The following is a 114,498-nucleotide window of genomic DNA, read 5'->3' on the forward strand; positions in this document are numbered from 1 at the left end:
GGGGCAGGCAGGACCGTTGGCGCCATGGATGGCGCCATCGAGCCCCCATGGACGGGTTTACGGCGTGTCCTGCCTGCCCCTCCCGCCCCGCCAAACACGCAGCAACCCAGAGCCATGAACCACGCTGTTGCTGTTGCCTTTGCCTGCGCTCTGGCTTGAAACGGGTGCCGGGCAGCGCCCGGCCGGGTATCCTCTCCCTCTGATGTCCGACCTTGTCCATGCCAGCCGCGAAGCCCTCAGCGAAGGCGGCGCGCTCGCCTCGCATCTGGATGCCTTTGTCCCGCGTCCGGCACAGCTGCACCTGACCGACGCCATCGCCGAAGCGCTGCAGCAGCGCGACCTGCTGCTGGCCGAGGCCGGTACAGGCACCGGCAAGACCTTCGCCTATCTGGTGCCGGTGCTGCTGTCCGGGCTGCGCACCATCATCTCCACCGGTACCCGCGCGTTGCAGGACCAGCTCTACCACCGCGATCTGCCGCGCGTGCGCCAGGCACTGGGCGTTGGCCTGCGCAGCGCGCTGCTGAAGGGGCGCGCGAATTACCTGTGCCGCTACCGCCTGCAGCAGGCGCGGGGCGAACCGCGTTTTTCCAGCCCGGAGCAGGCTGCGCAGTTCCAGCGCATCCTGGCCTGGTCCGGCCGTTCGGAGTTCGGTGACATCGCCGAACTGGAAGGCCTGGCCGATGACTCGCCGCTTCTGCCGATGGTCACTTCCACGGTCGACAACTGCCTGGGTACCGATTGCCCGTTCTGGGACGACTGCTTCGTGGTGCGCGCGCGCCAACGTGCGCAGGCTGCCGACGTGGTGGTGGTCAACCACCACCTGCTGCTGGCCGACCTGGCACTGAAGCAGGACGGCTTCGGTGAGTTGCTGCCGGGGGCGCAGGCCTTTGTCATCGACGAGGCGCATCAGCTGCCCGAGTTGGCCGCGCAGTTTTTCGGCGAAGGCTTCGGCATGCGCCCGTGGCAGGAACTCGGCCGCGACTGCCTGGCCGAGGCGCGCGGCGTAGGCGGCGCGCAGTCGGCCCTGCAGGAACCGGTCGACCAGTTGCAGCAGGCGTTGCTGGCGCTGCGCTCGGCGATGGAGGGGCTGCCGCAACGGGGTACGCAGTGGCGTGCGCTGGCGATGCCACAGGTGCGCGATGGATTCGATACGGTGATGGCCGGCCTGGTGACGCTGGAGCAGGCACTGCAACCGCTGCGCGAGGCGGCGGCGGGTCTGGATGCCTGTCATGCGCGGGCACGCGAGGCGGTGTCGCGGCTGCAGCGCTGGCTGGGCGATGATGAGCCCACCCTCGATTTCGATACCGATCCGGCGGAGACCCCCCGTGCCGCCGATGTGCTCTGGTATGAGCTCACCCCGCGTGGTTTCCGCTGCCAGCGCACGCCGATGGATGTGTCCGGCCCGCTCCGCGAGCATCGCGAGCGCAGCCGCGCGGCATGGATCTTCACCTCGGCCACGCTGACCGTGGGCGGTGGCTTCGACCACATCGCCACGCGCCTGGGCCTGGACGATCCGCACACGCTGGTCCAGCCGAGCCCGTTCAACTGGCCCGAGCAGGCGTTGTGCTACCTGCCCGAAGGCCTGCCCGATCCGGCGGCGCGCGGGTTTGGCACCGCGCTGATCCAGACCTTGCGGCCGGTGTTGCAGGCTTCGCAGGGCAGGGCCTTCCTGTTGTTCGCCTCGCACCGTGCATTGCGCGAGGCCGCCGAGGCACTGCGCGACGGGCCGTGGCCGTTGTTCGTGCAGGGCGAGGCGCCACGCGCGGCGCTGCTGCAGCGTTTCCGCGAATCGGGCAATGGCGTGCTGCTGGGCTCGGCCAGTTTCCGCGAGGGCGTGGACGTGGTCGGCGAAGCGCTGAGCGTGGTGATGATCGACAAGCTGCCGTTCGCGGCACCGGATGACCCGGTATACGAGGCGCGGCTGGAGGCGATCCGCAGCCAGGGGGGCAACCCGTTCCGCGACGAGCAGCTGCCGCAGGCGGTGATCGCCCTGAAGCAGGGCGTTGGCCGCCTGATCCGCAGCGAAAGCGACCGGGGCGTGCTGGTCCTGTGCGATCCGCGCCTGCTCAACCGTGGCTATGGCCGGGTCTTTCTTGAGTCGCTGCCGCCGTTCCGGCGCACCCGCAGCCTGGCCGATGTGCAGGCCTTCTTTAGGCCACAATGGCTGCCCGTGGCCGATGATGCGGCTGCCCCGGCCGCCGTTGCGGCGGGCCCGGAGCCTGCTCCCGGTGCCACGTTCCCCTTGTTCTGACCTGATCCAATGAAACTGCTTGCCTTTGAAACCGCCACCGAAGCCTGTTCCGTTGCCCTGCATGTCGATGGGCAGGTGCTGGAACGCTTCGAGATCGCCCCGCGCCGGCACGCCGAGTTGAGCCTGCCGTGGGCCGAGGCGCTGCTGGCCGACGCCGGCATCAGCCGTCGCCAGCTTGATGGCATCGCCCTCAGTCGCGGTCCGGGTGCGTTCACGGGCGTGCGCCTGGCGATTGCCATTGCCCAGGGCATCGCACTGGCACTGGACCGCCCGCTGCTGCCGGTCTCGACGCTGCAGGTGTTGGCGCTGCGCGCACCGGCGGAAGAAACGCAGATCCTGTCGGCGATCGATGCGCGGATGGGCGAACTCTACGTCGCCCGCTTCGAGCGCGTGGACAGCCTGCCGGTCGCGCGCGATGCCGAGCGCGTCTGCGCGCCGGCAGCGGTGGCGCTGCCGGAAGGGCTGTCGGCCTACGGTGTCGGTACCGGGTTCGCCGCAGCCGAGGGTGCGCTGGTCGCGCAGCTCGGTACAGGTTTGCGCGGATTCGACGCCACGGCATTGCCGCGTGCGTCGGACGTGCTCGCACTGGCGGTGCCGGCGTTCGCGCGCGGCGAAGCCATTGCACCGGAGAAGGTCGAGCCGGCCTACCTGCGCGACAACGTGGCACTGACCCTGGTCGAGCAGCAGGCCGCGCGCGAGGCGAAGGCGAAGGCCAACGGCTGAGCCCCTCGTGACGGGGTTGGTTGATCGCATAAACCAAAAGCCGCGCTTGGCCGGGCGGGGTGGGTTCGCGGGGGACGCCGTGAACCCCGCTCCGCGGTCCGGCCCAGCCGCTGGCGGCTGTGCGTTCGGGCGCTTGCGAAGCAGTGCTTCGCAAGCAAAGCGCCCTCACCCATGGGGGCTTGGCCGCGGCATCCATGCCGCGGACACCCCCGCGAACCCACCCCGCCCGAGCTCTGACAGTTTCCGTGTGCGTCCGCCACGGAAGATCAAAAAAAGAAAAGTCAAAGTCAAAAGCGGATCGCTTCGCTCGCATCCACGCGTAGCGTGGATGTGTGTCGACCAAGGTCGACACCTACCAACAGCAATGATGCGTCGGGATCTGTCAGAGGCGGGGCGGTATGGGCTTGCAGGACCGTTGGCGCCATGGATGGCGCCATCGAGCCCCCAGGGACGGGTTTACGGCGTGTCCTGCAAGCCCATACCGCCCCGCCAAACCCAATATCCCGACCGCTGCTGTTGATGTTGACTTTGACTTTGCTTCCAGCGGGTCCCGGGCCGCAGGCCCGGGCAACAAACCCCTACCGGTCGTCGTGCAGGGTGCCACCCGGCAGGAACACCCAGGTGCGGGTGACCTGCAGGATGTCGATCTCGTCCTCGGTCTTCGGCAGCGGCGGGAATGGCTGCGCAAGCTGCACCACCCGCAGCGCCGCCTCATCCAGCAACGGCGTCCCGCTTGAACGCAGGATCCGGCTGCTTTCCACGCTGCCATCGCGGCGCACGCCCACGCTGATCACCACCTGGCCGCCGAGCCGGCGCTGCCGGGCCTCGTCCGGGTAATTCAGGTTGCCGACGCGCTCGGCGCGGTCGACCCAGGCGCGCAGGTAATTGGCGTAGGCATATTCGCGCGTGCTGGCCGACACGAACTTGCGGTTCGGGCGCTTGGCGTACTGCGCCGAGCGCAGATGCACCTCGGCCGCCAGCCGCGCCATCTCGGCATCACGCTGCTCGCGTGCCGTCAGCGGTGCATCCGGTTCCGGCTGCTCCGGTGTCGGGCGCGCCTGCGCCTGGGCCACTGCCTCTTCGCCGTTGCGGCTGCTGACCACCCGCGCCTGCGGCGGGGGCGCCGGCGCGGCCGATTGCTGCTGTTGCGGCACCGGGCTCAGCCCCGCCTGGGCCTGCGGAACGATGCCGGCCTGGTTGTCGCGCGGGCGCTGCGCACGGTCGTGCTCGCCGCCACCTTCCTGGCTGGCGGCGGCAAGGAAATCGGCCTGCTTCGGGGTCAGTGCGGTGCGGGTCTGGCTGAAGATCACCTCCAGCGTCGGCACCAGTGGTGCGTCGCCTTTCACCGCAAAACCCACGCCCAGGATCAGCAGGGCGTGGACCACGATCGACAGCGCGATGGTCGCGCCCAGCCGTTGCGCTTCGCGCGCCGGCGGGGGCAGGACGGCAGGTGCGGCCGCCATCAGCGCAGGCCGGCCTCGAGCGCGTCGAACAGGGTGCCGGCGATGTTCAGGCCGTACTGCGCGTCGAGCTCGCGCACGCAGGTCGGGCTGGTCACGTTGACCTCGGTCAGGTAATCGCCGATCACGTCCAGGCCGACGAAGCGCATGCCACGGCGCTTCATCTCCGGGCCAACCTGGCCGGCGATCCAGCGGTCACGCTCGCTCAGCGGGCGCCCTTCGCCACGGCCGCCAGCCGCCAGGTTGCCGCGGAACTCGTCACCCTGGGGAATGCGCGCCAGGCAGTAGTCGACCGGTTCGCCGTCGACCAGCAGGATGCGCTTGTCGCCGGCCGTGATGTCGGGAATGAACTTCTGGGCCAGCGCCAGCTTGCGGCCGCCGTCGGTCAGGGTTTCCAGGATCACGTTCAGGTTCGGATCGCCCTGGCCGCTGCGGAAGATCGAGCGGCCGCCCATCCCATCCAGCGGCTTCAGCACGGCCTGGCCGTGCTCCAGCGCGAAGGCCTTCAATGCCTTGGCATCGCGGCTGACCAGGGTCGGCGGGCAGCACTGCGGGAACAGCAGGGCGGCCAGCTTCTCGTTGTAGTCGCGCAGGCCCTGCGGGTTGTTGACCACGCAGGCGCCGGCAGCGGCAGCCACGTCCAGCACCTGCGTGTCGTAGATGTACTCGGCGTCGACGGGCGGGTCCTTGCGCATCAGCACGATCTGGCCGGGACCGAACGCGGTACGGCTGAACGCGCCCAGCTCATACCAGCCGGCCGGGTCGTCGCGCACCTGCAGCGGTGCGGTCTGGGCCACCGCCACGCCACCTTCCAGGGCCAGCCCGCCGGGCCGCACGTAGTGCAGGGCATGGCCACGGCGCTGGGCTTCCAGCAACATGGCGAAGGTGGTGTCCTTGGCGATCTTGATGTGGGCGATGGGGTCCATCACCACGATGACGTTCAACGGCATGGGCGCACCTGTCAGGCAAGGCGTTGATGGTAGCGGCAACGCCGGCCGTGCGCCTCCCCGCCGTAGTGCAACGCAGCGTCCGCCTGCCGGCAGCGCAGTCATTGCGAACCCGGTCACGTTCAGCCCGGTGCTACCCCCTGCGCGGCAGGCCGGCCTTGAAGCGGGCGCGGGAAGTGCGATATAGATACGCTTTCGCAGCGGCTCCCGCCAGAGATTGGGCCGTGCGCTTGGGGATAGGCAATGACTGAAAACACGACTGCGGGCGGGGAACTCGCAGGACTCCGGGTGATGGTCATCGATGATTCGAAGACCATCCGCAGGACTGCGGAAACGCTGCTCAAGCGCGAAGGCTGCGAGGTGGTCACCGCCACCGACGGCTTCGAAGCGCTTGCCAAGATCGCAGACCAGCAGCCGCAGATCATCTTCGTCGACATCATGATGCCGCGCCTGGATGGCTACCAGACCTGTGCGCTGATCAAGGGCAACCAGCTGTTCAAGGCGACCCCGGTGATCATGCTGTCGTCCAAGGATGGTCTGTTCGACAAGGCGCGGGGGCGCATCGTCGGCTCGGAGCAATACCTGACCAAGCCTTTCACGCGCGAAGAACTGCTGGGTGCCATCCGCACATACGTCAACGCCTGACCAGGGGGGAAAGGCACAATGGCTCGTATCGTCCTGATCGAGGATTCACCGACCGACCGCGCGGTGTTCACCCAGTGGCTGCGCCGTGCCGGCCACGAGGTGCTGGAAGCGGGCAACGCCGAAGATGGCCTGCAGCTGGTCCGCGACCAGGTGCCGCAGCTGGTGCTGATGGACGTGGTCCTGCCCGGCATGAGCGGGTTCCAGGCCACCCGGGCGATGGCCCGCGATGCGGCGATCAAGCACATCCCGGTGATCATCGTCAGCACCAAGGCGATGGAAACCGACAAGGCCTGGGGCCTGCGCCAGGGCGCAGCCGATTACATCGTCAAGCCGCCGCGCGAGGATGAACTGATCGCGCGGATCAACGAACTGGTGGCCTGATGCGCTCGCCCTTCGACATCCTTGAAGCCTACGAACGACGCAGCCTGGCCCATGCGGTGCAGCTGCCCGGGCGGCAGTTCGCCCAGGACCTGTGGCGTGGCGTCGGTTACCGCGTCGGCCAGCGCCGGCTGGTGTCCGATTTCCGCGAAGTGGTGGAAATCGTGCCGATGCCACCGGTGACCCCGGTGCCCTGCGCGCAGCCCTGGCTGTTGGGCGTGGGCAACCTGCGTGGCAACCTGTTTCCGGTGGTCGACCTGAAGTACTTCCTGGAAGGCACGCGCACCGTGCAGCAGGAAGGCCAGCGCGTGCTGATCATGCGCCAGGCTGGCGGCGACGTCGCACTGACCATCGATGAACTGTTCGGCCAGCGCAGCTTCGAGCTGGACCAGCAGATCGACGCGGGCACGTTGGCCGAAGGCCGCTACGGCCATTTCGTTGACCGTGCCTTCCATGCCGACGGCCATGACTGGGGCGTGTTCTCGCTCTCGCTGCTGTCGCGCACCCCTGAATTCCGGCAAGCCGCGGCCTGAGGCCGGGCATCGCCCCCTGCATTGAAGATCGAGGTTGAACGATGAGTACTGCTTCGGACGCCACCAAGACCGGCAAGCTGCGGCTGGGCGGCAGCAACCTCTGGCTGTTCCTGCTGCTGGCATCGATGATCCTGTTCGGCGTCAACACCGGCGTCGCCACCTGGCAGGGCAGCCGTCTTGCCGACGCCGGCTCCAAGGCCGCCGACCTGCAGGTGCTGTCGCAGCAGCTGGCCAACCAGGGACGTGACGCGGTCGGCGGCAACGCCCAGGCCTTCACCGCCTTCAAGGCCACCCGCAACGCGATCGAACAGAACGTGTCGACGCTGCAGGGCCGCTATGGCAAGGAGCCGGGCGTGTCCGGCGCCATCGCCACCCTGGGCGAAACCTGGGCGCCGCTGGGCAAGCAGGCCGGGCAGCTGGTGGCCAGCGAGCCGGCGGTGCTGGCGCTGGCCGGCAATGCCAACAACTTCACCGGCGCGGTACCGGGCCTGCAGGCCCAGCTGAACGAGCTGGTGCGCGCGATGTCCGCCTCCGGCGCCCCCTCGTCGCAGGTGTACAGCGCACTGCAGCAGGTCGTGGTGGCCGGTTCGATGGCCCGTCGTGTGACCGAAATGCGTGCCGGTGGCAGCGCCGCAGCGACCTCCGGGGATGCGCTGGCGCGCGACATCACCGTGTTCTCGCAGGTGCTCGACGGCCTGCGCAACGGCAACGAGGAACTGGGCATCACCGCCGTGCGCGGTGCTGCCGCCGTGGCCGCACTGGAGCAGTCGCAGCAGAAGTGGGAAGCGATGAAGCAGGACGCCGACGCGATCCTGGCCAGCTCGCGCCAGCTGTTCGCGGCGCAGTCGGCGGCGACCGCGCTGGGCCAGGGCTCGGCCCACATGCTGGACGACAGCCGCAAGCTGTTCGATGCGTTCTCCTCGTTCGGCTCGGTGTCCGACACCCGCCTGTTCCCCAACTTCTGGATCGGCGTGGTGTCCGGCGCGCTGTCGCTGATCGCGATCATCGGCTTCGTCTCCACCAACGTGCGCAGCCGCTCGCGCGAGCAGGAACTGCGTTACCAGACCCAGGTGGAATTCAACAGCCGCAACCAGCAGGCGATCATGCGGCTGCTGGACGAAATCTCCTCGCTCGGTGAGGGTGACCTGACGGTGAAGGCCTCGGTGACCGAGGACATGACCGGCGCGATCGCCGACGCGATCAACTATGCGGTGGACGAGCTGCGCCACCTGGTGACCACCATCAACGACACCTCGGCCAAGGTCGCGATGTCCACCCAGGAAACCCAGGCCACCGCGATGCAGCTGGCAGAGGCGGCGGGCCACCAGGCCAACCAGATCACCTCCGCCTCGGACCGCATCGGCGAAATCGCAGCGAGCATCGAGCAGGTGTCGCGCAACTCGGCCGAGTCGGCCGACGTGGCACAGCGCTCGGTGGTGATCGCCGCCGAAGGTGCCGGCGTGGTGCGCGAGACCATCCAGGGCATGGACCAGATCCGCGACCAGATCCAGGAAACCTCCAAGCGCATCAAGCGCCTGGGCGAGTCGTCGCAGGAAATCGGCTCGATCGTGGAACTGATCAATGACATTTCCGAGCAGACCAACATCCTGGCGCTGAACGCGGCGGTGCAGGCGGCGTCGGCAGGTGAAGCGGGCCGCGGTTTCGCGGTCGTGGCCGACGAAGTGCAGCGCCTGGCAGAACGTACCTCGGGTGCGACCCGACGCATCGAAAACCTGGTGCAGGCCATTCAGGCCGATACCAACGAAGCGGTCACCTCGATGGAGCAGACCACGGCCGAAGTGGTGTCCGGTGCGCGCCTGGCCGAGGACGCCGGTACCGCGCTGACCGAGATCGAGCGCGTGTCCAACGCCCTCAATACCCTCATCAAGAACATCTCCATCGCCGCCCAGCAGCAGTCGGCCGCGGCCTCGGACATCACCCGCACCATGGGCGTGATCCGGCAGATCACCGGCCAGACCTCGCAGGGTGCCGGGCAGACCGCAGAGTCGATCGGCCACCTCGCGCAGCTGGCGGCGGACCTGCGCCGTTCGGTCGCCGACTTCAAGCTGCCGGCGTGACGCGGGCAGGGCGGCGAGCAAGGAACCAGTCGATGAAGCATTTCCATTCCCCACGCCAGAATCCGCGCGGCCACCGCGCGGCGGCGAACGGAGCGCGTCCATGAGCAGTCTGCGCGATGCGATGAGCCACGCAGCGCTGGGCTGGGTCAAGCCCGAGCTGGACGAGACCCTGCGCCAGGTGCGCAACGAGGTCGAGTACTACGCGGAAGACCCGAGCGATGCCAGCCGCATGCGCATCTGCGCCGGCTACCTGCACCAGGTGCAGGGCACCCTGCGCATGGTTGAACTGTATGCCCCGGCGATGGTGGCCGAAGAGCTGGAGCAGCTGGCCAATGCCATCGGCGCCGGCCAGGTGGCCGACCGGGATGAAGCCTGTGCGACCCTGATGCGTGGCAGCGTGCTGCTGCCGGACTATCTGGAGCGCCTGCAGAACGGCCATCGCGACATTCCGATCGTGCTGATGCCGCTGCTCAACGAGATCCGCGCGTCGCGTGGCGAAGAAGGCGTCAACGACAGCGTGCTGCTGGCCTTTGCGCCGGACAGCATCACCGCCACCGAGGCCGAGCTGGACCATGCCCGGGGCAGCCTGAGCGGGCGCAACCGCGAGCTGCTCGATACCGTCGGCAGCGCAGTGAAGGAAGAACTGCTGCGCATCAAGGATGCGCTTGACCTGCACCTGCGCACCGGCGGTGCACCGGAACAGCTGCAGACCCAGGCCAACGAACTGGGCGCCGTGGCCGACACGCTGGGCATGATGGGCCTGGGCGTGGCCCGCGGCGTGGTCGTGCAGCAGCGCGACGCGCTGCGTGGCGTGGTCGAGGGGCGCCAGCAGATCGACGAGAACCTGCTGCTGGATATCGCCGGTGCGCTGCTGTACGTCGATGCCTCGCTGGACGACCAGGTTGCCCATCTGGGCGCCGGCGGCAGTGGCGAGGACGATCCGAGCGCGGTGGAGAACCGGCGCACGGTGGAAGTGCTGGCCCATGAAGCCATCGCCAACTTCGCTGCCGCCCGCGAGCATTTCGTCGCCTTCATCGAAACCAGCTGGAACCATGCCGAGCTGCAGGATGTACCGCGCCTGCTGGGCGATGTGTCCGGCGCGCTGCGCATGCTCGACCTGGGTACCGCCGCCGATTACCTGCGTGGCGTGCAGCAGTACATCGAGGCCGAGCTGATCGGCCGCCAGCGCGTGCCCAGCGGCCGCCAGCTGGACACCCTGGCCGATGCCATGGCCAGCCTCGAGTACTACCTGGAAGCCCTGCGCGATCGTCGCCCGGGCCGCGAAGACATCCTCGAAATCACCCGCAGCAGCCTCGAGGCACTGCGCTACTGGCCGCTGCCCGAACGCAACGCCGCCGCACCGGAAGCGCCGGCAGCGCTTGCGATCGAACGTGAGCCGCTGCCGGTGCAGGTCGAGCCGCTGCAGCCCGAGCGCATCGAGGTACCGGTGCAGCCTGCTGCGCCCGCGGCCGGCGACGTGCCGGTATCGCTGCCGGACTTCACCTTCGATCCGCCGCCGGCCACACCGGCACCGAGGGTGCCCGACAACAGCCTGATGTTCGGCGCGCTGGGCAGCGCGGGCGTCGTGGCCGCCAGCCCGTTGGATGCTGGCGCCTCGCCGCTGCCAACACAGGATGATGCCGAGGCATCGCTGGTCTTCGCCGCATCCAGCGCACCAGCGCCTGATGTCCCGCAGTGGGAGCTGGCGCCGTTCTACCCCGAAGCCGAGGCGGCCGCGCCCGCCGGCGACGAACGCGCGCCGACGTTCGCCAGTTTCGATCCCGTCAGCTTCGAACTGGCCGACAGCGATCACGCCGATGCACCGCAGTGGTCGCTGTCCGAGGCGCCGCAGGTGCTCGAGGAAAGCGCAGCGCCTGCGATCGACGAGACGACGGACAGCATGGTTTCGCCCGTGACCGGATTCGATGCTGCGCCGGTGTTCGATCCGGTAGCGGCCGAACAGGGCGCGGTTGCCGAGGCCGACGACGTGGTGTTCCGCTTCGACGCCGATGCATTGGACAACGCTGACGACGTGCTGTCGCTGCATGCGATGGAAACGTTGTCGCTGGACGATGACCCCGGGTTGCATCCGTCGCTGGAGATCGTCGATGCCGTGGCGCCGCCGCTGGCCGATGCATCGCCTGCGGCGGAGGTCAGGGTGGACGAGGCTCCGGATGACCTGCCGGCATCGTCGATCACGCCGCCGTCGATCGAAGCGCCCGCCCCGGCAGCGGAAACGTCGGCGCCGGCCGTGTCGGTGATCGATATCGACACCATCGCGCCGATCGATTTCAGCGAAGCCGATGCCCAGTTCTTCGCCGAGCTGAGTGCAGCCGCTGCCGGCTTCAATCCGCAGGCGATGCCCACCGCGACGGCACCGGAGGCGGTCGTTGCGACCGGCGCCGACGCCAATGCCGACGCGACTACGGGCTTCGACGCCGGCTTCGACGACGACGCCGAGAACATCGACGAGGACATCCGCGAGGTGTTCCTGGAAGAGTTCGACGACGAGCTCGCCAATCTGGGCACGCTGCTGCCGGCGTGGCGCATGCAGCCGGACAACATGGACCGGCTGCGCCCGATCCGCCGCATCTTCCATACCCTCAAGGGCAGTGGCCGCCTGGTTGGCGCACGTACGCTGGGCGAGTTCGCGTGGAAGATCGAAGGCATGCTCAACCGCGTGCTGGATGGCAGCCGCGCCGCCTCGCCGGCGGTGCTGGCGATGGTCGACAACGCACATGCGGCGCTGCCACAGCTGAACGCAGCGCTGCGCCACGGCCAGCGCATCAGCGTCGACCTGCAGGCCATGCAGGCCATTGCCGATCGTGTCGGCGCAGGCGAGGAAACCTACTACGTACCGCTGCCGGGTGCGGCTGCGCCGGTTGTACCGGTTGCTGAAGCTGACGGCGAAGACGAGATCAGCCGCATTCTCGACGCGGAGGCTGCCGCCTCGGCGCCGGCCGATACCGACGTGGAGGCCGAAGTGGCCGGTACGCCGGCCAACATCGACAGCGTGCTGCGCGAGATTCTCGAGGCCGAGGTGGAAGTCCACCAGGCCACCCTGCAGGACTGGCTGCGTTCGGCGCAGCAGGCGCCGCAACCGGTCAGCGATGCACTGCTGCGCGCGGTGCACACCATGAACGGCGCCTTCGCGATGACCGAAGTGCCCGAGATCACGGCGGTGACCGGCGGCGCGGAGTCCTACATCAAGCGCGCACTGGCCGCCGAGGTGGTCCCGGGTGATGAAGGCGTAGCCGCCCTGGATGCGACTGCGCAGGCGATCACCGCCACCATGGAAGCGTTGCAGGCCGAACAGCCGCGCATCGCGCCGCAACAGGTACTCGCGCAGCGCCTGCAGGCGCTGGCTGGCGCGTTGCCGGAAGCGCGCTGGCCGATGGTGGGCCTGGAAGACGAAGAAGACGATCTGGCGCTGGATGACGAACCGCCGGTGGAACTGGACGCGGATGCATCGACAGCCGTCGCGCTTGAATCCGATGCGGTGCCGCATTCGTTTGCCGCACCGGAGCAGGACGCGGAAGCACGTGCCGATACTGCCGAAGCCCCGGTCGCCGACGTGGCGATCGAGGCCGGGCTGGAGGTCGGTGAGCTGACGGCCAGCGATGATCTTTCGCGCTACTTCGATGCCGGATGGCCGTCCGTACCGGGTGAGGAGGATGCGTCGCTGCCGGTGGTCGAATCGATCCAGGTGGCCGACGACGTTCCAGCCGTTGCCGTAGCCGGTGTCGAGGCGGAGGCCGAAGGCGTGCTGCGGTTGTCCGACGATGCCGGTTTGACCGTCGTGGATGATCTGTCGCCGTACCTGGATGCCAGTGCGCTGCCGGTTGACGACCGCGACGCCGAAGAGACTCCGGCCGCTGTCGAAGCCGTCGCATCTGACCTGAATGCGCCCTCGGCCGATCACGCGCACGTCGCTGATGCCACGGCGTTCGAAATGCCTGCTGCACTGCCACTCGACAGCGAGCTGTCGAGCCTGCAGGATGAAATGGCTGCGCCGGGGTTTGCAGAACCGGTCTCGCTGGAAGCCGCGCTCGAGGCCGGCCTGCACGTGATCGACGAAGAGCAGCCCCTGGCCGACGACGGGCAATGGCCCGTGCTCGGCCTGCAGGCCAGCGAACTCGCGCCGGGCGAGGCGGAAGCCTTTGCCGAGGATGCGGACGTCGGCGGGGAGGCGGCGATCGGTGAAGGAGAGAGCGCCGATCAGCCGTCCCCGGCGACGGTGAATGAGGAGATCGCGGAGGCCGCAGCGCAGGCCACCGCCGAACCGGTTCGCTTCTTCGAACTGGAAGACGCGCCGGGCCAGGCGGAGGTCCACGCCGAAGCTGCCGATGTCGATGCGGTTGCGGTATCGGATGCCGTGGCAGCCAGCGCGCCCGAAGCCGACGTGCTTGAAGCCGTGACACCTGACATCCTTGCCATGCCGGTGCCGGAAGACAGCACCGATACGCTCGACTTCAGCGTCTACGATCGCGAGCTGGTCGACATCTTCGTCGAGGAAGGCAAGGACCTGCTCGACCACTGCGATGGCCTGATCAGCGAGCTGCGTGATGCACCGCAGGACCGCGAGGTGCTGGCCGGCCTGCAGCGTGACCTGCACACCCTGAAGGGTGGCGCACGCATGGCCGGCATCAACGCCATCGGTGATCTCGGCCACAGCATCGAATCGTTGCTGGAGGCGGTCGCCGCCGGTCGCACCGAGATCGAACGCCGCGATGTGCAGTTGCTGGAGCGCGGATTCGATCGCCTGCACCAGCTGCTGACCCGCACCGGTAACCACCGCGTGGTGGAACCGGCGCAGGAGCTGGTCGATGCGTTCGAAGTGCGTACCACCACCGATATTGCCGCAGCAGCAGCGGCTGCCGCAGGCGCAGCGGACGTGGCGAGCGTTGCAGAAACCGCGTCGGCAACGGTCGCCGGCCCGGCGCCGGCGCTGCTCGATGCGCCGTTGTCGGCACCGCTGCCGGCCGAAGGCGTGATCGATGAAGATCCGCTGGCGCGCCCGCAGCAGGAACAGGTGCGCGTGCGCGCGGATCTGCTCGACCGCCTGGTCAACCATGCCGGTGAAGTGGCGATCTACCGCTCGCGCCTGGAACAGCAGCTTGGTGCCTTCCGCGGCGCGATGGGCGAGCTGGAGCGCACCAATGCGCGACTGCGCGACCAGCTGCGCCGGCTCGACCTGGAAACCGAGGCGCAGATCGTCGCCCGCTACCAGCGTGAGCAGGACCAGGCCGATCAGAAGTTCGATCCGCTGGAACTGGACCGCTTCTCCACGCTGCAGCAGCTCAGCCGTGCACTGAACGAGTCGGCGGCCGATCTCGGGGGCCTGCAGGGCGTGCTCGACGATCTGTCACGCCAGTACGATTCGTTGCTGCAACAGCAGTCGCGCGTCAGCTCCGAGCTGCAGGATGGCCTGATGCGCGCGCGCATGGTGCCGTTCGATGGCCTGGTGCCGCGCCTGCGCCGCGTGGTCCGCCAGTCCGGAATGGATACCGGCAAGCAGGTGCACCTGACCCTGGAGGGTACCCACGGCGAACTGGACCGCAATGTCCTCGATCGCATGGTCGCGCCGCTCGAACACATGCTGCGCAACTCCGTGGCCCACGGCCTGGAGGCGCCGGAACAGCGTCGCGCCGCCGGCAAGCCGGAGGAGGGCGAAGTCGCCATCCGCCTGCACCGTGAAGGCTCGGAAATCGTGCTGGAAGTGGCCGATGACGGTGCTGGCCTGGACCGCGAAGCGATCCGCCGCCGCGCCATCGATCGTGGCCTGTTGGCCGCCGATGCGCAGCCCAGCGAGCAGGAACTGGACAACCTGATCTTCGCCTCCGGTTTCTCCACCGCCGACCAGGTCAGCCAGCTGGCGGGTCGTGGCGTGGGCATGGACGTGGTGCGCAACGAAGTGCGCCAGCTCGGCGGCTCGGTCGACATCCAGTCGGTGCGTGGCCAGGGCGTGCGCTTCACCTTGCGCCTGCCGCAGACGCTGGCCGTCACCCAGGCGGTGTTCGTGCAGATCGGTGAAACCACCTTCGCCGTGCCGGTGGCCTCGGTCAGTGGTATCGGCCGCCTGTCACGCGAACGCTTCGAGGCCGCCGACAGCAGCTACCGCTACAGCGGCGAAGACTATCCGCTGTATGACCTCGGCAGCCTGGTCGGGCAGGCCCCGGCACGCGCCGATGGCCAGGACCAGGTGCCGCTGCTGCTGGTGCGTGCCGGTGACCTGCGCGCTGCCGTGGCGATCGACCAGGTGCTGGGCAACCGCGAAATCGTGGTCAAGCCGGTCGGCCTGCAGATCGCATCGGTACCGGGCATCTACGGTGCCACCATCACCGGCGATGGCCGCGTGGTGGTGATCCTGGACGTCGCGCCGCTGGTGCGCCGTTTCCTCGCCAATCCGACCGCACCGGTGCTGGCCAATGCACCGCGCGACGAACGCCAGGTGCCGCTGGTGATGGTGGTCGATGACTCGCTGACCATGCGCAAAGTGACCGGACGCATCCTGGAACGCCACAACTTCGAAGTCAGTGTTGCCCGTGACGGCGTGGAAGCACTGGAGCGGCTGGAAGAGCGCGTGCCGGACCTGATGCTGCTGGATATCGAGATGCCGCGCATGGACGGCTACGAGCTGGCCACGGCGATGCGCGCCGACCCGCGCTACAAGGATGTGCCGATCGTGATGATCACCTCGCGCAGCGGCGACAAGCACCGCCAGCGCGCCTTCGAGATCGGTGTCCAGCGTTATCTGGGCAAGCCGTACCAGGAACTGGACCTGATGCGTAACGTGTACGACCTGCTGGGGATCGCCCGTGTCCGTGAGTGAAACCCATCCGGCCCCGGCCGTCGCCCTGCTGGCCCGCCCCGGTGCGGCGCGCGAACGCCTGCGCGAGGCGCTGTCGCACGCAGATGTGCAGCTGGTCCTGGAAGATGACCCGAACGGCCTGGAGCCACAGGTCCTGCAGGCTGCGGATCCGCAGTTCGTGGTGATCGCGCTGGAAACGGCCATCGAGGACGCACTGGAACGGCTGGACGCCGTGCTCTCGGCACCGGGGCTGACCCTGGTGTTCGATGAGGCCGAGCTGGCCGCGCGCCGCGACGGCTGGGAGGCGCAGCGTTGGGGGCGCCATCTGGCCGCCAAGCTGCACGGCCACCAGCAGGTGTTGCCGCCGGGTGCCGAGGAAGAGCCCAGCCTGCAGCTGGAGCCCGGCCATCCGGCGCCCGCGCCGGCACCGCAGGAAGAAGCCCTGCAGCCGCATCTGGCGCAGGCGCTGAGCTGGGCCGATGACGTTCCGGCCGACGGTCTGTACTCGCCGCCGGCACACCTGCACGAACCGATCGCGCTGGAGCAGGCCCTGGCGGCACTGCAGCCGGACGTGCCCGAACCACGGGATCCGCCTTCGCCGCCGCAAGCGCCGGCCGAACCGGCGGCGCCTGCGGCACCGCCGATCTCCTTCGATCACACCGCCTGGTCGCTGGTCGAAGAATCGATCGAAGCGCCGGCACCGGCAGAAGTGGCGGCGCCGGCCGCCGCGCCGCAGCCCTCCTTCGATACCGATCATTTGACCCTGGTCGATCTGGATGCCGCCGCCCCGGCCGGTGCGCGCGCCGCATCACTGCTGGTGCTGGCCGGCATCGGTGGCCCGGATGCGTTGCGTCGCCTGCTCGGCGCACTGCCCGCGTCGTTGAGCGTGCCGGTCCTGGTGCACATGCGCCTGGACGGTGGCCGCTACGGCAACCTGGTCAAGCAGATGTCGCGTGTTTCGCCGTTGCCGGTGCAGCTGGCCGAGGCCGGCCAGCGCGCCGCGCCGGGCGAGGTCCACGTGCTGGCTGATGATATCGGCGTGCGCGCGGCCAGCGATGGCCTGCATTTCCAGAGCGATGCCACCGGTATTTCGCTCGCTGCATTGCCGGCCGAACACACCGCGCTGGTGCTGCTCAGCGGTGCCGACCTGGCCCATGTCGGCCCGGCGCTGGACCTGGCGGCCGCCGGTGCGTGGGTGGCCGGGCAGGTAGGCGAGGGCTGCTACGACCCGGCTGCGGCCACCGCCGTGGTTGCTGCCGGCATGGTGGCCGGTGAACCGCAGGAGCTGGCGCAGGCAATTGCCGCGCGCTGGGGTGAGCAGGACGACAACGGAGAGGCACCATGAGCTACGCCAGCAACGACGAAATCCGCGGCGTCCTGATCCAGGCCGGCAACGAGCGCGTACTGCTGCCCAATGCCACCGTGGCCGAAATGATGTCGCGCGTACCGGTGCAGCCGGTCTCCGATGCGCCGCGCTGGCTGGTTGGCGAGATCGGCTGGCACGGCTGGCAGGTGCCGCTGGTGTCGTTCGCACGCCTTTCCGGGCTGGGCGAAGAGACGGTGGCCGGCCACAACAAGGTGGTGGTGCTGAAGTCCCTCAGCGGCAACGCGCAGCGCCCGTACTACGCGCTGCTGACGCAGAACTTCCCGCAGCTGATCTCGGTGCCGCGCGACGGCCTGCTGGCCGACGCCTCCGAAGAAACCCTGCCGCAGATCGTGCACATGCGCGTGCTGCTGGGTGAACAGAGTGCGCTGCTGCCGAACCTGGATGCACTGGAAGCGGCGCTGGATTCGCTGGCGGCCTGATCGGCAATCCGCCGGTCGGGTAGCTGGTAGTGCCGGCCGCTGGCCGGCAACCTCATGATCCCGTGGATGCCGGCCAGCGGCCGGCACTACCACGAATCAGCCTTACCCCAGATCGCCCAACCGCGCCTGCAACGCCGCGATCGCGGCCAGTCCGGCCGTTTCCGTGCGCAGGATCCGCGGCCCCAGTTGCAGCCCCTGGAATCCTGCTGCGGCCAGTTGATCGCGGTCGCGTGGCGACCAGCCGCCTTCCGGGCCGATTGCAATCACGATGCCGCCAGCGGGAGCGGCTTCCAGCGTCGACAGGCGATGTGCTCCCTGCGGATCCAGGGTCAGCCGCAGCGAATCGGCTGGCAGCGCCGCCGCAGCCTGCGCCAGCGACAGCGGCGAACCTACCGGCGGAATGCGCGCGCGCCCGGACTGGCCGCAGGCCGAGGTCACCACGTTGTTCCAGTGCGCCACGCGCTTTTCCGCCCGTGCCGCGTCCAGCTTCACCTCGGTGCGCTCGGCGTTGACCGGAATGATCGCGACCACGCCCAGCTCGGTGGCCTTCTGCAGGATCAGGTCCATCTTCTCGCCACGGGCGATGCCCTGCAGCAGGGTGATCGCCAGCGGGGATTCGTTGTCGATGGCCTGCACGGCGTCGATGCGGACCTGCACCTCGCGCTTGCCGGTCACGGTCAGCGTCGCGCTGTAGTCGTGGCCATCGCCGTTGAACAGCACGCAGGTATCGCCTTCGCGCAGGCGCATCACCCGCACCAGGTGGTTGGCGGTGTCTTCCGGCAGGGTCACGGTCTGGCCGCTGTGCAGCGCCAGGTCGATGGGGCAGCGGGTCACGCGCATGCAATCGCCTCGTCGATGGCCGCCAGCGTGGTGTGCGCCAGCAGCTCCAGTTGTTCGTCGTCCACGCAGTAGGGTGGCATCCAGTACAGCACGTCGCCCAGCGGGCGCAGCACCACGCCGCGCTTGAGGGCGGCCTTGTAGGCCTGCAGGCCCAGCCGCAGGCCCGGGTCGAACGGCGTGCGCTTGTTGCCGTCGCGCGACAGCTCGAACGCCACCACCATGCCGGCCTGGCGCACGTCGGCCACGTGCGGGTGGTCGGCAAACGGTGCCGCCAGCGTGCCCATCACCGAGGCGATGCCCCGGTTGCGCGCGATCACATCGTCGTCGCGGAAGATGTCCAGCGTCGCCAGCGCCGCGGCGCAGGCCAGCGGGTTGCCGGTGTAACTGTGCGAATGCAGGAAGGCGCGCTCGCGCGAGTCGTCGAGGAAGGCGTCATACAGCGCCTGCGTCGCCAGTACGGCGGCCAGTGGCAGGAAGCCGCCGGTCAGGCCCTTGGACAGGCACATCAGGTCCGGCATCACCCCGGCCTGCTCGCAGGCGAACAGGGTGCCGGTGCGGCCGAAGCCGGTGGCGATCTCGTCGGCGATCATGAACGCGCCATGGGCATCGCACAGTTCGCGCACGCGCTGCAGGTAGACCGGGTCATGCATGCGCATGCCGCCGGCACACTGCAGGCGCGGTTCCAGGATCACCGCGCAGACCTCGCCCGGGTGCTGGTCGAACAGCGTGGCCAGGCCATCGGCCGCCTGCCGTGCGCGATCGGCCGCGCTCTGGCCCGGTTCGGCCAGGTAGGCATCGGGCGACGGCGCGAACAGGCCCTCGGCCAGCAGCGGCGCATAGACGCGGCGGTACAGCGGAATGTCACCCAGCGCCAGCGCGCCCAGGGTTTCGCCGTGGTAGCCGTTCTCGAGCGCGATGAAGCGCGTGCGCCGGGGCTCTCCGCGGTTCTGGAAGTACTGGAAGGCCATCTTCAGCGCCACTTCCACGCCGGCGGATCCGTTGTCGGCGTAGAACACCTTGGCCAGCGGTTCGCGGCCGGCCTGGCGTGGCGCCAGTGCCAGCAGGCGTTCGGCCAGGGTGATCGCCGGCTCGTGGCCGAAACCGGCGAGCATCACCTGTTCCAGCTGCCCGGCCTGGGCAGCGATGGCACCCCCGATGCGCGGTTCGGCATGACCGAACAGATTGGTCCACCAGCTGCTGACCGCGTCCAGATAGCGGTTGCCGTCGTGGTCGATCAGCCATGCGCCTTCGCCACGGGCAATCGGTACCAGCGGCAGGGTGTCCGGATGCTCACGCATCTGCGTGCACGGGTGCCACAGCACCTGCAGGTCGCGCTGCCGCCAGTGGCGGGCCAGCGGGGAGGGGGTTGGGTCTGCTAGCATTTCGGGCTCATGAACATGTTGCTGCCTGCACATTCTATCGGCCCCGGCGCAGCCGCCGGTCGCCGCGGAGATTCCGCATGAACGATGACCGTGCCGGCCGTCGCTTGCCGATCATCCATCGGATCACCGATGAGGAGAACGGCCCCTTCCAGCGCCAGCACCTGGACCTGGAGTTCTCCAACGGCGAACGCCGCCGCTTCGAGCGCCTGGTCAGCCGTGGGCACGGTGCGGTGGTGGTGGTGCCGATGCTCGACGACGAAACCGTGCTGCTGGTACGTGAATACGCCGCTGGCATGCACCGTTACGAACTGGGGCTGGTGAAGGGCCGGATCGATGCCGGCGAGACGCCCGAGCAGGCGGCCGACCGCGAACTGAAGGAAGAGGCCGGTTATGGTGCGCGCCGGGTCGACGTGCTGCGCGCGATGACCCTGGCCCCGACCTACATGAGCCACCAGTCGTGGCTGGTGGTGGCGCGCGACCTGTACCCGGAAAAACTGGCCGGCGACGAGCCGGAGGAGCTGGAAGTGGTGCCGTGGAAGCTGGCCGAACTGGACCAGCTGATGCTGCGCGAGGACTTCTCAGAGGGACGCTCGCTGGCGGCGCTGTTCATTGCCCGCCAGTGGCTGCAGGGAACGCGATGATCAAGCTGACGACGGACCTGCGCGAGACCGCCATCGCCATCGCCCAGGAAGCCGGACAGGCCATCATGCAGGTGTATGCCGATGGCTTCGACGTGCAGACCAAGGACGACAACAGCCCGGTCACCGCAGCTGACCTGGCCGCCAACCAGGTCATTGAACTGGGCCTGCGCCAGCTGACCCCGGACCTGCCGATCCTGTCCGAGGAATCGGCGCAGGTGGGCTGGGAGCAGCGCCGCCACTGGGGCGCCTACTGGCTGGTGGACCCGCTCGACGGCACCCGCGAGTTCGTCAAGCGCAACGGTGAGTTCAGCGTCAACATTGCCTTGATCTACCAGGGCGCACCGGCATTCGGCGTGGTGCTGGCGCCGGTCACCGGCATTGTCTGGCATGCCATGCGCGGGGAACTGGCCTATCGGCGGCAGGGTCTGCACGACACCGTGCTGCGCACCCGCACGCCGGCCACTGCTCCGCTGCGCGTCGCCGCCAGCCGATCGCACCGTTCGCCGGAAACCGAGGCGCTGCTGGCGCGCATGGGCCGCATCGAGACCATCGCGCAGGGATCGTCGCTGAAATTCTGCCGGATCGCCGAAGGCGGCCTGGATGTCTATCCGCGGCTCGGCCCGACCTCTGAATGGGATACCGCCGCCGGCCAGTGCGTGCTGCATGCGGCGGGTGGCGCGGTGCTGTCGGCCGCGACCGGCAAGCCGTTCCGCTACAACCGCCGCGAAACGCTGTTGAACGGCGATTTCATTGCCCTTGGTGATACCAGCCTGCCGTGGCGCGACTGGTTGTCCGACTGAACCTGGAGGCCGCATGAGCGCGCACGACACCCCTGCCACCGGCAGCGAGGCAAGCCATCAACTGGAACGCCTGCTGGTCATCATGGCGCGCCTGCGCGACCCGCAGGGAGGTTGCCCATGGGACCTGGAGCAGGACTTCTCGACCATTGCCCCGTACACCATCGAGGAAGCCTACGAGGTGGCCGATGCGATCGACCGCGGCGACCTCGACGATCTCTGCGACGAGCTCGGCGACCTGCTGCTGCAGGTGGTGTTCCACGCACGCATGGCCGAGGAGCAGGGGGCATTTGCCTTCGCCGATGTCGCACGTGCGATCAGCGACAAGATGCAGCGCCGTCACCCGCATGTGTTTGCCGATGTCAGCGTCGACGATGCCGACGGAGTGATGCGCAACTGGGACGCGATCAAGCGCGCCGAGCGTGCCGCCAAGGGCGAGCAGGACACCTCCGCACTGGCCGGTATCTCGCGTGGCCTGCCGGAATGGCAGCGCGCCGTGAAGCTCCAGTCGCGCGCGGCCAGGGTCGGTTTCGACTGGCCGGGCCCGCTGCCTGTGCTGGACAAGGCGGCCGAGGAGCTGCAGGAGCTGCGAGAGGAATTCGAGCGCGGCGATATCGCGGGCAACAAGGCGCGCCTGCAGGAAGAACTGGGCGACCTGCTGTTCGTCTGCGCCAACCTGGCCCGGCACGCCGATATCGATCTGGGCGCCGCACTGCGCGGGGCCAACCACAAGTTCGAGCGGCGCTTCCGCGCGATGGAAGCGCAGGCCGAGGCGCAGGGGGAGGCGTTGGCGGCACTGGACCTGGATGCGCAGGAAGCGCTGTGGCAGCACGCCAAGGCAGCAGAAAAAGCGTGAAGACGCTTGGCCTGTTCCTGCTGACCGCGCTGGCCGAGATCGTCGGCTGTTACCTGCCATGGTTGTGGCTGCGCAAGGGAGGCAGCGTCTGGTTGCTGCTGCCGGCCGCGGCCAGCCTGGCCCTGTTCGCCTGGCTGCTGACTCTGCACCCGACTGCCAGTGGACGGGTCTATGCCGCCTACGGTGGCGTGTACATCGGCACCGCGCTGTTCTGGTTGTGGCTGGTCGACGGCATCCGCCCCAGCCGCTGGGACCTGTTCGGTGCAGCCCTGTGCCTGGCCGGCATGGCGGTGATCATGTTCGGTCCGCGCACGCCCCCGGTGTAGCGTCGAGCCAGGCTCGACCGCGCCCACCCTTTTGTAGAGCCGAGCCATGCTCGGCTGCTTCTCCGGGGAGCAGTCGAGCAAGCTTGGCGCTACAAAGGCCAAGGCAGCCGAGCATGGCTCGGCTCTACAACGGCCGCCGGGCCATGCCCCGCAAGCGCGCAGCGCTGCATCCCGGTAAGGCGCATGATGGCAGTGACCACGGCCCCCGGAGCACGCGCATGTCCCGCTTCGCCAGCTTCCGCGAGTTCTATCCGTTCTATCTCAGCGAGCACCGCCACCCGGTCTCGCGGCGCCTGCATTTCATCGGCAGCTGCGGGGTGCTGCTGCTGGCTGCGGCTGCCGTGTTGCGCGGCCAGCCGACGCTCCTGCTGGCCGCGCTGTTCTGCGGTTATGGATTCGCCTGGGTCGGCCACTTCTTCTTCGAGAAGAATCGCCCGGCCACCTTCCGGCATCCGCTGTATTCATTCATGGGTGACTGGGTGATGTTCGTCGACATCCTGCGTGGGCGGGTGCGCCTGTAACAGGCGGTTGCGGGGAGCGCAGCCATTGCCTTGCCCGAAAGGGAAAGGGCGCGGCGGGCCGCGCTTCCGCTTCCACGAACCGCTGCGCTGCGGCACGCCTGCGGGCGACCGATCTGGGATAATGGGAATTCCTGTTTCCTCTGCTGCCGGACCGGTCATGACCCAGAAGACGCTGCTCAACGATACCCACCGCGCCCTTGGCGCCAAGATGGTCGATTTCGGGGGTTGGGACATGCCCATCCACTACGGCTCGCAGCTGGACGAACACCACCTGGTGCGTCGCGAAGCCGGCGTGTTCGACGTCAGTCACATGACCGTGGTCGACCTGCGCGGTGACCAGGTCAAGCCGTTCCTGCGCCGCCTGCTGGCCAATTCGATCGACAAACTGAAGGTGACCGGCAAGGCCCTGTACTCGTGCATGCTGAATCCGCGCGGCGGCGTCATCGACGACCTGATCGTCTACTACCTGGGCGACGATTTCTTCCGCATGGTGGTCAATGCCTCCACCCGCGAAAAGGACCTGGCCTGGCTGCGTGAGCAGGCGGCACCGTTCGGTGTTTCCGTCGAGCAGCGCCCGGACCTGGCCATCCTCGCCGTGCAGGGCCCGCAGGCGCGCGACATCGTGATCGGCCTGGCCCGCGAAGCCGACCCTGCAGCACTGACCAAGCTGGGCCGCTTCGCCGCCCTGCAGGCGCAGTCCGACGACGGCGTCGAGTTGTTTGTCGCCCGCACCGGCTACACCGGTGAAGACGGTTTCGAGATCCTGCTGCCGCAGGATGCCGTGGTCGCCTTCTGGAACCGCCTGCTGGCGGCAGGCGTGAAGCCGGCCGGCCTCGGTGCGCGCGACACCCTGCGCCTGGAGGCCGGCATGAACCTGTACGGCCAGGACATGGACGAAGAGATCAGCCCGTATGAAGCGGCACTGGCCTGGACCGTGTCGCTGGACGAAGGCCGCGACTTCATCGGCCGCGACGTGCTGGAGGCGCAGAAGGCCGCCGGCACCGCGCGCCAGATGATCGGCCTGGTGATGGACGAGAAGGGCGTGCTGCGCCACGGCCAGGCGGTGACCACCGCTGGCGGCCAGGGCGAGATCCTGTCCGGCACCTTCTCGCCGACCCTGGCCAAGGGCATCGCCTTCGCCCGCGTGCCGGCCGGTGAACTCGGCGAGGTCACCGTCGACATCCGCGGCCGGCAGGTGCCGGTGCGCGTGGTCAAGTTCCCGTTCGTGCGCGAAGGCCAGGCCCAGCCCGGCGTGCTCGCCGACGCCTGATCCGAACGTGCCGGTCGTCACTGACAGCAGTGGCGGCCGGTTGGTTACACTAGCCCCGTTTTTTCCACCCCTGCATATCTCTGGAGCAGTCCCATGAGCGAGATCCCCGGCGACCTCAAGTTCCTCAAGTCCCATGAGTGGGCCCGTGTCGAAGGCAATGGCCGCGTCACCGTCGGTATTTCCGACCACGCCCAGGGCCTGCTGGGTGACCTGGTCTACGTCGAACTGCCGGAAGTCGGCGCCGACGCCAAGGCCGGCGAACAGATCGCCGTCGTCGAGTCGGTGAAGGCCGCCTCGGACGTCTACAGCCCGATCAGCGGCAAGGTCGTCGAGGTCAACTCGGCCCTGTCCGACAAGCCGGAAACCATCAACGAAGATGCCTACGGCGAAGGCTGGATGTTCGTGATCGAACTGACCAACGCCGAAGAGGTCAACGAGCTGCTGGACCCGGACGCGTACGCCGAAGCCCTGGAGAACGACGACCACTGAGTCGTCGTTTCCGGATTCTGGAACGGCCACCTTCGGGTGGCCGTTTTTGTTTTGGCGACCGCGTCGGACTCATGACGCGGGGTTCGCTGTGCACCCTCGGCGTGGCATCAGCCGACAGGCGAACGGTGCCGATGGGCGTGCGCAGTTTTGCGCAAATCCGCGTTTCAGCCCCGCGCCGAAGCGTTCGAATGTGAAAACTTTTCGGCCCCCGTTGCGGCGCCGTTGTGCTGGCGTTGGCGGCGGTGCCGGTGACCACCGACGATGCGCGTACGCCGTTGTGCCTTGCCTGCGCCCGTCTACGCGGAGTGCTTATTTCAAGTGTTTTTTGATCAACGCCTGCATTGGCATCGATGCAGGCAACGTGCGTGCGCGCCGCTTCCACCGTCGTTGCAGGCCGTGCAGAGTGGTGGCGCCGGCGGCGCCCGGGAAGGCGCGGATGTGAAAATTTTTCGCGGGGGTTGTTGACAGTAAAAAAAACCGTGATTAGGTTTCGCCTCAGCAGACCTTGCCTGCCCAACCGAGTGCGCAGAATCAATCGTCCGATGCGAAGCAGCCCCTTCAAGACCACCGCGACCCTGATGACGGTGGACATGGCCCCGCTTCCCCCGGAGAAATGCAAGGCAACTCCCGTTCCGATGCCCGCTCCGCCGATCGAGGCGGGCATTGCCGCATCCGTAACGGCGCGCCTGACGCGCCGGCGGTCCCCGCACGCAGCATCCGCGGGTTTGATCCAACTGGGCGTTTCAACTCCCTATCACTGACGAGGAGCCATCCCATGGCAACCAAGAAAGCTGCGAAGAAGAAGCCCGCCGCCAAGAAAGCGGTGAAGAAGGTCGCGAAGAAGGCCGCTGCCAAGAAGGCAGTGAAGAAGGTCGCGAAGAAGGCAACCGCCAAGAAGGCAGTGAAGAAGGCTGCGAAGAAGGTCGCCAAGAAGACCACTGCGAAGAAGGCAGTGAAGAAGGCGGCGAAGAAGGTAGCCAAGAAGTCCGCTGCCAAGAAGGTAGCCAAGAAGGCCACCAAGAAGGTAGCCAAGAAGGCCACCAAGAAGACTGCCAAGAAGGCCGCGGCGCGCAAGCCGGCCAAGAAGGTCGCGAAGAAGGCCACTGCCAAGAAGGCCGTCAAGAAGACCGCCAAGAAGGCAGTGAAGAAGACCGCGAAGAAGGCCACCAAGAAGGCTGCCCCGAAGAAGGCAGCGAAGAAGGTTGCCAAGCGCAAGCCGGCCGCCCGCAAGAAGAAGGCCGCTCCGGTCGCTCTGCCGGCAACCCCGGCGCCGCTGATCTAAGTACTTCCCGATAGCCGCATCCTGAAACCCCCTTCCCTGGCTGCCCAGCGGGGAGGGGGTTTTTTTATGGGCCACTCGTAGCGTCGAGCCAGGCTCGACCGCCTTGCTGACGGTCGGCGCTAGCCGTGCGGCGCCGCTGGAAAGCGCTCCATCAGGAAGTCGAGGAAGCTGCGCAGGCGGGTGGAGTGGTAACGGTCGTGCGCATAGACCACGTGCATCGGCCGACCGGCCTGACCGTATTCCGGGAACAGCTGCACCAGACGCCCCGCCTCGACATCGGCGGCCAGCAGCAGCGTCGATTGCAGGACGATGCCAAGGCCATGCAGCGCCGCCGAACGCAGCGCTTCGCCATTGTTGATCTGCAGTCGGCCGTCGGGCACGTGGTCGAGCTCGCCAGCGTCGTCCTGCAGCCACTGCGCAAGCGCACTCGGTTCGAACGACAGGCATTGATGGCCGGCAAGTGCGTGCACGCTGCGTGGCGTGCCATGCCTGGCCAGATACGCCGGCGAGGCGCACATCATCAAGCGATAGGGGGCCAGTGCTCGTGCCACCAGCACGCTGCTGTCGGCCAGCGTGCCGATGCGCAGTGCCGCCTCGAAGCCCTCTTCGGCCAGGTCGACCACACGATCGGTCAGCGTGGCTTCGACCCGGACATCCGGATGACGGGCCATGTACTCGGCCAGCGCCGGTACCAGCGCGTGTGTACCGAAGATCACCGGTGCGCTGATGCGCAGCGTGCCCGCCGGTGAGAGCTGCTGGTGCTGCGCCTGCGCGTCGGTTTCCTCCACCAGGCGCAGGATCTCCTTGCAGCGCGCGTAGTAGTCCTCGCCGAACGGTGTCATGTGCTGGCGCCGGGTGGTACGGCTCAACAGCTGCATGCCCAGCCGGGCTTCCAATGCGCGCAGGTGCTTGCCGGCCATCGTTGCCGAGATATCCATCGCCGCGGCTGCCGCACTGAGGCTGCCCTTGTCCACGATCAGCACGTAGACCTGCATGCTCTCCAGCAGGTTCATCTGACACCCCGGGTGTTGAATGCTGAAACCTGCGTGGAGTTTATCAATCAGGGGTGATCAAACAGCATGTCGTGCACGGACCGGATTCGCCGGCCACGCTGACAGGAGAACACCATGGACTTGAACCTTGCTGGCCGTACCGCGTTGGTGACGGGCGCGGCCAGCGGCATCGGTGCCGCCGTCGCCAGGCAGCTGGCGGCCCAGGGCGTGCGCGTTGCCATCACGTCGCGGCAGCGGGCACCGCTGCAGGCGCTGGCGGCGCGGATCGAAGCCGAAGGCGGCGCCGCACCGGTCATCGTGGCCGGCGATGTCACAGTTGCCGGCGACCTCCGGTACATCGCGGACGCATCCCGTGAGGCATTGCAGCGTGTCGACATCCTGGTCAATGCCGCAGGCGGTTCCCGGCCGACCACGGTCGATGCCGATGACGATATCTGGGAGGAAGCGATCGCCCTGAACTTCTCCGCCGCACGACGGCTGACCCAGGCGCTGTTGCCCGGCATGCAGGCGCAGGCATGGGGACGGGTGATCAACTTCAGCGGTTCGATGGAACCGCGCGCGGTGAACGCGGCCACCGCGGCGAAGGCGGCATTGCACCTGTGGAGCAAGGGCCTGTCGTCGGAGGTGGCGGGGCAGGGCATCACGGTGAACGCGATTGCACCGGGGCGCATCAACAGCGCGCAGATCCTGGACCGCCTGCACCCCACCGAGGAAAGCAGACGCGCGTTCATTGCCCGCAACATCCCGATCGGACGCTTTGGTGAACCGGAGGAAGTGGCGCCGCTGGTGGCGTTCCTGGCCTCGCCGCTGGCGGGTTACATCACCGGTGCGGTGATTCCAGTGGACGGCGGCATGCACTACTTCGCGCACTAGCGCTGCGGAACTGCAGAGCCGAGCATGGGCTCGACGCTGCAACGGCCAACAAAAAGGGCGACCGATGGGCCGCCCTTCGCACACACGGTCGAGCCCGCCTGGTCAGCGCGGCGAAGCCACCGCGCGGTTGCCCGAGGCGCCCTTGCCCTTGCGCTTGTCCTGCTGCGCCGGGCTTGCGCCCTCGGCCATCAGGTTGTCGCTGCCGAAGTCGGTGTCCACGTCCAGCCAGCGCTGCGCCGGCAGGCCGAGCGCCGAGTCGAGCACGGTCGGCAGCAGGCCGCTGGGCAGGCCGCTTTCGCCATTCCAGAGGATGGCGATGCCGAGGTCACGTTCCGGCACCAGTGCGACCAGGCCGCGATAGCCCTGCACGGCACCTGCATGGAACACCACGTCGTGGCCGGCGTAGTCGAAGGTACGCCAACCCAATGCGTAGCCCGCCGAGTGCAGGCGCTCACGGCGCCAGCCCGAACGCATCTCGCCCGGCGTGTTGATCAGGCTTGAATGCAGGGTGGCCAGCAGCGGTGCCGGCAGCACGTCGGGGCGATGGCCGGTGTGGGCCAGCAGCCACTGCGCCATGTCGCTGGCGCTGGCGTTGACGCCAGCCGCCGGAGCGACGCGGTAATAGGTGGGCTTGGGCGTCAGCGAGACCCAGCCGTTGCGGCTGCGCACGTGCGGACGCGCCCAGCGCGAGCTGGCCTGGATGCCGGCCAGACCGAGGCTGGCATCATTCATGCCCAGCGGCTTGAAGATGCGGCGCTCGACCGACTGCTCGTAGAAGCTGCCCGAGGCCGCATAGACAACGTCGCCGATCAGGCTGAAGGCCACATTCTGGTAGGCGTAGCAGTCGCCCGGCAGGCATTTCAGGCTGGTGTTGGCCAGCTTCTGGGTCAGCGCGTAGTACTCGGCGTTGCCTTCGATGTCGCGGTCGTAGGCGTTGTACGGCAGGCCGACGCGATGGCTGAGCACGTCGGCCACGGTCAGGCGGTCGGTGGCTTCGGGCGAATTGAGGCGGAAGCCCGGCACGTAGTCGGTGACCTTGCTGTCCCAGCGCAGCGTGCCGTCGTTGACCAGCAGGCCGGCCATGGTGCCGGCGAAGGCCTTGGACAGCGAGGCCAGGCGGAACACGGTGTGCGCATCGACCGGCAGCGGGTTGTTGACGTCGGTGACGCCATAGCCACGCGCGCTGAGAATGCGGCCGCCCTGCACGATCGCCACCGCCATGCCTGGCACGCGCTCGCCATAGGTCAGCTGCTGCGCCATCGATTCGATGTTGGCGACGTTGAAGCCAGCCGCCGGCGCCTGGACGCGCGGCACCAGACCGGTGCGGTAGGCCGCAGGCTGGGTGTGGGCGACGGTGGCAGCCGTCGCGGATTCGATGTTGGTCGGCATCGGCGGCAACGGCGGCGGTGTCTGCGCGGTGGTGGACAAGGCAACGGGCATCAACATGCCCAGCAAACCGGTGGCCGCCGAACGGATCGGACGACGCAGGCTGTTCTTTTTCATCGGTTGGACCCGTGCGCGACTGCTGATGGCGATTCTAGCGCCGCTTTTCCCCTGTGCACAAACAAAGCGAAGATGAATGCGCATCTTGTTGAAAAAGTTGGAATTTTGACGCCCCGAAAGTGTGTATCGGAACGTGTCGTCCAGGCCGGTCGTCGCGTCCGTCCGCAGGCGCGAGGGCGCGTCACGCTGGCGATGTTGCAGTGCATTGGCTAACGTACGCGCTTCACCGCCCCGGAGCCTGCCATGCTGCTGTCCAACCGCCGTCTGTGGGCGAGGGGCGCTGCATGAGCGCTGCATCGGGCAAGGGGCCGCTGCAGGGCCTGGCGGCGGCGCTGCGCGAGTCGCCGGCGCTGTGGTGGTCGTTCCTGTACTTCTTCTGCCTGCTCAGCGGCTACTACGTGCTGCGCCCGGTGCGTGAGGCCATGGCCGCCTCGGCGGACCTGGAAACGGTGTTCCCGCCCGTGCTGATCACCTGGTTCGCCAGCCATGGCATCGCGTTGAAGGACTTCGTCCTGCAGTTCCTGTTCTCCTGCGTGTTCGTGATCATGCTGGTGCTGCAGCCGGTGTACGGCTGGCTGGTCAGCCGCTTCCCGCGGCGTGTGTTCCTTCCCATGGTGTACGGCTTCTTCATCGTCACCCTGCTGGGGTTCTACGCACTGTTCGACAGTCACGTGCCAGGGCGGGGCATGGCCTTTTTCCTCTGGGTGATGGTCTTCAACCTGTTCGCGGTGGCGGTGTTCTGGAGCTTCATGGCCGACGTGTTCTCCAACGCACAGGCGCGTGCCTACTACGGCTACATCGGTGCGGCCGGCACCGTTGGCGCGTTCCTCGGCCCGTTGATCACCAGCGCGCTGGCGCAGCGCGTGGGCATCGCCAACCTGATGCTGGTCTCGGCAGCATTCCTGGTCGTGTGCCTGTTGTGCATCTGGCGGCTGCGGCATTGGGCGGTGCTGCGCGAACGCGAGCAGCAACTGGTGTCCGGCGAGCAACCGATGGGCGGCAGCGTGCTGGACGGCCTGAAACTGATCGTGCGCGAGCCGCTGCTGCGCTGGTTGGCGGTGATGGTGGTGTTCGGCGTGGGCGTCGGCACGCTGCTGTACAACCAGCAGGCCAGCATCGTGCGCGCGGCGTTTACCGACCCGGCGGCCAGTACCGCGTTCTTCTCGCGCATCGACCTGGCGGTGAACGCGCTGGCGCTGCTGATGCAGGTGGGCCTGACCCGCTGGCTGCTGTCGCGCCACGGCATCGCGCCGGCGCTGCTGATTCCCGGTTTCGCGATCCTGATCGGCTTCTCGGTGCTGGCAGCCTCGCCGATGCCGTTGATGGTCGCGGTGGTGCAGGTGATGACCCGCGCCAGCGAATTCGCACTGGCCAAGCCGGCGCGCGAGACCATCTACACGCGCGTGGACCGGCAGTGGCGCTACAAGGCCGGCGCGGCGATCGACACCGTGGTGTACCGCGGCGCGGACCTGGGGTTCACCTGGATCCACAAGGCACTGACCCTGTTCGGTTCGCACGTGGTGTTCATCGGCGGCGTGCTGGTGGCCGGCTTCATGACCCTGGCTGCATTCGGCGTGCTGCGCGAAGAAAAGAAGCTGCCGCGCGACCGTTGATTTGCCGGGGTCAGAGCCTTTTCCCGCGGATAGGGCGCTGACCCCATTCTCCTTCCCTGTCCAAGGAACCGCACATGTACTGGATCGCACTCGCCCTGACCTTGCTGGTCGCACTGCTGCACATCTATTTCCTGGTCCTGGAGATGTTCCTGTGGACCCGCCCGCTGGGCCTGAAGACCTTCCGCAACACGCCGGAGAAGGCCGGGGCCACGCGCGTGCTGGCGGCCAACCAGGGCCTGTACAACGGCTTCCTGGCGGCAGGCATCGTGGTGGGGCTGGTGATCGATCAGCCGGTGCTGGTGACGTTCTCGCTGGCCTGCGTGGTGGTGGCGGGGTGCTACGGCGCGTACAGCGTGAGCCGCCGTATTTTCATGATCCAGGCGGTGCCGGCGATCCTGGCGTTGGTGTTCGCGCGCTGGCGTAGTTTCCAGCCAACGGCGCAGCCCCTCGTGGGTTGGTCGCGTGGAGCGGGTCATGTGTTGGGTGTGGCGGGTGGGCCGTGCAGGGGACGCTGCAAGTACGTCCATGTAAGCTCGATGGCGCCATCCATGGCGCCAACGCCCCTGAACGGCCCACACGCCACACCCCTGACAGTTTCAGGGCGCGGCCAGCCCACGGAGAAGAAAAAGAAGTTCAAGAGCAACAGCAACAGCAACAGCAAAAAGCGGCCGGTGGGCCGCTTTTGCTTTTGCTTCTGCCCTTCTTTTTTCTCTTGCGTGGGTGGACGCCGCAGAGATGCGTCCGAGGCTGGGGGCGGTGGGTTCGCGGCCAAGCCCCCAGGGATGGGTTCACGGCGTCCCCCGCGAACCCACCGTCCCCAGCCTAACCAGGGCTTTCCGCGATCAACCGTCCACCCACGAGGGGCTGCGCCGTTCGCGGGACCTACTTCGCCGGCGACAACCACATGTCGATCACCGCGCTGAACACCTCCGTGCCCGCACGGTCGCGCACGCTCACCGTCACCGGCAGCGCATAGCCCTCGGCCGCGACGACAATCGGCTGTGCCGGCAACGCCACCGCCTGCAGCGTGCCACGTGCCTTGGCCAGGTACTGCACCTGCATCCCCTTCGGGATCCAGCGCATGCCCTTCGGCAGCGATGCATCGACCATCAACCCGGCGGTCAGTTCGGCCAGGTTGCACATCGCGATCGCGTGCACCGTGCCGATGTGGTTGCGCACCCTGCGGCGGTCGGCCAGCGTGCCTTCGCAGCGGCCGTGTTCCAGGCGGGTGATGCGTGGCGCGATGCTGGCGAAGTAGGGCGCCTTGAAGCACACCGCGCGCGAGAACAGCCAGGTGCCGGCGGGCCAGCGCTGCAGCCGGTGGTAAAGCGAGAGCAGGGGCGTGGACATGGTGGGTATTCCGGTCGGCGGATAAAGCGACGGCGGGCCGAGGCCCGCCGTCGAAGCAACGCGTGTCGCGGGCGATCAGGCTGCCTGCGAATGCGGGTCCTTGTGCTGGCGGTCGTAGTAGCTGGCCGCGCGCAGTTCGTGGGTGTCGAAGTCGTCCACGGTGATGGTGTCCAGGGTCAGCGTGCGCAGCTCTTCCAGCAGGCTGCGCTCATCCTGGGTGATCACGCCCTCGGCCACGGCTTCGTCCAGCTGCGCCTTGAAGTCCAGCGCCTCGATGCCCTTGCTCTTCAGCGCCTTCAGGAACTTGCGCTCCACCGGCTCGGCCATGATCGCCTTGCTCAGGTAGCTGTTGATACGGCCGCCCGGGTTGTTCTCGCACGGGGTCAGGAACACGCCACTGGCCAGACGGTCGCGGGCTTCATTCGGCGCCATCAGCAGGGCGGCGACACGACGGCTCAGGCGATCGCCCGGAGCCTCGGCACGACGGCCCAGCGGGAAGATCAGTGCCCACATCAGCCAGCCGATCGGACGGATCGGGAAGTTGCGCAGTGCGGCCGACAGCGACTCTTCGATCTTGTGCACGCTGTCATGGAAGGCCCAGGCCAGCAGCGGCTGGTCGGCCTGCGGTGCGCCTTCGTCGTGGTAGCGCTTGAGCATGGCACTGGTCATGTAGACGTGGCTCAGCACATCGCCCAGGCGGCCGGACAGCGATTCCTTGAACTTCAGCTTGCCGCCGAGGGTCATCATCGAGATGTCGGCCATCAGCGCCAGGTTGGCCGAGTAGCGGTCCAGCTTGCGGAAGTAGCGGCGGGTATAGGCGTCGCCCGGGGCGGCACCGAAGCGCGCGCCGGTCAGGCCGAACCAGAACGAACGCACGGCATTGGAGATGCCGAAGCGGATGTGGCCGAACAGGCTGCGGTCGAAGTCCTGCAGGCCGGCGCGGGTATCCGGATCCTGCGCGGCCTTCATTTCCTTCAGCACCCACGGGTGGCAGAGGATCGCACCCTGGCCGAAGATCAGCAGGCTGCGGGTCATGATGTTGGCGCCTTCCACGGTGATCGCGATCGGCGCGGCCTGCCAGCTGCGGCCAGCGAAGTTGCGCGGCCCCAGGATGATGCCCTTGCCGCCGATCACGTCCATCATGTCCGAGATCACTTCGCGACTCATGGTGGTGCAGTGGTACTTGGCGATCGCCGACGGCACCGACGGCACGTCGCCACGGTCAACCGCGGCGGCGGTGGCCTGCGACAGCGCACTGATCTTGTACGCCTTGCCGCCGATGCGGGCCAGCGCTTCTTCCACGCCCTCGAAGCGGCCGACCGACAGGCCGAACTGCTTGCGGATGCGCGCATAGGCGCCGGTCACCGCGGCACCGGCCTTGGCACCACCACTGGCGGTGGACGGCAGGGTGATCGAGCGGCCCACGGCCAGGCACTCGTTGAGCATGTTCCAGCCCTTGCCGGCCATGGCCGCGCCACCGATCAGCTGGGTCAGCGGAATGAACACGTCCTTGCCGCGGATGGGGCCGTTCTGGAACGTCGAGTTCAGCGGGAAGTGGCGACGGCCGATTTCAACGCCGGCGGTGTCGCGCGGCAGCAGGCCCAGGGTGATGCCGATGTCGCGGGTATCGCCGATCAGGCCATCCGGGTCGTACATGCGGAACGCCAGGCCGATCAGCGAAGCGACCGGGGCCAGGGTGATGTAGCGCTTGTCGAAGGTGAGCTTGACGCCGAGCACCTGCTCGCCGTTCCACTCGCCCTTGCAGACGATGCCGTAGTCCGGGATCGAGGTGGCGTCGGAGCCGGCGAACGGACCGGTCAGGCCGAAGCAGGGCACTTCGCGGCCATCGGCCAGGCGCGGCAGGTACTGGTCCTTCTGTTCCTGGGTGCCGTAATGCACCAGCAGTTCACCCGGGCCCAGCGAGTTGGGCACGCCGACGGTGGAGCTGACCACCGAAGACACCGACGCCAGCTTCTGGATCACCTTGTGGTGGGCCAGTGCGGAGAAGCCCAGGCCGCCATATTCCTTCGGGATGATCATGCCGAAGAACTTGTTCTTCTTGATGAAGGCCCACAGTTCCGGCGGCAGGTCCGCATGGACGTGGGTGATTTCCCAGTCGTTGACCATCGCGCACAGCTCTTCCACCGGGCCATCGAGGAAGGCCTGTTCCTCGGCGGTCAGCTGCGGCTTGGGATAGTTGAGCAGGATGTTCCAGTCCGGATCACCGGTGAACAGTTCGCCCTCGAAACCGACCGAACCGGTTTCCAGTGCGATGCGCTCGGTCTGCGACAGCGGCGGCAGCACCTTGCGGAACACCTTCATCATCGGGCCGGTCAGCAGCGGCTTGCGGATGAACGGCAGCAGCAGCGGCACGGCGATGACGGCCAACACGGCGGCCGCGACGATCGTGGCGGTCTGGTTGACGTAGGGAATGAACCAGCAGGCAGCCAGCAGGGCCACGCTGATCAGCGTCCAGGTAACCAGCCGCATGCGGTGGTAGGCGACGAACGCGCCTGCCAGCAGCAGGGCGAGGAAGGGAAGAACGATGCTCATGAGCGTGCTCCGGTGACGTGCTCGTTTGTGGCGGACGAAGCCGCAGCGTCCGCTGCGGGCAACACGTCCAGATAGTCCAACACAGTAGCGGTAAAGGCGTCGTTGTCATCGCCGGCGACCATATGGGTGGCCTGCGGCAGCTGCACATGGCGCGCATGCGGCGCCAACGCCAGGAACTCGGCCACGGTCTGCGGCGTGACCAGGTCGCTGCGTCCGCCGCTGACCAGCAGCAGCGGGCACTTCACCTGGCGCGCGGCCTCGGCCAGTGCGTCCTGGTGCTGTTCGCTGTCGCGGGCCAGTTCGGCCACCAGGCGCGGATCCCAGTGCCAGCGCCAGCGGCCGCGGCCGTCCTCGCGCAGCAGCGCACGCAGCGACTGCTCGGATTTGCGCGGACGGTGCGGCATGTACGCCGAGATCACGTCGGCGGCCTGGGCCAGCGAAGCGAAGCCGTCGGGATGGGCGGTCATGAAGGCGAGGATGCGCTCGACGCCGGCGGTATCCCAGCGCGGGGTGATGTCGACCAGCACCATCGCCGAGAACAGGCCGGGCCAGCGCGACTCGGCCAGCAGGCCGAACAGCCCGCCCATCGATGCGGCAACCAGTACCGGCGGGCGCGGCTGCTCGCCGGCCAGCACGATCAGGTCATCGGCGAACTGTTCGCCGTGATAGGGCAGGTTGGCGGCATTCCAGTCCGAATCGCCGTGGCCGCGGGCGTCGTAGGCCAGCGTCTGCAGGCCGGCGGCATTCAGTGCGCGGGCAGTGGCATTCCAGGCGTGGCGGGTCTGGCCGAAGCCATGCGCGAACAGCACCCGGCCGCGCCGGCCATGGTCGCTGGCGGTGGCGGCCAGGCGGGCGCCATGGGCGGCGTCCAGGCGCAGGTCATGGAACGCAGCGGGAGGTGGGGACGTAACCATACTTGCTAGTATGGATCGGTTCGGGGGGAAGTCAATACTGCACGGTATGGTGCGCTGCGGAAGTCGCCTGAATGGACCTCGCCTGGGAGGCTGCGACGGTTTCGACCGCAACCGCGTACTGCAACGAACCCCGGCGTATGGTTAAATCAGCCCATGAATCAACCTGACGCTTCCGCCGGCGAACCGCGCGCCGGCCGCAACAGCCGCCTGAGTGCCGAAGACTGGGCCCAGGCGGCCCTCGATCTGATTGCTGAACAAGGTGTCGGCGCCGTCGCGGTGGAGCCGCTGGCACGGCGGCTCGGCGTCACCAAGGGCAGTTTCTACTGGCATTTCCCTTCGCGCGATGCATTGCTGCAAGCGGCGCTGGAGCGCTGGGAACTGTTCGAACAGGAACAGGTGTTCGGCAGCCTGGAAGACGTGCCGGATCCGCGCGTGCGCCTGCGCCAGCTGTTCCAGATGGTGGCGCATGAAGTGCAGCCGCACATCATCTACAGCGAGCTGCTGAAGGCACTGGATCATCCGATGGTGCGGCCGGTGATCGACCGCGTCTCGCAGCGCCGCCTCGATTATCTGGTCGCCTCGTTCCGCCAGGCGGGCCTCAGCTCGACCGATGCGCGTCATCGGGCACGCCTTGCCTACGCCGCGTATGTCGGCTTCCTGCAGTTGTCGTTGCAGCTGCAGCAGCCCAAGCAGGCGCGCGAGGATTTCGAAGCGTACGTCGAGCATTTGATCGAGACGCTGATTCCGAACGGATGAGCACCCGGGAGTGATGCGAAGCAAGGCCGCGGCGACACCGCGGCCTTTTTTGTTGTGCCTGGCCAGCTGTTTCCATGCGCCACAAAGAACAACGGCCCCTTGCGGGGCCGTTGCTGCATCAGCTGATCAGAGTGCCGATCAGAACTTCTGCTTGTACTGCATGTACATGAAGCGACCGATGTCGTAGCCACCGTAGTAGGAGAACTGCGAGTTCGGTGCCGAGTACATCTGCGGGCCGTAGTGGTCGAACACGTTACGTGCGCCGACGGCGATGGTCGCATTCCACGGTGCGTTCCAGGAAACCTGGACGTCGTGGAACATGGTCGAACCACGCTTGTTCATCGGCTGGTCGCGCACCGGATCCGGCGAACCGAAGTCCGGCAGGCTGCACTCGTCGCTGTAGTAGCAACGCTCCTTGACGCTGGAGAAGTAACGGGTGCCCCAGGTCACGCCCCAGTCGCCACGCTCCCAGCCCAGCACCAGGTTCGAACGCAGGCGGAAGTTGCTGCCGAAGCCGTTGAGGATCGACACCGGCACCTGCTGCGCATTGGTGGTCTTCAGCACGTTCTTGGTGACGTAGCTGTTCTGCAGGTTGGCGTTGAAGGTACCCCAGCTGTCGGTCTCGAAGCGGTACGCCACGTCGAAGTCGAAGCCTTCGGTTTCCTGGTAACCGGCGTTACGCGGTGCGTAGGTCAGGTTGATCACGTTGTGACGGTTCGGATCACGGGTGAACGAGTTGCAGCGCTCGGCGATGCCAAGCACGTAGCAGTCGTTCAGCTGGTCATCCGGGCTGTCGGTGACGATCGTGTTGGTGATCTTGATGTTCCACCAGTCCAGGCTCATGTTCAGGCCCTGGGCGAAGGTCGGGCTCCACACCAGGCCAACGGTCTTGGACTTGGACTTTTCCGGAGTCAGGTTCGGGTTGGAGACGGCGTTGAACGGGTCCGGCGTCTGCTCATCCGGACCGCTGGCCGGCACGTAGCCCTGGCGCAGCTGGCGGAAGGTGCTGGCGGTCGGGCCGATGGCCGCGGCGCAACGGGCAGCGACGCCCGGCTGGCCGGTCGAACCGAAGTCGGTATCGCACGGATCGGTGAAGTACGCGAAGGTCTGCGAGCTGCCACCGTACAGATTGTCGATGGTCGGCGCACGGAAGCCTTCGGCGTAGGTCGCACGCACCAGCAGCTGGTCGATCGGCTTCCACTTCAGGCCGAACTTGTTGTTGGTGGTGTTGCCGAAGGTGCTGTACTTCGAGTAGCGCGTCGCGGCGTTGAAGCTCAGTTCCTTGGCACCCGGCAGGTCGGCCAGGATCGGAACATTCAGCTCCAGATAGACTTCGTTGACGTCGTAACCACCACCGGTCGGGCCGGCGGCCAGGTCGGTCGAGTAGCCGGTCTGCGACAGGGCGTCCGGATTGTACGAACCCTTGTCCTCGCGGTACTCGTAACCCAGCGCGAAGCCCAGGTCGCCGGCGGGCAGGGTGAACAGGCTGCCGGCGATGTTCGCGTAGTAGGTCTTGGTGGTGACTTCACCGGTGTTCTTGGTGGTCGGGAACAGGAACTGCTGCAGATCCGGGTTGCCGGTCAGGCCACCGTCACCGGTACGGCCGTACGGAATGGCCGGGTTCCACGGCAGGCAGCCGCCGGCGCCCGGGCCATAGATCGGGTTGGAGCCATCGACCAGGCCTGCTGCCGTGCCGCACTCGACGCGGCCGGTGGCCGGGTTGTAGAACGACGGGCCGGTGGCGGCATTGACCGCCAGCACGTTGTAGTTGCCGGTCTGGCTCTGCTGGTTCTCCGAGTTCTGGTAGATGTAGCCGGCTTCCCAGTCGAAGTACTTGTCATTGAACTGGAAGCTGCCCTGCAGGGCGCCGGTGAAGCGGAAGGTGGTCAGCTTGTTGGTCGACAGGCGCGGCACTTCCCAGCCACGGCGCATGAAGCCCATGTCCTTGCCGAAGGGGTTGTAGTAGCTGTCGGCATCCCACTTGGCACCCAGGCGCTCATACGACGCCGACTGCAACGGATAGCCTGCGACCTGGGCCTGCGACTCACGACGGGTGTACAGCAGGTCGGAGACGAAGCGGATGTTGTCGGTCAGGTCGTACTGGACGTTGGCGAACACCGAGCGACGCTTGGTCGGCGTCAGCAGGTGCATCTGCGTATTGGAGTTGCTGGTGTCACCGGTGATGCCGGCGAAGTCCTGGTCGTGGTACTGGTTGACGTCGCGGTAGTCGCCACCGCGGTTCAGCACCAGCCAGTCATCGGTATCCGGATCGATGATGGTGCCCCACTGGCTGACCGGGCTCCAGTTCTGGGCCGGGTGGAAGGTGGTGCGCGGATAACGGCTGAACCAGCGATCCTTGGCCCACACTTCCTTTTCTTCGGCGTACTCGGCGCCGATGGTGATCGAACCGCGGTCACCGGTGAAGCCGGCCACGAAGTCGTAGCTGGTCTTCTGGCCGTCGCCTTCGCCGTACTGGCCGACGTAGGCGTTGGCTTCCAGGCCCTGGAAGTTCTTGCGGGTGATGATGTTGATCACACCGGCGATCGCGTCGGAGCCGTAGATCGACGACGCGCCGTCCTTCAGGACGTCGATGCGCTCGACGATGGCCGACGGAATCTGCGACACGTCCTGCAGGCCGCTGACGCTGGCGCCGAGGCGCTTGCCGTCGACCAGCACCAGGGTGCGTTCGGCGCCGAGGTTGCGCAGGTCGATGTAGAAGCCACCGACGGCTTCACCGGAGGACAGCGGCTCGGAACGGCTGATGGCCGGGCTGCCGGCTGCGGCGATGTTCTGCAGGACGTCGGCGACCGTCTTGAAACCGCTCTTCTCGATCGAAGCGCGGCTGATGCTCAGAACGGGCTGGGCGGTTTCGGTATCGACCTGACGGATGCGCGAACCGGTGACCTCGATGCGGTCGAGGTTGGTGGCTTCCTGGGCGTGCGCCGTCGCGGTGGTGGCACCGGCGACAAGCGCGATCACAACTGCGTCACGCAGCTGGCTGGACTTGAGTTTCATTGGCTCTCTCTCTCCAAGAAATCTTGGCTGGGGTTAATGCCCGGCGGGGGAGCGAAAAAGCGCTCCCAAATCGCGAGGCTGACCCGATAGTAACGGGCGTTCGCCAAGAATTAAAGCTGTGTTAATCAAGCCTGTGATTTTGGTAAAGATGCGCTTTTCCCATGCCACTCAATAGTTTACCGGCATGGTCAAGGCGCTCTGCCTCGTTTGTTAACGCAGAATGATGAAAAAAGTTTCGATTGAAATGTATCTCACTATGTCGGTGCGCAGCGTTTCATTGCCCAGCGGCGATACCGGTTACGCAAGTGCGCGGCAGGCTTGCACATGCAAAAGGCGCCTTTCGGCGCCTTTGGGAATATCGTTGCTGAGCCTGTTTACCGGGATCAGAGATCCTGTTCGTAACGCACATACGGCACGGTGCCGTCGTCGTTGCTTTCGTTGCGCGGGGAGAACGGATTCTTGCCGCGGCTGATCACATTCTCGGCGCCGACGGTGAGCTGGCCGGACCACGGGGTACGCCAGGTCAGGCCGATGCCCAGGCCTTCCCACTTGCCGGGCTTGCCCGGGACGTCGACCACGCGGCCGATGATGCTGCCGGTGAAGTTGCCGTAACCGGCGCCGATGCTCAGGCTCTTGCTGTCCCAGCGATCGACGATGGCCGGCGAGGCGTCGGCCAGCGGAACCAGGCGCGCCTTGGCGTAGGTACCGGCAATGGAGACGAAGCCTTCGCGACCGATGTTCTTCTGCGCGAACACGGTCAGATCGTTCTGCTCGGCACGCAGCGAGGGCGTCTTGTTCGGGCCCGACAACCAGGCGGGCAGGGTTTCACGGCCAGTGCCGGCGGTAATGCCCAGGCGGCTGTTGCCGCGGTTCAGCGCGGCGGTACCGCTGAAACGACGGCTGTTCAGATCATCCTCGTCGCCCAGGCTGGCCAGCATGCAATGGCTGGCCAGACCGCTGATGCTGGTGCCGCTGCTGCTGTTGCAGAGCAGGCCCAGCGAATCGCCGGAGGACAGGCCAAAGGCCGCGTCCAGCGAGTTGCGGCCGAAATGCCAGCGGGCGCCGGCCGCCTGTTCGCCGGTCGGCTCAAGGTACAGCAGCGCCTCGACCTTGCCGCTGCCCTTGTTCCAGACCGGCAGCACGGTGCGGGTGTCCTTGCTCTGCGCATGCACGCCCGTGATCGCGCCAAGGGCGATCAGCAGGGCCAGCGGTAGACGCAGGAAGGTACGCATCGGACCAGTTCAGACAGGGACAGACAACGGAAGTTCCCGTGGGGACGGGAACTCGATCCTAGGGTGTTTATGAATTCTTAACAAGCCTTGATCCTCCCCAGGTACAAGACTGCCGTTCACTGAAGTCGTTCAGGCGCCGGTACAGCCCCCTGGGCGCCGTGGAACAGTATGCCGAACTCCGTCAATGGAAAGTGATACTCGCGTCCGCAGAATTCGCAACGCACCTCGACGGCGCCAGTGTCCTCGGCGGCCGCTCGGGCCTCCTCTTCCCCCAGCGACTGCAGCATGCCGGCCACCCGCTCGCGCGAGCAGGAGCAGGCGAAGGAGAGCGGCTTTTCACCCAGCAGCTCCGGCCGCTCCTCGTGGAACAGGCGGTGCAGCAGCTGCTCGGCCGGGGTCGCCAGCAGTTCGGCCTTGCCCAGGGTCTCGAACAGGGCGCTGGCGCGCGCCCAGCCATCTTCGTCGCCTTCGTCGCCCGGCAGTTTCTGCAGCAGCAGGCCGGCGGCACCGTTGCGGTCGGCCGCCAGCAGCAGGCGGGTGGGCAGCTGCTCCGACTGGCGGAAGTAGTCCTCGAAGGCCTCGTCCAGCTCCGGCGCGGTCAGCGCGACCAGGCTCTGGTAGCGCTGCGGCTCGCGCGGGTCCAGGCCGGGGTTCTCGATGGTGATGGCGAGGATGGCGTCATCGCCGAGGCTGGACAGGTCACGCGGCGCGTCGGCGCCTTCGCTGAGCTGGGCGATGCCACGCAGGGTGCCGCCCGCGGTGCATTCGGCGAACAGGGTGCGCAGGGCAGTGCTGCTGCGCAGCTGCACCGACAGGCGGCCGTCGATCTTGGTGTGGCCGGTGAACAGGGCCGAGGCGACACAGGCCTCGCCGAGCAGCTCGGCAGCGGCGTCCGGGTACACGGCGTGGGACAGGATTTCCTGCCAGGTGGCCTGCAGGTGCACATGCACGCCGCGGACGCCGGCGTCGGGGAGCAGGAAACGGATCAGGGAATCGGAGTTGGCGGTCATCGGCTCACATCGCGCGTAAACGGGGGCGGTTGCCGGATAATGCGCCGACAACCAGATAGAAGAAGGATGCACCAGTAATGGGGGCAGCGGGAGAGCAGCACAAGGTAGTGGCGGAGGTGGCCGCACCGCGCCGGCGACGCTGGCGCTGGAAGCGGCTGCTGTGGCTGCCGGTGCTGCTGGCCGCCTTCAGCTGCCTGCAGGTGCTGGTGCTGCGGTTCATCGACCCGCCGGTGTCCACGGTGATGCTGTGGCGTTATGGCGAGGCGCTGGGCGAGGCCGACTGGTCCTATCGGCTGCATTACCAGTGGCGCGACCTCGACCAGATGGCGCCGAGCCTGCCGATCTCGCTGGTGGCGGCCGAGGACCAGCGCTTCCCCGACCACAATGGCTTCGATCTGCAGGCCATCGAAAAGGCCCGCGACCATAACGCCCGGGGAGGGCGCCTGCGTGGCGCCAGCACGATCAGCCAGCAGGTGGCCAAGAACCTGTTCCTGTGGCAGGGCCGCAGCTGGATCCGCAAGGGCCTGGAAGTCTGGTACACGGTGCTGATCGAGGCGCTGTGGCCGAAGGAGCGCATCCTGGAGATGTACGCCAACATCGCCGAGTTCGGTGATGGTATGTACGGTGCGCAGGCGGCAGCCCAGAAATACTGGGGCAAGGACGCGGCCCGGTTGAGCCCGGCCGAGAGTGCGCGACTGGCGGCGGTACTGCCGGCACCGCGACGCTACAACGCGGCCGCACCGGGGCCGTATGTGCAGCGGCGCGCCGCATGGATCCAGCGCCAGGCGCGCCAGCTGGGAGGCGCGTCATACTTGTCGGAGGACTGAGGCAGGCGTGGCGTGAGCGGCGGGCGACGGGTCGTGCGCCTGGCCGGCAATGTACAATCCGGGCATGACCCGCGAACGGCTCACTTTTGTCATCGCCGCCTACAACGAGGCCCTGGCATTACCGCTGCTGCATCCACGGCTGTGCGCGGTGCTGGACGGCATGCCCGACATCGACGGCCACATCCTCTATGTGGATGACGGCAGTCATGACCGCACATGGGAGGTGATCGCGGGGTTGGCCCAGGCTGATGCGCGCGTCTCGGCGCTGAAGCTGTCGCGCAACTTCGGCAAGGAGGCGGCGCTGACCGCGGGCCTGGATCTGGTGCACGAGGGGGCAGCGATGATCCTCGATGCCGACGGCCAGGACCCGCCGGAGCTGGTGCCGCAATTCGTCGCGCGCTGGCGCGAGGGCCATGACAACGTCTACGGCACGCGCATGGCCCGCGATGGCGAGTCCTGGATCAAGCGCGCCACGGCAGCGATGTTCTACCGGGTGATGGGTCGCCTGTCGCGTACGCCGATTCCGGCCGATACCGGAGATTTCCGCCTGCTGTCCCCGCGCGCGCTGAGCGCCCTGCGCGGGATGCGTGAGCGCCACCGTTTCATGAAGGGGCTTTTCAGCTGGGTAGGCTTCAAGCGGATTGCCGTGCCCTATCACCGCCACGCGCGCGTGGCCGGCACCAGCAAATTCAGCCTGTGGCGGCTGTGGAATTTCGCCCTCGAAGGCATCACCGGCTTCTCGACTGTGCCGCTGCGGGCTGCCACCTACCTGGGACTGGCAACCGCCGCAGTCGCGTTCGTGTTCGGCCTGTGGGTGATCGTGAAGGCGGCGCTGTATGGCGACCGGGTGGCGGGTTGGCCGACGATGATGGCGGTGATCCTGTTCCTGGGGGGAGTGCAGTTGATCGCGCTGGGGCTGGTGGGAGAGTACCTGGGGCGGCTGTACGAAGAGTCCAAGCAGCGGCCGTTGTACCTGGTTGACGCGTGGCTAGCATCCGCCGTGGCAGACTCGGCCCTGCAACCCACCCTCGGAGGGCAGGCAGATGACGACGGTACGGCAACTGTTGGATGGCAAGTCTCCTGAAGTACATGCGGTCGCGCCGGACGCGGCGGTGATCGATGCGATCCGGTTGATGGCGGAAAAGGGCATCGGTGCGGTACTGGTGATGGACGGGCCGCGGCTGGTCGGGATCCTGTCCGAGCGTGACTACGCGCGCAAGATCGTGCTGCGTGATCGTTCATCGCGCGATACCGCGGTGGCGGAGATCATGACGGCGCAGGTGGTGACGGTGTCGCCCGGTGAGCAGGTGGAGCATTGCCTGCAACTGGTGACCGACTACCGCATCCGCCATCTGCCGGTGGTGGAGGGCGCGCAGGTGCTGGGGGTGATCTCCATCGGTGACCTGGTGAAGTCGGTGATTGATGCGCAGCGGCGCGAGCTGGACCAGCTGCAGCAGTACATCGTGGCGGGGTGAGGTGTTCGCTGGCGGGCCTGCGGCCCGCCGGCCCGCCAACAGCAAGTGCAGAAGCAGAAGCGGCGCCTTCCTGATACGTCGGAGAGGCGGAGGGCATGGGCGTGCAGGACACGCCGCAAGTACGTCCCTGTAGGCTCGATGGCGCCATCCATGGCGCCAACGGTCCTGCACGCCCATGCCCTCCGCCTCTGGAAACATTTCCGCGAGCGCGGTGCGTACATGCGCGGTGCCTCGCCTTTGGTAGCCGCCAACCTTGGTTGGCAACAGCTTTTGACTTTGCTTTTTTTTTTGACTTTGAATTTCCGCTCTCGTTCCGCGCGCGCAGGAAACTGTCAGGAGGGGGACGGGTGAGGCAGGCAGGACCGTTGGCGCCATGGATGGCGCCATCGAGCCTACAGGGACGTACTTGCGGCGTGTCCTGCCTGCGTCACCCGTCCCCCTCAAGCCACCATCAATGCAGGCGCCGCGAACAACGCTGTAACCCTACTTCGCATACTGCCCCCCGCAGTCGGCATCCTTGCCCGGCCCCAGTTCGATGGTTGCCAGCAATGCCGCCGGCGGGGCGATGCTGCCCAGTGCCAGGGCCACCGCGCCGCGGATGCCCAGCGCCTTGAAGTCCGGGCGGAACGACGGGTCCTTGAAAGTGCCGGCGATGTGCAGTGGCGAGCGCAGCACCAGGATGCTCTTGTCCTTCGGGCGTGGCTTCAACAGCAGGTCCAGGCTCTCGTCGCGCAGGCTGACCGTGCCTTCGCCGATGAGGATCGTGTCGGTGGTATCCACCGCCAACGCCTGGCTGGTCATCAGGCCGTCGCGCACGCCGAAGTCGGCGAAGGCGCAACGCAGGGGGATCTGCTTGTCGCCGGTCACCAGGAATTTCAGCGACTCGGTGATGTCCAGGCCGGCCAGTTCCATCACCAGGTTGCCGACATGGCCACGGCCCATTGCCAGGCCGACCTTGCCGCTGCTGCTGCCGAGCATCGCGGCGATCGAATTGCCGCGGCCACTCAGGTCCACCTCGCCGCCGATGCCGCCCTTGGCCTGTTCGGCCAGCTTGGCGTCGGGGAACAACTGGCCAAGCTGCACGCCGCGCACACTGGCCTTCAGCGCGGTACTGATCTGCGGCTGGCGCGCGTCCATGCGGATCGTGCTGCGGATGTCGCCGCCGGCGACGCCGAAGTTCAGTGGGTCCAGCCGCAGCACACCGTCATCCAGCAACAGGTGTGCATCCATGTCGTCCAATGGCAATGACGGCGCGTTGATGCGGTGGGCTTTCCAACGCACGTCGGCATCCATCGCACGCAGCTTGCCGAGGTTGTAGGGCGTGTCCGGCAACACACGCGCACGCGCGGCGACCCGTGCGGCCTCGGCCTTCTGCTCTGCATTGGCGGTTTCGCCGCCGCCGGTCTTCGGTGGCGCACCGACGAAGCCGGCCAGGTCATCGAAGTCCAGGCGTCTGGATTCCAGCGTGGCGGTCAGTCGCGGGCGCGCGCCTCCCACTTCGAACTGCAGGTTGCCACCGAGGTCGCTGTCGCCGACCTTGCCGGTGAACTGCTCGTAACGCCAGAGGTCGTGGTCACGCTTGAGCCGACCATTCAACGCGTAGGGTGGGGACGGCGGAATGGCGATGCCGAGCAAGGGGTAGAGGTCGGCCAGGTCCTGGCCGCTGAGCGCGAACTGCAGGTCGAACACGCGCAGCTGGAAGGGATTGGTCAATGTGCCGCTGGCGACGGCGTGGGTGGCGCCAGCGCGACCGTCGAGGTGGATGCGGAACGGGTGGCCGCTGTCGGTCAGCTCCAGCGGTGATTCAGTACCACCGCGCAGGGTGAACGGATTGCCCTGCCAGCGTCCCTTGCCCTGCACCAGCAGCGGTGGCGCCGCGTCGGCCTGTTTCGGCTGGCCGCTGCGCACGTCCACGCGGATATCGGTGCGGCCGAGCGCATCGAGGAACTGCAGGCGACCGTCATCGACGCGCAGCCGTTTGAGCTGGGGGCTGGTCCCGCCGGCGCTGTCACCGAGGAAATCCCAGTTGCCCGGTTCGCCTTTGCGCGGGGCGGTTTCCAGCAGCACGTCCGGCCGGGTCAGGCGCACTTCGGGCAGCTGCACGCTGCCGCGCAGCAGGGGCCAGACCCGTACGTCGATCTCGACGCGGTCGGCGCTGGCCATATCGGGTTGTTTCGCCCAGCTGGCATTGGCGAAGGTGACCGCATCGGCGCGGATCGTGCTGGTGCGGCCGAGGTCGACATCAAGGTTCCCGATGTGCAGCACGCGGCCGGTGCGTGCCTGCACCGCGCGCTCCACCGGCCCCTTGAACCAGTTCCAGTCCCACAACGCGATCAGTACCAGGATCGCCGCCAGCAGGAAGATCAGGATCGTGAGCCAGCGCCGGCCTCGTGGGCCGGGGCGGCGGAGGCGCCAGCGGGGCGTGCGCTTTGCGGCAGGGGAGGCGGCAGCATTCACGCTGCCATGGTTGCCCCCTCTTCGTGGACAGGGCGCGAAGCGACCATGTGCATGGTGTGCACGCGCTGCCGTCGAGCGGCCGTTACAGCACCTGCATGGTGACCGCGACGAAGTGGCAGACGCTGCCGCCGATCACGAACAGGTGCCAGATGGCATGCGAGTACGGGATCGATTCACGGTGGTAGAAATAGGTCCCCAGCGTGTACGACAGGCCGCCGGCGAACAGCCAGGTGAGGGTGCCGCCATCGATCGAGGCCCACATCGGCTTGATCGCCACGACCACCAGCCAGCCCATGGCGATGTAGATCACCGTTGAGAGCACCTTGAAGCGGCCGGTGTAGAACAGCTTGAACACCACGCCGCCCAGCGCCAGCGCCCAGATCGCGGTGAACAGGCCCCAGCCCCATGGACCGCGCAGGCCGATCAGGGTGAACGGGGTATAGGTGCCCGCGATCAGCACATAGATCGCGCAATGGTCGAACACCTTCAACCGGCCCTTGGCGACCGGATGCTGGATGGCGTGGTACAGCGTGGAGGCGGTGTACAGCAGCAACAGCGCGATACCGAATACGATCGCGCTGGCCAGCTGCCAGCCGTCGCCGTAGATAGCCGCCAGGGTGATCAACACCGCGCTGGCTGCCAGGGCGAATACCGCGCCCAGGCCATGGGTCAGGGCGCTGGCGATTTCTTCACGGATCGAAGCAATGGACGTCGTGGACATGGCGTAGGCATTGTTCGCGGGGAGGGGGACCCGCACCCCCCTATCATCGCCGCGATGGGCGATGCGTGCACGCCTGTCACCGTATGATGGGTGAATGCCTGCCTTGCCTTGCCTTGGCTGGGGTCAGAGCCCTTTCCTGCCGGAAAGGGATCCGACCCCGTGGCATCAGCCTGCCGAAACGGTATGCGCCGCTTCGCGGGTGGCCGAGAAGCGCACGTCCGGCGAGCGTTCCTGGGCCAGCTGCAGGTTGACCCGGGTCGGCGCCAGGTAGACCAGGTGCCCGGCGGCATCCAGCGCCAGGTTCAGCGCGTTCTTCTCGCGGAACTCTTCCAGCTTCTTCTCGTTGCTGCAGTGGACCCAGCGCGCAGTGGTCACGCTCACCGGCTCGAAGGTGGCTTCCACGCCGTACTCGTCCTTCAGGCGGTAGGCGGCCACGTCGAACTGCAACACGCCGACGGCACCCAGGATCAGGTCGTTGCTGGTGAGCGGGCGGAAGAACTGGGTCGCGCCTTCCTCGGACAGCTGGGCCAGGCCCTTCTGCAGCTGCTTGAGCTTGAGTGGATCGCGCAGGCGGGCGCGGCGGAACAGTTCCGGGGCGAAGTTGGGGATCCCGGTGAAGGTGACCGCTTCGCCTTCGGTGAAGGTATCGCCGATGGAGATGGTGCCGTGGTTGTGGATGCCGATCACATCGCCCGGCCACGCCTCGGCGGCGATTTCGCGGTCGCTGGCCATGAAGGTCAGCGCGTTGGCCAGCTTCATTTCCTTGCCGGTACGCACGTGGAAGGTCTTCATGCCGGCGCTGAAGCGGCCCGAGCAGACCCGCATGAAGGCCACGCGGTCGCGGTGCTGCGGGTCCATGTTGGCCTGGATCTTGAACACGAAGCCGGTCAGCTTGTTTTCTTCCGGGGCGATCTCGCGGCCGGTGGTGGAGCGCGCCTGCGGTGCGGGTGCGTGTTCGACGAAGAAGTCCAGCAGCGGCTGCACGCCGAAGTTGTTGACGCCCGAGCCGAAGAACACCGGCGTCTGCTTGCCCTCGCGGTAGGCCTGCAGGTCGAACGGGTGGCTGGCGCCCTGCACCAGTTCCAGCTCGTCGCGCAGGTCGGCCAGCATCTGTGCACCGATCTTCTCGGCCAGGCCGGGAGCATCGATGGACGGGAAAATGGTCGAGTCCTGGCGGGTGAAGTTGCGGCCCGGTTCGTACAGGTGCACTTCGCCGGTCAGCAGGTGGACCACGCCCTTCAGGCGCTGGCCCATGCCGATCGGCCAGGTGACCGGCGCACACTGGATGCCGAGCACGGTTTCCACTTCATCCAGCAGCTCGATCGGGTCCTTGCCCTCGCGGTCGAGCTTGTTGATGAAGGTCATGATCGGGGTGTCGCGCAGGCGGCACACTTCCATCAGCTTGATGGTGCGCTCTTCCACGCCCTTGGCCACGTCGATCACCATCAGCGCCGAGTCCACCGCGGTCAGCACGCGGTAGGTGTCTTCGCCGAAGTCGGCGTGGCCGGGGGTGTCGAGCAGGTTGACGATCTTGCCTTCATACGGGAACTGCATCACCGAGGAGGTGACGGAGATGCCGCGCTCCTTTTCCAGCGCCATCCAGTCGGAGGTGGCGTGGCGGGCAGCCTTGCGGCCCTTGACCGAACCGGCCATCTGGATCGCGCCCCCGAACAGCAGCAGCTTTTCGGTCAGCGTGGTCTTGCCGGCGTCAGGGTGGGAAATGATGGCGAAGGTGCGGCGACGCGACGCTTCGTTGGCGACTTCGGACATGGCAGTGGCGCCCGCCCGGGGCGCTTTTCAAAGAGATAAGCGCCCGATTATACCGGCCGGGGGCGGTCAGCGCCCGGTACCGCCTTCGGCCTCGCCCTGGCGGGCGAACTGCAGCTGGCCCTGCTCGGCGAAGATGCGCACCGGCACCGAGCGCAGGCCCATGCCGCGGTTGACCTGCACCACGAAGTGCAGGTGCGGCGCACTGCTGTAGCCGCTGTTGCCAGACAGGCCGATCGGCTGGCCGGCCCCTATCGCCTGGCCACGACGCACGCGCATGCCGCCGGCCTGCAGGTGGCCGTACAGCGCCATGCTGCCGTCGCTGTGCAGCACGCGGATGAAGTTGGCGCGGGCACCATCGCGTTCGCGGTCCTGGCCGTTGCCACGGAAGCCATCCTGGATCTGCATCACCGTACCCTCGCGCGCGGCCAGCACCAGGGTGCCCTCCGGCAGTGCGAAGTCGACCGCGTCGCGGTTCTCCTCGTCGTCATGGCTGAATCGTCCCTGCGGCGCCTGGTCCACGCGCAGGCGCGCCGCATCGAATGGCAGGCGGTAGGCGACATCTTCGGCCTGTGCGGCCGGGTTGCCCGGCACCGACTGCAGGCGCAGATCCAGCATGCGGCCATCGATCGGGGCGGGCAGGTGGCCGACTACCAGGCTGCTGTCGCCCTGGATCAGCGACTCGACCGGGAGGCCTTCGACCGGGTGCCCGGGGGCGGCGCGCAGCTGGATCTGCAGCGGCCCTGCCAGCCCGTTGTCGATCCGGGCCTGCCATTGCGTACCGACCGGCTGCAGGCGCAATTGGGCCATGGGGGCGGCGCCCTCGGCACTGCCTGCGCGGGTGGCCGGGGCGGAAGGGGGAGCCAGTCCCCAGCCCTGGCGCCAGTCGCCGGCGTGTGCGGTCGCGCTCGCCAGCAGAGGCAGCAGCAGGCAGGACAGGGGCAGGCGCGACATCGGCGTTTCCAGCGGAATGGACCGCCCGGACTGTACCCGATCCTGAACAGGGCGACCGGGATGGCCTTCGCATAGCTGTCCCAAGAATATTCATCGCTTTATCCGCATGAAGGGATTGACAGTGCCGGAAAGGGCTGGCATCGTGGCCCCACCATCGAGACCGGCAGAGGGACAGGCCCTTTGAAGCCGGGGCAGCCCGCAGGCGCGCAAGCGTCTGCGTAGGTGCCAAATCCTGCGGGGACCGTGGCGTCCACCGAAAGATGGTTCGAACCATGCACCACACGTGCATCTCGAACGCGGGCCCCGCGAAGGCTCGATGGCCGATTCCCCAACCGGATCCCGCCATGAGCTTCGCCGCCAGTACCGCCATTCGCCCCGAACCCTTTGTCCCCGTCAGCGTGCCGGTCGAAGACCGCGTGCATGCCGAGCGCGGTGAGTTCGCCGCGGTGCTGTCGATGCGCCACGCCGGCCCCAGCCCGGTGCGCCTGCGCTATGAGTGGGTCGGTCCGGCCAATGCACCGGTGGTGGTGCTGGCCGGCGGCATTTCCGCCCATCGCCACGTGGCGTCCAACACGCAGTTCAGCGAGAAGGGCTGGGCCGAAGACCTGGTGGGCAGCGGCCGCGCGCTGGATCCGCAGCAGCTGCGCGTGCTGGCCTTCGACTTCATCGGCGCCGACGGTGCACTGGATGTGCCGATCGATACCGCCGACCAGGCCGATGCCTTGGCGCTGCTGCTGGACCATCTCGGCATCCGCACGCTGAAGGCCTTCGTCGGCTATTCGTATGGCGCGCTGGTCGGCCAGCAGTTCGCGATCCGTCATCGTGCCCGCGTGCGCCAGCTGGTGCTGGCCAGCGGTGCGCACCGACCGCATCCGTATGCCGCCGCCTGGCGCGCATTGCAGCGCCGCGCGGTCGCGCTGGGCCAGCTGCAGTGCGGCGAAGACCACGGCCTGGCCCTGGCCCGGCAGTTCGCCATGCTCAGCTACCGCACCCCGGAAGAGTTCGGCGAGCGCTTTGATGCTGCGCCGGAGGTCATCAATGGCCGCGTGCGCGTGGCTGCCGAAGACTATCTCGACGCGGCCGGTGCGCAGTACGTCGCGCGCACGCCAGTGACCGCTTACCTGCGCCTGTCCGAATCAATCGACCTGCACCGCGTCGATCCCACCGCGATCCTGCCGCCGACCGTGGTGGTGGCCGTGGAGGGCGACCGCCTGGTGCCGCTGGCCGACCTGGTCGGCCTGGTCGAAGGGCTGGGCCCGCGCGGCAGCCTGCGCGTGCTGCGCTCGCCCTATGGCCACGATGCCTTCCTCAAAGAAACCGATCGCATCGATGCGATCCTCGCCACCGCCTTCCGCACTTCTGGAGAGTCCGCATGAGCCTGCACGCCAACGAGCCGTCCTGTAGTCGTACCACTGCCGCCGTCCGTGCCGGCATCGATCGGGACACCGCGCATGGCGCGGTCACGCCGCCGATCGTGCTGTCGTCGAACTTCAGTTTTGAAGGCTTCGGCAACAAGCGCCAGTACGATTACACGCGCAGTGGCAACCCGACCCGCGACCTGCTGGGTGAAGCGCTGGCCGAACTGGAAGGCGGCGCCGGCGGCGTCATCACCGCGACCGGCATGGGCGCGATCAACCTGGTGCTGAACGCGCTGCTGCAGCCGGGCGACACCCTGGTGGTGCCGCACGATGCCTACGGCGGCAGCTGGCGGCTGTTCAACGCGTTGGCAAAGAAGGGGCACTTCGAACTGGTCACCGCCGACCTGACCGATCCGCGAGCGCTGGCGCAGGCGCTGGCCACGCAGCCAAAGCTGGTGCTGGTGGAAACCCCGTCCAACCCGCTGCTGCGCATCACCGACCTGCGCTTCGTCATCGATGCCGCGCACAAGGCCGGTGCCCTCGTGGTGGTCGACAACACCTTCCTGTCACCGGCGCTGCAGCGGCCGCTGTCGTTTGGTGCGGACCTGGTGCTGCATTCCACCACCAAGTACATCAATGGCCACAGCGATGTGGTGGGTGGGGCGGTGGTCGCGCGCGATCCGGCGCTGCACGAGCAGCTGGTGTGGTGGGGCAACGCGCTGGGCCTGACCGGTTCGCCGTTCGATGCCTTCCTGACCCTGCGCGGCCTGCGCACGCTGGATGCGCGCCTGCGCGTGCACCAGGAAAACACGGCGTCGATCGTTGCCCTGCTGGACCAGCATCCGGCGGTCGGCGCGGTGTACTACCCGGGCCTGGCCGATCACCCGGGCCACGCCATCGCCGCGCGCCAGCAGAATGGCTTCGGCGCGATGCTGTCGTTCGAACTGGCGCACTGCGCCGGTGATGATCCGCATGCGGCGGTGCGTGCATTTGTGGACGGGCTACGCTGTTTCACCCTGGCCGAATCGCTGGGCGGCGTCGAAAGCCTGATCGCACATCCGGCCACGATGACTCATGCGGCGATGACCGCCGAAGCGCGTGCAGCCGCCGGCATCAGCGAAGGGCTGCTGCGCCTGTCGGTCGGCATCGAGGCCGAGCGTGACCTGCTGGCCGATCTCGGCGCCGCGCTGCAGCGCGCCGAAGCGGTGATCGATGCGGCCGCCCGCCGCAAACAGGTGGTGGACGCATGAGCGCACTCGCCGCTGACATTCCTGCGCTGGGGGCGGGACGCCTGGCGCTGCTCGGTACGGGCACGGTCGGTTCGGCCTTCGTACAGCGCTACCAGGCGCTGCAGGCACGCGGGTTGGAACTGCCCAGCGTGCAATGGCTGGCCAACTCGCGCACCGCGCTGGAGATCGATCGCGACCTGGCGCTGCCCTTGGAACTGGCACGTCGAGCCCCCCGCGATGGCCACAGTTCGCCACCATGGGCGAGCGCCGAAGGGCTGGAGCGTGGCGACGTGGTGGTCGATGCCACGGCCAGTGAAGACGTGGCCGCCCGTCACGTGCAATGGCTGGCGCGCGGCGTGCATGTGGTGACCGCCAACAAGCTGGGCCGGGGCGCGCAGCTCGCCCGCGCGCAGGCCATTGCCGAAAGCTGTGCCGACAGTGGCGCGCGTTATGGCGACAGTGCCACCGTTGGTGCCGGGCTGCCGCTGTTGAGCAGCCTGCGCGCGCTGGTGGCCGGTGGCGATCACATCCATGCCATCGAGGGCGTGCTGTCCGGCTCGCTGGCGTGGCTGTTCCATCGCTATGACGGCCAGTCGCCGTTCTCGGCGGCGGTGCGCGAGGCGCTGGCGGCCGGTTATACCGAGCCAGACCCGCGCCTGGACCTGTCCGGCGAGGACGTGCGCCGCAAGCTGCTGATCCTGGCGCGCAGCAGCGGGCTGGCGCTGGATGCGTCGCAGGTACAGGTGGATTCACTGGTGCCCGAAGCGCTGGCAGCGTTGCCGCTGGAGGATGCCGTGGCTGCCTTGGAGCAGCTGGATGCGCCGCTGCAGGCGCGTTGGCAGCAGGCACGTGACAACGGCCGCGTGCTGCGTTTCGTTGGCCGTGTTGACAGCGAAGGTGCGCAGGTGGGCCTGCGCGAACTGCCGGCCGATCATCCGTTGGCGCAGGGTGCCGGCACCGACAACCGCGTGGCCATCCACAGCGATCGCTACCGCCGCCAACCCTTGTTGATCCAGGGACCGGGTGCCGGCGCGGAAGTCACTGCGGCCGCGTTGCTGGATGACGTGCTGCGGATCGTGGGTTGATCGCATTGTTCCTGTACCGCCGAGCCCACGCTCGGCTGCTCCTGACAGAACCCCGGTCCTGCCGCATGAGCCGAGCGTGGGCTCGGCTCTACAGAGGGCACGCCTGCCGGTCAGCGGGACTTCAGGGCCTTCAACAACGCGCTGTTGAACTGCTTGGGGTCCTGCACCTGCGGCGAATGGCCCAGTTCGGCGAACTCGACCAGCGTCGCGCCGGGAATCGCTGCGGCCGCTGCTTTGCCCAGCACCGGATAATTGCCCAGCGTCGCCTTCACCGCAGGCGGCGCCAGGTCGCGCCCGATCGCGGTGCGGTCCTTCTGGCCGATGAACAGCGTGGTCGGCACCTGCAGGTGCTTCAGTTCGTAGACCACCGGCTGGTTGAACACCATGTCCGAGGCCAGCGCCTGGCTCCATGCAACGGCCTGCTTGCCCGGGCCTTCGTACATGCCAGACTGCATCCGCGCCCACGGTTCGTAGGCCGGTTTCCATTTGCCGTCGTAGTACACCTCCAGCTGGTAGCGGCGGATGCTGTCATAGCTGATGTTCATTTCGCCGGCGTACCACGCGTCGACGCTGCGCCAGGGGACGCCCAGCGCCTTCCAGTCCTCCAGCCCGATCGGATTGACCAGCGACAGGCTGCGCAGGTCCTGCGGGAACATCAGCGCGTAGCGCACCGCCAGCATGCCGCCCATCGAATGACCGACCAGGTGCACCGGGACGTCACCCAGCTGCAGCTGTTGCAGCAGGGCATGGGTGTTGGCGGCCAGCTGCGCGAACGAATACTGGTAACGCTCGGGCTTGCTGGATTTGCAGAAGCCCACCTGGTCCGGGGCGATCACCCGATAGCCGGCGGCGACCAGTGGCTTGATCGATTCCTTCCAGGTGGCGGCACAGAAGTTCTTGCCGTGCAGCAGCACCACCACGCCGATGGGTGCCTTCTTCGGCGCGATGTCCAGGTAGGCCATCTCCAGCGGCTGCCGCTGCGATTCCAGCGCGAAGGTCTTCACCGGATAGCCGTAGTCGAAACCCTCCAGCCGAGGCCCGTAGGTGGGGGCGGCCAGGGCGGCCAGCGGAAGGCAGGCAAGCAGGGCGGCAGCGATCACGCGCATGGGGCAATCCGGGGTGGGGAAGCCCCGAGCCTAACCGGAACGCGGTGACGGTGTCGCCCGTACGGGCAAGGGTGACCGGGTAGAGTCGACTGTTGGTCGACTGCTCTTCCCTCAGGCCGCGGAAATCCCGCGCTGGGGGCGATAGCCGACTGAAAGTCGACTCTACCTGTGGCCCGTCGCCATCGCGCCGGAGCCGGTCGCCCTCAGCACTCGATGACGTTCACCGCCAGGCCACCGCGGCTGGTTTCCTTGTACTTGTCCTGCATGTCGCGGCCGGTATCGCGCATGGTCTTGATGACCTTGTCCAGCGACACCTTGTGCTTGCCGTCGCCACGCATCGCCATGCGCGAGGCATTGATCGCCTTCACCGCGCCCATTGCATTGCGCTCGATGCAGGGAATCTGCACCAGGCCGCCGATCGGGTCGCAGGTCAGGCCCAGGTTGTGTTCCATGCCGATTTCCGCGGCGTTCTCGATCTGGCTCGGGTTGCCACCCAGCGCCGCGACCAGGCCACCGGCCGCCATCGAGCAGGCCACGCCCACTTCGCCCTGGCAGCCCACTTCGGCACCGGAAATCGAAGCATTTTCCTTGTACAGGATGCCGATCGCCGCCGAGGTCAGCAGGAAATCGAACACGCGCTGTTCGTTGGCGCCGGGGCAGAAGCGGTCGAAGTAATGCAGCACCGCCGGCAGTACGCCGGCCGCACCGTTGGTCGGTGCGGTCACCACGCGGCCACCGGCAGCGTTCTCTTCGTTCACTGCCAGTGCGTACAGGTTGACCCAGTCCAGCGTCGTCAGCGGATCGCGCATCGCTGCTTCCGGCTTCGACGACAGCTCGCGGTACAGCGCCGGTGCACGACGGCCGACCTTCAGGCCACCCGGCAGCACGCCCTCCTCGCGGATGCCGCGGGTGACGCACGACTGCATCGCGCTCCAGATCTCGCGCAGCTGGGCGCGGATCTCGTCTTCGCTGCGCCAGCACTTTTCGTTCTCGAACATCAGCTGGGCGATGCTCAGGCCGCTGCGTGCGGTCTGTGCCAGCAGCTCGTCGCCGCTCTTGAACGGGTAGGGCAGCGGGGTTTCATCGGGCACGATGCGGTCATCGGCCGCGTCGTCCTGGTTGACCACGAAGCCACCACCGACCGAGTAGTAATCGCGGGTGGCGATCACTTCGTCGTCGGCGTTGTACGCGGTGAAGCGCATGCCGTTGGTGTGGTAGGGCAGCTTCTGGCGCTTGTTCATGCCGAGATCGCGCTTCTCGTCGAAGGCGATCTCGTGCTGGCCCATCAGCTGGATGCGCTTGCTGCTGCGGATGCGCTCCAGGGTGGCCGGAATGATGTCCGGGTCGATCAGGTTAGGCCGTTGGCCTTCCAGGCCCAGCAGGATCGCCTTGTCGGTGCCATGGCCGCGGCCGGTCAAGGCCAGCGAGCCGTAGACATCGGCGCGGATGCGCGCGACCTCGTGCAGGCGGCCCGGGTCGAGCAGCCAGCGATGGATGAATCGCTCGGCGGCCTTCATCGGTCCGACGGTGTGCGAGGAGCTCGGGCCAATGCCGATCTTGAAAACGTCGAACGTGCTGACAGCCATGGATGCCAAACTGCGGGTACCGGACAAGCGGCTATTCTAGCGGCTTGCCGGGCCATCCGATGGCTGCGGCGCAGCATTTCCGCCACGGGAGCCTGACTGGTGCTGACCCTGATCCAGCGTGACGATTGCCACCTGTGCGACCTGGCCCTGGCCGAGCTGGCCAAGGCGCGGGCGCCGGAGTTCGAATCGGTGTTCCTGGATGACCAGCCGGCGCTGGAAGCGCGCTATGGCACGCGCGTGCCGGTGCTGCGCGACGAGCGCGGCGAGCGCGAGCTGGACTGGCCGTTCGATGCGGCCACGGTGCAGGCCTGGTTGGCCGTCGATCAGTAGTGCCGGCCGCTGGCCGGCAAACCCTCTGTTCCCGGTGATGCCGGCCAGCGGCCGGCACTACCGGATGCGTTGCGATGCCCGGTGATGCCGGCCGCGGGCACGGCATCACCGGATGCGTCTTATTTCGCGTCGAACTTCACGATCGTGCTGATCGCGGTGTCGTCCGGAATGGTCTTGGTATCGGCCCAGTCACCGCCGCCGACGCCGAAGTCCAGGCGCTTGACCGTGGCCTTGCCGGTCAGTACCGGCTGGGTGCCCGGCTTCCAGCTGAAGGTCAGGGTGACCGGCTTGCTGACGCCGCGCAGTTCCAGGGTGCCATCGGCGGCGAACTGGTCGTTGCCCACGGCGCGGAAGCCCTTGGCGGTGTAACGCGCGGTGGCGAACTTGCCGACATTGAAGAAGTCGGCGCCCTGCAGGGTCGAGTCACGGTCGCTGTTGCCGCTCCTGGCGCCTGCCAGCGGAATCACTACATCCAGCGAACCGGCGGCCGGGTTGGCCGGGTCGAAGCTGAGCTTGGTGGCGAAGCCCGGGAAGCTGCCGGTGAACACTTCGCCGTCGTACTTGCTGGCGAACACCAGGATCGAGCCGGCACCGGGGGCCTGCGCATACTCCGCAGCGAGCGCCGGGGCGGTGGCCAGCATGCCGGCCAGGGCGGCAGCCACGGCGGCCGGAGTGGTCAGTTTCAGGTTCATCGGTCAGTCCTTCTGAGGGGAGGCGAGCCAGCCGCGCGGCAACATGCGGGACAGCGTTGCATCGCGCTGGAACAGGTGGTGGTAGAAGGCAGCGCCGGCATGGGCCAGCACCACCGCGATCAACAGCCAGAAGCCGTATTCGTGGAGGGCATGGGACACCGCGACGACCTGCGGGTCGGGGCCGCTCAGCTTGGGCACGTCGACCAGGCCGAACCAACGGAACGGGCGCAGGCCACTGGCCGAATCGTACAGCCAGCCCGACAGCGGAATGGCAAACATCAGCACGTACAGCAGCACGTGGGTGGCACTGGCGATGCGTTCCTGCCAGCTGGGCACGCCCGGCACCGGCTTCGGCGCACCGGCATACAGGCGCCAGCCGAGACGGAACAGCACCAGCGCCAGCACGGTGATGCCGATCGACTTGTGCGCGGTGTAGACCCAGAAGTACTTGGGCGTCTTGGGCAGTTCGCCCATGGTCAGGCCGACCACGCCCAGGGCGAGGATCAGCAGTGCGATCAACCAGTGCAGGAGCTGGCTGACACTTCCCCACGCGGCGGGGGTGTTCTTGGCGGTCATGAAGGGTCCTTGGGGGCCGTCGTCTGGTCGGAGTGTGGAACGGGAGCGGGAGTTCCCGGGGCGTCGCTGCGGTCGAGGGTGGCTTCGGCCTCGATCCGCACCTGTACCGCATCACCGATGACCCCCGGCCAGGCGGTGATGCCGAACGCGCGCCGGCTCAGCGTCGTGCTGGCGGAAAACCCGGCGGTGCGTCGGAATGGAGGGAGCGGGTAGCGCTTGAGCGCGTTGAGGGTCACGTCCAGGGTGACTTCGTGGCTGACCCCGCGCAGGGTCAGCGTGCCGATCACATGCGCACGCTTGGCGTCGATCGGTTCGACCCGGCTGGAGACGAAGCGTGCGCTGGGGAATCGCTCGCCATCGAGCAGGCTGCGGGCCAGCGTGGCCTGGTTCCACTTGGCGTCGCCAAGGTCCAGACGCGACACTGGAATGTCCACTTCCAGGGTGGCGTCGCGCCAGTTGTCGGGATCGAACAGCACGCGGCCCTCGCTGCCGGACACGGTGCCCATGGCCTGCGAGTAGCCCGCGTGATCGATGGAGAACAGCACCCGCGTGTGCACCGGATCGAGGCGATAGGTGTCGGCGGCCGCCCAGGCAGGGGCGGTGGCGAGCAGCATCGGCAGCAGGGCCAGGCAGGGACGCATCGATGGCGGGCTCCGGAAGGTGACGCTGTGATCATACGCACAGCCCCCTGCCAACGTTGCGTGCATGGCTGCAACAGTTCGTGGTGGTGCCGCCGCTGGAAACAGCCTGTTGCAGCCATGAACCCGGCCCTGTGTGACAATCGGCCCAGGACAGGGGGTTCAGGATGACGAGCGGCTGGCGCCGGTGGTGCCGTGGCATCGCAGGTATGGGACTGCTGCTGATGGCGATGGCCACGGCGGCTGCGACCCTGGACATGGCAGAAACACCGCGCCTGCGCCGCTTCGGTGCCGCCGAAGGCTTGCCGTCACGCATGGTGGTGGCGCTGGCCGAGGATCGCCAGGGCCACATCTGGGCCGCCACCGATGGTGGACTCGCCCGTTATGACGGCAACAGCCTGCGGGTCTGGGAGCACGATCCGGAACAGCCGGGCTCGCTGCCCGGCAACGAGATCGAGACCCTGCTGATCGATCCGCTGGACCGGGTCTGGGTGGGCATCAACGGCAAGGGCGTGGCCCGCCTGGATGCCGACCGCGAGCGCTTCCTCACCTTCGACACGGTCAATTCCACCTGCCAGGGGCAGTTCTGGGCGCTGGCCTATGTCGACGACGCCTTGTGGATCGGGACCAACAACCATGGCGTCTGCCGGCTTGGCGAGGACGGCAGCGTGCGCCTCTACACCCATGACCCGGCGCAGCCGGGGGGCCTGCCCAGCAACAGCATCTTCACCAGCCTGGTCGATGCGCAGGGCCGCCTGTGGCTGGGCACCGAAGCGGGCGTGGCGCGTTGGAACGGCAGCGGATTCGAGCCGGTGGCCGCGCGGGAACTGGGCACGCTGAGCGTGCTCCGGTTGAGCCGGGATGCGGAGGGTTCGATCTGGGTCGGCAGCCAGAACGATGGCCTGTACCGCATCGATGGGCAGGACCGGGTCAGTCGTCCGCGATGGGCCGACAGCGCCCAGCTGCGCTCGGCCCTGGTCCTGGCCGATCGCCAGGGGGGCTACTGGGCTGGCACCTCCGATGGCCTGTTGCGGGGGGATGCGGCGGCGCTGCGCCGGCTGGAGGGCGACCGCGGCAGCGGCTTCCTGACCGCGCACAGCGGTGTGCTCGATCTGCTGCAGGACCACGAGGGCGGATTGTGGGTGGCGCTGCTGACCCAGGGCCTGGCCTATCTGCCACCGGACTGGCGGCGCTTCTCGATCTGGAACCAGCTCGACGGCAAGCCGCTGGACAGCCAGTACCTGTTGAGCGCGGCCAGCGATGGGAAGAACTACTACGTCGGCTCGGCGCGAGGGGTGTACCAGCTCGATGCGCAGGGCACCCTGCGCCTGCTGGCCAGCGACCGGCAGCTCGGCAGCGGCGTGGTGTGGTCGGTGCTGCCGCGCCCGGATGGGCGCCTGTGGCTGGGACGCGGCGGCCGCATCACCGTCTACGATCCGGCTACCGGCGCGCTGCGCGATCTGCGGATCGATGGCAGTGCCGACCTGCGCCAGCGCATCGACCTGATGCGGCAGGCGCCTGATGGCACGGTGTGGGTGTCGGTGATGGGCCTGGACCTGCAGCAGCGCGATGCAGAGGGCCGGCTGCTGCACCGCTATCCGCTGGAGCATTTCCGCGGGACCGCCGATGCGCCGATCGAGCAGATCCGCTTCGACGCCCATGGCCGGCCCTGGGTGATGGGTGACATGGGCATCTGGCGCGAGCAGGCTGGACGCTTCGAGGCAGTACCGGGCGTTTCGCGCGGGCCCATCTACGACCTGGTGTGGATCGATCCGCAACAGTTGTGGCTGGCGCGCCAAGGCGCGTTCGAGCGCTACCAGTGGGATGGCCTGAGCCTGCGCCTGATCCAGCGCATCGACGGCAGTGCAGGCGTGCCGCCGGTCACCATGGGCGGGCTGGCGCTGGCCGGCAACGGCCAGCTGTGGGCGACGACGCCGCGCGGCCTGCTGCGTTGGGACCCGAAAACGCGGCGCCTGCAGCAGTTCAACGAGCGCGATGGACTGTCCGATGCGGAGTTCACCGGCCGGCCACCGGCAGTGAATGCAGATGGTCGCGTGCTGGCCGTCACCCAGACCGGGTTGGTTGCCTTCGATGTGAATGCCGACGACACGGTGCTGCCTTCTTCATCGCTGGTGATCGCCGAAGTGCGCGTACGCCGCGACGACGCGCGCGGCTGGCAACCGTTGCCGCTCACCGGCACCCTGTTGCTGGGACCGGATGACCGCGATCTGCAGATCGATGCGCGGCTGCTGTCCTATGCCAGCCCGCAGGGCAACCGTTACCGCTTCCGCGTGCAGGGCTATGACCAGGACTGGGTGGAGCAGGGGGGCGATGGCCAGCGCACCCTGTCGCGGCTGCCGACCGGCAGCTACGTCATCGAGGTGCAGGCAGCGACCGCCCGGGGCGCGTGGACGCCTTCGCAGCAGTTGCAGGTGAAGGTGCTGCCGCCGTGGTGGCGCAGCGGCATGGCGATCTTCGGCTACATCCTGCTGGGGTCGCTGCTGCTGGTGGTCCTGGTCTGGTCGGTCCGCGCGCGGCTGCGCCGTCGCCAGCAATGGCAGCTGACGGTGCACAAGCAGCAGCTGGCCGAGCAGGCCTCGCAGGCCAAGAGCCGTTTCCTGGCCACGCTGGGCCACGAAGTACGCACGCCGATGACCGGCGTGCTGGGCATGAGCGAACTGCTGCTCGCGACTCCGCTGGATCCGGTGCAGCGTGGCTACGCGGGGTCGATCCAGCAGGCCGGCAGCCATCTGCTGCGGCTGGTCAACGATGCGCTGGACCTGGCCCGCATCGAAGCCGGGCGGCTTGAGCTGGATCTGCGTCCGTTCGACCTGGAGGAACTGCTTGACCAGGTGCAGGGCCTGATGCAGCCGATGGCGCAGCAGCGCCAGCTGGAATTCCGGCGCGGTGAAAACCCGGCAGGGCCGGTCAGTGTCAGCGGCGACGAGATGCGCGTGCGCCAGATCCTGCTGAACCTGCTCGGCAACGCCATCAAGTTCACCGAGCGCGGCCACGTCGGCCTGGCCGTGCGCCTGGAAGAGAAGGGCGGCCTGTGTTTCGAAGTGCATGACAGTGGCCCGGGCATCAATGCCGAGCAGCAGCAGCGCCTGTTCCATCGTTTTGAACAGGCCGACGGTCCGCGCACCGCGTCGCGCTACGGCGGCAGTGGCCTGGGACTGGCGATCTGCCAGGAACTGGCGGTGGCGATGGGGGGGCGTATCGAAGTGGACAGCCAGCCTGGCAAGGGGGCGCGGTTCCGCGTGCGCCTGCCCCTGCCCTGGACGCGCCAGGCCGCCAGCACCGCGGGCGAGGTGGCGGCCCTGCCGGAACTGCCGCCGCTGCGCATCCTGCTGGTCGAGGACGACGCCACGGTGGCCGAGGTCATCGCCGGCCTGCTGCGGGTGCGCGGGCATGAGGTGGTCCACGTGCTGCATGGCCTGGGTGCGCTGTCGGAGATCGCCACCGATGGTTTCGACGTCGGCCTGCTCGATCTCGATCTGCCCGCGCTGGACGGTACGGCCATCGCCCGCCAGCTGCGCACCATGGGCTATGAACTGCCGCTGGTGGCAGTGACCGCCCGTTCCGATGCCTACGCCGAAACCCAGGTGCTGGCCGCCGGCTTCGATGGCTTCCTGCGCAAGCCGGTGACCGGCGACCTGCTGGTGGCGGCCATCGCCCAGGCGCGTGCGAAACGGCAGGCAACTGCGTGACTGTGCCGGCGCCGGGCGTGAACGGCGCGACTTTCGGTTTACCATGCCGACGCCCGCAGCGCGGGAATCATCAGGACCAGCGTGAGGAGGCAATCGGTGGTGTATCTGCGGGCGGCGATGCTGCTGCTGGTCCTCCTGTGCGGCGCGTTGCCCGCTGCGGCACAGCCGGTGCCTCCGAGCCCGCGGCAGGTGACGGTGTTCGATGGCCTGCCGTCCAATACCGTCAACCGCATGGCCGAGGACCGGTACGGCTACCTGTGGATCGCCACCAACGATGGCCTGGCCCGCTATGACGGCCGCACCTACCGCGTGTGGCGTTCCGAGGATGGACTGCGTGACAACCGCATCTGGAGGGTGCTGGTCGATGCCCGCAACCAGTTGTGGATAGGCACCGAGAACGCTGGCCTGGTGCGCATGTCGGCCGACCGCCGGCAGCTGCACTTCTACGACCGCAGCAGCCAGCCGTTGATGGGCACCAACACGGTCTGGAGCCTGGCCAGCACGCCTGATGGCTCGATCTGGTTCGGTACCCACGAAGGCGGCCTGTACCGCCTGGACAGCCAGGACCGCCTGCAGCGCTTCCTGCCCGAGCCGAACAATCCGCGCAGCCTGCCTTCGTCGTCGGTGCCCTACCTGGCCACGCTGGCCGATGGCAGCCTGTGGATCGGCACCAAGCATGGCGTGGCACGCTGGACCGGGACCGACTTCGAGCGTGTCGGTACGGACATCATTCCCAGCCTGCTGATCAACGGGCTGACCGCCGAGCCCGATGGCAGCCTGTGGATCAGCACGATGGCCGGGGCCACCGTGCGCCGCCCGGATGGCCGCTTCGAGGCACCACCGTGGAAGCTGCCGCCAGGCGAGCAGGTGCTGGGCATGATGCTGCGCGACGAGCAGGGCGGACATTGGCTGGATACGCGCACCGGTCTGGGACGTGCGGTCGACGGCCAGTACCAGACCGTGCCGCTGTACAGCGCGATCGCACGCGGTCCGGTGCGGCCGAACTGGACCGGTGCCTATGAGGACCGCGAAGGTGGCATCTGGCTGGCCAGCACCAATGCCGGGTTGTGGCACCTGCTGCCACGCTGGTGGCAGTTCTCGGTGCTGTCGCGGCTGGAGGACGACCCCAGCTCGCTGCGCAATGCGCTCGTGCTGGGCACCAGCCCGTCCAGCAATGGCGGTGTCTGGACCGTGGGCAGCCATGGCGCGCTGGACCGCTTCGATCCGAAGACCGGCAGGATCGAGCAGCACCGCACCTGGGTCAACGGCATGCACTGGCTGACCTCGGTGCGCGAGGACCGGCGTGGCCAGGTCTGGATCGGATCGACCGATGCACTGGTGCGCTACGACCCGCAACGGCGCGAACTGCGTCGTTGGGGCCGTGATGCCGGTGCCGATGCGGCGATGGAAGGGGTCATCGAAGCGATGATGACCTGCGACGGCGACAGCCTCTGGTTGATGCTGCCCGCTGGCCTGCAGCAACGTGATCTCGACGGACGCCTGCGGCGCCAGCTGGACAATGGCCAGCGCGGCCTGCAGCAGGGCCAGCTCAACCTCGATGTGGAATGCGGTCCGCAGGACCATATCTGGCTGGCCAGCAGCCGTGGCCTGCTGCAGTGGCTGCCGGAAAGCGAACGCTTCCAGCCGGTGCCGGGTGCGCCGGCAACGGCCATCCATGCGTTGCATGTGGGCCGTGACGGCCAGGTCTGGTTGTCCGAGGACGGGCGCCTGTCGCGATACCGCTGGAGCCAGGGGCGGCTGGAACGGCAGGCGGTGGTCGGTGCCGAACAGGGCTATCCGGCGATCTCCGCCTCTGGACTGGTGGTGGATGCGCAGGGCGTGGCCTGGGCGACCAGCGCACGCGGCCTGGTACGTGTCAGTGCCGATGGGCAGAGCGTGCGCCTGTACGGCGTGCACGACGGCCTGCCAAGCCAGGAATTCCGCGAGCACACCTTGATCGCAGCGGCCGATGGCCACCTGGTGGCCGGAACGGCGGCAGGCGCAGTGGTGTTCGACCCGGAGCAGGTACGGCCTTCGGTACGTCGCGCGCCACTGGTGATCGAGCGGGTGGAAGTGCGCCGCAACGAACAGGTGCTGGACATGACCCACGATGCGCCGTTGCAGATCGCCGATGGCGATCGCGACCTGCGCATCGTCGCGCGATTGCTGTCCTTTGCCGACTCGGCGTCCAATACCTACCGTTACCGCCTGGCCGGCTACGACCCGGATTGGGTTGAAGTCGGTCCGGCGGGCGAGCGCCTGTTCTCGCGCCTGGCGCCGGGCAGCTACCGGCTGGAAGTGCAGGCACGCTCGGCCGACCATGTGTGGTCGCGTGTGCAGAGCCTGGAATTCCGCGTGCAGCCGCCGTGGTGGCGCAGCCTGTCCGGCCTGCTGGTGCTGGCGTCGGTCGGGTTGCTGCTGACCAGCTGGTTCGCCTGGTTGTACCGACGCCGCCTGCAGCGGCGCCACGCCTACCAGCTGGCGCTGCACAAGCAGGAACTGGCCGAGCAGGCCTCGGCGGCCAAGACCCGCTTCCTGGCCAACCTCGGCCATGAGATCCGTACGCCGATGACCGGCGTGCTGGGCATGAGCGAGCTGCTGCTGGCCTCGCCACTGGACCCGCAGCAGCGCGGCTACACGCAGTCGATCCGGCATGCGGGCGAGCACCTGCTGCATCTGGTCAACGATGCGCTGGACCTGGCGCGGATCGAGTCCGGGCGCCTGGAGCTGCAGTCGCAGTCGTTTGCGTTGAATGGCCTGCTGCAGGATCTGGCGGCGCTGATGGGCCCGCTGGCTGCACAGAAGGGCCTGCGCTTCGTCCTGGACAACCAGCTGCCGCCGGGCCTGCAGGCGACCGGTGATGCCATGCGCGTGCGGCAGATCCTGCTGAACCTGCTGTCGAACGCAGTGAAATTCACCAGCCGCGGCACCATCACCCTGCATGCACGTTGCGATGGCGAGCTGCGCGCGCTGCATTTCGAGGTACGTGATACCGGCCCGGGCATCAGCCAGGAACAGCAGCAGCGCCTGTTCCGACGCTTCGAGCAGGCCGATGGTGCACGTACGGCAGCGCAGTACGGTGGCAGCGGCCTGGGCCTGGCGATCTGCCGCGAGCTGGCACAAGCGATGCAGGGGCGGATCCAGGTGGAGAGCCAGCTGGGCCGGGGCACCTGCTTCGGCGTCACCCTGCCGTTGCCACTGGTGGTGGACGGTGACGCCGAGGTGTCCGCCGAGGGGCATCGCGACGATGCGGCGAACATGCCACCGCTGCGGGTGCTGCTGGTCGAGGACGATGCCACCGTGGCCGATGTGGTGCGGGGGTTGTTGAGCGCACGCGGCCACGAGGTGGTGCATGCCGGCCATGCGCTGGCGGCGCTGCGCGAGATCAGTGCCGGCGATTTCGACGTCGGCCTGCTGGATCTGGACCTGCCCGGCCTGAGCGGCTTCGAACTGGCCCAGCACCTGCGTAACCAGGGCTACATGCTGCCGCTGCTGGCGGTGACCGCGCGGACTGATCCGGACCTTCAGCAGCAGGTGGAAGCGGCCGGCATCGGCGGCTTCCTGCGCAAGCCGGTGACCGGTGAACTGCTGGTGGAAGCGATTGCCAGGGTGATGGGCAGATAGGGTTTATTGCAGGGCTTGCAGTCCTGCACCTGCAGAATCAACGTCAACGTCAAAAGCCCGCCTTCGACAGTTTTCCGCGATCTGTCGGAGCTCGGGGTCGGATCCCGTTGCTGCGCAACGGGCTCTGACCCCAATCTGGAATTCGATATCTGACAGATGTGTCGACCAAGGTCGACACCTACCAACAACCGCGCGTTCCAACAGTCGCCGTTACCCACAGCCGCGTGAACCTGTCAGAGGTGGGGCGGTGTGGGCTTGCAGGACCGTTGGCGCCATGGATGGCGCCATCGAGCCCCCATGGGTGAGGGCGCTTTGCTTGCGAAGCACTGCTTCGCGAGCGCCCGAACGCGCAGCCGCCGGCGGCTGGGCCGGACCGCGGAGCGGGATTTACGGCGTGTCCTGCAAGCCCGCACCGCCCCGTCAACCCACGGAATGCTCGCTGTTGCTGTTGCCGGCCAGCGGCCGGCACTACCGCAGGTGCAGGGCCGCAGGCCCTGCCGAACCACCTTCACTCCGCGACGTGCTCGACCTGCCGCGGTTCGGGCTTGGTGTCGGGCAGCTGCCAGAAGATCATCGTCGAGGTCAGCGTGATCGCGCCCACGCACAGGAACGTGGCATGCAACGCCGCAGTGGCGTCGGTGCTGTCCAGGTGGGTGCCGAACGCGGCCAGCAGGCTGCCGGCGGCTGCGGCGCCGAAACCGGCGGCCAGCATCATCACCATCGACAGCAGGCTGTTGCCGGAACTGGCGAACTCACGGTCCAGATCGCGCAGGGTCACGGTGTTCATCACGGTGAACTGCAGCGAATTGACCGCGCCGAAGAACGCCAGCTGCAGCAGGCGCCAGGCCAGGTGCTGGCCGGGTGTCATCAGGATGAAGCTGGCCATCGCCAGGCCGACCAGCACGGTGTTGACCATCAGCACGCGGCGGTAACCGAAGCGCTCGACCAGCCTCACCGCCAGCTGCTTGGAGACCATGCCGGCGGCCGCTACCGGCACCATCATCAGGCCGGCATGCATCGGGCCCAGGCCGAGGCCGACCTGCAGCAGCAGCGGGATCAGCATCGGCATCGCGCTGCTGCCGATGCGCGAGAACAGGTTGCCGAGAATGCCGATGCGGTAGCTGGGCACGCGGAACAGGGCCAGCGAGAACAACGGTGCGGTCGAGTTGGCGGCGTGCAGCCAGTAGCCCACCAGCGCGGCCAGGCCAGCCACGGTCATCAGCATCACCAGTGCGTGTGGTGTACCCAGGCCGGAGATGCCGTCCAGTGCCAGCGACAGCACCACCATCGCGAAGGCCAGCATGACGTAGCCGCGCAGGTCGAAGCGGGTGCGGTGGCTGGCGTAATGGTCGGGCATGATCTTCATCGCGGCGATGAAACCGATCACGCCGATCGGCAGGTTGATCAGGAACACCCAGTGCCATGAGGCGATCTCGACCAGCCAGCCGCCCAGCGTCGGGCCGATCAGCGGGCCGACCAGCGCGGGGATGGCGATGAAGCTCATCGCGCGCAGGAAATCCTCGCGCGGCACCGAGCGCATCACCGCCAGCCGGCCGACCGGCAGCAGCATCGCACCGCCGATGCCCTGCAGCACGCGCGCACCGACCAGCTGGTGCAGGTGCTGGGCCAGCGCGCAGGCCAGCGAGCCGAGGGTGAACAGGATGATCGCCACCAGGAAGGTGCGCCGGGTGCCGTAGCGGTCGGCGATCCAGCCCGAGGCGGGAATGAAGGTGGCTACCGCCAGCGCATAGCTGAACACCACTGACTGCATCTGCAGCGGGCTCTCGCCCAGGCTGGCCGCCATCGCCGGCAACGCCGTGTTGACGATGGTCGAGTCCAGCATCTGCATGAAGATCGCCAGGGACACCAGCCACAGCAGGGGACGCTGGCGGTTGTAGGTCGATGGCGATGTGGACATGGGGTGCGGCCGGTGCAGCGTGGGGGCCGCCATGATCGCGCACTGCGGGTCACGGCGCGATCAAGGTCGCGCCGTACCTGCATGCGGAATGCTCAGCGTTGGCTGTGCGCGTGCACTGCGTCGACCAGCACCTGTACATGCGCCGGGTCCATGTCCGGCGACATGCCATGGCCAAGGTTGAACACATGGCCCTCGCGCGAGCCGCCGTTGCCGGCGGCATAGGTGTCGAGCACGCGCGCGGCGGCCGCGGCGATCGCATCCGGCGAGGCGTACAGCGTGGTCGGGTCGAGGTTGCCCTGCAGGGCGACGCGGCCACCGGTGCGGCGCATCGCCTCGTCCAGGTCCAGCGTCCAGTCCAGGCCGAGTGCATCGGCGCCGGTCTGCGACAGCGCTTCCAGGTGCAGGCCGGTGCCCTTGCCGAACAGGATCAGCGGCGTGCGCTCGCTGCCTTCGCCGCGCTCCAGCCCCTCGGCAATGCGCTGCAGGTAGCGCAGCGAGAACTCGCGGTACATCGCCGGCGACAGCACGCCACCCCAGGTGTCGAACACCTGCAGCGCCTGCGCACCGGCCGCGCGCTGCGCGCCGAGGTAGGCGATCACCGCCTCGGTGGTGACCTCCAGCAGGCGGTGCAGCGCCTGCGGATGGTTCAGCGCCATCGCCTTGATGCGCGCGAAATCCTTGCTGCCGCCGCCTTCCACCATGTAGCAGGCCAGCGTCCATGGGCTGCCGGAGAAGCCGATCAGCGGTACCTGGCCGTCCAGCTCGCGGCGGATCAGCCGTACCGCATCCATCACGTAGCCCAGGTCCTGTTGCATGTCCGGCACCGCCAGCCGGGCGATGGCGGCTTCGTCACGCACCGGGTGCCGGAACTTCGGGCCTTCGCCTTCGACGAAGTACAGCTCCAGGCCCATCGCGTCGGGAATGGTGAGGATGTCCGAGAACAGGATGGCCGCGTCCAGCGGGAACCGGCGCAGCGGCTGCAGGGTGACTTCGCAGGCGATCTCCGGGGTCTTGGCCATGGCCAGGAAGCTGCCGGCCTTGGCCCGGGTCGCGCGGTATTCCGGCAGGTAGCGGCCGGCCTGGCGCATCAGCCAGACGGGGGTGCAGTCCACCGGTTCGCGGCGCAGGGCGCGCAGCAGGCGATCGTTGCGGAGAGGGCTGGTCACGATGGGCATTCCTTGGACGGGAGGAGCAGCGGCGTCAGTCGCCGTGCGAAAGGATCTGGAAGCCGCGATGCAGTTCGGCATCACGGGCCTTCTCGAAGGCGTGGCGGGCGTCGTCGGCCTGCAGGAACAGCTCGCGCCGCAGCTGCGAGCGGCTGCCGACACGGCCGCTCTCGCGCAGCAGCTCCCAGCCGCCGAACAGGTCCGGCAGCAGGCTCAGGCGCAGGAAGCGCGGTGCCTGCGCACCGGCGTCGGGATGTTGCAGGTAAACGTGCATGGCGCCGATTGTAGCGGGGCCAGGGTGACCCCGGCCGCAACGCCGGCGTGCCGGTCGCTGGCCGGCAATCCTGCCGCGCAGCCCGGTAGTGGCGGCCGCTGGCCGACCTCCTCGTTGCTGACGTTGCCGGCCAGCGGCCGGCACTACCGGACCGACAGCACCTTCAGCACCGCCGCCTCATCCACGTCCGGCACCACTTCGGCACGGCCCATCCCGCGCCACAACACCAGGCGCAGGCGGCCGGCCACGTTCTTCTTGTCCAGGCGCATGCGGCCGAGCAGGGCCTGCGGCTCCAGCCCGCCCGGGATCGCCACCGGCAGGCCGAGGCGTTCCAGCAGGGCCTGCAGGCGCGCGCGGTCGGCATCGTCGGCCAGGCCCAGGTCGGTGGACAGCTTCGCCGCCAGTACCATGCCCACCGCCACTGCCTCGCCGTGGTTCAGTGCATCGCGGCCCGGGGCCGAATAGCCCTGTTCGGTCTCGATGGCGTGGCCGAAGGTGTGGCCGAGGTTGAGCAGGGCACGCTCGCCCTTTTCGAACGGGTCGCGCTCGACGATGGCGGCCTTGTGCCGGCAGCTGCGCGCGATGGCCTCGGCCAGCACCGCATCCTCGCCGGCCAGCAGCGCATCGGCATGCTGCTGCAGCCACTCGAAGAACACGGCATCACCCAGCGCGCCGTACTTCACCACTTCGGCCAGGCCGGCACGCAGCTCGCGTGGCGGCAGGGTGGCCAGCACGCGGGTATCGGCGATGACCGCACGCGGTGGATGGAAGGCACCGACCAGGTTCTTGCCGGCCGGAATGTCGACTGCGGTCTTGCCGCCCACCGACGAATCGACCATTGCCAGCAGGGTGGTCGGCAGCTGCACGCAGTCCACGCCGCGCATCCAGCAGGCGGCAGCGAAACCGGCGAGATCACCGACCACGCCGCCGCCGAGGGCGAAGACGCAGGCGTCGCGGGTGGCGCCGAGCGCGGCCAGCGCTTCGATCGCGCGGCCGAACTCGGCCAGCGTCTTGGAGGCTTCGCCCGCGGCCAGCACGTGCTCGCCGATGACCAGGTCGGGGCGAGCGGCCAGCAGCGTCTGCTTCACCGGCGCCAGATAGCGCGGGGCGACTTCACTGTCGCTGAGCAGCAGCACATGACGGCCGCGCACGTGCGAGGCCAGCGCGGTGCCATCGGCCTGGGCACCGGCGCCGATGGTGATGGAGTAGGGGCGGTCGCCGCCAACGGCGACCTGCAGCAGGGCGGGGGAGGTCATGCGGTCAGGTCCTGGCGCTGCCATTGCGTGGCCAGCTTGACCACCAGTTGGGCGGTCGCATCGGCAGCGGTATACGGGTCGGTGTCGAGGGTGAGGTCGGCCAGTTCGCGGTACAGCGGGTCGCGGTGTGCGGCCAGATCGTGCAGCACCTGCTCGCGGTCCGGGCGCTGCAGCAGCGGCCGGCCCTTGTCGCGGGCCAGGCGCTCGAGCTGTTCGGCCACGCTGACCCGCAGATAGACCACGAAGCCGCGCCGGGCGATCAGTGCACGATTGTCCGGATCCAGCACGGCGCCGCCACCGGTGGAGACCAGCTGGCCACGGCCTTCCAGTACCCGCGCAAGCGCCTGGCGTTCATGGCTGCGGAAGCCGGCTTCGCCGGAGTGCTCGAAGATGGTCGGAATGCTGGCGCCGGCGGCATCGACGATGGCCTGGTCGACATCGACGAAGTCCAGCGTGAAACGCTCGGCCAGGCGGCGGCCGATGCAGGTTTTGCCGGCGCCCATCGGGCCGATCAGGATCAGGTTCGGAGCAGGATTCATGCCTTCTGATGCTAACACCTCCGTGCCCTGGCCTTTACGTTCTTCACGTCAGGGTGGGCGTTCCTGCGGGGTCTCCCGCGCCAGACGGAGTACAGGCCATGACGGTCGCCAAGGTCATCGAAATCACTGCGTCCTCGCCGAAAAGCGTGGAAGACGCCGTGCGCAGCGGGCTGAAGAAGGTCTCCGAGACGGTCAAGGGCATCCAGGGCGCCTGGGTGAACGAGACCAAGGTGGTCACCAATGGCAGCGGCGAGATCACCGAATGGCGGGTCAACCTGCGGGTGACTTTCCTGGTGGAATAGGCGCGTTCAGCGCACGTCCTGCACCTGTCGCTGGCCGTCCAGCACCACCACGTGGTCGGCCAGGGCGGGCAGGGCGCTCAATGCCTGCCGGCTGACCCGCTCGTAGTACTGCACGAAGCGCTCCAGCTGTGGCCGGCTCATGCCGTGCCGGCCCGGCTGCGCGGCCTGCAGGTTCTGCTCCTGCTGCCAGCGCCAGCGTGGTACCACCGAGAAATCCGGCGGCTGCAGGAACCACAGGCGGTCGCAGCGCTGCCACAACGCCGGGTAGTCACGGGCCAGCGCCTGGTTGCACCAGCGCCGCCAGCGGCCATCGGCGTCGGCTTCGCGTTCCAGTGCGTTCAACGGGCTGTCCAGCGCGTCGTCATCCTGCGCGGGCGTGCCCAGGAACCAGCCTTCGAATACCAGCAGGTCCAGCGGTTGCTGCAGCTGCGGCCAGTGTGCTTCGGGCAGGCGCTCGTCGGCCAGCTTGTCGAAGCGCGGCATTGCGAAGGGCTGGCGTGCGGCCACGGCGTTCAATACCGCATGGGCCAGCGGCAGGTCGTGGGTGCCGGGCGGGCCGCGGGTGATCAGCAGTGGGTGCACCTGGCGGGCCAGCCGTTGGCGCTGTGCGCGGGTCAGGTAGACATCATCGATCGACAGCGTGGCTGCGTTCAGGCCGCGTGCCTGGGCACGGGCCACCACCTGCGCCGCCAGCGTCGATTTGCCGCTCCCCTGCAGGCCGCTGATCGCCAATACTGGAACCGCTGCGCCGCTGCCCAGCGCATCATCCAGCGCCTGTTCGGCCAATGTTTCGGGGAATCCTTTCACCTGGGGCATATACGCAGCAGCGGCCATGCAGCCACAATAGCCCAATCCGTGTGAGAAGAACGCAATCATGAGCGACCTGTACGCCGAAGCCCTGTCCACGTTTGCCGGCCTGTTCGACGAGGCCAAACAGAGCCGCGAGGTCGAGCCGAACGCGATGACCGTGGCCACCGCCGATACGCAGGGTCGCCCCTCGGCGCGCACCGTGCTGCTGAAGGCGTTCGATGAGCGCGGCTTTGTGTTCTACACCCACCTGGACAGCCACAAGGGCCAGGAGCTGCAGGCCAATCCGCAGGCCGCGCTGCTGTTCCTGTGGCGCAGCCTGCGCGAGGCCGGCATCCAGGTGCGCATTGAAGGCCGTGTCGAGCAGGTCGCCGATGCCGAAGCCGACGCCTATTTCGCCAGCCGCCCGCGGATGAGCCAGATCGGCGCGTGGGCCTCGCAGCAGTCGAAGACGCTGGCAACGCGCGAGGAATTCGATGCGCGCGTGGCCGAGGTCGAAGCCCGCTTCGAGGGCAAGGACGTGCCGCGCCCGGAGGGCTGGAGCGGCCTGCGCGTGGTGCCTGACCGCATCGAGTTCTGGTATGGCGCGCAGTTCCGCCTGCACGAGCGCTGGTGCTATGAAGCCGGCGCCGAAGGGCGCTGGAGCAAGCGCCTGCTGTACCCGTAAGGCGGGGTGGTGCCGGGGCTGCTGTAGAGCCGAGCCCATGCTCGGCTGATGTTCTCGCAGGAGCAGCCGAGCATGGGCTCGGCTCTACAGCAACCTGCGTTTGTCGCGAACGGACTGGTCCGCTTCATGCACGAGCAGGTCGGCGACGGGCACACTCGCTGCGATGCCCTCGATCTGCGGAGTTGCCATGCCCTCCTGGCGTTGCCTGTTTGCCGTGCCGCCACCACGCCGCGGCGTGGAAGCGTTGTTGTTGCTGCTCGCCCGCATCGTCGCCGGGGTGATGTTCTGTGTTTCCGGCTGGAACAAGGTGTTCACCGACGCCGGGCGCGAGCGCATGGTGCATACGCTGGTCGACGCCGGTATCCCATTCCCGGTGTTCAGTGCGCCGGTACTCGGTGCGATCGAGTGGATTGCGGGTGGTCTGCTGGTGCTGGGCCTTTTGAGCCGCCCCTCAGCCCTGCTGCTGGCGGCGATCTGCGTAGTGGCTGCGCTGACCGATGGCATCGCGCGCATTCCGGCAGGGCTTGGCGTGCTGGATTGGCTGAGCTGGTTCTTCTACCTGAGCGAAGTGCCGCTGGGCGTACTGCTGCTGTGGATTGCCGCAGTGGGTAGTGGACGGTTCGCCATCGAAGCGCGCTGACGACAGGCACCCTGTAGAGCCGAGCCCATGCTCGGCTGCTTACGCGGGAACATCAGCCGGGCATGGGCTCGGCTTTACAGGTCCTCCGCGCGCAGCCAGCGCCACAGCGTGGTGCGTGACACGCCCAGCGCCTGCGCCATGCCCTCGCGATCATGCCGGTGTTCCCGCAACAGTGCTTCCAGCGTAGCCCGCGGTGGGCGCCTGCCGTTGCTTTCCAGCGGCAACGCCGCGACACCTTCATGCACCAACTCGGGTGCCAGCTGCAGCAGCCGCGCCGTATCGATCAGCCCTTCACCGGGCTGCCAGTGGATGCGCAGGCGATCGACCAGATTGCGCAGCTCGCGCACGTTTCCCGGCCACTCGGCCGCGCACAGCACCGCCAGCGCCGCCTCATCCAATGGCGCGTCGATGCCACGCAGCTGGCGGAAGAAATGCTGCGCCAGCAACGGGATGTCACCGCGTCGGGCGCGCAGCGAGGGCAGGGCAATCCGCAGCGCGGCCAGGCGGTAATACAGGTCGCGGCGGAAGCTGCCGGTCGCCGCGCGCTGCTCCAGCGACTGCAGGGTGGCGGCGACCACGCGCAGGTCCACCGGCGTCGGTTCGGTGGCACCCACGCGCAGCACTTCACGTTCCTCCAGCACCCGCAGCAGGCGGGTCTGCAGCGGCAGCGGCAGTTCGCCGATTTCGTCCAGGAACAGGGTGCCGCCATCTGCAGCTTCCACCAGGCCAACGCGGCCGCCACGACGTGCGCCGGTGAAGGCGCCATCGCTGTAGCCGAACAGCTCCGCTTCCAGCAGCGATTCGCTGATCGCGCCGCAGTTCAGCGCGACGAAGCGTCCGCGACGACCGCTGGCGGCGTGCAGCTGGCGTGCGACCAGCTCCTTGCCGGTGCCGGTTTCGCCGCTGACCAGCACGGTGCTGTCATGTGGGGCATACAGCGCGATCTGCGCGCGCACCTGCGCCATCGCGTCGCTGTCGCCGAGCAGTTCATGCGCATCGGCACGCGCTGCCGGGCGCCGGCGCGGTGCAGCGCGGTTGCTGCCGGAACGTGCCAGGGTCTGGGTCAGTTCCAGCGCATGTTCGAACGCCTGCCGCACCGAGTCGGCCGAATACAGCAGCACCCCGGGCAGGCCGGCCTGTTCGGCGTGGTCGATGGCCATGCCGGTGCCGACGATCACCTCGATGCCGTTGGCGCGCAGGTCGGCGATGCAGTCGCGGGCGTCCTCGCGGGTGACGAAGCGGCGATGCTCGATATCCAGGCCGAAGCTCTGCTGGAAGTTGCTGAACACCGGTACGTCGCTGGCGTGGGTGACCAGGCCGATGCGGCTGGCGATACGCCGTGCCCGGGCCAGCGCTTCCATCAGGTCGAAGCCGTTGGCCTGGATCGGCACCAGCGGCAGTTCCAGCCGGCCGCGCAGCCAGGCCGCGTTGGAGCCGCCAGCGATGACCACGTCGCAGTGCTCGCGGCGCAGGCGTTGGCCGATCACCTCCACCGCTTCCTCGAAGCCGAGGTTGATCTGTTCGATACGCGCGCGGCGGTCGAACTCGGGGATCACGTCGCCGAGCAGGCCGGTCAGCCGCGAGACGCTGACCGTCCAGATCACCGGACGGCCGGGGTCGGCATCGGCATGGCGCAGGGGGGAGCGGGGCAGATACATGGCGGCGGGTTCGGGGAGGATGTTTCATGATACATCCGTTTCAATGTTTCATATGTTCCACTGCTGCATGCCAGTTATTCCCGTGAAATCAACCGCTTGCAGCTTGGCATGGTGCTTGCGCTTCCTTATCCGTACTTCAACCTGGATCGTCGCATGACCGCTTCTGCCCCTTTCTCCGCCGGTGCCCGCTTCCGTGAGGCGCTGGCTGCCGAATCGCCGCTGCAGGTGATCGGTGCGATCAACGCCAACCACGCCCTGCTGGCCAAGCGCGCCGGCTTCCGTGCCATTTACCTGTCCGGTGGCGGCGTTGCCGCAGGCTCGCTGGGCCTGCCGGACCTGGGCATCAACACCCTGGAAGACGTGCTGGTGGACGTGCGCCGCATCACCGATGTCTGCGACCTGCCCTTGATGGTCGACATCGACACCGGCTTCGGCCCGAGCGCGTTCAATATCGCGCGCACCGTGAAGTCGCTGATCAAGGCCGGCGCGGCCGCCTGCCACATCGAGGACCAGGTCGGTGCGAAGCGTTGCGGTCACCGTCCGGGCAAGGAGATCGTCTCGCAGGGTGAAATGGTCGACCGTGTGAAGGCCGCTGCCGATGCCAAGACCGATCCGGACTTCTTCCTGATCGCGCGCACCGACGCCATCCAGGTGGACGGCGTGGACAAGGCGATCGAGCGCGCCATCGCCTGTGTCGAGGCCGGTGCCGACGGCATCTTCGCCGAGGCCGCCTACGATCTGGATACCTACCGCCGCTTCGTCGACGCGGTGAAGGTGCCGGTGCTGGCCAACATCACCGAATTCGGCGCCACCCCGCTGTTCAGCCGCGATGAACTGGCCTCGGCCGGCGTCGCCATCCAGCTGTTCCCGCTGTCGGCGTTCCGTGCCGCCAACAAGGCCGCCGAGAACGTCTACCAGGCGGTGCGCCGCGATGGCCACCAGCGCAACGTGGTGGAAACCATGCAGACCCGCGAGGAACTCTACGACCGCATCGGCTATCACGCCTTCGAGCAGCAGCTCGATGCGCTGTTCGCCGCCAAGAAATAAGCAGTACCCTGCACCATCAAGTTTCGGAGGGAAACATGAACGATACGACCGCAACCCCGACCTTCAAGCCGAAGAAGTCCGTCGCCCTGTCCGGCACCGCGGCCGGCAACACCGCGCTGTGCAGCGTGGGCCGCAGCGGCAACGACCTGCACTACCGCGGCTATGACATCCTGGACCTGGCCAACACCAGCGAGTTCGAGGAAATCGCCTACCTGCTGGTGCACGGCAAGCTGCCGACCCGCGCCGAGCTGGTTTCGTACAAGGCCAAGCTGAAGTCGCTGCGTGGGATCCCCGCCGCGGTGAAGGCCGCGCTCGAAGAGCTGCCGCCGTCGGCGCACCCGATGGACGTGATGCGCACCGGCGTGTCCGTGCTCGGCTGCGTGGCACCGGAGAAGGACGACCACAACCACCCGGGCGCGCGCGACATCGCCGACAAGCTGATGGCCTGCCTCGGTTCGATGCTGCTGTACTGGTACCACTGGAGCCACAACGGCCGCGCCATCGATGTGGAAACCGACGATGATTCGATCGGCGGCCACTTCCTGCACCTGCTGCATGGCGAAAAGCCGCAGGATTCGTGGGTGAAGGCGATGCATACCTCGCTGATCCTGTACGCCGAGCACGAGTTCAACGCCTCGACCTTCACCTGCCGTGTCATCGCCGGTACCGGCAGCGACATGTACAGCGCGATCTGCGGTGGCATCGGTGCGCTGCGTGGCCCGAAGCATGGCGGCGCCAACGAAGTGGCGTTCGAAGTGCAGAAGCGCTACGACAACCCGGATGAGGCCGAGGAGGACATCAAGGCGCGCGTCGAGCGCAAGGAAGTGGTGATCGGTTTCGGCCACCCGGTCTATACCGTCTCCGATCCGCGCAACAAGGTGATCAAGGACGTGGCCCGCGAGCTGTCCGAAGAACAGTCGAGCATGAAGATGTACGACATCGCCGAGCGCCTGGAATCGGTGATGTGGGACATCAAGAAGATGTTCCCGAACCTGGACTGGTTCAGTGCGGTCAGCTACCACATGATGGGCGTGCCGACCGCGATGTTCACCCCGCTGTTCGTGATCGCGCGCACCGCCGGCTGGAGCGCGCACATCATCGAGCAGCGCATCGACGGCAAGATCATCCGCCCGAGCGCCAATTACATCGGTCCGGAAGACCGCGACTTCGTCGCCATCGACAAGCGCGTCTGATCCCCCTGCTGTCCCCATCCGGCCGGCCGCATGCCGGCCGGGTGCTTTCGCCGCCGCACCGCCGGCACCCGGCCCGCCCCAAGCACTCCGCCAGCCCATGAATACCGATTACCGCAAGAACCTCCCCGGCAGCGCGCTGGACTATTTCGACGCGCGCGCCGCCGTCGATGCGATCCAGCCCGGCGCCTATGCCACCCTGCCGTACACCTCGCGCGTGCTGGCCGAGAACCTGGTGCGCCGCTGCGATCCGGCCACGCTCGGCGATTCGCTGAAGCAGCTGATCGAGCGCCGTCGCGACCTCGACTTCCCGTGGTTCCCGGCACGCGTGGTGTGCCACGACATCCTCGGCCAGACCGCGCTGGTGGACCTGGCCGGCCTGCGTGATGCGATCGCCGACAAGGGCGGCGACCCGGCCAAGGTCAATCCGGTGGTGCCGGTGCAGTTGATCGTCGATCACTCGCTGGCGGTGGAATGCGGTGGCTACGATCCGCAGGCGTTCGAGAGGAACCGCGCCATCGAGGATCGCCGCAACGAAGACCGTTTCCACTTCATCGACTGGACCAAGCAGGCGTTCCAGAACGTGGACGTGATTCCGCCGGGCAACGGCATCATGCACCAGATCAACCTGGAGAAGATGTCGCCGGTGATCTACGTGCAGGACGGCGTAGCCTTCCCGGATACCTGCGTGGGCACCGACAGCCACACCCCGCACGTGGACGCGCTGGGCGTGATCGCGATTGGTGTTGGCGGCCTGGAAGCGGAGAACGTGATGCTGGGCCGCGCGTCGTGGATGCGCCTGCCGGATATCATCGGCGTCGAGCTGACCGGCAGGCCGCAGCCGGGCATCACCGCCACCGACGTGGTGCTGGCACTGACCGAGTTCCTGCGCAAGGAACGCGTGGTGGGTGCGTATCTTGAATTCTTCGGCGAGGGGGCGTCGGCACTGACCATCGGTGACCGCGCCACCATCTCCAACATGTGCCCCGAATACGGCGCCACCGCCGCGATGTTCTATATCGACGGGCAGACCATCGATTACCTGCGCCTGACCGGCCGCGAGGAATCGCAGGTGGCGCTGGTGGAGAACTATGCACGCACCACCGGCCTGTGGGCCGATGACCTGGCCACCGCGCAGTACGAGCGCGTGCTGCGCTTCGACTTGTCCAGCGTGGTGCGCAACATGGCTGGCCCGTCCAACCCGCACAAGCGCGTGGCCACTGCCGAGCTGGCCGAGCGCGGCATCGCCGACGAAGCCAAGCTGGCAGCGGGCAGGGCCGAGCAGGCGCAGGGCCTGATGCCCGACGGCGCGGTGATCATCGCCGCCATCACCAGCTGCACCAACACCTCCAACCCGCGCAACGTGATCGCTGCCGCACTGCTGGCGCGCAAGGCCAACGAACGTGGCCTGCTGCGCAAGCCGTGGGTGAAGTCGTCGCTGGCGCCGGGCTCGAAGGCGGTGCAGCTGTACCTGGAAGAATCCGGCCTGCTGCCGGACCTGGAAAAGCTCGGCTTCGGCATCGTCGCCTTCGCCTGCACCACCTGCAACGGCATGAGCGGCGCGCTGGATCCGGCCATCCAGCAGGAGATCATCGATCGCGACCTGTACGCCACGGCCGTGCTGTCGGGCAACCGCAACTTCGATGGCCGCATCCACCCGTATGCGAAGCAGGCCTTCCTGGCGTCGCCGCCGCTGGTGATCGCCTATGCCATCGCCGGCACCGTGCGCTTCGACATCGAGAAGGACGTGCTGGGCGTGGATGCCGATGGCAACGAGGTGCGCCTGAAGGACATCTGGCCGAGCGATGCCGAGATCGACGCGGTGGTGAAGGCCTCGGTGAAGCCCGAGCAGTTCCGCCGCGTCTACAACCCGATGTTCAACGTGCGCGTGGAGCATGGCGCGGCGGTCAGCCCGCTGTACGACTGGCGCCCGCAGAGCACCTACATCCGCCGTCCGCCGTACTGGGAGGGCGCACTGGCCGGTGAGCGCACACTGTCGGGCATGCGTGCGCTGGCGGTGCTGCCGGACAACATCACCACCGACCACCTGTCGCCGTCCAACGCGATCCTGGCGTCCAGTGCCGCCGGCGAATACCTGGCGAAGATGGGCCTGCCGGAAGAGGACTTCAATTCCTACGCCACCCACCGCGGTGACCACCTGACCGCACAGCGCGCCACCTTCGCCAACCCGAAGCTGTTCAATGAAATGGTGCGCAACGACGATGGCAGCGTGAAGCAGGGTTCGCTGGCGCGCGTGGAGCCGGAAGGCAAGGTGATGCGCATGTGGGAAGCGATCGAGACCTACATGGACCGCAAGCAGCCGCTGATCATCATCGCCGGTGCCGACTATGGCCAGGGCAGCTCGCGTGACTGGGCCGCCAAGGGCGTGCGCCTGGCCGGTGTGGAAGCGATCGTGGCCGAAGGCTTCGAACGCATCCACCGCACCAACGTGATCGGCATGGGCGTGCTGCCGCTGGAGTTCAAGCCGGGCACCACCCGCCTGACCCTGGGCATCGACGGTACCGAGACCTTCGACGTGATCGGCGAGCGCACCCCGCGCGCCGACCTGACCCTGGTCATCCACCGCCGCGACGGGCAGGACGTGATCGTGCCAGTGACCTGCCGCCTGGACAGCGACGAGGAAGTGGCGATCTACGAAGCCGGTGGCGTGCTGCAGCGCTTCGCCCAGGACTTCCTGGAAGGTGCCAAGGTGGCGTGATAGCCGGCTGAATGCCCGCCCCCGGAGGCCGGGGGCGGCTTGTCCGACACCCGGGCAGGGCGCACACTGACTTGGCAAAAACTGCCAATGGAGAGTCTCATGGCCACCATGAACATTTCGCTGACCGACCCGCTCAAGCAGTTCGTGGACGAGGAAGTGCGTGAAGGCGGCTACTCCAGTACGTCGGACTACGTGCGTGACCTGATCCGCCAGCGCCAGCGCAGCAAGGCCGAAGAGCTGCTCAAGCAGTTGATAGCCGAGGGGCTGGCTTCTGGTCCAGGCGTTGCGGTGACGGCCGACACATTCGAGCGCATGCGTCGCGAACTAACCGAAAGGATGGAGCGTGAAGGCGATTGAATGGCGGCCAAGGGCCGAAGCCGACGCAGCCGATGCCGCGCTGTGGTCTGCACGGCAAGGTGGGCTGGTACTGGGTCGCCGCTTTCTCGCCGAGTTGGAGGCCACGCTTCAACGCATCGCGGTGTTTCCAGGCTCGGCTTCCACCCGGCACGCCGACCTCGCAGCACAGCTGCCGGTGCCGTTGCGGTTCATGCTGGTTCCGGGCTTCGAACGCTACCTCGTCTATTACCTCGATCTACCGGACCGCGTGGACATCATGCGTGTGGTGCGTTGATCGTGGTCTTGACGCACTGATGCAAGACATTTCCTGAAATTCAAACGCGTGGATTCGACGATGACCTTCCTCCCGCAACTCCGTATTCCCGCCACCTACATGCGCGGCGGCACCAGCAAGGGCGTGTTCTTCCGCCTGCAGGACCTGCCCGAAGCCGCTCAGGTGCCGGGCGCCGCGCGCGATGCGCTGCTGATGCGCGTGATCGGCTCGCCCGATCCGTATGGCAAGCAGACCGACGGCATGGGCGGTGCCACCTCCAGCACCAGCAAGTGCGTGATCATCTCCACCGCCTCGGTGCCGGACCACGATGTGGACTACCTGTACGGCCAGGTCTCGATCGACACCGCCTTCGTCGATTGGAGCGGCAACTGCGGCAACCTCAGTACGGCAGTGGGTCCGTTCGCGATCACCAATGGGCTGATCGATCCGGCCCGGGTGCCGCGCGATGGCCTGTGCACCGTGCGCATCTGGCAGGCCAACATCGGCAAGACCATCATCGCCCACGTGCCGATGCGCGATGGCGAAGTGCAGGAGATCGGCGATTTCGAGCTGGATGGCGTGACCTTCCCGGCCGCCGAGATCCAGCTGGAGTTCATCGATCCGTCCGATGACGGCGATGCGGGCGCGATGTTCCCGACCGGCAACCTGGTCGACACCTTGGACGTGCCGGGCGTCGGCAGTTTTGAGGTGACCATGATCACCGCCGGCATTCCGACCATCTTCCTCAATGCGGCCGACCTGGGCTACACCGGCACCGAACTGCAGCCTGCGATCAACGAGGACAAGGGGGCGCTGGAGCGCTTCGAGAAGATCCGCGCCTACGGCGCCTTGCGCATGGGTCTGATCAGGAACCTGGAAGATGCGGCCACCCGCCAGCACACGCCGAAGGTGGCCTTCGTGGCGCCGGCACAGGACTACGTGTCCTCCAGCGGCAAGGCCATTCCGGCCTCGGCCATCGACCTGCACGCGCGGGCGTTGTCGATGGGCAAGCTGCACCACGCGATGATGGGCACCGCCGCCGTGGCGATCGGCACGGCGGCGGCGATTCCGGGCACGCTGGTCAATCGCGCGGCCGGTGGTGGTGAACGCGAAGCGGTGACCTTCGGCCACCCTTCCGGCACGCTGCGCGTGGGTGCGCAGGCCGGCCTTGTTGACGGCCAGTGGACAGTGACCAAGGCCATCATGAGCCGCAGCGCCCGCGTATTGATGGAAGGCAAGGTGCGGGTGCCGGCCGAATAACCAGCCGGTCGGCGCTGGCATCACATGCTTCGGTAGATGCCAACCTTGGTTGGCATGGCATTGGCACCGCCCGGGCAACGTCCAGCGCCAACCAAGGTTGGCGACTACCGGGAGGCGCGGCCTGAGCTCTGAAGAGGAGATCGACGATGTCTGACAGCCACACCCCATCCAACGAGCGTGCAGCGTGGGATGCGCTGCTGGTGGACATCGTCGATTACGTACGCGACGCGCGCATCGACTCCCCCCTGGCCTTCCAGACCGCGCACTACTGCCTGCTCGACACGCTGGGCTGCGGGTTGGAAGCGCTGTCCTTCCCGGCCTGCAGCAAGCTGCTCGGTCCGCTGGTGCCGGGTATCAGCGTGGTCAACGGGGCGCGCGTGCCGGGTACGCACTACGTGCTGGACCCGGTGCAGGCCGCCTTCAACCTGGGCGCGATGGTGCGCTGGCTGGATTTCAACGACACCTGGCTGGCCGCCGAATGGGGCCACCCGTCGGACAATCTGGGCGGCATCCTGTCTGTCTGCGATTGGCTGGGGCGCAACGCGCAGGCCCTGCATCGCCCAGCGCCGACCCTGCATGACGTGCTGCTGGCGATGATCAAGGCACACGAGATCCAGGGCGTGCTGGCCCTGCAGAATTCCTTCAACCGGGTCGGGCTGGACCACGTGGTGCTGGTCAAGGTGGCCACCACCGCCGTGGTTGCGCAGCTGCTCGGCCTGGATCGCGAACGCATGCTCAATGCACTGTCGCTGGCCTGGGTCGATGGCCAGGCGCTGCGCACCTACCGGCACGCGCCCAACACCGGCTCGCGCAAGAGCTGGGCGGCCGGCGATGCGACCAGCCGTGGCGTGCGCCTGGCGCTGATGGCGGCCAGTGGCGAGATGGGCTATCCCAGTGTGTTGAGCGCGCCGACCTGGGGTTTTGAAGCGGTATCGATGCAGGGCAAGGCGCTGACGCTGGAGCGACCGCTGGGCAGCTACGTGATGGAAAACGTGCTGTTCAAGATCAGCTACCCGGCCGAGTTCCATGGCCAGACCGCGGTGGAGGCGGCGATCACGCTGCATCAGCAGCTGCGCGCGATGGGGCGTCGGGTCGAGGACATCGCGCACATCGCCATCCGCACCCAGGAAGCCTGCATCCGCATCATCGACAAGCAGGGGCCGCTGCACAACCCGGCCGACCGCGACCACTGCGTGCAGTACATGGTCGCCATCGCGCTGCTGCATGGGCGGCTGGTGGCCCAGGACTACGAGGACGACGTTGCCGCCGACCCGCGCATCGACGCACTGCGCGCGAAGATGGCCTGTCACGAGGATCCGCAGCTCAGCGCCGACTACCTGGACCCGGACAAGCGCAGCATCGCCAACGGCCTGAGCGTGCGCTTCAGCGACGGCACTGAGCTGCCCGAGGTACTGGTGGAATACCCGCTGGGCCACGCGCGCCGACGCGAGGAGGGCATCCCGTTGCTGATGGACAAGTTCCGCCGGCACCTGGCCCATCGCTTCCCGACCACCCAGCAGCAGCGCATCCTGGCCGCATCGCTGGATCCGGTGGCGCTGGCGGCGATGCCGGTGACCGACTATGTGGACCTGTACCTGCCGGGGTAGGGGACGCTTCACCGGATCTGACACCAAGCCTGCTTGCCGGGCACGTGGCTCGATCCGCTTGGGTAGGTGCCAACCTTGGTTGGCATGGGCCCAATCCCAACCAAGGTCGGCGGCTACCGAGACTGCCGGCCAGCGGCCGGCACTACCCGCACCGCGGCAATTGCCGGATTTGCGTCAACACCTTGACGTGGCCTGCCTATAATGGCCGCCTCGATCAAGGAGTGACGACATGAGCGGTCCGGCACGGCGGAAGCGGTGGGGATGGGCGGCGGCCGTACTGGCAGGAGGCCTGTTGCTGGGGCTGGCCGGCTGCCGCAATGACAGCGGGCAGCTGCCCAAGGCCAGTGGTGAAGCCATCACCACCAAGGCCGAGCAGGTGAAGGAATTCACCCTGCTGCGTGCCTACCCGGACCAGAAGAATGACGGCCTGTCGCTGGCGCTGGAGTTCTCGCGCCCGCTGGTCGGCACCCAGGATTTCGACAAACTCGTTCGCTTCGAAGAGAAGGTCGGCACCGAGGACAGCAGCTGGACCCTGTCCGATGACGGCCTGACCCTGCGTTACCCGTTCGTCGAGGCCGGCAAGGAGTTCAGCCTGGTGGTCTCGCCGGACCTGCTGGCCGCCGACGGCAGCCGGCTGGGCAAGGAACTGAAGCAGAAGGTGTTCAGCGGCGAGCTGAAGCCGGTGGTCGGTTTCGCCTCGCAGGGCAGCGTGCTGCCGGCCAAGGACAGCCGCGGCCTGCCGGTGGTCTCGGTGAACGTGCCGGAGGTCGACGTCGAGTTCCTGCGCGTGCGCGAGAAGGACCTGCCGACCTTCTTCAGCCAGTACCAGCGCGGCGGCCGCCGTGGCAGCTGGGAGCTCAGCAGCGACTACGAGCGCAGCCCGATCAACAAGCTGGCCGAGCCGGTCTACGTCAACCGCTTCATCCTGGGTGGCAAACAGAACGAGCGGGTGCTGACCTACCTGCCGACCCAGGACATCAAGGAACTGCAGGAGCCGGGCCTGTACTTCGCCCTGCTCAAGCGCACCGGTGACTACGAGGGCGAGTTCGATACCGCGTTCTTCTCGGTCAGCGACATCGGCCTGCATACCCGCGCCTACAAGGACAAGCTGTTCGTGCACACCGCCGGCCTCAAGGACGGTGCGCCGCTGAAGGGCATCGACCTGCGCGTGCTCGACGGCAAGGGTGAGGTGGTGCTGAAGGGCAGCACCGACGGCAACGGCAATGCGCTGCTGAACTACACCCTGGATGCCACCCACGTGCTGGTCGCCAGCAGTGGCAAGGACACCAGCTTCCTGCCGTTCAACCAGCCGGCGCTGGACCTGAGTGAGTTCGCCGTGGCCGGTCGTGACAACGCCTGGTTCGACGTCTACGCCTGGTCCGGCCGCGACCTGTACCGCCCGGGCGAGACCGTGCGCCTGTCCGCGCTGCTGCGCGACAACGACGGCAAGCCGGTCAAGGCACAACCGGTGTTCCTGCGCCTGAAGCAGCCCGACGGCAAGACCTTCCGCGAGACCCGCCTGCAGCCGGGCGACCAGGGCTACATCAACTTCGAGCAGGTGATCCCCGCCGAGGCGCCGACCGGGCGCTGGCAGGTCGAGTTCCGCACCGACCCGGCCAGCAAGGAAGCGATCCAGGGCATGACCCTGCGCATCGAGGAGTTCCTGCCCGAGCGCATGAAGCTGGACCTGGACAGCGCGCAGAAGACGCTGAAGCCGGGCGAGGGCCTGCGCCTGCAGGCCAACGGCGCCTATCTGTACGGCGCGCCGGCCGATGGCAACCGCTTCACTGCGCGCATGGCGGTGGCTGCCGAGCAGAAGCCGGTGGAGGGCCTGCCGGGCTATTTCTTCGGTGACCCGACCCTGCAGCTGCCGCGCGAGGCCAAGGACGTGATCGATACCACGCTGCCGGCCAATGGCCAGCTGCGTGAGGATGTGGCGTTGCCGGAAGAGGCGGCCAAGGCCAAGGCACCGATCGCCGTGGTGTTGTCCGGCAGCCTGTATGAAACCGGTGGCCGCACGGTCACCCGTACCCTGAAGCGGGTGATGTGGCCGGCCAACGCGCTGGTCGGCGTGCGGCCGCTGTTCAACCCCGACGATGGTGCTGATTCCAACGGCAACGCACGCTTCGAACTGATGCGCGTGGATGCCGCCGGCACACCGCAGCCAGCCAAGGGCCTGAAGATCACCCTGGTGCGGGAACTGCGCGACTACCACTGGACCTTCAACGACAACCGCTGGGATTACGATTTCACCCGCCGTTTCGAGAACAAGGAAACCCGCACCGTCGATGCTGGAAGCAGTGCGGTCGCCTTCGATTTCCCGGTGGAGTGGGGCGAGTACCGGGTGGACGTGTTCGATCCGTCCACCGGACTGACCAGCCGCTACCCGTTCCGTGCGGGCTGGAGCTGGGGCGATGACAACCGTGGCCTGGATGCACGCCCGGACAAGGTCAAGCTGGGCCTGGACAAGACCGGCTACAAGGCCGGTGACACCCTGGAAGTGACGGTGACCCCGCCGCACGCCGGCAAGGGCATCCTGATGGTCGAGACCGACCGCATGCTGTATGTGCAGGACATCGAGGCCAAGCCGGGCTCGACCTTCAAGATCCCGGTCACCGCCGACTGGGAACGCCACGACGTCTACATCACCGCGCTGGTGTTCCGCGGCGGCAGCGCGCCGAGCAAGATCACCCCGGCCCGTGCCGTGGGCGTGGTGCATGTGCCGATGGACCGCAAGGGCCGAACCGTGGCCGTCGGCCTGGTCGCGCCCAAGCAGATGCGGCCGGAACAGGACCTGCCGGTAACGGTCAGCGCACCGCAGCTGGCCGGCAGGGCCGCGCACGTGACCGTCTCGGCGGTGGACGTGGGCATCCTCAACATCACCCGTTTCCCGGTGCCCGACGCCGGCGCGCACTTCTTCGCCCAGCGTCGCCTCGGTATCGATGCCTATGACATCTACAGCCGGGTGATCGAGAGCTTCGATGGTGGCAGCGGCAAGCTGAAGTTCGGCGGCGACATGGCGCTGCAGGCGTTGCCGCAGGCCAAGCGCCCGACCGCGCGCGTGCAGACCGTGGACCTGTTCTCCGGCCCGGTGCAGCTCGATGCCAAGGGCAATGCCCGCATCCGCCTGAAGGTGCCGGACTTCAACGGCACCCTGCGCGTGTCGGCGCTGGTCTACAGCGATGACCAGTACGGCAAGCGTGACGTGGAAACCATCGTGCGCGCCCCGATCCTGGCCGAAGCCAGCATGCCGCGCGTGCTGGCCCCGGGCGACCGCAGCACCGTGACCCTGGACGTGCAGAACTTCACCGGCAAGCCGGGGCAGTTCAACGTCAAGGTGGAAAGCGAGGGCCCGCTGAACCTGGGTGAGGGCAGCCGCAGCGTGCAGTTGAATGCCGATGCCAAGACCACGCTGAGCTTCCCGTTGTCGGCTCGCGAGGGCCACAGCGTGGCCAAGGTGCGGGTGCGGGTGGACGGCAACGGCTTCAAGGCTGATCGCCGCTACGACCTGCCGGTGCGTGCGGCGTGGCCGCAGGTGCTGCGTTCGCAGGTGCGCACACTCGATCCGCTGGCCGCGGTCAGCCTCGACAACAGCCTGACCGATGGCCTGATGGCAGAGTCGGTGAATGCCCGCCTGCTGGTCAGCCCGCTGCCGCCGATCCCGTTCGCCAGTGCACTGCAGGGCGCGCTGAACTACCCGTATGGCTGTGCCGAGCAGACCACCAGCAAGGGTTACGCCGCGCTGATCCTGGACCAGGCGACGTCGTCGATGCTCGGTGCCGACGGCCTGGATGCCAAGACCCGTAGAGAGCGCATGGAAGGTGCGTTTGGTCGCCTGGCGTCGATGCAGGTGGCCAATGGCAACTTCTCGATGTGGGGTGACGACGGCTACGTGAACCCGTGGCTGACCCCGTACATCACCGAGTTCCTGCTTGATGCCAAGGACGCCGGCTTCGCCGTGCCCGACAACGTGCTGCAGAAGGCGCTCAACCGGCTCAGCGAGGATCTGCTGTCCGGCGGCAATCAGTTCTATGGCCAGGAGGATCGCGAGAAGCTGAAGTTCGCCAACCAGGCGTATTCGGGTTACGTGCTGGCCCGGGTCAACCGTGCGCCGCTGGGTACCCTGCGCACGCTGTACGACAACGAGCGCAGCAAGGCGGTCGGTGGCCTGTCGCTGGTCCACCTGGGCGTGGCGCTGTCGCTGCAGGGTGATGCCAAGCGTGGCCAGGCCGCGCTGGCGGCGGCCTTCGCCAAGTCCAGCAGTGAACGTCCGTCGTACTTCGGCGACTACGGCAGTGCGATCCGTGATGACGCGCTGATGATCGCGCTGACCCATGAAAACAAGCTGGCCAAGCCGGCCTGGGATGCGCGTGCGGTCGATCTCGGCCGTGGCCTGGATGCGCGCCGCAACGCCGGCTGGATGTGGCTGAGCACGCAGGAACAGGTGGCGATTGCCCGCCTCGGCAAGGCGCTGGCCGCCAACCAGAAGGCGCTGGTGGCCGGTGAGCTGGTGATCGGTGGCAACACCGAAGCCATCGGCGAGCGCAAGCTGTTCGGCCGCAACTTCAGCGCCAGTGAGCTGGCCAGCGGCGTGCGCTTCACCCCGCAGGGGCAGCCGCCGATGTTCGCCAGCATTGATGTGGCCGGCATCCCGCGCAGCGCACCGGCACCGGACAACAGTGTGCTGGGCGTCGAGCGCAGTTACTACGGCACCGATGGCAAGCCGTGGTCGCCGCGCCCGCTGAAGGAAGGCGAAGCGCTGATCGTGCGCGTCACGGTGACTGCCGACACCACGATGCCCGATGCGCTGCTGACCGACCTGCTGCCGGCGGGCCTGGAAATCGAGAACTTCAACCTGGGCGACGCCAAGCAGTGGGCCGACGTGGTGGTCGATGGCATAACCATCAGCGACCGTGGTGAGGCCGCCGACACCAAGCACGAGGAGTTCCGCGATGACCGCTATGTGGCCGCGCTGAAGCTCTCGCGTGGCAGCAAGGCCAACGTGTTCTACCTGGTACGCGCGGTGACGCCGGGAACCTACTCGGTGCCGCCGCCGCTGGTGGAGGACATGTACCGGCCGCAGCTGCGCGGCGTCGGCCGCAGCAACCCGACCACGATTACGGTGGTACAGCCGTGACCGCGCGGACGGGCCGCGACGGCGCGGCCCGTCCTGCCGGCAACCTGCAATGAACAACACGATGCCGATCCGGCTGGCGGCCCTGCGCCGCCGGCTGCAGCCGCTGTGGCCCTGGCTGCGCTGGGGTACGGCCGCCACGCTGGTGCTGCTGCTGGTGCTGGATTTCGCCTTCCCGCCACCGCTGCCGAAGCAGCGTGATACCAGCACCCTGGTGGTGGCTGCCGACGGCACGCCGCTGCGTGCATTCGCCGATGCCGAGGGCGTGTGGCGCTACCCGGCTTCGATCAACAGCGTCTCGCCGCTGTACCTGCAGGCGTTGCTGACCTATGAAGACCGCTGGTTCTGGCGGCATCCGGGCATCAACCCGCTGGCGATCCTGCGTGCCAGCGGCCAGCTGCTGCGTGGCGGCCGCATCGTTTCCGGTGGCTCGACCCTGACCATGCAGGTCGCCCGCATCCTCGATCCGCATACGCGCACGCCGTGGGGCAAGCTCAAGCAGATGCTGCGCGCGGTGCAGCTGGAAGTGCACCTGAGCAAGCAGCAGATCCTGGCCCTGTATCTGGAGCGCGCGCCCTACGGCGGCACCATCGAGGGGGTGGAAGCGGCCAGCTGGGCCTACCTGGGCAAGCCGGCGGCGCAGCTGTCGCATGCCGAGGCCGCGTTGCTGGCGGTGCTGCCGCAGGCGCCGAGCCGGCTGCGCCCGGACCGTCATCCGGAAGCGGCGCAGAAGGCGCGCGACAAGGTGCTGTCCCGCATGAACGAGCTGGGCGTGTGGACGGCGGACGAAGTGGAAGACGCGCGCATCGAGAACGTGGTGGCGCGCTCGCTGCGCCCGCCGCTGCACGCCGCGCTGCTGGCGCAGCGCCTGCACTCGGCGCATCCGGGCCAGGCACGCATCCAGAGCAGCATCGACATCGGCCTGCAGCGCACACTGGAAGAACGCGTGGCCAGCTATTTCTCGACGCTGCCTGAACGCACCTCGGCCGCCCTGCTGGTGGTCGACAACCAGACCCTGCAGGCGCGTGCCTATGTCGGCACGCTGGCGTTCGGTGACCGGCAGCGGCTGGGCCACGTGGACATGGTGCAGGCCTGGCGGTCGCCGGGCTCCACGCTCAAACCGTTCCTGTATGCCATGGCGCTGGACGATGGCCTGATCCATTCGGAAAGCCTGCTGGTCGATGCGCCGCAGAGTTTCGGCAGCTACCGCCCCGGCAACTTCGACATGGCCTTCAATGGGCCGATTGGTGCCTCCAGCGCGCTGCGGCTGTCACTCAACGTGCCCTCGGTGGACCTGCTGCAGCGGGTCGGTCCGGCGCGCTTCGCCGCACGCCTGTCGCACTCCGGCATCCAGCTGCGCTTCCCGCCGGGCAGTACACCCAACCTGTCGCTGATCCTGGGCGGCACCGGCGCACGCCTGGAAGACCTGGTCGGCGCGTTCGCCGCGCTCAACCGCAACGGCATTGCCGGCCGCGTGCGTTACGCCGACGACGAGCCGATGATCGAGCGGCGCCTGGCCTCGCCGGGTGCCAGCTGGATCGTGCGCGAGATGCTGGAATCGAATCCGCGGCCGGGGTATAGCGTCGGGACGTTCGATGTCGGTGGCCGCCCGCGCGTGGCGTGGAAGACCGGCACCAGTTACGGGTACCGCGATGCGTGGGCGATCGGCAGCACCCGCCACTACACCGTGGGCGTGTGGGTGGGGCGGCCGGACGGCACACCGCTACCGGGCCAGTACGGCGCGGTCACCGCGCTGCCGCTCATGTTCGAGGTGGTGGACAGCCTGCCGCGCCAGCGCGGTGATTCAGCTGCTGCACCGATGCCGGCCAGTGTCAGCCAGGAGGATGTCTGCTGGCCCACCGGCGAACGTGCCGAGGGCCTGCCAGCGGCGCTGTGCCAGCGGCGGATGTCGGCCTATCTGCTGGACGGTGCGGCACCGCCGACCTTCCCCGAGCGCGAGGCGCGGCGCTGGCAGCCAGGGCGGCAGCGTTACCTGGCCGACGCGCGGACCGGTCTGCGTGTATCCGCTGATTGCCGTTTGCCGCATCAGGAAGTCGCGCGGGAGATCGCGCGTTGGCCGGCGTTGTTGTCGCCGTGGCTGCCGAAGGCCACGCGCGAGGCTTCGCAGCTGCCGGCGCTGTCGCCGGACTGCCGCGACGACGGGCGTGAGGCCAGCGTCGCGCTGCACGTGGACGGGGTCAATGACGGCGCCACGCTGGCGCGCGCGCCGAATTCCGAGCACGGCGTGCGCCTGCAGCTGCGCGCGCTGGGCAGCGAGCAGGCGGTGGACTGGCTGCTGGATGGACGCTGGATTGCACAGACCCACGGCGCGCAGCTGATGCAGCGTGAGTTCGCCGATCCGGGCGCACACACCCTGACCGCGCTGGCAGCCGACGGCGCGTGGACGCAGGTGCGGTTCAACGTCCTGCGATAGGTGCTGGGAATGGCCCATCTACCCGACGCATCCATGCTCTGGTAGGTGCCAACCTTGGTTGGCACGCGACAAATGCGCCCACCAAGGTGGGCATCTACCGAGCGTTTGCGGGGCCGCTACTCCCCGATCCACCCGTCCAGCAGGTCGGCGAACTCGTCGGCGTGTTCTTCCTCCTGCGCCAGGATCTCTTCAAGGATGCGCTTGGTGGTGGTATCGCGGTCGCCGATGAAGTTGATCATCTCGCGGTAGCTGTCGATGGCGATCCGTTCAGCCACCAGGTTCTCGCGCACCATGTCGCGCAGGTCGCTGCCTTCCTTGTATTCGGCATGCGAGCGCGTGGTCAGCGTATCCGGGTTCAGGTCCGGCTCGCCGCCAAGCTGGACGATGCGCTCGGCCAGCTTGCCGGCGTGCGCCTGTTCCTGCTGTGCATGCTCGAGGAACTCGGCCTTGACCGCGTCGGCCAGCATGCCCTTGGCCATGAAATAGTGCCGGTAGTAGCGCAGCACGCACACGTACTCGGTGGCGAGGGCATCGTTGAGCAGCTTGATCACCACCTTGCGGTCGGCGCTGTAGCTGTCGGTGATCGCGCCGTCTTCGATGTTGTGCCGGGCACGCTCGCGCAGGGTCTGACGGTCACTGATGCCGGGAATCCCGGCGGCGGGCTTGCTGGCTTTGGCTGGCTTGCTGGACATTGCTGGCCGTTTCCTTCTGCGGTGGGGAATCAGGTAGGCAGGTGCTCCAGCACGTACTCGGCGGAAGACACCTCGAACTGGCCCGGCTGCTCGATCCAGGCCGCACGCACCACGCCATCGACCACGTACAGCGCGAAGCGGCGCGAGCGCATGCCCATGCCCGAGGCGCTGGCATCCAGCTCCAGGCCGAGCGCGCGGGTCAGCTCAGCATTGCCGTCGGACAGCATCAGCAGGCCGTCGGGCACCTTCTGGTCGGCGGCCCAGGCTTTCATCACGAACGGGTCGTTGACCGCCACGCAGTAGACATCGATGCCGCGCTGGCGGAAGGCCTCGAATTTTTCGACGTAGCCGGGCAGGTGGCGGGCCGAGCAGGTGGGGGTGAACGCGCCGGGCACCGCAAACAGGACGACCTTGCGGGCGTCGAACAGCGAATGCGTATCAAGTGTTTCGATGCCCTCGCGGATGCGCTTGAGGGTCACTTCCGGAATGTGGTCGCCGACATGGATGGTCATGGGGAACTCCTTGCTGGGGCAGGCTAGTGGGCCGGATGGGACAGGGGCGTCAAGACATTGGAAAACCCGTGTGCAGGCCCCATCTTCAGGCGTTGCGGCGGGCGCTTCCAGCCACAGCCTGGGGCATCGGGATGGCAGCGGCATTGCGCAGGATCAGTCGGCCTCACCGGGGCCGCACGAGGGGCGGCGTAGCATCGCCGGCGCGTAGAATGAACCCGGGGCGGCGCCACCGGCGCGGCCGAAGCAGATCGAGGTAGCTGGATGGAATTCAAGGATTACTACGCCACCCTGGGGGTGGAACCGAGCGCGGGCGAGGCGGAGATCAAGACCGCCTACCGCCGGTTGGCACGCAAGTACCACCCGGACGTCAGCAAGGAGGCCGGGGCCGAAGACAAGTTCAAGGCGGTCAACGAGGCCTACGAGGCGCTGCGCGATCCGGAAAAGCGCGCAGCCTACGACCAGCTGCGCGCGCAGGGCTATCGCCCGGGCGAGGAGTTCAACGTGCCGCCGAACTACGGCGGCGCCGGCGGTTTCAATTTCGAGGAAGTATTCGGCGGTGGTGGCCCCAACGGCGGCTTCAGCGACTTCTTCGAAAGCCTGTTCGCGCGCCAGCGTGGCGGTGCCGGTCCGGGCCCGGGCTTCAGCAGCCAGGGCCACGCACCCAACCGCGACACCCGCGCCAAGCTGTCGGTCCCGCTGGAAGCGGCCTACAGCGGCGACAGCCTGCGCATCACCGTCAACGGCAAGCAGCTGGACGTGCGCGTGCCCAAGGGCATCCGTCCGGGCCAGGTGATCCGCCTGGCAGGGCAGGGCAACCATGGCGGCAACCTGCTGCTGGAAGTGGAGTACGCCGCGCATCCGCAGTTCGAGGTCGATGGCCGCAACATCCTCTATACGTTGCCGGTCACGCCCTGGCAGGCCGCGTTGGGCACCAGCATCAGCGTGCCGACCCTGGGCGGTGCGGTGGAGCTGAAGATCCCCGCCGACTCCGATGCCGGCCGCAAACTGCGCCTGCGTGGCCGGGGCCTGCCGGGCAGCCCGGACGGCGACCAGATCGTTGAAATCGAGATCGTGGCCCCGGCCGCGACCGACGAGGCGCAGAAGAAGGCCTACCGCAATCTGGCCAAGGCCTTCGGCGAGGCCATTTGAAGGTAGTGCCGGCCGCTGGCCGGCAACTTCATTGCCCTGGACGGTGATGCGTGGTTGCCGGCCAGCGGCCGGCACGACCACGCGCGTCTCAGCCCTGGCCGGCGAACACCCGCTCCAGCACCTCGGACAGCTCGTCTTCCGAGAACGGCTTGGTGATGTAGGCCTTGGCGCCCTGGCGCATGCCCCACATGCGATCGGTGTCCTGGTCCTTGGTGGTCACCAGGATCACCGGGATATGCCGGGTCGCCTCGTCGCGGGCGAGGGTACGGGTGGCCTGGAAGCCGTTGAGATTGGGCATCACCACGTCCATCAAAACCAGGTCGGGCAGCTCGGCCCTGGCGGTTTCGACCCCGGCGGCGCCATCGGTGGCGGTCAGGATCTGGTGCCCGAGCTTCTCGACGATGCGCTGTATCCCCAACAGCTGCGACGGTGAGTCGTCGACGATCAGAATGCGTGCCATGTTGTTCCCCATGTAATGCCCGCAGTGTAGTGCGGGCTCATTACCGGCGGGAGGGGGGCACCTGCCGTCCGTCGCCTGCCTGCGACGTTCAGTCGATCCGCACCACCGTGCGGCCCAGCGATCCACCCGCCAGCATCCGCTCGAACACTGCCCGGAGGCCATCAAGGCCGACCTCGGCGGTGCAGATGCGGTCCAGGTGCTGCGGCTTCCACTCACCGCCCAGGCGCGACCACACCTCTTCACGCAGCCGGCGCGGCGCATTGGCCGAAGAGACGCCGAGCAGCGACACACCGCGCAGGATGAAGGGCATCACCGTCATGTCCAGCGTCGGGCTGGCCGCCAGGCCGGCGCTGACCACGCTGCCGTAGGGCACGGTCTGCGCCAGCAGGCTGGCGAGCATGGCGCCGCCGGCATTGTCCAGGCCCCCGCCGAAGCGCGCCGACTGCAGCGGGCCGGTGTCGGCCAGCGCCTCGCGCGGCAGCACCTCGCTGGCACCGATGTCGCGCAGGAAGTCGGTCTGGTCCGGCTTGCCACTGACCGCGTGCACGGTGTAGCCGGCACGGCTGAAGATCGACAGCGCCAGCGCACCGACGCCGCCGCTGGCGCCGGTGACCGCCAGCGGGCCGAGCTCCGGGGTCTGGCGGTTGTCCTGCATGCGCAGCAGCGCCAGCGCCGCCGTGAAGCCGGCGGTGCCCAGCACCATCGCCTCGCGCGGGCTCAGCCCGGCCGGCTGTGCAATCACCGCACGCGACTCCAGCCGCACATACTGGCTGTAGCCGCCGTCACGGGTCTCGCTGAGGCCGCAGCCGGTGGCCAGCACCGCGTCGCCTTCACGCCAGGCCGGGTCGGTGCTGGCGACCACGGTGCCGGCCACGTCGATGCCGCCGATCAGCGGGAAGCGGCGCAGGATCTTCCCCTTGCCGGTGCCGGCCAGGGCATCCTTGTAGTTGACCGAGGACCAGTGGGCGCGGATCAGCACCTGCCCGGGGTTGAGGTCGTCGACACCGAGCCGGGTCAGGCCGCTGCGATAGCCGGCGTCGTCGTTTTCGATGCGGAAGGCGGTGAACGGGGTGGTGGGGGCCATCGGCGTTGCCTGACTTCGAGGAAAACGCCACCTTACCCCGTCGTCGCCCTTTCGATCCTGCCGATCCGCCCCATCTTGTATGATCGGTAATGGTTTCACGGCTGGCGCCGCGGGAAGGGCCCGCGCCGCAGCCCACATCTTGATGGAGCGTGCATGGCCTGGAATACACCCGGCGGCAACAAGGGCGGACAAGGCCCCGAGGACAATCGACGCGGGCCGTTCGGGTCGCGCGGCGGTGGCAATGGTGGTGGCTGGGGCGGACTGCCCGGGCCGCTGAAGGACCTGTTCGACGGCGGCATCGTGCGTTGGGTGGTGGCGGCCGTGGTGCTGCTGGTGCTGTTCTCCAGCTTCCAGCTGATCGGTGAACAGCAGCGTGGCGTGGTCCTGCGCTTCGGCCAGTTCTCGCGCATCCTGCAGCCCGGCCCGAACTTCAAGCTGCCGTGGCCGATCGAGTCGGTCACCAAGGTCAACGCCACCGAGATCAAGACTTTCTCGATCCAGGTGCCGGTCCTGACCCGCGACGAGAACATCGTCAACGTCTCGCTGAACGTCCAGTACCGCATCGACGATCCGCAGCAGTACCTGTTCGGCACGGTCGATGCCAACCAGGTGCTGGAGCAGTCGGCGCAGAGCGCGGTGCGCGAGGAAGTCGGCCGCGCCGACCTCAATGCCGTGCTGAACAACCGTGGCCCGCTGGCCGTGGCCGCCGAGGAGCGCCTGCAGGCGCTGCTGAAGGCGTTCAAGACCGGCCTGACCGTGACCGGCCTGACCCTGCAGGACGCCCGTCCGCCGGAGGAAGTGAAGCCGGCCTTCGACGAGGTCAATGGTGCCCAGCAGGTCAAGGAACGCCTGATCAACGAAGCCCAGGCCTACGCCGCCAAGGTCGTGCCGGAAGCCCGAGGCCAGGCCTCGCGCGCCCGTACCACCGCCGAAGGCTACAAGCAGGCGGTGGTGTCCAAGGCCGAGGGTGACGCGCAGCGCTTCAGCCTGTTGCAGGCCCAGTACAAGGACGCGCCGGAAGTGACGCGCAAGCGCCTGTGGCTGGAGACCGTGCAGCAGGTGCTGAGCGAGAACCGCAAGGTGATCGGCGGCGATGGCCGCCAGCTGATCTACGTGCCGATGACCGGCGACACCCGTCCCACCACGTCGGCCCCGGCCGCAGTGGCAAACCCGGACGTGGTCATGCCGTCGCTGCCGGGCGCAGCGGTGGAAGCTTCCCGTGATCCGGGCCGGCCGGTGGGCCGCCCGACCGGGCGACCGAGCGGCCGTGAGGAGGGCAGCCGATGAAGAGTCCTATCTGGATCGCCGTGATCGTGGCGGTGGTGCTGGGCCTGCTCGGCTCGGTGTATGTGGTCCGTGAGGACCAGACCGCCATGGTGCTGAACCTGGGCAAGGTGGTGCGGTCGGACATCAAGCCAGGCCTGCACTTTAAGGTGCCGGTGGTGGAAACGGTGAAGGTTTTCGACCGCCGCTTCCAGGTGCTCGACACCGCGCCGGCGCGCTACTTCACCGCCGAGCAGAAGGACGTCAGCGTCGACTTCTTCGCCATCGGCTACATCTCCAACGTGGGTGACTACTTCCGTGCCACCGGCGGCGACCCGCGCGTGGCCAACGCCCGCCTGGCGCCGATCATCACCGATTCGCTGCGTAACCAGATCAACTCGCGCACCCTGCAGCAGCTGGTGTCCGGCGACCGCAGTGAGCTGATCGCCGAGCAGTTGAAGGGAATCAACGAGGCCGTGGCCGGCCTGGGCATGCAGATGATCGACCTGCGCATCAAGCAGGTGGACCTGCCCACCGACAGCCAGGTGATCAACGACGTGTACGAGCGCATGCGCGCCCAGCGCAAGCAGGAAGCCGCCAAGCTGCGCGCGGAAGGCGAGGAACAGTCGCTGACCATCCGCGCCCAGGCCGACCGTGACAGCACCGTGCTGATCGCCGAGGCCGAGCGCGATGCACAGCGCCTGCGCGGTGAGGGTGATGCGGAAGCCACCCGCATCTACGGCAAGGCCGGTTCGGCTGATCCGTCGTTCTACGCGTTCTACCGTAGCCTGGAGGCTTACCGCGGCTCCATGACCGACGGCAACGGCGTGATCGTGCTCGACAAGAACGACCCGTTCCTGCAGTACCTGAAGAACGACCGCTGAGGTCGCAGGGCATTACCCCACGGGGCCCGGCCAACTGCCGGGCCCCGTGCTTTTTTTCGGAGTTCCGATGAAAGATCTGTTCGCCGCCGTCTGCCTGGTCGCGGTGCTGGAAGGCCTGTTCCTGTTCGTCGCGCCGTTCGCCTGGAAGCGCATGGCCGAACGCCTGCTGGACCTGCCCAGCCCGGCCCTGCGCAGCTTCGGCGGACTGGTGCTGCTGGCCGGCCTGAGCCTGCTGTGGTGGGTGCGGCACTAGACGCCCCGGCGCGGCCGCCTGCGTCTACGGGCGTGGCCTGGCCTTGGTAGCTGCCAACCTTGGTTGGCATTGCCGGCCAGCGGCCGGCACTACCGGGCGGGGCAGTTGACCGACCGGCACCAGCGTGGCCAGGCCCTGGTAGATGCCAACCTTGGTTGGCATTGCCGGCCAGCGGCCGGCACGACCGGGTGGGGCGGCTGACCGACCTGCACCTGCGTGGCCTGGCCCTGGTAGCTGCCAACCTTGGTTGGCATTGCCGGCCAGCGGCCGGCACGACCGGGTGGGGCGGCTGACCGACCTGCACCTGCGTGGCCAGGCTCTGGTAGATGCCAACCTTGGTTGGCATTGCCGGCCAGCGACCGGCACGACCGGGCGGGGCAGCTGACCGACCTGCACCTGCGTGGCCTGGCCCTGGTAGCTGCCAACCTTGGTTGGCATTGCCGGCCAGCGGCCGGCACGACCGGGCGGGGCAGTTGACCGACCGGCACCAGCGTGGCCAGGCCCTGGTAGATGCCAACCTTGGTTGGCATTGCCGGCCAGCGGCCGGCACGACCGGGCGGGGCAGCTGACCGGCCTGCACTTGCGTGGCCAGGCCTTGGTAGCTGCCAACCTTGGTTGGCATTGCCGGCCAGCGGCCGGCACGACCGGGCGGGGCGGCTGACCGGCCTGCACCTGCGTGGCCAGGCCCTGGTAGCTGCCAACCTTGGTTGGCATTGCCGGCCAGCGGCCGGCACGACCGGGCGGGGCAGCTGACCGGCCTGCACTTGCGTGGCCAGGCTCTGGTAGATGCCAACCTTGGTTGGCATTGCCGGCCAGCGGCCGGCACGACCGAGCGGGGCGGCTGACCGGCCGGTGAAGCCGTCCGTCGGAAAGGTGGCAGCGGACCCCGGAAACCCGGATAATGCACAAAAGCCGGACGGGCCTCCCCGTTCGGCTTTTTCCGTGTCTGGGCCCTCCATCGCCGGCCGCTCCCCGTTTGGAGCCGCCCTCCAGGTGCTGGCCAGCCCCGCCACGGTTTACCCGTCCGCGGCCCCGATGGCCGCAACAAATCGAGGAGCCCGTCATGGGTCAGTCTGTCGTAGTGTTGGGTGCCCAGTGGGGCGATGAAGGCAAGGGCAAGATCGTCGATCTGCTCACTGAGGAAATCGGCGCCGTCGTGCGCTTCCAGGGCGGCCACAACGCCGGCCACACCCTGGTCATCAATGGCAAGAAGACCGTCCTGCACCTGATCCCGTCGGGCATCCTGCGTGACGACGCGCTGTGCCTGATCGGCAACGGCGTGGTGATCTCGCCGGCTGCGCTGCAGAAGGAAATCGCCGAGCTGGAAGCCTCCGGCGTGGAAGTGCGTTCGCGCCTGAAGATCTCCCCGGCCGCGCCGCTGATCATGCCGTACCACATCGCCCTGGACCAGGCGCGCGAGCGCGCAGCCGGTGGCAAGGCGATCGGCACCACCGGCCGCGGCATCGGCCCGGCCTACGAAGACAAGGTGGCGCGTCGGGGCATCCGCATCGCCGACCTGCATTACCCGAAGCAGCTGGAAGAACTGCTGCGCACCGCGCTGGATTACCACAACTTCGTGCTGACCAAGTATCTGAACACCGATGCGGTCGACTTCCAGAAGACCTTCGACGAAGCGCTGGCCTTCGGCGAATACGTGCAGCCGATGAAGTCCGACGTGGCCGGCATCCTGCACGACCTGCGCAAGCAGGGTAAGCGCGTGCTGTTCGAAGGTGCGCAGGGCGCGCTGCTGGACATCGACCACGGCACCTACCCGTACGTCACCAGCTCCAACACCACCGTCGGTGGTGCGCTGGCCGGTTCCGGCGTCGGCGCTGATTCGATCGACTACGTGCTGGGCATCGCCAAGGCCTACGCCACCCGCGTCGGCGGTGGCCCGTTCCCGACCGAGCTGGACGACGAAGTCGGCCAGGGCATTCGTGACCGCGGCGCCGAGTACGGTGCGTCGACCGGCCGTCCGCGTCGTTGTGGCTGGATGGACATCGTCGCGCTGAAGCGCGCCGTGGCCATCAACGGCATCAGCGGCCTGTGCATCACCAAGCTGGACGTGCTGGATGGCATGGAAAAGCTGAAGGTCTGCATCGCCTACGAATACAACGGCAAGCGCACCGAGTACGCGCCGCTGGACGCGCAGGGCTGGGAAGAATGCACCCCGGTGTACCTGGAGTTCCCGGGCTGGAGCGAGAACACCCACGGCATCACCCAGTGGGACGATCTGCCGCCGGCCGCACGCGCCTACCTGCGTTCGCTGGAAGAGCTGGCCGGCTGCCCGATCAGCATCGTCTCCACCGGCCCGGACCGCGACCACACCATGGTCCTGCAGGATCCGTTCGCCTGAGGTGGCGCCGGGCCATGCCCGGCGTTGGTGACAGGAAAAGCCCCGCGCACGCGGGGCTTTTTCGTTACTGTGTGGCCAGGCCAGCGGGGAAGCGACGCGATGACCAGGATGTCAGCGTGAAAGGCGAGACGGTAGTGCGGGTCACCCTGTGGGTGTCGTGGAGCCTGTGGTGCATGGCCTGCCTGGTTCTGGCGCTTGGCGCCATCGCCAACTGCCTGGCCTCGCGTACCCAGACCCTGCCTCTGCTGCTGAGCCCGGGTGCGACGGCCGAGGTGACGGTCTACCGCCTCATCGATGATCAACTGCGGCTGCACCTGCGTTATGCCGCGGACGGTACAGAGGCTGACCCTGAAGTGCTGCTGCGCATCGAGACTCCCACCGAACATGGAGACTTCCGCGCAGGGGAGCGTTGGGGAGTGGCCGGGCAGGGCATCGACCGCGCGCTGGTATCGGTTGAGTCCAGCGGCCTCATGGCCTCCTACTTTGGTTACGGTCGCGGCGACGCATTGCCACGCGGCCGCTCATGGCTGCGGGTAACCGTGCTGGAGGTGGATCCGGCGCTGGCGGGACGCACTGCAGACATCGAGCTGCAGCCGCCGCTGGGTCTGCTGAAGCTGACCGACCTGGACTACCTCTGGCTGTGGCCGTTCTTTTTCTGGAAGATGGCGGCGCTGTTCCTGCTGATTCCGGGGGCTGCGTTGACTGTCTTCACTGTGGCGTTGCGGCGCCAGCAGCGCCGGGCATCGGTGCCGCCGACTTCAGCAAGGGATAGGGATTGATCGACTCTCCCTTCCACCACTGCTTCTCCGGCCCCAAGACATGCACTTCGAAGTGCAGGTGCGGGGCCTCGGCGCTGGCATTGCCGGTGCTGCCGACGTAGCCGATCACATCCCCGCGCTTGATCGCCTGTTTCTCGGCCAGGCCATCGGCATAGCGCTGCAGGTGCGCGTAGTAGTAGCACCAACGTCCGCTGGGCTCGAACTGGTAGATCGTCAGCCCGCCGCGTTCGCTGTCGAACAGTTTTTCCACCGTGCCATCAGCCACCGCGAGTACGGGAGTACCGGCATCGGCCAGGATGTCGATGGCATCGTGTACGCGGCCTTCGCTGCGTGCATCGGTGAAGGTATCGCGCAGCTGCGAGGCCAGGATGCCCTGCACCGGCAGCAGCAGGCCGGACGGTGCATCCGCAGCCTGCGCGGCCGGCGGCGCGGTGGTGGCGGGTGGGGCCGTTGCGCGTGGCGCTGGTTCGACCACCGGCGCGGCGGACACCGCCGATGGCGCTGCCGGCAGCGAGGCGGCTACCGGCTCACTCCCATCGCGACGCAGCCACCAACCTGCCCCCAGTCCCAGCAGTACGCCCAATACGATCAGCTGCGAAAGACGCATGGGCTTACTCCTGCATCACCACGGGCACCGAAGTATCCACTGCGTCGGCCACACGCACCGCATCCCAGTTGGTCATGCGTACGCAGCCATGCGATTCGGTCTTGCCCACGTGGCTGGGTTCGGGCGTGCCATGCAGGCCGTAGTGCGGCTTGGACAGGTCGATCCAGACCCGGCCGACCGGATTGTTCGGGCCCGGCGGCAGCGTCGCCTTCTTTTCGCCCTTGCGCGCATCCCAGAACAACTTCGGGTTGTAGTGGAACGGCGGGTCGCGATACACGCCCAGGATCTTCCATTCGCCGATCGGCAACGGGTCGTGCTGGCTGCCCGACGACACCGGCACCTGCGCGATCAGCTTGCCTTGCGCATCCAGCAACTGCAGGGTGGAGTCGGATTTGTCGACCACGATCTTCGCCGCCTTCGGCAATGCCGCTGGTGCGATGTTGGGCACTTGGATGCGGCTGCCAGCCTTGGTCAGATCCACGCCGGGATTGAGCACCTTCAGCAACTCCGGCGAGGCGTGGAAGCGCTCGCCCAGGGCTTCTTCCATACTGCTGAAACCCAGCGATTTCAGTTTGGCCTGTGCGGCAGGTCCTTTCGGTATGAGCTGGAACGGGCCGGCGACATCCTCGGCAGTCAGCGTGTAGCTGGCCAGCGGCCCCACCGTATCAGCCTGCAGAGCCTTCCAGGTGGCGTCGTCCAGCTCACCCGTCACGGTCAGCCCATGCGCGGCCTGGAAGCCCGCCACCGCGCGTCGCTGGTTGCTGCCCACTTCGCCATCGATCTGGCCAGGCGAGAAATTCGCGCGATCCAGCAGCACTTGGGCATGCAGTGCGGAGCGCACTGCGGTGTCCGGGTCGGCCTTCTCGGCAATGGGGGCGGGCAGGTTGGGCGGCGGCACCTGCGCGAAGGCCGGCGACGCCAGCAGCGAGAGTGCGAGCAGGGTGGATCGGGACACAGATGAGGGCATTGGGATCTCCAGCAGGTACGCCGCCACCTTGCCCGCAGACAGCGCCGAGCCGCCGTGAAAGGGATCTGATGCCCGCATGAGCAGGCATGTCATTGCGGCCGATTGCCAGCGGCAGGTGCCGCTGGGACGGGGACTCACCAAGGTGAACCGTGGCCGAAGCCACCGATGGAGGGCGATCAAGATTGCCTGCCGTGCCGCCGATAAAGGCGCATCCCCCCGTTTTGGATGTACCGATGAACTACTTGAGGAACGTCAGGGTTGCCTGGCGTCTTGGGCTGGGCTTTGGCCTGTTGCTGCTGCTGGTCGCCGCCGTGGTGGCCACCGGCGCCACTGCCAGTGTCGTGCAGAAGCGCGCGATGCAGCAGGTGGTCGACGTCAGCGTGGCCAAGGTGCGCCTGCTGTCGCAGATGCTCGATGCCAACAACCAGATGATGGTCGTGCGCCGCGAAATGCTGATCCGTCAGGGCGAAGACCGCGGCAGCGACGAGAAGCGCATCGCCGACCTGGTCAAGCGCTATGAGGCCAGCTGGACCGCCTACCAGGCGCTGCCCAGCGATGCTCAGGGCAAGACCATCGCGGAAACCATCGCGGCCAAGCGTGCCGTTGCGCGCCCGCTCAACAAGCAGACCAGCGAACTGATGGAGCAGGGTGATTACCCTGGCGCCGTGGCGCTGACGCTGGGCCCGGTGCAGGAAGCGGCCAACGGCTGGAACAAGGCGCTGTCCGATGGCGTGGACTTCGAGGAGAAGGAAAGCCGTGAGGCTGCCGCCGAAGCGATCCGCCTGGGCGAACGCAGCCTGCTGCAGCTGCTGGTGCTGGGCGGCGTCGCGCTGCTTGCCGGCATCGGCGCCTCGGTGATGATTGGCCGCAGCCTGACCGGCCCGCTGGCGCGCGCGGTGAACCTGGCCGAGCGGCTGTCCAAGGGCCAGCTGGACCAGGAGTTCCGCCTCGGTGGCCGGGATGAGCTGACCCAGCTGGGCGAGGCGATGGCCAGCGTGCGGCAGAGCGTGCAGGCGGCGATCGGCGCGCAGCTGCAGATGGCTGAGCAGCACGAAGCGGGTGCGATCCGCTATCGCATGGACGACAGTGCCTTCCCCGGTGATTTCGGCCGCATGGTGCAGGCCACCAACAGCCTGGTCGAATCGCACGTGCAGGTGGAGCTGCTGATGGCCGAAGTGATGCAGCGTTACGCGATCGGCGACCTCAGCCGTGACCTGCCGGACTACCCGGGCGAGAAGGGCACGCTGACCCGCACTCTGGCCGCGGTAAAGCAGAGCCTGATGGCGATCAACGCGCAGATCGATGAACTGGCCCGTGCGGCTCGCGCCGGCGACTTCAGCATGCGTGGCGATGCTGCTGCGTTCCAGTATCAGTTCAAGGCGATGGTCGAACACCTCAACGGCATGATGGCCAGTTCGCAGGCCAGCATTGCCGATGTTTCCGACGTGCTGCGCGCGATCTCGCACGGTGACCTGACCGCACGCATGGACGGTGAGTACGACGGCGTGTTCGCGCGCATGCGCGACGACGCCAATACCACCACCGCGCAGCTGACGGGCATTGTGCGGGGCATCCAGGTGGCTGCCGACAGCATCAACAACGCGGCCCAGGAACTGGCCGCCGGCAACAACGACCTGTCGCGCCGCACGGAGCAGCAGGCGGCCAACCTGGAGGAAGCTGCCGCGTCGATGGAGGAGCTGACCTCCACCGTGCGCCAGAACGCCGAGCTGGCGCGTCAGGCCGACAGCGAAGCGCATGCCGCCGGTGCCGCCGTACGCGAGACCGAGCAGGCGATGGCGCAGATGGCCTCGGTGATGGGTGAGATCGATCAGTCCTCGGCACGCATCTCGGAAATCTCCACCGTTATCGACGGCATCGCGTTCCAGACCAACATCCTGGCGCTGAACGCTGCGGTGGAAGCCGCGCGCGCGGGCGAGCAGGGCCGTGGTTTTGCCGTGGTCGCCAGCGAAGTACGCACGCTCGCGCAGCGCGCCGGCGTCGCGGCCAAGGAGATCAAGGAGCTGATCGAAGACGCCGCTGCCAAGGTGAAGAGTGGCCTGGCGGTGACCGTTGAATCGGAAGCAGCGATCGCGCGCGTGGCCCAGGCCAGCTCGCGCACCACCCAGCTGATGAGCGACATCGCAGCGGCCAGCAAGGAACAGGCGGCCGGTATCGAGCAGGTCAACCAGGTGGTGGTGCAGATGGACCAGGTGACGCAGCAGAACGCGGCCCTGGTGGAAGAAGCCACTGCGGCGAGCCGCGCGCTGGAGGAGCAGGCACATGCGTTGACCACGTCGGTGGCGGTGTTCAAGGTGGAAGGCGCGACGGTCTCTGCTGTGCCCCGTCGCGCGGCCTGAGCGGGCTGCCAGTGCAGTAACAGGAATGCGGCCGCCTTGGGCGGCCGTATTTGCATCGCCCGCTCAGGCAGCAGGGAGGATCGCCCTCATTGCTCCAGGACGCTGCCGAGCATGGCCCCAAGCACGTACAGCACGCCAAGCGTGGGAGGAATCACCAGAAGGTAGACGGTGATCCAGGTCATTCCGGAAAGCCAGCGTCCCACGTCGATGACGTTGAGTGCCGCGGTCTGCAGCATCACCGGCAGTTGCATGAGGATGTAGGCGCTCTTGGGGTCGCTGTTGGACCGGGCATCGAGCACCAGCCAGGTGGTCAGCGCGAGATAGAGCGCGCATAGGGCAATGCCGGTCCAGCTGAGCCAGCGTGGCTTGCGCATGCCGCCTTCCTCGTCTGTCCGGGGCCATCAGGGTAGCGCCGCGAGCAGCGGCGTGCACTTCCCTGGGTCGAGCCGATAAGCGAAGCTGCGCGGCAGCGAGCCGTGCGAAGGGAGCTGAGAGGTGAGCAATGTGATGAACGCCGTGATGCTCCCGATCGTGATGCTGCCCGGGCTGGATGGCAGCGGCCTGCTGTCGACATGCTTCGTGGAAGCGATGCAGGACCAGGGGGTTACCGTGCAGGTGCTGCCGCTGCCCATGCACGGGCCACAGGACTACGTTACATTGGCGTCGATCCTGCGCCCGCAGCTTCCCATCTCTCCCTTTGTGCTGCTGGCTGAATCGTTTGCCGGGCCGCTGGCTATCGAACTGGCGGTGGCTTCACCGCCGGGATTGCGCGGATTGATACTGAGTACGACCTTCGCGCGGCGACCGGTGCCGCTGCCAGCGGCGAGCGCACGCTTGCTTGCCCCTGCATGGCCACCGCCGCCGCTGGCGTTGCTGGCCCGGCTTCTGCTGGGGCATTGGCGGACACGCATGAACCTTCGCGAGCTGCGACATGCGATCGCTGCGGTACCGACCGCGATCCTGCGGCAGCGCGCTGCGGCGACACTGCAGATCGATGTCCGCGCGCAGTTGCCGAAGCTCACGCTGCCGACGTTATGCCTGCATGCACGACAGGACCACCTGTTGTGGCCGCCCAGCGTGGCCGAGCTGCAGGTCTTGTTGCCCGATGCCCGGCACGTATCGCTGGAAGGGCCGCATCTACTGCTGCAGGCCCGTGCCGAGGCAGCCGCAGCCGAAGTTGCCGCATGGATGAGGGCGCTCCCCTCCTGATCGAAGACTCAGCCGCGTGCACGCGTGCGCGCGGCCTTCTTCGCCGCCGCCTTGCGCACGGTCTTCTTCGCGGCCCGCGTCTTGGCTGCCTTCTTCGCGGCGGCGCTACGCGCGGCGACCGTACCCGCCTTCTTTACCGCTGCCTTCTTCGCCGTCTTCTTTGCGGCCTTCTTTGTCGCGGTCTTGCGAGCCGGTGCCTTCTTCGCCACAGCCTTCTTCGCCACCGCCTTCTTCGCAGGTGCCTTCTTCGCCGCCGTCCTCTTGGTTGCGGCCTTCTTTGTGGCCGATTTCCTGGCAGGCGCCTTCTTGGCAGCCTTCTTGCTGGTCGCCTTCTTCGCGCCCTTGCGGGCACTGCCGGCGCGCTTGCCGCCGCCGTCCTGCTTGTTCACGGTGGCCCAGGCAATGCGTTCGGCGGTGCCTTCACTCGCGCCGCGATCACGTTCGCTTTGCTCGATGTGCTCGGCCTGGCGCTTCTGCTTTTCGGTATATGCGGATTTGTCACCACGGGGCATGACGATTCTCCTGTCGTTGTGGTCAGGCCAGCAGGCGCAGCTTGGGTTCGCGCGCCCACTGGCGGGTGGCGGCCGCCGCCAGGAATGCCTTGGCGTCTTCTGCTTCGATGATGCCGAGGTCGTTGCCGACGCGCGCCGCCTTCAGCAGCACCTGGCCGCCCGCGTCGCTGGCGATGGCCTTCAGGTGTGCCCACGCCTGGCTGACGAATTCGACGGCTGCACTCTCTTTCGACAAGGCCTTCGCGGCTTCAAGGCTGAGCACCACGGCTACTGCATCGAACACGGCTGACGGGGTGCCCGCCAGCTGCCCATCTGCCGCCTGCAATGCGCCATCGCTCAGCGTGGCGCCTCCCACTTTTGGCGCGACCAGCTTCACGTCTGCACCTGCCTTCCGGACGGCCTTGCTCAGGCTGGCAATCACGCGCGCGTCGGAGCCTTCGTCGAACAGGATGCCGATGCAGCGACCCTGTAGGGTGGGCTTGTTACGCCCGATCACGCGCACCTCGGGAGCGGGTGGCATGTCCCGCACCGGCGTGGCGGTTGGGGCCGGGTCGGGCAGCGCAGGCAGGGCCAGGCCATCGGCCACGCGCTGCGCCAGCGCGTCATCGATGTTGCGCAGGTGGCTGACGGTGCGCACCCGCACCTTCAGCGTTTCCACCTTGGACAACTCGAACACCAGCGCCGATGCCAGGTGCGCCTGCTCCGGCTTTTCCAGGCTGCGGAAGAACATCCGGGCCTGGCTGTAGTGGTCGGCGAAACTCTCCGCGCGGGTGCGGCCCTTGCGGCCATCGTCGGCGCTGGCATGGCTGCGGAATCCGGCAGGCGTCTCGCGCGGGGTGTCGTCCTGCAGCGAGCTGGGATCGTAGGCGACGCGGCCCTTGGGCACCTGCATCTGCATGTGGCCGTCGCGCTGATGATTGGCAAACGGGCACTTCGGTGCATTCACCGGGATCTGGTGGAAGTTCGGGCCGCCCAGGCGCAGCAGCTGGGTGTCCAGGTAGGAGAACAGGCGGCCCTGCAGCAGCGGGTCGTTGCTGAAGTCGATGCCGGGCGGCACGTTGGCCGGGCAGAACGCCACCTGTTCGGTCTCTGCGAAGAAGTTGTCGGGCCAGCGGTCCAGTACCATGCGCCCGATCACCTGCAACGGCACCAGCGATTCGGGAATGATCTTGGTTGGATCCAGGTGGTCGAACGGGAATGCGTCGGCGTCTTCTTCGGTGAACAGCTGCACCGCCAGCTCCCATTCGGGAAAGTCGCCGCGCTGGATGGCCTCGAACAGGTCGCGGCGATGGAAGTCATTGTCGGCCGATTGCAGTTTCAACGCTTCGTCCCAGACCGTGGACTGAATGCCCAGCTTGGGCCGCCAGTGGAACTTGACGAACGTCGACTCGCCGGCCTCGTTCAGCAGGCGGAAGCTGTGCACACCGAAGCCTTCGATCATCCGCAGCGAACGCGGGATGGCGCGGTCGCTCATCGCCCACATGATCATGTGCATCGATTCAGGCATCAGCGAAATGAAGTCCCAGAACGTGTCATGGGCCGACGCGGCCTGCGGGAAGGCGCGGTCCGGCTCCATCTTCACTGCGTGCACCAGATCCGGAAACTTCATCGCGTCCTGGATGAAGAACACCGGGATGTTGTTGCCGACCAGATCCCAGTTGCCCTCCTTGGTGTAGAACTTGACCGCAAAGCCGCGCACGTCGCGCGGGGTATCCACCGAGCCTGCGCCACCGGCCACGGTCGAGAAGCGGGTGAATACCGGCGTCTTCACGCCGACCTCGGTCAGGATGCGTGCGCGGGTATGGGCTGCCAGTGATCGGGTCAGCTCGAAGTAGCCGTGTGCTGCGCTGCCACGTGCGTGCACGATGCGCTCGGGAATGCGTTCGTGATCGAAGTGGGTGATCTTCTCGCGCAGGATGAAGTCCTCCAGCAGCGTGGGCCCCCGAGGTCCCTGCCGCAGGGAGTTCTGGTTGTCCGCCACCGGAATGCCCTGGTCGGTGGTCATTGCCGGATGGCTGCCCCCGGCCTGCTGGTGCAGTTCATCGCCATCGCCCCGGCGGTGGCTTTCGGCAGGGACGGTTGCGCGCTTGCCGGTCGGCTTGCTGGCGGCCATGGACGTTGGCTCCGGATCATCAAAAGGAACCACGACACTGGAACCAGCCCCGTTAAACCACGGTCCGGCAAAGGTGAACGTACGGGCAAAAGCAGGCTCGGGTATGCTTGCCGCATGCGAGTCGAGCCCGCCGACATCGAAGCCCTGTTCGACGCCATCCCGGATGTGCTGTTCTTCATCAAGGACCGCCAGGGGCGTTACACCCACGTCAACCAGACCATGCTGCGGCGGCTGGGTCTGCGCGCGCGCAAGGACGTGATCGGGCGTACGGCGGCCGAAATCTACCCGACCGGCCTCAGTGCGGACTACGTTGACCAGGACGCCCGCGTGCTGTCCGGTGAGGTGATCGAGAACCTGATGGAGCTGCACCTGTTCGCCAACCGCGAACCGGGCTGGTGCCTGACCTGCAAGCGCCCGCTGGTGGTCGACGGGGCCATCGAGGGCCTGATCGGCATTTCCCGCGACCTTGGCCAGAAGGACAGCCTCGGCACCCAGTACGAGCAGCTGCGGCTGGCGCTGGCCCACCTCAACGCGCACTACGCCGAGAACGTGCGCATGCAGACCCTGCTGGACATCACCGGCTTTTCGCTGTCCAAGCTGGAGCGCAGCTTCCGCAAGGTGTTCCAGATGACCCCGCAGCAGGTGCTGACCCGGCTGCGGATCCAGATGGCCATGCACCTGCTGCATGGCGACGACAGCATCGCCTGCATCGGCCAGGCCTGCGGTTTCAGCGACCAGAGTGCCTTCACCCGCAAGTTCAAGGCTGAAACCGGTTTCTCGCCGCGTGCCTATCGTGCCCGTATCGGTGGGAACGTCGGCGAGCCGGCGCTGGCCTGAGCCGCCTGCTGCGCTGTGCCTATCCCCGTGGGCACGGGACAGGGTAAGGTGTCGCCCCTGTAGCCCGCCGCCAGCCCCGCCGATGCCCAACTCGATTCCGACCGCTTCGCCGTCCCGCCTCGGACATTCGCTCAAGCCCCGCCAGCTGATCATGATGGGCCTGGGCAGCGCCATCGGCGCCGGGCTGTTCCTCGGCTCGGGCGTGGGTGTGCAGGCGGCCGGTCCGGCGGTCCTGGTGTCGTATCTGGTCGCCGGAGCGCTGGTGATCATCGTGATGAACGCTCTGGGCGAGATGGCGGCGGCCAAACCGACCAGCGGCGCGTTCTCGGTGTATGCAGCCGACGCCATGGGCGCTACCGCCGGTGCCACCGTGGGCTGGCTGTGGTGGGTGCAGCTGGTGATCGTGATCGCCGCCGAAGCAGTGGGTGCGGCCGGGCTGCTGGCCACGGTCTGGCCGGCGATACCGGTACCGATGGCGGCGTTGGCGTTCATGCTGTTCTTCACCGCGATCAACCTGCTCGGAGTGAAGAACTTCGGCGAGTTCGAATTCTGGTTCGCCATCCTCAAGGTCGCGGCGATCCTGGCGTTCATCGCCATTGGCGTGGCGCTGCTGATGGGATGGCTGCCGCAGGTGACCTCCCCGGGCCTGAGCAACTTCACCGAACACGGTGGTTTTGCGCCGAAGGGCCTGGCCGGGATCGGCGCGGCGCTGCTGGTGGTGGTGTTCGCCTTCGGCGGCACCGAGATCGTGGCCGTGGCGGCGGCCGAAACCGAAGACCCCGAGCGCAGCATTGCCCGTGCCATCCGCACCGTGGCCTGGCGCATCCTGGTGTTCTACATCGGCTCGCTGAGCGTGATCATCGCCGTGGTGCCGTGGACCAGCGAGGCGCTGAAGTCGCCGTTCGCCGCCGTGCTGGACATCGCCCGCATCCCGGGCGCTGGTACCGCCATCACGCTGATCGCCGTGATCGCGCTGCTGTCGGCGCTCAATGCCAACCTCTACGGCGCCTCGCGCATGATGTATTCGCTGGCGCAGCGTCGCGAAGCGCCGGCCGTGCTTGGCTGGACCGACCCGCGCCAGGTGCCGGTGATCGCCGTGCTGGCCAGCGTGCTGTTCGGCTTTGCGGCCACGGTGATGGAACTGCTGTTCCCGGACCGGGTGCTGCCGGTGCTGCTGAACATCGTCGGTTCCACCTGCCTGCTGGTGTGGACGCTGTCGCTGGTCTCGCAGCTGGTGCTGCGTCGTCGCGCGGATCGTCTGGGTACCCGACTGCCGTTCCGCATGGCCGGTTTCCCGTGGCTGACCTGCTGTGCACTGGCGATCCTTGCGCTGATCTTCGGCCTGCTGCTGAGTGAGTCGCACACCCGCCTGCAGTTCCTGTCGATGGTGGCGTTGACTGCCACGATCGCCGCCAGCAGTGCCATCGCGCGGCGCATGCGCCAGGCGTGATTGAAGCTGCCGGCCAGCGGCCGGCACTACCACGGGGGCTGCACATCTGCCGTGCCATCCTGATCGCGTGGGCCGTCATCGGCCCGTCGACCAGGAGTACCGCATGCTGCGCAGCCGTCCCTTCCTGATGTTCACCGGCCAGGCCGAGGCCGCGCTGGCCCTGTACGCCGAAGCCTTTGCCGATTTCCGGCTGCTGGCCCTGCAACGCCATCCCGAGGGGGCCGGCGCCGGCGTGCCGGGGCAGGTCCGCCAGGCCATCTTCCTGCTCGGTGGCACCCACTACCTGTGCTTCGACAGCCTGGACGTGCACGATTTCACCTTCTCGCCGTCGATCTCGCTGTTCGTCGAGTGTTCCGGTGCCGAGCAGTTCGAGCGCGCGGCACGCGTGCTGGGTGAGGGCGGCCATTGGTTGATGCCGGTGGGCGACTATGACTTCAGCAATCGCTACGGCTGGGTGCAGGACCGCTTTGGCGTGTCGTGGCAGTTGAGCCTGGGGCAGATGCCGGACCCGTGATCGGATGCTTGTGGGTGTGGGCCTTGGTCCACACGCCCCATGAAAACGGCCCGCTTGCGCGGGCCGTTTTCTTTACCGATGCAGTGAGGAATCACGCCTCGACTTCATCATCCTTGTAGGCATCGACCGGGATGCAGGCGCACATCACGTTCTTGTCGCCGTACACGTTGTCGACACGCGCCACCGGCGGCCAGTATTTGCTCTGCTTCAGGCTGGCCAGCGGGAAGGCGGCCAGTTCGCGCGGGTAGGCGTGGGTCCACTCGCTGGCGGTCACTGCGGTGGCAGTGTGCGGCGCGTTCTTCAGCGGGTTGTCCTCGCGGTCGAGGCGGCCGTCTTCGATCGCGGTGATCTCCTCGCGGATCTGGATCATCGCGTTGATGAAGCGATCCAGTTCGTGCAGCGATTCGCTTTCGGTCGGCTCCACCATCAGCGTGCCGGCCACCGGGAAGCTCAGGGTCGGGGCATGGAAGCCGAAGTCGATCAGGCGCTTGGCCACGTCCTCGGCACCGATGCCGCTGGTCTTCTCCAGCGGGCGCACGTCCAGGATGCACTCGTGCGCCACCAGGCCGTTGCGGCCGGTGTACAGGGTCTTGAAGTGCGGGGCCAGGCGCTTGGCGATGTAGTTGGCGTTGAGCTGCGCGACCTGGGTGGCCTTGCGCAGGCCGTCGCGGCCCATCATTGCGATGTACATCCAGCTGATCGGCAGGATCGAGGCGCTGCCGAAGCTGGCCGCGCTGACCATGCCGACCGGGCCGTTGTCACCCAGCTTGCCCGGCAGGAACGGGGCCAGGTGCTCCTTGACCGCGCACGGGCCGACGCCCGGGCCGCCACCGCCGTGCGGGATGCAGAAGGTCTTGTGCAGATTCAGGTGCGAAACGTCCGACCCCCACTTGCCTGGCTTGGCCACGCCGACCAGGGCATTCATGTTGGCACCGTCGGTGTACACCTGGCCGCCGTGCTTGTGGATGATCTCGCAGATCTCCACCACCTCTTCCTCGAACACGCCGTGCGTGGACGGGTAGGTCATCATGATCGCGGCCAGGCGGTCGCTGTACTTCTCGGCGTTGAGGCGGATGTCCTCGACGTCGACGTTGCCGTTGGCATCGGTCTTGGTCACCACCACCTTCATGCCGCACATCTGCGCCGAGGCCGGGTTGGTGCCGTGCGCCGAATCCGGGATCAGGCAGATGTCGCGGTGGCCTTCGCCGCGCGAGCGGTGGTAGGCGCGGATCGCCAGCAGGCCGGCGTACTCGCCCTGCGCGCCGGAGTTCGGCTGCAGGCTGACCGCGTCATAGCCGGTGCATTCCACCAGCATCGCTTCCAGCGTGTCGATGAGTTCCTTGTAGCCCAGCGCCTGGTCGGCCGGCACCAGCGGGTGGATCTGCGAGAACTCCGGCCAGGTCACCGGGATCATCTCGGCGGTGGCGTTGAGCTTCATGGTGCACGAGCCCAGCGGGATCATCGTGCGGTCCATCGCCAGGTCCTTGTCGGCCAGCGAGCGCAGGTAGCGCAGCAGTTCGTGCTCGCTGTGGTGGGTGTTGAACACCGGATGGGTCAGGAATGCGGACTGGCGCAGCAGGCCGGCCGGCAGCGCATCGGCGGTGCTGGCATCCAGTGCGTCGACGTCGGCCTGCGCACCGAACACGGCGGCCAGTGCGACCACGTCGGCGCGGGTGGCGGTCTCGTCCAGGCTGATGCCGACCGAGTCGCTGTCGATCGCACGCAGGTTGTAACCGGCGGCGCGGGCCTTGGCGTGGATCTCATCGGCATGCACGCCGGTGATGTGCAGCGTATCGAAGAAGTCGCCACCGACCTGCACGCCGGCCTCGCGCAGCGCCGCGGCCAGGATCGAGGCCAGGCGGTGGGTGCGGCGGGCGATGCGGGTCAGGCCTTCCGGGCCGTGGTAGACGGCATACATCGAGGCCATCACCGCCAGCAGGACCTGTGCGGTACAGATATTGGAGGTGGCCTTCTCGCGGCGGATGTGCTGCTCGCGGGTCTGCAGGGTCAGGCGGTAGGCCGGGTTGCCCTGGGCATCGACCGAGACGCCGATCAGGCGGCCCGGCATCGAGCGCTTGTAGGCGTCGCGGCAGGCCATGAATGCGGCGTGCGGGCCGCCGAAGCCGAACGGCACGCCGAAACGCTGGCTGTTGCCGACCACGATGTCCGCACCCCATTCGCCCGGGGCGGCCAGCAGGGTCAGCGCCAGCAGGTCGGTGGCCACGGCCACCAGGCCGCCGCGCGCGTGCACGGCCTCGACCAGCGCCTTGTAGTCGCCGATCTGGCCGAAGGTGTCCGGGTACTGCAGCAGCAGGCCGAAGGCTTCTGCTTCCAGTGCCTCGGCCGGGGTGCCGACGCGCAGCACGATGCCCATGGGCTCGGCGCGGGTACGCAGCAGTTCCAGGGTCTGCGGGTGCACGGCGTCGTGCACGAAGAAGGTGTCCGACTTCGACTTGGCCGAACGCTTGGCCAGGGTCATCGCTTCAGCTGCGGCGGTGGCTTCGTCCAGCAGCGAGGCGTTGGCGATTTCCATGCCGGTGAGGTCGGCGCACAGGGTCTGGAAGTTGATCAGCGCTTCCATGCGGCCCTGCGAGATCTCGGCCTGGTACGGGGTGTAGGCGGTGTACCAGGCCGGGTTTTCCAGGATGTTGCGCAGGATCACGTTCGGCGTGTGGGTACCGTAGTAGCCCTGGCCGATGAAGCTGCGCAGCACGGTGTTCTTGTCGGCGATCGCACGGATCTTCGCCAGTGCCTGCACTTCGGTCATCGATTCCGGCAGTGCCAGCGGCGCCGGCGACTTGATCTTGGCCGGTACGATGGCATCGGTCATCGCATCCAGCGACGCGTGGCCGACGACGTCGAGCATCTGCGCGATCTCGGCATCGTTGGGGCCGATGTGGCGCTCGACGAACGCATTGTGGTGCTCGAGCTCACGCAGGGAAGGGGTGTTCTGGGACATGGCGAAGGATCCGTCAGGAAAGGGCACACGCACGGGCACAAGCCGCCGGTCGGCGGTCTGCGGGGCGCCCCTCTGTCCTTTTGCCTGAGAGTTTGGAAGCGCGGAAAACCGCGGCTTCGTGCCCCTTCGGCGCCGGATCGAACCGGTCTCTCCAGAGTTGTGTTACGGGTGGTATCGGGCCTGAGCGATTACGGGCGTTGCGCCTTCGGCAGCGGTGTTCCGCTTCTCCCACCGTGTTGCCCGCCGATTATAGCCCGTTGCGGGCCCGCCAGCCGCCTGCGGGCCCGGCCGCGGCGCCTGAATGGCCGAT

General features: G+C 67.6%; 90 protein-coding genes, 1 pseudogene and 2 riboswitches. Of the genes and pseudogenes, 53 read left to right on the forward strand and 38 right to left on the reverse strand.

What is annotated here, in order from left to right:
• Positions 1 to 202 precede the first annotated feature (202 nt).
• A complete protein-coding gene (locus VG556_RS18025; protein WP_049408093.1) occupies positions 203 to 2,251 on the forward strand; it encodes an ATP-dependent DNA helicase in 2,049 nt (682 codons plus the stop codon).
• A 9-nt stretch (positions 2,252 to 2,260) separates the two neighbouring features.
• Entirely contained in the window at positions 2,261 to 2,974 is a 714-nt protein-coding gene (gene tsaB / locus VG556_RS18030; RefSeq protein WP_100450480.1) for a tRNA (adenosine(37)-N6)-threonylcarbamoyltransferase complex dimerization subunit type 1 TsaB, read from the forward strand.
• A gap of 578 nt (positions 2,975 to 3,552) precedes the next feature.
• Here tsaB and VG556_RS18035 read toward each other — a convergent pair.
• Positions 3,553 to 4,437, reverse strand: a complete 885-nt coding sequence (locus tag VG556_RS18035) for an energy transducer TonB family protein (protein WP_014648095.1) — start codon at positions 4,435 to 4,437, stop codon at positions 3,553 to 3,555.
• Positions 4,437 to 5,384, reverse strand: a complete 948-nt coding sequence (gene gshB / locus VG556_RS18040; protein WP_032959093.1) for a glutathione synthase — start codon at positions 5,382 to 5,384, stop codon at positions 4,437 to 4,439. Before gshB ends, VG556_RS18035 begins: the two co-directional genes overlap by 1 nt.
• A 240-nt stretch (positions 5,385 to 5,624) precedes the next feature.
• On the opposite strand from gshB, the gene pilG reads away from it, so the two are divergent.
• The 7 genes from pilG (at position 5,625) to VG556_RS18075 (ending at position 17,632) form a co-directional block, all read left to right on the forward strand.
• Positions 5,625 to 6,026, forward strand: coding sequence for a twitching motility response regulator PilG (gene pilG / locus VG556_RS18045; protein ID WP_005418455.1), 402 nt, complete (start codon positions 5,625 to 5,627; stop codon positions 6,024 to 6,026).
• Positions 6,027 to 6,044: 18 nt separating this feature from the next.
• Positions 6,045 to 6,407, forward strand: coding sequence for a response regulator (locus VG556_RS18050; protein ID WP_100450479.1), 363 nt, complete (start codon positions 6,045 to 6,047; stop codon positions 6,405 to 6,407).
• A complete protein-coding gene (locus VG556_RS18055; RefSeq protein WP_014648092.1) occupies positions 6,407 to 6,937 on the forward strand; it encodes a chemotaxis protein CheW in 531 nt (176 codons plus the stop codon). The genes VG556_RS18050 and VG556_RS18055 overlap by 1 nt, the downstream gene beginning before the upstream one ends.
• Before the next feature lie 41 nt (positions 6,938 to 6,978).
• A complete protein-coding gene (locus VG556_RS18060) occupies positions 6,979 to 9,015 on the forward strand; it encodes a methyl-accepting chemotaxis protein (protein WP_014038185.1) in 2,037 nt (678 codons plus the stop codon).
• A gap of 100 nt (positions 9,016 to 9,115) precedes the next feature.
• On the forward strand, positions 9,116 to 15,847 hold the full coding sequence (locus tag VG556_RS18065; RefSeq protein WP_100450478.1) for an Hpt domain-containing protein: 6,732 nt from the start codon (positions 9,116 to 9,118) through the stop codon (positions 15,845 to 15,847).
• Entirely contained in the window at positions 15,834 to 17,171 is a 1,338-nt protein-coding gene (locus tag VG556_RS18070; RefSeq protein ID WP_100450477.1) for a chemotaxis protein CheB, read from the forward strand. The genes VG556_RS18065 and VG556_RS18070 overlap by 14 nt, the downstream gene beginning before the upstream one ends.
• On the forward strand, positions 17,168 to 17,632 hold the full coding sequence (locus VG556_RS18075) for a chemotaxis protein CheW (RefSeq protein ID WP_014648089.1): 465 nt from the start codon (positions 17,168 to 17,170) through the stop codon (positions 17,630 to 17,632). The genes VG556_RS18070 and VG556_RS18075 overlap by 4 nt, the downstream gene beginning before the upstream one ends.
• 102 nt (positions 17,633 to 17,734) lie before the next feature.
• Here the strand turns inward: VG556_RS18075 and VG556_RS18080 are convergent, their stop codons facing one another.
• Positions 17,735 to 18,472: a 16S rRNA (uracil(1498)-N(3))-methyltransferase gene (locus VG556_RS18080; RefSeq protein ID WP_053451536.1), complete on the reverse strand. Its 738-nt coding sequence runs from the start codon at positions 18,470 to 18,472 to the stop codon at positions 17,735 to 17,737.
• Positions 18,463 to 19,854 (reverse strand): adenosylmethionine--8-amino-7-oxononanoate transaminase, encoded by a 1,392-nt coding sequence (gene bioA, locus VG556_RS18085; protein ID WP_032959099.1) that lies wholly within the window; start codon positions 19,852 to 19,854, stop codon positions 18,463 to 18,465. Before bioA ends, VG556_RS18080 begins: the two co-directional genes overlap by 10 nt.
• A gap of 77 nt (positions 19,855 to 19,931) precedes the next feature.
• Here bioA and nudE point away from each other — a divergent pair, with 77 nt between their 5' ends.
• From nudE to VG556_RS18125, 8 genes are all read left to right on the forward strand, one after another.
• Positions 19,932 to 20,495: an ADP compounds hydrolase NudE gene (gene nudE, locus VG556_RS18090; RefSeq protein WP_005418435.1), complete on the forward strand. Its 564-nt coding sequence runs from the start codon at positions 19,932 to 19,934 to the stop codon at positions 20,493 to 20,495.
• Complete coding sequence (cysQ, locus tag VG556_RS18095) at positions 20,492 to 21,295, forward strand: 3'(2'),5'-bisphosphate nucleotidase CysQ (protein ID WP_100450476.1); 804 nt, start codon at positions 20,492 to 20,494, stop codon at positions 21,293 to 21,295. Before nudE ends, cysQ begins: the two co-directional genes overlap by 4 nt.
• Positions 21,296 to 21,308: 13 nt before the next feature.
• Positions 21,309 to 22,148 (forward strand): nucleoside triphosphate pyrophosphohydrolase, encoded by an 840-nt coding sequence (mazG, locus tag VG556_RS18100; RefSeq protein ID WP_014648086.1) that lies wholly within the window; start codon positions 21,309 to 21,311, stop codon positions 22,146 to 22,148.
• Positions 22,145 to 22,474, forward strand: coding sequence for a YnfA family protein (locus tag VG556_RS18105; RefSeq protein ID WP_014648085.1), 330 nt, complete (start codon positions 22,145 to 22,147; stop codon positions 22,472 to 22,474). The genes mazG and VG556_RS18105 overlap by 4 nt, the downstream gene beginning before the upstream one ends.
• Positions 22,475 to 22,692: 218 nt before the next feature.
• Positions 22,693 to 22,995, forward strand: coding sequence for a DUF962 domain-containing protein (locus VG556_RS18110; protein WP_014648084.1), 303 nt, complete (start codon positions 22,693 to 22,695; stop codon positions 22,993 to 22,995).
• 157 nt (positions 22,996 to 23,152) lie between these two features.
• Positions 23,153 to 24,265: a glycine cleavage system aminomethyltransferase GcvT gene (gcvT, locus tag VG556_RS18115; protein WP_423180035.1), complete on the forward strand. Its 1,113-nt coding sequence runs from the start codon at positions 23,153 to 23,155 to the stop codon at positions 24,263 to 24,265.
• A gap of 93 nt (positions 24,266 to 24,358) precedes the next feature.
• Entirely contained in the window at positions 24,359 to 24,754 is a 396-nt protein-coding gene (gene gcvH, locus VG556_RS18120) for a glycine cleavage system protein GcvH (protein ID WP_014648082.1), read from the forward strand.
• 775 nt (positions 24,755 to 25,529) lie between these two features.
• Entirely contained in the window at positions 25,530 to 26,036 is a 507-nt protein-coding gene (locus VG556_RS18125; protein ID WP_049405613.1) for a hypothetical protein, read from the forward strand.
• Between the two features lie 119 nt (positions 26,037 to 26,155).
• Here VG556_RS18125 and VG556_RS18130 read toward each other — a convergent pair whose 3' ends face one another.
• Positions 26,156 to 27,049 carry a LysR family transcriptional regulator gene (locus VG556_RS18130; RefSeq protein ID WP_032960844.1) on the reverse strand — a complete coding sequence of 298 codons (894 nt, stop codon included), beginning with the start codon at positions 27,047 to 27,049 and terminating at the stop codon, positions 26,156 to 26,158.
• A 114-nt stretch (positions 27,050 to 27,163) separates the two neighbouring features.
• Between VG556_RS18130 and VG556_RS18135 the strand changes: the two genes are divergently transcribed.
• Positions 27,164 to 27,922, forward strand: coding sequence for an SDR family NAD(P)-dependent oxidoreductase (locus tag VG556_RS18135; RefSeq protein ID WP_069116271.1), 759 nt, complete (start codon positions 27,164 to 27,166; stop codon positions 27,920 to 27,922).
• Positions 27,923 to 28,024: 102 nt separating this feature from the next.
• On the opposite strand, the gene VG556_RS18140 is transcribed toward VG556_RS18135, so the two are convergent.
• Positions 28,025 to 29,425, reverse strand: a complete 1,401-nt coding sequence (locus VG556_RS18140; protein WP_100450475.1) for a serine hydrolase domain-containing protein — start codon at positions 29,423 to 29,425, stop codon at positions 28,025 to 28,027.
• Between the two features lie 284 nt (positions 29,426 to 29,709).
• Between VG556_RS18140 and VG556_RS18145 the strand changes: the two genes are divergently transcribed.
• Together VG556_RS18145 and VG556_RS18150 are read left to right on the forward strand one after the other, a co-directional pair.
• Positions 29,710 to 31,038 carry an NTP/NDP exchange transporter gene (locus VG556_RS18145; RefSeq protein WP_032960854.1) on the forward strand — a complete coding sequence of 443 codons (1,329 nt, stop codon included), beginning with the start codon at positions 29,710 to 29,712 and terminating at the stop codon, positions 31,036 to 31,038.
• 74 nt (positions 31,039 to 31,112) lie between these two features.
• A pseudogene (locus tag VG556_RS18150) lies at positions 31,113 to 31,448 on the forward strand (DUF1304 domain-containing protein); the annotation flags it as partial.
• 472 nt (positions 31,449 to 31,920) lie between these two features.
• On the opposite strand, the gene VG556_RS18155 reads toward VG556_RS18150, so the two are convergent.
• From VG556_RS18155 to VG556_RS18165, 3 genes are all read right to left on the reverse strand, one after another.
• The gene (locus VG556_RS18155; protein WP_014648075.1) at positions 31,921 to 32,388 is read right to left on the reverse strand and encodes a hotdog fold domain-containing protein; all 468 of its coding nucleotides are present in this window, start codon (positions 32,386 to 32,388) and stop codon (positions 31,921 to 31,923) included.
• Positions 32,389 to 32,463: 75 nt separating this feature from the next.
• Positions 32,464 to 34,941 (reverse strand): acyl-CoA dehydrogenase, encoded by a 2,478-nt coding sequence (locus VG556_RS18160; protein ID WP_049408155.1) that lies wholly within the window; start codon positions 34,939 to 34,941, stop codon positions 32,464 to 32,466.
• Positions 34,938 to 35,855 (reverse strand): alpha/beta fold hydrolase, encoded by a 918-nt coding sequence (locus VG556_RS18165; protein ID WP_014648073.1) that lies wholly within the window; start codon positions 35,853 to 35,855, stop codon positions 34,938 to 34,940. Before VG556_RS18165 ends, VG556_RS18160 begins: the two co-directional genes overlap by 4 nt.
• A 153-nt stretch (positions 35,856 to 36,008) precedes the next feature.
• Here VG556_RS18165 and VG556_RS18170 point away from each other — a divergent pair, with 153 nt between their 5' ends.
• The gene (locus VG556_RS18170; protein WP_005418411.1) at positions 36,009 to 36,611 is read left to right on the forward strand and encodes a TetR/AcrR family transcriptional regulator; all 603 of its coding nucleotides are present in this window, start codon (positions 36,009 to 36,011) and stop codon (positions 36,609 to 36,611) included.
• A gap of 138 nt (positions 36,612 to 36,749) precedes the next feature.
• Here the strand turns inward: VG556_RS18170 and VG556_RS18175 are convergent, their stop codons facing one another.
• The 3 genes from VG556_RS18175 to VG556_RS18185 all read right to left on the reverse strand — a co-directional run bounded on the left by VG556_RS18175 (position 36,750) and on the right by VG556_RS18185 (position 41,868).
• The gene (locus tag VG556_RS18175; RefSeq protein WP_014648072.1) at positions 36,750 to 39,626 is read right to left on the reverse strand and encodes a TonB-dependent receptor plug domain-containing protein; all 2,877 of its coding nucleotides are present in this window, start codon (positions 39,624 to 39,626) and stop codon (positions 36,750 to 36,752) included.
• A gap of 383 nt (positions 39,627 to 40,009) precedes the next feature.
• The gene (locus VG556_RS18180) at positions 40,010 to 40,858 is read right to left on the reverse strand and encodes a hypothetical protein (RefSeq protein WP_014648071.1); all 849 of its coding nucleotides are present in this window, start codon (positions 40,856 to 40,858) and stop codon (positions 40,010 to 40,012) included.
• A 116-nt stretch (positions 40,859 to 40,974) separates the two neighbouring features.
• Positions 40,975 to 41,868, reverse strand: coding sequence for an Hsp33 family molecular chaperone HslO (locus tag VG556_RS18185; RefSeq protein WP_014648070.1), 894 nt, complete (start codon positions 41,866 to 41,868; stop codon positions 40,975 to 40,977).
• A 77-nt stretch (positions 41,869 to 41,945) separates the two neighbouring features.
• Between VG556_RS18185 and mtgA the strand changes: the two genes are divergently transcribed.
• The 3 genes from mtgA to VG556_RS18200 all read left to right on the forward strand — a co-directional run bounded on the left by mtgA (position 41,946) and on the right by VG556_RS18200 (position 44,170).
• Positions 41,946 to 42,695 carry a monofunctional biosynthetic peptidoglycan transglycosylase gene (mtgA, locus tag VG556_RS18190; protein WP_100450474.1) on the forward strand — a complete coding sequence of 250 codons (750 nt, stop codon included), beginning with the start codon at positions 41,946 to 41,948 and terminating at the stop codon, positions 42,693 to 42,695.
• 64 nt (positions 42,696 to 42,759) lie between these two features.
• Positions 42,760 to 43,779 carry a glycosyltransferase family 2 protein gene (locus VG556_RS18195; protein ID WP_014648068.1) on the forward strand — a complete coding sequence of 340 codons (1,020 nt, stop codon included), beginning with the start codon at positions 42,760 to 42,762 and terminating at the stop codon, positions 43,777 to 43,779.
• On the forward strand, positions 43,739 to 44,170 hold the full coding sequence (locus VG556_RS18200; protein ID WP_012511858.1) for a CBS domain-containing protein: 432 nt from the start codon (positions 43,739 to 43,741) through the stop codon (positions 44,168 to 44,170). Before VG556_RS18195 ends, VG556_RS18200 begins: the two co-directional genes overlap by 41 nt.
• Before the next feature lie 483 nt (positions 44,171 to 44,653).
• Here VG556_RS18200 and VG556_RS18205 read toward each other — a convergent pair whose 3' ends face one another.
• The 4 genes from VG556_RS18205 to VG556_RS18220 all read right to left on the reverse strand — a co-directional run bounded on the left by VG556_RS18205 (position 44,654) and on the right by VG556_RS18220 (position 50,069).
• Positions 44,654 to 46,627, reverse strand: coding sequence for an AsmA family protein (locus VG556_RS18205; protein ID WP_075077174.1), 1,974 nt, complete (start codon positions 46,625 to 46,627; stop codon positions 44,654 to 44,656).
• An 82-nt stretch (positions 46,628 to 46,709) separates the two neighbouring features.
• Positions 46,710 to 47,348 carry a PAQR family membrane homeostasis protein TrhA gene (gene trhA, locus VG556_RS18210; protein WP_005410682.1) on the reverse strand — a complete coding sequence of 213 codons (639 nt, stop codon included), beginning with the start codon at positions 47,346 to 47,348 and terminating at the stop codon, positions 46,710 to 46,712.
• A gap of 165 nt (positions 47,349 to 47,513) precedes the next feature.
• Positions 47,514 to 49,118 carry a peptide chain release factor 3 gene (locus VG556_RS18215; protein WP_014648065.1) on the reverse strand — a complete coding sequence of 535 codons (1,605 nt, stop codon included), beginning with the start codon at positions 49,116 to 49,118 and terminating at the stop codon, positions 47,514 to 47,516.
• A gap of 66 nt (positions 49,119 to 49,184) precedes the next feature.
• Positions 49,185 to 50,069: a M23 family metallopeptidase gene (locus tag VG556_RS18220; protein ID WP_046432023.1), complete on the reverse strand. Its 885-nt coding sequence runs from the start codon at positions 50,067 to 50,069 to the stop codon at positions 49,185 to 49,187.
• 148 nt (positions 50,070 to 50,217) lie between these two features.
• Positions 50,218 to 50,336, forward strand: a riboswitch (SAM riboswitch).
• Between the two features lie 77 nt (positions 50,337 to 50,413).
• Here VG556_RS18220 and metX point away from each other — a divergent pair.
• From metX to VG556_RS18235, 3 genes are read left to right on the forward strand one after another with little or no spacing between them, the layout of a single operon-like run.
• Entirely contained in the window at positions 50,414 to 51,445 is a 1,032-nt protein-coding gene (gene metX / locus VG556_RS18225; protein WP_100450473.1) for a homoserine O-succinyltransferase MetX, read from the forward strand.
• Entirely contained in the window at positions 51,442 to 52,677 is a 1,236-nt protein-coding gene (locus VG556_RS18230) for an O-succinylhomoserine (thiol)-lyase (RefSeq protein WP_032957052.1), read from the forward strand. The genes metX and VG556_RS18230 overlap by 4 nt, the downstream gene beginning before the upstream one ends.
• Positions 52,674 to 53,741, forward strand: a complete 1,068-nt coding sequence (locus tag VG556_RS18235) for a homoserine dehydrogenase (RefSeq protein WP_032957054.1) — start codon at positions 52,674 to 52,676, stop codon at positions 53,739 to 53,741. The genes VG556_RS18230 and VG556_RS18235 overlap by 4 nt, the downstream gene beginning before the upstream one ends.
• Before the next feature lie 110 nt (positions 53,742 to 53,851).
• Here VG556_RS18235 and VG556_RS18240 read toward each other — a convergent pair whose 3' ends face one another.
• Positions 53,852 to 54,847, reverse strand: a complete 996-nt coding sequence (locus VG556_RS18240; RefSeq protein ID WP_032957057.1) for an alpha/beta fold hydrolase — start codon at positions 54,845 to 54,847, stop codon at positions 53,852 to 53,854.
• Positions 54,848 to 55,050: 203 nt separating this feature from the next.
• On the reverse strand, positions 55,051 to 56,433 hold the full coding sequence (locus VG556_RS18245) for an L-serine ammonia-lyase (protein WP_006464040.1): 1,383 nt from the start codon (positions 56,431 to 56,433) through the stop codon (positions 55,051 to 55,053).
• Between the two features lie 99 nt (positions 56,434 to 56,532).
• Here VG556_RS18245 and VG556_RS18250 point away from each other — a divergent pair, with 99 nt between their 5' ends.
• Complete coding sequence (locus VG556_RS18250) at positions 56,533 to 56,763, forward strand: glutaredoxin family protein (RefSeq protein ID WP_014648059.1); 231 nt, start codon at positions 56,533 to 56,535, stop codon at positions 56,761 to 56,763.
• A gap of 119 nt (positions 56,764 to 56,882) precedes the next feature.
• Here VG556_RS18250 and VG556_RS18255 read toward each other — a convergent pair whose 3' ends face one another.
• From VG556_RS18255 to VG556_RS18265, 3 genes are read right to left on the reverse strand one after another with little or no spacing between them, the layout of a single operon-like run.
• Complete coding sequence (locus tag VG556_RS18255) at positions 56,883 to 57,455, reverse strand: YceI family protein (RefSeq protein WP_075077170.1); 573 nt, start codon at positions 57,453 to 57,455, stop codon at positions 56,883 to 56,885.
• A 3-nt stretch (positions 57,456 to 57,458) separates the two neighbouring features.
• On the reverse strand, positions 57,459 to 58,031 hold the full coding sequence (locus VG556_RS18260) for a cytochrome b (protein WP_032957065.1): 573 nt from the start codon (positions 58,029 to 58,031) through the stop codon (positions 57,459 to 57,461).
• Positions 58,028 to 58,672, reverse strand: coding sequence for a YceI family protein (locus tag VG556_RS18265; RefSeq protein ID WP_100450472.1), 645 nt, complete (start codon positions 58,670 to 58,672; stop codon positions 58,028 to 58,030). Before VG556_RS18265 ends, VG556_RS18260 begins: the two co-directional genes overlap by 4 nt.
• A 164-nt stretch (positions 58,673 to 58,836) precedes the next feature.
• Between VG556_RS18265 and VG556_RS18270 the strand changes: the two genes are divergently transcribed.
• Together VG556_RS18270 and VG556_RS18275 are read left to right on the forward strand one after the other, a co-directional pair.
• Entirely contained in the window at positions 58,837 to 62,379 is a 3,543-nt protein-coding gene (locus tag VG556_RS18270; protein WP_100450471.1) for a sensor histidine kinase, read from the forward strand.
• Between the two features lie 96 nt (positions 62,380 to 62,475).
• Entirely contained in the window at positions 62,476 to 66,003 is a 3,528-nt protein-coding gene (locus tag VG556_RS18275) for a hybrid sensor histidine kinase/response regulator (protein ID WP_111144310.1), read from the forward strand.
• Between the two features lie 508 nt (positions 66,004 to 66,511).
• Here the strand turns inward: VG556_RS18275 and mdtD are convergent.
• From mdtD to VG556_RS18300, 5 genes are all read right to left on the reverse strand, one after another.
• Positions 66,512 to 67,921 (reverse strand): multidrug transporter subunit MdtD, encoded by a 1,410-nt coding sequence (gene mdtD / locus VG556_RS18280; protein WP_046432009.1) that lies wholly within the window; start codon positions 67,919 to 67,921, stop codon positions 66,512 to 66,514.
• A gap of 92 nt (positions 67,922 to 68,013) precedes the next feature.
• Positions 68,014 to 69,096: a uroporphyrinogen decarboxylase gene (hemE, locus tag VG556_RS18285; protein WP_100450469.1), complete on the reverse strand. Its 1,083-nt coding sequence runs from the start codon at positions 69,094 to 69,096 to the stop codon at positions 68,014 to 68,016.
• 25 nt (positions 69,097 to 69,121) lie between these two features.
• Positions 69,122 to 69,361, reverse strand: a complete 240-nt coding sequence (locus VG556_RS18290; protein ID WP_014648051.1) for a WGR domain-containing protein — start codon at positions 69,359 to 69,361, stop codon at positions 69,122 to 69,124.
• Between the two features lie 143 nt (positions 69,362 to 69,504).
• The gene (aroB, locus tag VG556_RS18295) at positions 69,505 to 70,617 is read right to left on the reverse strand and encodes a 3-dehydroquinate synthase (RefSeq protein ID WP_053495220.1); all 1,113 of its coding nucleotides are present in this window, start codon (positions 70,615 to 70,617) and stop codon (positions 69,505 to 69,507) included.
• Complete coding sequence (locus tag VG556_RS18300; RefSeq protein ID WP_014648049.1) at positions 70,614 to 71,156, reverse strand: shikimate kinase; 543 nt, start codon at positions 71,154 to 71,156, stop codon at positions 70,614 to 70,616. Before VG556_RS18300 ends, aroB begins: the two co-directional genes overlap by 4 nt.
• 98 nt (positions 71,157 to 71,254) lie before the next feature.
• Here VG556_RS18300 and VG556_RS18305 point away from each other — a divergent pair, with 98 nt between their 5' ends.
• Positions 71,255 to 71,458: a dodecin family protein gene (locus VG556_RS18305; protein WP_005410663.1), complete on the forward strand. Its 204-nt coding sequence runs from the start codon at positions 71,255 to 71,257 to the stop codon at positions 71,456 to 71,458.
• A gap of 6 nt (positions 71,459 to 71,464) precedes the next feature.
• Here the strand turns inward: VG556_RS18305 and VG556_RS18310 are convergent, their stop codons facing one another.
• Complete coding sequence (locus VG556_RS18310) at positions 71,465 to 72,292, reverse strand: kinase (protein WP_046432003.1); 828 nt, start codon at positions 72,290 to 72,292, stop codon at positions 71,465 to 71,467.
• A gap of 40 nt (positions 72,293 to 72,332) precedes the next feature.
• Here VG556_RS18310 and pdxH point away from each other — a divergent pair, with 40 nt between their 5' ends.
• Both pdxH and VG556_RS18320 read left to right on the forward strand, forming a co-directional pair.
• Positions 72,333 to 72,932 (forward strand): pyridoxamine 5'-phosphate oxidase, encoded by a 600-nt coding sequence (pdxH, locus tag VG556_RS18315; RefSeq protein WP_049401396.1) that lies wholly within the window; start codon positions 72,333 to 72,335, stop codon positions 72,930 to 72,932.
• Positions 72,933 to 73,119: 187 nt separating this feature from the next.
• Positions 73,120 to 73,572, forward strand: a complete 453-nt coding sequence (locus VG556_RS18320; protein ID WP_032957082.1) for a DoxX family protein — start codon at positions 73,120 to 73,122, stop codon at positions 73,570 to 73,572.
• Between the two features lie 74 nt (positions 73,573 to 73,646).
• On the opposite strand, the gene prpR is transcribed toward VG556_RS18320, so the two are convergent.
• Entirely contained in the window at positions 73,647 to 75,230 is a 1,584-nt protein-coding gene (gene prpR, locus VG556_RS18325; protein ID WP_100450468.1) for a propionate catabolism operon regulatory protein PrpR, read from the reverse strand.
• 153 nt (positions 75,231 to 75,383) lie between these two features.
• Between prpR and prpB the strand changes: the two genes are divergently transcribed.
• The 9 genes from prpB to pbpC all read left to right on the forward strand — a co-directional run bounded on the left by prpB (position 75,384) and on the right by pbpC (position 91,231).
• Positions 75,384 to 76,277, forward strand: a complete 894-nt coding sequence (gene prpB, locus VG556_RS18330; RefSeq protein ID WP_005418360.1) for a methylisocitrate lyase — start codon at positions 75,384 to 75,386, stop codon at positions 76,275 to 76,277.
• A gap of 35 nt (positions 76,278 to 76,312) precedes the next feature.
• Positions 76,313 to 77,470 (forward strand): bifunctional 2-methylcitrate synthase/citrate synthase, encoded by a 1,158-nt coding sequence (gene prpC / locus VG556_RS18335; RefSeq protein WP_005418357.1) that lies wholly within the window; start codon positions 76,313 to 76,315, stop codon positions 77,468 to 77,470.
• A 97-nt stretch (positions 77,471 to 77,567) separates the two neighbouring features.
• Positions 77,568 to 80,186: a Fe/S-dependent 2-methylisocitrate dehydratase AcnD gene (gene acnD / locus VG556_RS18340; protein ID WP_100450467.1), complete on the forward strand. Its 2,619-nt coding sequence runs from the start codon at positions 77,568 to 77,570 to the stop codon at positions 80,184 to 80,186.
• Between the two features lie 99 nt (positions 80,187 to 80,285).
• On the forward strand, positions 80,286 to 80,543 hold the full coding sequence (locus tag VG556_RS18345; RefSeq protein ID WP_032957090.1) for a type II toxin-antitoxin system ParD family antitoxin: 258 nt from the start codon (positions 80,286 to 80,288) through the stop codon (positions 80,541 to 80,543).
• Positions 80,530 to 80,817 (forward strand): type II toxin-antitoxin system RelE/ParE family toxin, encoded by a 288-nt coding sequence (locus VG556_RS18350; RefSeq protein WP_238381476.1) that lies wholly within the window; start codon positions 80,530 to 80,532, stop codon positions 80,815 to 80,817. Before VG556_RS18345 ends, VG556_RS18350 begins: the two co-directional genes overlap by 14 nt.
• A gap of 60 nt (positions 80,818 to 80,877) precedes the next feature.
• Positions 80,878 to 82,056 carry a 2-methylaconitate cis-trans isomerase PrpF gene (prpF, locus tag VG556_RS18355; protein WP_100450466.1) on the forward strand — a complete coding sequence of 393 codons (1,179 nt, stop codon included), beginning with the start codon at positions 80,878 to 80,880 and terminating at the stop codon, positions 82,054 to 82,056.
• A gap of 146 nt (positions 82,057 to 82,202) precedes the next feature.
• A complete protein-coding gene (locus VG556_RS18360; protein WP_014648039.1) occupies positions 82,203 to 83,663 on the forward strand; it encodes a bifunctional 2-methylcitrate dehydratase/aconitate hydratase in 1,461 nt (486 codons plus the stop codon).
• Positions 83,664 to 83,892: 229 nt separating this feature from the next.
• Positions 83,893 to 88,800 carry an alpha-2-macroglobulin family protein gene (locus VG556_RS18365; RefSeq protein WP_423180036.1) on the forward strand — a complete coding sequence of 1,636 codons (4,908 nt, stop codon included), beginning with the start codon at positions 83,893 to 83,895 and terminating at the stop codon, positions 88,798 to 88,800.
• A 49-nt stretch (positions 88,801 to 88,849) separates the two neighbouring features.
• Positions 88,850 to 91,231, forward strand: a complete 2,382-nt coding sequence (gene pbpC / locus VG556_RS18370; RefSeq protein ID WP_100450464.1) for a penicillin-binding protein 1C — start codon at positions 88,850 to 88,852, stop codon at positions 91,229 to 91,231.
• A gap of 116 nt (positions 91,232 to 91,347) precedes the next feature.
• Here pbpC and VG556_RS18375 read toward each other — a convergent pair whose 3' ends face one another.
• Positions 91,348 to 91,923, reverse strand: coding sequence for a ferritin-like domain-containing protein (locus VG556_RS18375; RefSeq protein ID WP_014648036.1), 576 nt, complete (start codon positions 91,921 to 91,923; stop codon positions 91,348 to 91,350).
• A 29-nt stretch (positions 91,924 to 91,952) separates the two neighbouring features.
• Positions 91,953 to 92,435: a peroxiredoxin gene (locus tag VG556_RS18380; protein WP_053495212.1), complete on the reverse strand. Its 483-nt coding sequence runs from the start codon at positions 92,433 to 92,435 to the stop codon at positions 91,953 to 91,955.
• Between the two features lie 261 nt (positions 92,436 to 92,696).
• Here VG556_RS18380 and VG556_RS18385 point away from each other — a divergent pair, with 261 nt between their 5' ends.
• Positions 92,697 to 93,584 carry a DnaJ C-terminal domain-containing protein gene (locus VG556_RS18385; RefSeq protein ID WP_032957103.1) on the forward strand — a complete coding sequence of 296 codons (888 nt, stop codon included), beginning with the start codon at positions 92,697 to 92,699 and terminating at the stop codon, positions 93,582 to 93,584.
• 88 nt (positions 93,585 to 93,672) lie between these two features.
• Here VG556_RS18385 and pilH read toward each other — a convergent pair whose 3' ends face one another.
• Both pilH and VG556_RS18395 read right to left on the reverse strand, forming a co-directional pair.
• Positions 93,673 to 94,044, reverse strand: coding sequence for a twitching motility response regulator PilH (gene pilH, locus VG556_RS18390; RefSeq protein ID WP_014648033.1), 372 nt, complete (start codon positions 94,042 to 94,044; stop codon positions 93,673 to 93,675).
• A gap of 88 nt (positions 94,045 to 94,132) precedes the next feature.
• Positions 94,133 to 95,128 (reverse strand): YhdH/YhfP family quinone oxidoreductase, encoded by a 996-nt coding sequence (locus tag VG556_RS18395; RefSeq protein ID WP_100450463.1) that lies wholly within the window; start codon positions 95,126 to 95,128, stop codon positions 94,133 to 94,135.
• Positions 95,129 to 95,281: 153 nt separating this feature from the next.
• On the opposite strand from VG556_RS18395, the gene hflK reads away from it, so the two are divergent.
• The 5 genes from hflK to VG556_RS18420 all read left to right on the forward strand — a co-directional run bounded on the left by hflK (position 95,282) and on the right by VG556_RS18420 (position 100,663).
• Positions 95,282 to 96,415 carry an FtsH protease activity modulator HflK gene (gene hflK / locus VG556_RS18400; protein ID WP_005418335.1) on the forward strand — a complete coding sequence of 378 codons (1,134 nt, stop codon included), beginning with the start codon at positions 95,282 to 95,284 and terminating at the stop codon, positions 96,413 to 96,415.
• Complete coding sequence (gene hflC, locus VG556_RS18405; protein WP_014648031.1) at positions 96,412 to 97,275, forward strand: protease modulator HflC; 864 nt, start codon at positions 96,412 to 96,414, stop codon at positions 97,273 to 97,275. Before hflK ends, hflC begins: the two co-directional genes overlap by 4 nt.
• Positions 97,276 to 97,342: 67 nt before the next feature.
• Entirely contained in the window at positions 97,343 to 97,528 is a 186-nt protein-coding gene (locus VG556_RS18410) for a DUF2065 domain-containing protein (RefSeq protein WP_005414170.1), read from the forward strand.
• A gap of 1,063 nt (positions 97,529 to 98,591) precedes the next feature.
• On the forward strand, positions 98,592 to 99,884 hold the full coding sequence (locus tag VG556_RS18415) for an adenylosuccinate synthase (RefSeq protein ID WP_014648029.1): 1,293 nt from the start codon (positions 98,592 to 98,594) through the stop codon (positions 99,882 to 99,884).
• A 116-nt stretch (positions 99,885 to 100,000) separates the two neighbouring features.
• Positions 100,001 to 100,663: a hypothetical protein gene (locus tag VG556_RS18420; RefSeq protein WP_100450462.1), complete on the forward strand. Its 663-nt coding sequence runs from the start codon at positions 100,001 to 100,003 to the stop codon at positions 100,661 to 100,663.
• Here the strand turns inward: VG556_RS18420 and VG556_RS18425 are convergent.
• Both VG556_RS18425 and VG556_RS18430 read right to left on the reverse strand, forming a co-directional pair.
• The gene (locus VG556_RS18425) at positions 100,593 to 101,270 is read right to left on the reverse strand and encodes a M23 family metallopeptidase (RefSeq protein WP_100450461.1); all 678 of its coding nucleotides are present in this window, start codon (positions 101,268 to 101,270) and stop codon (positions 100,593 to 100,595) included. The genes VG556_RS18420 and VG556_RS18425 overlap by 71 nt on opposite strands.
• 4 nt (positions 101,271 to 101,274) lie before the next feature.
• Positions 101,275 to 102,237 carry a L,D-transpeptidase family protein gene (locus VG556_RS18430; protein ID WP_100450526.1) on the reverse strand — a complete coding sequence of 321 codons (963 nt, stop codon included), beginning with the start codon at positions 102,235 to 102,237 and terminating at the stop codon, positions 101,275 to 101,277.
• Positions 102,238 to 102,470: 233 nt separating this feature from the next.
• On the opposite strand from VG556_RS18430, the gene VG556_RS18435 reads away from it, so the two are divergent.
• Positions 102,471 to 104,594, forward strand: coding sequence for a methyl-accepting chemotaxis protein (locus tag VG556_RS18435; protein ID WP_100450460.1), 2,124 nt, complete (start codon positions 102,471 to 102,473; stop codon positions 104,592 to 104,594).
• An 86-nt stretch (positions 104,595 to 104,680) separates the two neighbouring features.
• Here the strand turns inward: VG556_RS18435 and VG556_RS18440 are convergent, their stop codons facing one another.
• On the reverse strand, positions 104,681 to 104,968 hold the full coding sequence (locus VG556_RS18440; RefSeq protein WP_100450459.1) for a hypothetical protein: 288 nt from the start codon (positions 104,966 to 104,968) through the stop codon (positions 104,681 to 104,683).
• Between the two features lie 133 nt (positions 104,969 to 105,101).
• Here VG556_RS18440 and VG556_RS18445 point away from each other — a divergent pair, with 133 nt between their 5' ends.
• The gene (locus VG556_RS18445) at positions 105,102 to 105,803 is read left to right on the forward strand and encodes an alpha/beta fold hydrolase (protein ID WP_032960035.1); all 702 of its coding nucleotides are present in this window, start codon (positions 105,102 to 105,104) and stop codon (positions 105,801 to 105,803) included.
• Positions 105,804 to 105,811: 8 nt separating this feature from the next.
• Here VG556_RS18445 and VG556_RS18450 read toward each other — a convergent pair whose 3' ends face one another.
• Positions 105,812 to 106,315: a hypothetical protein gene (locus VG556_RS18450; protein WP_100450458.1), complete on the reverse strand. Its 504-nt coding sequence runs from the start codon at positions 106,313 to 106,315 to the stop codon at positions 105,812 to 105,814.
• Positions 106,316 to 106,337: 22 nt separating this feature from the next.
• Positions 106,338 to 108,428 (reverse strand): catalase, encoded by a 2,091-nt coding sequence (locus VG556_RS18455; RefSeq protein WP_100450457.1) that lies wholly within the window; start codon positions 108,426 to 108,428, stop codon positions 106,338 to 106,340.
• A 114-nt stretch (positions 108,429 to 108,542) separates the two neighbouring features.
• Here VG556_RS18455 and VG556_RS18460 point away from each other — a divergent pair, with 114 nt between their 5' ends.
• The 3 genes from VG556_RS18460 (at position 108,543) to VG556_RS18470 (ending at position 111,229) form a co-directional block, all read left to right on the forward strand.
• Positions 108,543 to 109,265, forward strand: coding sequence for an AraC family transcriptional regulator (locus VG556_RS18460; protein ID WP_014038112.1), 723 nt, complete (start codon positions 108,543 to 108,545; stop codon positions 109,263 to 109,265).
• A gap of 82 nt (positions 109,266 to 109,347) precedes the next feature.
• Complete coding sequence (locus VG556_RS18465) at positions 109,348 to 110,715, forward strand: amino acid permease (RefSeq protein ID WP_014648020.1); 1,368 nt, start codon at positions 109,348 to 109,350, stop codon at positions 110,713 to 110,715.
• A gap of 103 nt (positions 110,716 to 110,818) precedes the next feature.
• Positions 110,819 to 111,229: a VOC family protein gene (locus VG556_RS18470; RefSeq protein WP_005418291.1), complete on the forward strand. Its 411-nt coding sequence runs from the start codon at positions 110,819 to 110,821 to the stop codon at positions 111,227 to 111,229.
• 91 nt (positions 111,230 to 111,320) lie between these two features.
• Here VG556_RS18470 and gcvP read toward each other — a convergent pair whose 3' ends face one another.
• Positions 111,321 to 114,188 (reverse strand): aminomethyl-transferring glycine dehydrogenase, encoded by a 2,868-nt coding sequence (gene gcvP, locus VG556_RS18475; protein ID WP_046431972.1) that lies wholly within the window; start codon positions 114,186 to 114,188, stop codon positions 111,321 to 111,323.
• A 62-nt stretch (positions 114,189 to 114,250) separates the two neighbouring features.
• Positions 114,251 to 114,353: riboswitch (glycine riboswitch) on the reverse strand.
• Positions 114,354 to 114,498 lie beyond the last annotated feature (145 nt).

This window comes from Stenotrophomonas sp. CASM106, assembly GCF_049384825.1.
Classification (GTDB): Bacteria; Pseudomonadota; Gammaproteobacteria; order Xanthomonadales; family Xanthomonadaceae; genus Stenotrophomonas; species Stenotrophomonas muris.

What these genes read in the sequence shown, in the direction of transcription:
- acnD (WP_100450467.1), top strand. Translation starts at nt 77,568, where the DNA reads ATGAATACCGATTACCGCAAGAACCTCCCCGGCAGCGCGCTGGACTAT.
- VG556_RS18310 (WP_046432003.1), bottom strand. Translation starts at nt 72,292, where the DNA reads ATGGCCGCTGCTGCGTATATGCCCCAGGTGAAAGGATTCCCCGAAACA.
- VG556_RS18290 (WP_014648051.1), bottom strand. Translation starts at nt 69,361, where the DNA reads ATGCACGTTTACCTGCAACATCCCGACGCCGGTGCGCAGGCACCGCGC.
- nudE (WP_005418435.1), top strand. Translation starts at nt 19,932, where the DNA reads ATGAACGATGACCGTGCCGGCCGTCGCTTGCCGATCATCCATCGGATC.
- VG556_RS18270 (WP_100450471.1), top strand. Translation starts at nt 58,837, where the DNA reads ATGACGAGCGGCTGGCGCCGGTGGTGCCGTGGCATCGCAGGTATGGGA.
- VG556_RS18170 (WP_005418411.1), top strand. Translation starts at nt 36,009, where the DNA reads ATGAATCAACCTGACGCTTCCGCCGGCGAACCGCGCGCCGGCCGCAAC.
- VG556_RS18200 (WP_012511858.1), top strand. Translation starts at nt 43,739, where the DNA reads ATGACGACGGTACGGCAACTGTTGGATGGCAAGTCTCCTGAAGTACAT.
- VG556_RS18110 (WP_014648084.1), top strand. Translation starts at nt 22,693, where the DNA reads ATGTCCCGCTTCGCCAGCTTCCGCGAGTTCTATCCGTTCTATCTCAGC.
- VG556_RS18375 (WP_014648036.1), bottom strand. Translation starts at nt 91,923, where the DNA reads ATGTCCAGCAAGCCAGCCAAAGCCAGCAAGCCCGCCGCCGGGATTCCC.
- tsaB (WP_100450480.1), top strand. Translation starts at nt 2,261, where the DNA reads ATGAAACTGCTTGCCTTTGAAACCGCCACCGAAGCCTGTTCCGTTGCC.
- prpB (WP_005418360.1), top strand. Translation starts at nt 75,384, where the DNA reads ATGACCGCTTCTGCCCCTTTCTCCGCCGGTGCCCGCTTCCGTGAGGCG.
- hemE (WP_100450469.1), bottom strand. Translation starts at nt 69,096, where the DNA reads ATGCCCATCGTGACCAGCCCTCTCCGCAACGATCGCCTGCTGCGCGCC.
- gcvP (WP_046431972.1), bottom strand. Translation starts at nt 114,188, where the DNA reads ATGTCCCAGAACACCCCTTCCCTGCGTGAGCTCGAGCACCACAATGCG.
- hflC (WP_014648031.1), top strand. Translation starts at nt 96,412, where the DNA reads ATGAAGAGTCCTATCTGGATCGCCGTGATCGTGGCGGTGGTGCTGGGC.
- VG556_RS18175 (WP_014648072.1), bottom strand. Translation starts at nt 39,626, where the DNA reads ATGAAACTCAAGTCCAGCCAGCTGCGTGACGCAGTTGTGATCGCGCTT.
- VG556_RS18145 (WP_032960854.1), top strand. Translation starts at nt 29,710, where the DNA reads ATGAGCGCTGCATCGGGCAAGGGGCCGCTGCAGGGCCTGGCGGCGGCG.
- VG556_RS18300 (WP_014648049.1), bottom strand. Translation starts at nt 71,156, where the DNA reads ATGAATCCTGCTCCGAACCTGATCCTGATCGGCCCGATGGGCGCCGGC.
- VG556_RS18215 (WP_014648065.1), bottom strand. Translation starts at nt 49,118, where the DNA reads ATGTCCGAAGTCGCCAACGAAGCGTCGCGTCGCCGCACCTTCGCCATC.
- VG556_RS18185 (WP_014648070.1), bottom strand. Translation starts at nt 41,868, where the DNA reads ATGACCGCCAACTCCGATTCCCTGATCCGTTTCCTGCTCCCCGACGCC.
- mtgA (WP_100450474.1), top strand. Translation starts at nt 41,946, where the DNA reads ATGGGGGCAGCGGGAGAGCAGCACAAGGTAGTGGCGGAGGTGGCCGCA.
- VG556_RS18430 (WP_100450526.1), bottom strand. Translation starts at nt 102,237, where the DNA reads ATGCCCTCATCTGTGTCCCGATCCACCCTGCTCGCACTCTCGCTGCTG.
- VG556_RS18450 (WP_100450458.1), bottom strand. Translation starts at nt 106,315, where the DNA reads ATGCCCCGTGGTGACAAATCCGCATATACCGAAAAGCAGAAGCGCCAG.
- VG556_RS18435 (WP_100450460.1), top strand. Translation starts at nt 102,471, where the DNA reads ATGAACTACTTGAGGAACGTCAGGGTTGCCTGGCGTCTTGGGCTGGGC.
- VG556_RS18130 (WP_032960844.1), bottom strand. Translation starts at nt 27,049, where the DNA reads ATGAACCTGCTGGAGAGCATGCAGGTCTACGTGCTGATCGTGGACAAG.
- hflK (WP_005418335.1), top strand. Translation starts at nt 95,282, where the DNA reads ATGGCCTGGAATACACCCGGCGGCAACAAGGGCGGACAAGGCCCCGAG.
- VG556_RS18455 (WP_100450457.1), bottom strand. Translation starts at nt 108,428, where the DNA reads ATGGCCGCCAGCAAGCCGACCGGCAAGCGCGCAACCGTCCCTGCCGAA.
- VG556_RS18135 (WP_069116271.1), top strand. Translation starts at nt 27,164, where the DNA reads ATGGACTTGAACCTTGCTGGCCGTACCGCGTTGGTGACGGGCGCGGCC.
- VG556_RS18305 (WP_005410663.1), top strand. Translation starts at nt 71,255, where the DNA reads ATGACGGTCGCCAAGGTCATCGAAATCACTGCGTCCTCGCCGAAAAGC.
- VG556_RS18180 (WP_014648071.1), bottom strand. Translation starts at nt 40,858, where the DNA reads ATGCGTACCTTCCTGCGTCTACCGCTGGCCCTGCTGATCGCCCTTGGC.
- VG556_RS18320 (WP_032957082.1), top strand. Translation starts at nt 73,120, where the DNA reads ATGCCCTCCTGGCGTTGCCTGTTTGCCGTGCCGCCACCACGCCGCGGC.
- pdxH (WP_049401396.1), top strand. Translation starts at nt 72,333, where the DNA reads ATGAGCGACCTGTACGCCGAAGCCCTGTCCACGTTTGCCGGCCTGTTC.
- metX (WP_100450473.1), top strand. Translation starts at nt 50,414, where the DNA reads ATGAGCTTCGCCGCCAGTACCGCCATTCGCCCCGAACCCTTTGTCCCC.
- VG556_RS18060 (WP_014038185.1), top strand. Translation starts at nt 6,979, where the DNA reads ATGAGTACTGCTTCGGACGCCACCAAGACCGGCAAGCTGCGGCTGGGC.
- VG556_RS18460 (WP_014038112.1), top strand. Translation starts at nt 108,543, where the DNA reads ATGCGAGTCGAGCCCGCCGACATCGAAGCCCTGTTCGACGCCATCCCG.
- VG556_RS18065 (WP_100450478.1), top strand. Translation starts at nt 9,116, where the DNA reads ATGAGCAGTCTGCGCGATGCGATGAGCCACGCAGCGCTGGGCTGGGTC.
- gshB (WP_032959093.1), bottom strand. Translation starts at nt 5,384, where the DNA reads ATGCCGTTGAACGTCATCGTGGTGATGGACCCCATCGCCCACATCAAG.
- VG556_RS18385 (WP_032957103.1), top strand. Translation starts at nt 92,697, where the DNA reads ATGGAATTCAAGGATTACTACGCCACCCTGGGGGTGGAACCGAGCGCG.
- mazG (WP_014648086.1), top strand. Translation starts at nt 21,309, where the DNA reads ATGAGCGCGCACGACACCCCTGCCACCGGCAGCGAGGCAAGCCATCAA.
- VG556_RS18155 (WP_014648075.1), bottom strand. Translation starts at nt 32,388, where the DNA reads ATGTCCACGCCCCTGCTCTCGCTTTACCACCGGCTGCAGCGCTGGCCC.
- VG556_RS18160 (WP_049408155.1), bottom strand. Translation starts at nt 34,941, where the DNA reads ATGAGCATCGTTCTTCCCTTCCTCGCCCTGCTGCTGGCAGGCGCGTTC.
- VG556_RS18125 (WP_049405613.1), top strand. Translation starts at nt 25,530, where the DNA reads ATGGCAACCAAGAAAGCTGCGAAGAAGAAGCCCGCCGCCAAGAAAGCG.
- VG556_RS18050 (WP_100450479.1), top strand. Translation starts at nt 6,045, where the DNA reads ATGGCTCGTATCGTCCTGATCGAGGATTCACCGACCGACCGCGCGGTG.
- gcvH (WP_014648082.1), top strand. Translation starts at nt 24,359, where the DNA reads ATGAGCGAGATCCCCGGCGACCTCAAGTTCCTCAAGTCCCATGAGTGG.
- VG556_RS18265 (WP_100450472.1), bottom strand. Translation starts at nt 58,672, where the DNA reads ATGCGTCCCTGCCTGGCCCTGCTGCCGATGCTGCTCGCCACCGCCCCT.
- VG556_RS18075 (WP_014648089.1), top strand. Translation starts at nt 17,168, where the DNA reads ATGAGCTACGCCAGCAACGACGAAATCCGCGGCGTCCTGATCCAGGCC.
- prpF (WP_100450466.1), top strand. Translation starts at nt 80,878, where the DNA reads ATGACCTTCCTCCCGCAACTCCGTATTCCCGCCACCTACATGCGCGGC.
- VG556_RS18245 (WP_006464040.1), bottom strand. Translation starts at nt 56,433, where the DNA reads ATGGCTGTCAGCACGTTCGACGTTTTCAAGATCGGCATTGGCCCGAGC.
- VG556_RS18195 (WP_014648068.1), top strand. Translation starts at nt 42,760, where the DNA reads ATGACCCGCGAACGGCTCACTTTTGTCATCGCCGCCTACAACGAGGCC.
- pbpC (WP_100450464.1), top strand. Translation starts at nt 88,850, where the DNA reads ATGAACAACACGATGCCGATCCGGCTGGCGGCCCTGCGCCGCCGGCTG.
- VG556_RS18255 (WP_075077170.1), bottom strand. Translation starts at nt 57,455, where the DNA reads ATGAACCTGAAACTGACCACTCCGGCCGCCGTGGCTGCCGCCCTGGCC.
- mdtD (WP_046432009.1), bottom strand. Translation starts at nt 67,921, where the DNA reads ATGTCCACATCGCCATCGACCTACAACCGCCAGCGTCCCCTGCTGTGG.
- VG556_RS18345 (WP_032957090.1), top strand. Translation starts at nt 80,286, where the DNA reads ATGGCCACCATGAACATTTCGCTGACCGACCCGCTCAAGCAGTTCGTG.
- VG556_RS18425 (WP_100450461.1), bottom strand. Translation starts at nt 101,270, where the DNA reads ATGCGTCTTTCGCAGCTGATCGTATTGGGCGTACTGCTGGGACTGGGG.
- aroB (WP_053495220.1), bottom strand. Translation starts at nt 70,617, where the DNA reads ATGACCTCCCCCGCCCTGCTGCAGGTCGCCGTTGGCGGCGACCGCCCC.
- VG556_RS18235 (WP_032957054.1), top strand. Translation starts at nt 52,674, where the DNA reads ATGAGCGCACTCGCCGCTGACATTCCTGCGCTGGGGGCGGGACGCCTG.
- VG556_RS18440 (WP_100450459.1), bottom strand. Translation starts at nt 104,968, where the DNA reads ATGCGCAAGCCACGCTGGCTCAGCTGGACCGGCATTGCCCTATGCGCG.
- VG556_RS18380 (WP_053495212.1), bottom strand. Translation starts at nt 92,435, where the DNA reads ATGACCATCCATGTCGGCGACCACATTCCGGAAGTGACCCTCAAGCGC.
- VG556_RS18055 (WP_014648092.1), top strand. Translation starts at nt 6,407, where the DNA reads ATGCGCTCGCCCTTCGACATCCTTGAAGCCTACGAACGACGCAGCCTG.
- VG556_RS18470 (WP_005418291.1), top strand. Translation starts at nt 110,819, where the DNA reads ATGCTGCGCAGCCGTCCCTTCCTGATGTTCACCGGCCAGGCCGAGGCC.
- VG556_RS18240 (WP_032957057.1), bottom strand. Translation starts at nt 54,847, where the DNA reads ATGCGCGTGATCGCTGCCGCCCTGCTTGCCTGCCTTCCGCTGGCCGCC.
- prpR (WP_100450468.1), bottom strand. Translation starts at nt 75,230, where the DNA reads ATGTATCTGCCCCGCTCCCCCCTGCGCCATGCCGATGCCGACCCCGGC.
- VG556_RS18220 (WP_046432023.1), bottom strand. Translation starts at nt 50,069, where the DNA reads ATGTCGCGCCTGCCCCTGTCCTGCCTGCTGCTGCCTCTGCTGGCGAGC.
- VG556_RS18445 (WP_032960035.1), top strand. Translation starts at nt 105,102, where the DNA reads ATGAACGCCGTGATGCTCCCGATCGTGATGCTGCCCGGGCTGGATGGC.
- VG556_RS18035 (WP_014648095.1), bottom strand. Translation starts at nt 4,437, where the DNA reads ATGGCGGCCGCACCTGCCGTCCTGCCCCCGCCGGCGCGCGAAGCGCAA.
- VG556_RS18465 (WP_014648020.1), top strand. Translation starts at nt 109,348, where the DNA reads ATGCCCAACTCGATTCCGACCGCTTCGCCGTCCCGCCTCGGACATTCG.
- VG556_RS18415 (WP_014648029.1), top strand. Translation starts at nt 98,592, where the DNA reads ATGGGTCAGTCTGTCGTAGTGTTGGGTGCCCAGTGGGGCGATGAAGGC.
- VG556_RS18230 (WP_032957052.1), top strand. Translation starts at nt 51,442, where the DNA reads ATGAGCCTGCACGCCAACGAGCCGTCCTGTAGTCGTACCACTGCCGCC.
- prpC (WP_005418357.1), top strand. Translation starts at nt 76,313, where the DNA reads ATGAACGATACGACCGCAACCCCGACCTTCAAGCCGAAGAAGTCCGTC.
- pilG (WP_005418455.1), top strand. Translation starts at nt 5,625, where the DNA reads ATGACTGAAAACACGACTGCGGGCGGGGAACTCGCAGGACTCCGGGTG.
- VG556_RS18080 (WP_053451536.1), bottom strand. Translation starts at nt 18,472, where the DNA reads ATGCGCGTGACCCGCTGCCCCATCGACCTGGCGCTGCACAGCGGCCAG.
- pilH (WP_014648033.1), bottom strand. Translation starts at nt 94,044, where the DNA reads ATGGCACGCATTCTGATCGTCGACGACTCACCGTCGCAGCTGTTGGGG.
- VG556_RS18365 (WP_423180036.1), top strand. Translation starts at nt 83,893, where the DNA reads ATGAGCGGTCCGGCACGGCGGAAGCGGTGGGGATGGGCGGCGGCCGTA.
- VG556_RS18260 (WP_032957065.1), bottom strand. Translation starts at nt 58,031, where the DNA reads ATGACCGCCAAGAACACCCCCGCCGCGTGGGGAAGTGTCAGCCAGCTC.
- VG556_RS18360 (WP_014648039.1), top strand. Translation starts at nt 82,203, where the DNA reads ATGTCTGACAGCCACACCCCATCCAACGAGCGTGCAGCGTGGGATGCG.
- cysQ (WP_100450476.1), top strand. Translation starts at nt 20,492, where the DNA reads ATGATCAAGCTGACGACGGACCTGCGCGAGACCGCCATCGCCATCGCC.
- gcvT (WP_423180035.1), top strand. Translation starts at nt 23,153, where the DNA reads ATGACCCAGAAGACGCTGCTCAACGATACCCACCGCGCCCTTGGCGCC.
- trhA (WP_005410682.1), bottom strand. Translation starts at nt 47,348, where the DNA reads ATGTCCACGACGTCCATTGCTTCGATCCGTGAAGAAATCGCCAGCGCC.
- VG556_RS18410 (WP_005414170.1), top strand. Translation starts at nt 97,343, where the DNA reads ATGAAAGATCTGTTCGCCGCCGTCTGCCTGGTCGCGGTGCTGGAAGGC.
- VG556_RS18165 (WP_014648073.1), bottom strand. Translation starts at nt 35,855, where the DNA reads ATGGTTACGTCCCCACCTCCCGCTGCGTTCCATGACCTGCGCCTGGAC.
- VG556_RS18140 (WP_100450475.1), bottom strand. Translation starts at nt 29,425, where the DNA reads ATGAAAAAGAACAGCCTGCGTCGTCCGATCCGTTCGGCGGCCACCGGT.
- VG556_RS18025 (WP_049408093.1), top strand. Translation starts at nt 203, where the DNA reads ATGTCCGACCTTGTCCATGCCAGCCGCGAAGCCCTCAGCGAAGGCGGC.
- bioA (WP_032959099.1), bottom strand. Translation starts at nt 19,854, where the DNA reads ATGCTAGCAGACCCAACCCCCTCCCCGCTGGCCCGCCACTGGCGGCAG.
- VG556_RS18395 (WP_100450463.1), bottom strand. Translation starts at nt 95,128, where the DNA reads ATGGCCCCCACCACCCCGTTCACCGCCTTCCGCATCGAAAACGACGAC.